109 protein-coding genes, 4 tRNA genes and 2 pseudogenes (2 of these 115 only partly in view) are annotated in these 115,343 nt (G+C 33.7%); 32 read left to right on the top strand and 83 right to left on the bottom strand.

The genetic code is table 11. From position 1 onward, the window contains the following. Both ACQY29_RS07220 and ACQY29_RS07215 read right to left on the bottom strand, forming a co-directional pair. Nucleotides 1-126, bottom strand: partial view of a TonB-dependent receptor gene (locus ACQY29_RS07220; RefSeq protein ID WP_428224554.1) — the 5' end (the start) only. It extends 2,010 nt beyond the left edge of the window; only the first 126 of its 2,136 coding nucleotides appear in the window; the start codon lies at nucleotides 124-126; its stop codon lies beyond the left edge, outside the window. A 381-nt stretch (nucleotides 127-507) separates the two neighbouring features. After that, nucleotides 508-876, bottom strand: a complete 369-nt coding sequence (locus tag ACQY29_RS07215) for a hypothetical protein (protein ID WP_428224553.1) — start codon at nucleotides 874-876, stop codon at nucleotides 508-510. A gap of 121 nt (nucleotides 877-997) precedes the next feature. On the opposite strand from ACQY29_RS07215, the gene ACQY29_RS07210 reads away from it, so the two are divergent. Further along, nucleotides 998-1,423, top strand: a complete 426-nt coding sequence (locus ACQY29_RS07210; RefSeq protein ID WP_428224552.1) for a hypothetical protein — start codon at nucleotides 998-1,000, stop codon at nucleotides 1,421-1,423. A gap of 76 nt (nucleotides 1,424-1,499) precedes the next feature. Here the strand turns inward: ACQY29_RS07210 and hemL are convergent, their stop codons facing one another. The 4 genes from hemL to ACQY29_RS07190 all read right to left on the bottom strand — a co-directional run bounded on the left by hemL (nucleotide 1,500) and on the right by ACQY29_RS07190 (nucleotide 6,865). Then, nucleotides 1,500-2,786 carry a glutamate-1-semialdehyde 2,1-aminomutase gene (hemL, locus tag ACQY29_RS07205; RefSeq protein WP_428224551.1) on the bottom strand — a complete coding sequence of 429 codons (1,287 nt, stop codon included), beginning with the start codon at nucleotides 2,784-2,786 and terminating at the stop codon, nucleotides 1,500-1,502. Between the two features lie 160 nt (nucleotides 2,787-2,946). Next, nucleotides 2,947-3,876, bottom strand: a complete 930-nt coding sequence (locus tag ACQY29_RS07200) for a glucosaminidase domain-containing protein (protein ID WP_428224550.1) — start codon at nucleotides 3,874-3,876, stop codon at nucleotides 2,947-2,949. 134 nt (nucleotides 3,877-4,010) lie between these two features. After that, nucleotides 4,011-4,931 carry a 1-aminocyclopropane-1-carboxylate deaminase/D-cysteine desulfhydrase gene (locus ACQY29_RS07195; protein WP_428224549.1) on the bottom strand — a complete coding sequence of 307 codons (921 nt, stop codon included), beginning with the start codon at nucleotides 4,929-4,931 and terminating at the stop codon, nucleotides 4,011-4,013. Nucleotides 4,932-5,002: 71 nt separating this feature from the next. Then, a complete protein-coding gene (locus tag ACQY29_RS07190) occupies nucleotides 5,003-6,865 on the bottom strand; it encodes a T9SS type A sorting domain-containing protein (RefSeq protein ID WP_428224548.1) in 1,863 nt (620 codons plus the stop codon). A 327-nt stretch (nucleotides 6,866-7,192) separates the two neighbouring features. Between ACQY29_RS07190 and ACQY29_RS07185 the strand changes: the two are divergent. Beyond that, nucleotides 7,193-8,899: pseudogene (locus ACQY29_RS07185) on the top strand (GEVED domain-containing protein); the annotation flags it as partial. 1,959 nt (nucleotides 8,900-10,858) lie between these two features. Continuing rightward, nucleotides 10,859-11,482, top strand: coding sequence for a T9SS sorting signal type C domain-containing protein (locus tag ACQY29_RS07180; RefSeq protein ID WP_428225887.1), 624 nt, complete (start codon nucleotides 10,859-10,861; stop codon nucleotides 11,480-11,482). Here ACQY29_RS07180 and ACQY29_RS07175 read toward each other — a convergent pair. After that, nucleotides 11,472-11,804 carry a hypothetical protein gene (locus ACQY29_RS07175; RefSeq protein ID WP_428224547.1) on the bottom strand — a complete coding sequence of 111 codons (333 nt, stop codon included), beginning with the start codon at nucleotides 11,802-11,804 and terminating at the stop codon, nucleotides 11,472-11,474. The genes ACQY29_RS07180 and ACQY29_RS07175 overlap by 11 nt on opposite strands. A 28-nt stretch (nucleotides 11,805-11,832) precedes the next feature. Here ACQY29_RS07175 and ACQY29_RS07170 point away from each other — a divergent pair, with 28 nt between their 5' ends. From ACQY29_RS07170 to ACQY29_RS07145, 6 genes are all read left to right on the top strand, one after another. Further along, entirely contained in the window at nucleotides 11,833-12,009 is a 177-nt protein-coding gene (locus ACQY29_RS07170; protein WP_428225886.1) for a DUF5522 domain-containing protein, read from the top strand. Nucleotides 12,010-12,137: 128 nt separating this feature from the next. Beyond that, on the top strand, nucleotides 12,138-14,174 hold the full coding sequence (locus ACQY29_RS07165) for a urocanate hydratase (protein WP_428224546.1): 2,037 nt from the start codon (nucleotides 12,138-12,140) through the stop codon (nucleotides 14,172-14,174). A 79-nt stretch (nucleotides 14,175-14,253) separates the two neighbouring features. Further along, nucleotides 14,254-14,778, top strand: a complete 525-nt coding sequence (locus ACQY29_RS07160) for a DUF4136 domain-containing protein (RefSeq protein ID WP_428224545.1) — start codon at nucleotides 14,254-14,256, stop codon at nucleotides 14,776-14,778. Nucleotides 14,779-15,674: 896 nt separating this feature from the next. Continuing rightward, nucleotides 15,675-16,058 carry a group III truncated hemoglobin gene (locus ACQY29_RS07155; protein ID WP_428224544.1) on the top strand — a complete coding sequence of 128 codons (384 nt, stop codon included), beginning with the start codon at nucleotides 15,675-15,677 and terminating at the stop codon, nucleotides 16,056-16,058. Nucleotides 16,059-16,126: 68 nt separating this feature from the next. Continuing rightward, complete coding sequence (locus tag ACQY29_RS07150; RefSeq protein ID WP_428224543.1) at nucleotides 16,127-17,884, top strand: aromatic amino acid hydroxylase; 1,758 nt, start codon at nucleotides 16,127-16,129, stop codon at nucleotides 17,882-17,884. A gap of 62 nt (nucleotides 17,885-17,946) precedes the next feature. Then, nucleotides 17,947-18,258, top strand: coding sequence for a rhodanese-like domain-containing protein (locus ACQY29_RS07145; RefSeq protein ID WP_428224542.1), 312 nt, complete (start codon nucleotides 17,947-17,949; stop codon nucleotides 18,256-18,258). 84 nt (nucleotides 18,259-18,342) lie between these two features. On the opposite strand, the gene ACQY29_RS07140 is transcribed toward ACQY29_RS07145, so the two are convergent. Beyond that, nucleotides 18,343-18,954, bottom strand: a complete 612-nt coding sequence (locus ACQY29_RS07140) for a DUF4230 domain-containing protein (protein ID WP_428224541.1) — start codon at nucleotides 18,952-18,954, stop codon at nucleotides 18,343-18,345. A gap of 51 nt (nucleotides 18,955-19,005) precedes the next feature. On the opposite strand from ACQY29_RS07140, the gene ACQY29_RS07135 reads away from it, so the two are divergent. Then, complete coding sequence (locus ACQY29_RS07135) at nucleotides 19,006-19,416, top strand: hypothetical protein (RefSeq protein WP_428224540.1); 411 nt, start codon at nucleotides 19,006-19,008, stop codon at nucleotides 19,414-19,416. Here ACQY29_RS07135 and ACQY29_RS07130 read toward each other — a convergent pair. Continuing rightward, a complete protein-coding gene (locus tag ACQY29_RS07130; protein WP_428225885.1) occupies nucleotides 19,397-20,347 on the bottom strand; it encodes a GSCFA domain-containing protein in 951 nt (316 codons plus the stop codon). The genes ACQY29_RS07135 and ACQY29_RS07130 overlap by 20 nt on opposite strands. A 50-nt stretch (nucleotides 20,348-20,397) precedes the next feature. Between ACQY29_RS07130 and ACQY29_RS07125 the strand changes: the two genes are divergently transcribed. Then, on the top strand, nucleotides 20,398-22,143 hold the full coding sequence (locus ACQY29_RS07125; RefSeq protein WP_428224539.1) for an ABC transporter ATP-binding protein: 1,746 nt from the start codon (nucleotides 20,398-20,400) through the stop codon (nucleotides 22,141-22,143). 79 nt (nucleotides 22,144-22,222) lie between these two features. Here the strand turns inward: ACQY29_RS07125 and der are convergent, their stop codons facing one another. Beyond that, nucleotides 22,223-23,533, bottom strand: coding sequence for a ribosome biogenesis GTPase Der (gene der, locus ACQY29_RS07120; protein ID WP_428224538.1), 1,311 nt, complete (start codon nucleotides 23,531-23,533; stop codon nucleotides 22,223-22,225). A gap of 314 nt (nucleotides 23,534-23,847) precedes the next feature. Between der and ACQY29_RS07115 the strand changes: the two genes are divergently transcribed. Next, entirely contained in the window at nucleotides 23,848-26,046 is a 2,199-nt protein-coding gene (locus ACQY29_RS07115) for a TonB-dependent receptor (RefSeq protein WP_428224537.1), read from the top strand. 140 nt (nucleotides 26,047-26,186) lie between these two features. Here ACQY29_RS07115 and era read toward each other — a convergent pair whose 3' ends face one another. The 7 genes from era to ACQY29_RS07080 all read right to left on the bottom strand — a co-directional run bounded on the left by era (nucleotide 26,187) and on the right by ACQY29_RS07080 (nucleotide 30,552). Next, nucleotides 26,187-27,071 (bottom strand): GTPase Era, encoded by an 885-nt coding sequence (era, locus tag ACQY29_RS07110; protein ID WP_428224536.1) that lies wholly within the window; start codon nucleotides 27,069-27,071, stop codon nucleotides 26,187-26,189. 201 nt (nucleotides 27,072-27,272) lie between these two features. Beyond that, the gene (locus tag ACQY29_RS07105; protein WP_428224535.1) at nucleotides 27,273-27,719 is read right to left on the bottom strand and encodes a KTSC domain-containing protein; all 447 of its coding nucleotides are present in this window, start codon (nucleotides 27,717-27,719) and stop codon (nucleotides 27,273-27,275) included. A 51-nt stretch (nucleotides 27,720-27,770) separates the two neighbouring features. Next, nucleotides 27,771-27,886 (bottom strand) — tRNA-OTHER (locus ACQY29_RS07100). A 20-nt stretch (nucleotides 27,887-27,906) separates the two neighbouring features. Beyond that, a complete protein-coding gene (locus ACQY29_RS07095; protein ID WP_428224534.1) occupies nucleotides 27,907-28,317 on the bottom strand; it encodes a hypothetical protein in 411 nt (136 codons plus the stop codon). A 68-nt stretch (nucleotides 28,318-28,385) separates the two neighbouring features. Continuing rightward, nucleotides 28,386-28,916, bottom strand: a complete 531-nt coding sequence (locus ACQY29_RS07090; RefSeq protein ID WP_428224533.1) for a hypothetical protein — start codon at nucleotides 28,914-28,916, stop codon at nucleotides 28,386-28,388. Continuing rightward, nucleotides 28,913-30,073, bottom strand: a complete 1,161-nt coding sequence (locus ACQY29_RS07085) for a hypothetical protein (protein ID WP_428224532.1) — start codon at nucleotides 30,071-30,073, stop codon at nucleotides 28,913-28,915. Before ACQY29_RS07085 ends, ACQY29_RS07090 begins: the two co-directional genes overlap by 4 nt. Before the next feature lie 14 nt (nucleotides 30,074-30,087). Continuing rightward, nucleotides 30,088-30,552, bottom strand: coding sequence for a surface-adhesin E family protein (locus ACQY29_RS07080; RefSeq protein WP_428224531.1), 465 nt, complete (start codon nucleotides 30,550-30,552; stop codon nucleotides 30,088-30,090). An 87-nt stretch (nucleotides 30,553-30,639) separates the two neighbouring features. Here ACQY29_RS07080 and ACQY29_RS07075 point away from each other — a divergent pair, with 87 nt between their 5' ends. Beyond that, nucleotides 30,640-30,894 carry a helix-turn-helix domain-containing protein gene (locus ACQY29_RS07075; protein WP_428225884.1) on the top strand — a complete coding sequence of 85 codons (255 nt, stop codon included), beginning with the start codon at nucleotides 30,640-30,642 and terminating at the stop codon, nucleotides 30,892-30,894. Nucleotides 30,895-31,011: 117 nt separating this feature from the next. Here ACQY29_RS07075 and ACQY29_RS07070 read toward each other — a convergent pair whose 3' ends face one another. Then, on the bottom strand, nucleotides 31,012-31,500 hold the full coding sequence (locus tag ACQY29_RS07070) for a JAB domain-containing protein (protein WP_428224530.1): 489 nt from the start codon (nucleotides 31,498-31,500) through the stop codon (nucleotides 31,012-31,014). A gap of 16 nt (nucleotides 31,501-31,516) precedes the next feature. Then, nucleotides 31,517-31,912 carry a hypothetical protein gene (locus ACQY29_RS07065; protein ID WP_428224529.1) on the bottom strand — a complete coding sequence of 132 codons (396 nt, stop codon included), beginning with the start codon at nucleotides 31,910-31,912 and terminating at the stop codon, nucleotides 31,517-31,519. A gap of 471 nt (nucleotides 31,913-32,383) precedes the next feature. Between ACQY29_RS07065 and ACQY29_RS07060 the strand changes: the two genes are divergently transcribed. Then, entirely contained in the window at nucleotides 32,384-33,403 is a 1,020-nt protein-coding gene (locus tag ACQY29_RS07060; protein WP_428224527.1) for a PD-(D/E)XK nuclease family protein, read from the top strand. Between the two features lies 1 nt (nucleotide 33,404). Continuing rightward, a complete protein-coding gene (locus ACQY29_RS07055) occupies nucleotides 33,405-33,800 on the top strand; it encodes a group I intron-associated PD-(D/E)XK endonuclease (protein WP_428224526.1) in 396 nt (131 codons plus the stop codon). A 15-nt stretch (nucleotides 33,801-33,815) separates the two neighbouring features. On the opposite strand, the gene ACQY29_RS07050 is transcribed toward ACQY29_RS07055, so the two are convergent. The 12 genes from ACQY29_RS07050 to ACQY29_RS06995 all read right to left on the bottom strand — a co-directional run bounded on the left by ACQY29_RS07050 (nucleotide 33,816) and on the right by ACQY29_RS06995 (nucleotide 51,448). Continuing rightward, on the bottom strand, nucleotides 33,816-37,472 hold the full coding sequence (locus ACQY29_RS07050; protein WP_428224525.1) for a hypothetical protein: 3,657 nt from the start codon (nucleotides 37,470-37,472) through the stop codon (nucleotides 33,816-33,818). A 101-nt stretch (nucleotides 37,473-37,573) separates the two neighbouring features. Beyond that, nucleotides 37,574-38,629 (bottom strand): DUF3871 family protein, encoded by a 1,056-nt coding sequence (locus ACQY29_RS07045; RefSeq protein ID WP_428224524.1) that lies wholly within the window; start codon nucleotides 38,627-38,629, stop codon nucleotides 37,574-37,576. After that, nucleotides 38,607-39,473 carry an AAA family ATPase gene (locus ACQY29_RS07040; RefSeq protein WP_428224523.1) on the bottom strand — a complete coding sequence of 289 codons (867 nt, stop codon included), beginning with the start codon at nucleotides 39,471-39,473 and terminating at the stop codon, nucleotides 38,607-38,609. Before ACQY29_RS07040 ends, ACQY29_RS07045 begins: the two co-directional genes overlap by 23 nt. 182 nt (nucleotides 39,474-39,655) lie before the next feature. Continuing rightward, nucleotides 39,656-42,223 (bottom strand): DEAD/DEAH box helicase, encoded by a 2,568-nt coding sequence (locus ACQY29_RS07035; RefSeq protein WP_428224522.1) that lies wholly within the window; start codon nucleotides 42,221-42,223, stop codon nucleotides 39,656-39,658. Nucleotides 42,224-42,277: 54 nt separating this feature from the next. Beyond that, nucleotides 42,278-43,453: a site-specific integrase gene (locus ACQY29_RS07030; protein WP_428225883.1), complete on the bottom strand. Its 1,176-nt coding sequence runs from the start codon at nucleotides 43,451-43,453 to the stop codon at nucleotides 42,278-42,280. A gap of 270 nt (nucleotides 43,454-43,723) precedes the next feature. Further along, nucleotides 43,724-43,796: transfer RNA gene (locus ACQY29_RS07025), tRNA-Met, on the bottom strand. A 35-nt stretch (nucleotides 43,797-43,831) separates the two neighbouring features. Further along, nucleotides 43,832-43,904 (bottom strand) — tRNA-Met (locus tag ACQY29_RS07020). A gap of 34 nt (nucleotides 43,905-43,938) precedes the next feature. Then, nucleotides 43,939-44,011: transfer RNA gene (locus ACQY29_RS07015), tRNA-Met, on the bottom strand. Between the two features lie 85 nt (nucleotides 44,012-44,096). Continuing rightward, nucleotides 44,097-45,218, bottom strand: a complete 1,122-nt coding sequence (locus tag ACQY29_RS07010; RefSeq protein WP_428224521.1) for a histidine decarboxylase — start codon at nucleotides 45,216-45,218, stop codon at nucleotides 44,097-44,099. 191 nt (nucleotides 45,219-45,409) lie between these two features. Next, on the bottom strand, nucleotides 45,410-48,328 hold the full coding sequence (locus tag ACQY29_RS07005) for an FAD-binding and (Fe-S)-binding domain-containing protein (RefSeq protein ID WP_428224520.1): 2,919 nt from the start codon (nucleotides 48,326-48,328) through the stop codon (nucleotides 45,410-45,412). Between the two features lie 265 nt (nucleotides 48,329-48,593). Then, on the bottom strand, nucleotides 48,594-50,486 hold the full coding sequence (gene serA, locus ACQY29_RS07000; RefSeq protein WP_428224519.1) for a phosphoglycerate dehydrogenase: 1,893 nt from the start codon (nucleotides 50,484-50,486) through the stop codon (nucleotides 48,594-48,596). A gap of 143 nt (nucleotides 50,487-50,629) precedes the next feature. Then, nucleotides 50,630-51,448, bottom strand: a complete 819-nt coding sequence (locus ACQY29_RS06995) for a DUF1338 domain-containing protein (RefSeq protein ID WP_428224518.1) — start codon at nucleotides 51,446-51,448, stop codon at nucleotides 50,630-50,632. Nucleotides 51,449-51,647: 199 nt separating this feature from the next. Between ACQY29_RS06995 and ACQY29_RS06990 the strand changes: the two genes are divergently transcribed. From ACQY29_RS06990 to ACQY29_RS06980, 3 genes are read left to right on the top strand one after another with little or no spacing between them, the layout of a single operon-like run. Further along, complete coding sequence (locus ACQY29_RS06990; protein WP_428224517.1) at nucleotides 51,648-52,118, top strand: Lrp/AsnC family transcriptional regulator; 471 nt, start codon at nucleotides 51,648-51,650, stop codon at nucleotides 52,116-52,118. Nucleotides 52,119-52,171: 53 nt separating this feature from the next. Next, a complete protein-coding gene (locus tag ACQY29_RS06985) occupies nucleotides 52,172-52,648 on the top strand; it encodes a DUF1761 domain-containing protein (RefSeq protein ID WP_428224516.1) in 477 nt (158 codons plus the stop codon). Nucleotides 52,649-52,687: 39 nt separating this feature from the next. Further along, nucleotides 52,688-53,857 carry an 8-amino-7-oxononanoate synthase gene (locus ACQY29_RS06980; protein WP_428224515.1) on the top strand — a complete coding sequence of 390 codons (1,170 nt, stop codon included), beginning with the start codon at nucleotides 52,688-52,690 and terminating at the stop codon, nucleotides 53,855-53,857. Between the two features lie 39 nt (nucleotides 53,858-53,896). Here ACQY29_RS06980 and ACQY29_RS06975 read toward each other — a convergent pair whose 3' ends face one another. After that, nucleotides 53,897-55,150: an ABC transporter permease gene (locus ACQY29_RS06975; RefSeq protein ID WP_428224514.1), complete on the bottom strand. Its 1,254-nt coding sequence runs from the start codon at nucleotides 55,148-55,150 to the stop codon at nucleotides 53,897-53,899. Nucleotides 55,151-55,156: 6 nt separating this feature from the next. On the opposite strand from ACQY29_RS06975, the gene ACQY29_RS06970 reads away from it, so the two are divergent. Beyond that, complete coding sequence (locus ACQY29_RS06970; protein ID WP_428224513.1) at nucleotides 55,157-56,377, top strand: exo-beta-N-acetylmuramidase NamZ family protein; 1,221 nt, start codon at nucleotides 55,157-55,159, stop codon at nucleotides 56,375-56,377. A 71-nt stretch (nucleotides 56,378-56,448) separates the two neighbouring features. Here ACQY29_RS06970 and ACQY29_RS06965 read toward each other — a convergent pair whose 3' ends face one another. From ACQY29_RS06965 to ACQY29_RS06955, 3 genes are all read right to left on the bottom strand, one after another. Next, nucleotides 56,449-57,372, bottom strand: a complete 924-nt coding sequence (locus ACQY29_RS06965) for a LamG-like jellyroll fold domain-containing protein (protein WP_428224512.1) — start codon at nucleotides 57,370-57,372, stop codon at nucleotides 56,449-56,451. Nucleotides 57,373-57,487: 115 nt separating this feature from the next. Further along, entirely contained in the window at nucleotides 57,488-59,587 is a 2,100-nt protein-coding gene (locus tag ACQY29_RS06960; RefSeq protein ID WP_428224511.1) for a hybrid sensor histidine kinase/response regulator transcription factor, read from the bottom strand. Between the two features lies 1 nt (nucleotide 59,588). After that, nucleotides 59,589-60,077, bottom strand: a complete 489-nt coding sequence (locus ACQY29_RS06955) for a YkgJ family cysteine cluster protein (RefSeq protein ID WP_428224510.1) — start codon at nucleotides 60,075-60,077, stop codon at nucleotides 59,589-59,591. Nucleotides 60,078-60,154: 77 nt separating this feature from the next. Between ACQY29_RS06955 and ACQY29_RS06950 the strand changes: the two genes are divergently transcribed. After that, the gene (locus ACQY29_RS06950; RefSeq protein ID WP_428224509.1) at nucleotides 60,155-60,859 is read left to right on the top strand and encodes a class I SAM-dependent methyltransferase; all 705 of its coding nucleotides are present in this window, start codon (nucleotides 60,155-60,157) and stop codon (nucleotides 60,857-60,859) included. Nucleotides 60,860-61,700: 841 nt separating this feature from the next. Here ACQY29_RS06950 and ACQY29_RS06945 read toward each other — a convergent pair. Then, nucleotides 61,701-62,459 (bottom strand): DUF5995 family protein, encoded by a 759-nt coding sequence (locus ACQY29_RS06945; protein ID WP_428224508.1) that lies wholly within the window; start codon nucleotides 62,457-62,459, stop codon nucleotides 61,701-61,703. 106 nt (nucleotides 62,460-62,565) lie between these two features. On the opposite strand from ACQY29_RS06945, the gene typA reads away from it, so the two are divergent. The 3 genes and pseudogenes from typA to ACQY29_RS06930 form a co-directional block, all read left to right on the top strand. Continuing rightward, nucleotides 62,566-64,365: a translational GTPase TypA gene (typA, locus tag ACQY29_RS06940; protein WP_428224507.1), complete on the top strand. Its 1,800-nt coding sequence runs from the start codon at nucleotides 62,566-62,568 to the stop codon at nucleotides 64,363-64,365. 169 nt (nucleotides 64,366-64,534) lie between these two features. Then, nucleotides 64,535-66,397 (top strand): DUF4139 domain-containing protein, encoded by a 1,863-nt coding sequence (locus ACQY29_RS06935; protein ID WP_428224506.1) that lies wholly within the window; start codon nucleotides 64,535-64,537, stop codon nucleotides 66,395-66,397. A gap of 1 nt (nucleotide 66,398) precedes the next feature. Beyond that, nucleotides 66,399-66,491, top strand: a pseudogene (locus tag ACQY29_RS06930) (hypothetical protein); the annotation flags it as partial. Between the two features lie 147 nt (nucleotides 66,492-66,638). On the opposite strand, the gene ACQY29_RS06925 reads toward ACQY29_RS06930, so the two are convergent. The 9 genes from ACQY29_RS06925 to ACQY29_RS06885 all read right to left on the bottom strand — a co-directional run bounded on the left by ACQY29_RS06925 (nucleotide 66,639) and on the right by ACQY29_RS06885 (nucleotide 73,183). Beyond that, nucleotides 66,639-67,118 carry a hypothetical protein gene (locus ACQY29_RS06925; protein ID WP_428224505.1) on the bottom strand — a complete coding sequence of 160 codons (480 nt, stop codon included), beginning with the start codon at nucleotides 67,116-67,118 and terminating at the stop codon, nucleotides 66,639-66,641. 47 nt (nucleotides 67,119-67,165) lie between these two features. Further along, nucleotides 67,166-67,723 (bottom strand): hypothetical protein, encoded by a 558-nt coding sequence (locus ACQY29_RS06920; protein WP_428224504.1) that lies wholly within the window; start codon nucleotides 67,721-67,723, stop codon nucleotides 67,166-67,168. Between the two features lie 761 nt (nucleotides 67,724-68,484). Then, entirely contained in the window at nucleotides 68,485-69,033 is a 549-nt protein-coding gene (locus tag ACQY29_RS06915; RefSeq protein WP_428224503.1) for an SMI1/KNR4 family protein, read from the bottom strand. A gap of 522 nt (nucleotides 69,034-69,555) precedes the next feature. Continuing rightward, a complete protein-coding gene (locus ACQY29_RS06910) occupies nucleotides 69,556-69,837 on the bottom strand; it encodes a DUF1272 domain-containing protein (RefSeq protein WP_428224502.1) in 282 nt (93 codons plus the stop codon). A 10-nt stretch (nucleotides 69,838-69,847) separates the two neighbouring features. Beyond that, a complete protein-coding gene (locus tag ACQY29_RS06905; protein ID WP_428224501.1) occupies nucleotides 69,848-70,297 on the bottom strand; it encodes a GNAT family N-acetyltransferase in 450 nt (149 codons plus the stop codon). A gap of 505 nt (nucleotides 70,298-70,802) precedes the next feature. After that, nucleotides 70,803-71,243: a VOC family protein gene (locus tag ACQY29_RS06900; RefSeq protein ID WP_428224500.1), complete on the bottom strand. Its 441-nt coding sequence runs from the start codon at nucleotides 71,241-71,243 to the stop codon at nucleotides 70,803-70,805. Between the two features lie 222 nt (nucleotides 71,244-71,465). Then, the gene (locus tag ACQY29_RS06895) at nucleotides 71,466-72,404 is read right to left on the bottom strand and encodes a T9SS type A sorting domain-containing protein (protein WP_428224499.1); all 939 of its coding nucleotides are present in this window, start codon (nucleotides 72,402-72,404) and stop codon (nucleotides 71,466-71,468) included. Between the two features lie 79 nt (nucleotides 72,405-72,483). Continuing rightward, nucleotides 72,484-72,780: a DUF721 domain-containing protein gene (locus ACQY29_RS06890; protein WP_428224498.1), complete on the bottom strand. Its 297-nt coding sequence runs from the start codon at nucleotides 72,778-72,780 to the stop codon at nucleotides 72,484-72,486. Then, nucleotides 72,761-73,183, bottom strand: coding sequence for a hypothetical protein (locus ACQY29_RS06885; RefSeq protein ID WP_428224497.1), 423 nt, complete (start codon nucleotides 73,181-73,183; stop codon nucleotides 72,761-72,763). The genes ACQY29_RS06890 and ACQY29_RS06885 overlap by 20 nt, the downstream gene beginning before the upstream one ends. Nucleotides 73,184-73,346: 163 nt before the next feature. On the opposite strand from ACQY29_RS06885, the gene ACQY29_RS06880 reads away from it, so the two are divergent. Further along, nucleotides 73,347-74,417 carry a serine hydrolase domain-containing protein gene (locus ACQY29_RS06880; protein ID WP_428224496.1) on the top strand — a complete coding sequence of 357 codons (1,071 nt, stop codon included), beginning with the start codon at nucleotides 73,347-73,349 and terminating at the stop codon, nucleotides 74,415-74,417. Between the two features lie 9 nt (nucleotides 74,418-74,426). Here ACQY29_RS06880 and ACQY29_RS06875 read toward each other — a convergent pair whose 3' ends face one another. After that, complete coding sequence (locus ACQY29_RS06875; RefSeq protein WP_428224495.1) at nucleotides 74,427-75,044, bottom strand: glutathione peroxidase; 618 nt, start codon at nucleotides 75,042-75,044, stop codon at nucleotides 74,427-74,429. A gap of 129 nt (nucleotides 75,045-75,173) precedes the next feature. Between ACQY29_RS06875 and ACQY29_RS06870 the strand changes: the two genes are divergently transcribed. Beyond that, entirely contained in the window at nucleotides 75,174-75,473 is a 300-nt protein-coding gene (locus ACQY29_RS06870; protein WP_428224494.1) for a DUF1905 domain-containing protein, read from the top strand. 48 nt (nucleotides 75,474-75,521) lie between these two features. On the opposite strand, the gene ACQY29_RS06865 is transcribed toward ACQY29_RS06870, so the two are convergent. Genes ACQY29_RS06865 through ACQY29_RS06855 form a run of 3 tightly spaced genes read right to left on the bottom strand, consistent with a single transcriptional unit; the run spans nucleotide 75,522 to nucleotide 78,537 of the window. After that, complete coding sequence (locus tag ACQY29_RS06865; RefSeq protein WP_428224493.1) at nucleotides 75,522-76,199, bottom strand: ABC transporter ATP-binding protein; 678 nt, start codon at nucleotides 76,197-76,199, stop codon at nucleotides 75,522-75,524. Beyond that, the gene (locus tag ACQY29_RS06860; protein WP_428224492.1) at nucleotides 76,199-77,455 is read right to left on the bottom strand and encodes an ABC transporter permease; all 1,257 of its coding nucleotides are present in this window, start codon (nucleotides 77,453-77,455) and stop codon (nucleotides 76,199-76,201) included. The genes ACQY29_RS06865 and ACQY29_RS06860 overlap by 1 nt, the downstream gene beginning before the upstream one ends. Next, nucleotides 77,455-78,537, bottom strand: a complete 1,083-nt coding sequence (locus ACQY29_RS06855; protein ID WP_428224491.1) for an efflux RND transporter periplasmic adaptor subunit — start codon at nucleotides 78,535-78,537, stop codon at nucleotides 77,455-77,457. Before ACQY29_RS06855 ends, ACQY29_RS06860 begins: the two co-directional genes overlap by 1 nt. Nucleotides 78,538-78,627: 90 nt before the next feature. On the opposite strand from ACQY29_RS06855, the gene ACQY29_RS06850 reads away from it, so the two are divergent. The 3 genes from ACQY29_RS06850 to ACQY29_RS06840 are packed head-to-tail and all read left to right on the top strand — an operon-like array spanning nucleotide 78,628 to nucleotide 80,941. After that, nucleotides 78,628-79,362 carry a sulfite exporter TauE/SafE family protein gene (locus tag ACQY29_RS06850; RefSeq protein WP_428224490.1) on the top strand — a complete coding sequence of 245 codons (735 nt, stop codon included), beginning with the start codon at nucleotides 78,628-78,630 and terminating at the stop codon, nucleotides 79,360-79,362. Further along, entirely contained in the window at nucleotides 79,362-80,189 is an 828-nt protein-coding gene (gene ygiD, locus ACQY29_RS06845; RefSeq protein WP_428224489.1) for a 4,5-DOPA dioxygenase extradiol, read from the top strand. The genes ACQY29_RS06850 and ygiD overlap by 1 nt, the downstream gene beginning before the upstream one ends. A gap of 17 nt (nucleotides 80,190-80,206) precedes the next feature. Beyond that, on the top strand, nucleotides 80,207-80,941 hold the full coding sequence (locus tag ACQY29_RS06840; RefSeq protein ID WP_428224488.1) for a ZIP family metal transporter: 735 nt from the start codon (nucleotides 80,207-80,209) through the stop codon (nucleotides 80,939-80,941). A 45-nt stretch (nucleotides 80,942-80,986) separates the two neighbouring features. Here ACQY29_RS06840 and ACQY29_RS06835 read toward each other — a convergent pair whose 3' ends face one another. The 5 genes from ACQY29_RS06835 to ACQY29_RS06815 form a co-directional block, all read right to left on the bottom strand. Then, on the bottom strand, nucleotides 80,987-81,541 hold the full coding sequence (locus tag ACQY29_RS06835) for a DUF4256 domain-containing protein (protein ID WP_428224487.1): 555 nt from the start codon (nucleotides 81,539-81,541) through the stop codon (nucleotides 80,987-80,989). A gap of 94 nt (nucleotides 81,542-81,635) precedes the next feature. Beyond that, nucleotides 81,636-82,385: a triose-phosphate isomerase gene (tpiA, locus tag ACQY29_RS06830; RefSeq protein WP_428224486.1), complete on the bottom strand. Its 750-nt coding sequence runs from the start codon at nucleotides 82,383-82,385 to the stop codon at nucleotides 81,636-81,638. Nucleotides 82,386-82,494: 109 nt separating this feature from the next. After that, complete coding sequence (locus ACQY29_RS06825) at nucleotides 82,495-82,992, bottom strand: TlpA family protein disulfide reductase (RefSeq protein WP_428224485.1); 498 nt, start codon at nucleotides 82,990-82,992, stop codon at nucleotides 82,495-82,497. Between the two features lie 146 nt (nucleotides 82,993-83,138). Next, a complete protein-coding gene (locus tag ACQY29_RS06820) occupies nucleotides 83,139-84,230 on the bottom strand; it encodes a MauE/DoxX family redox-associated membrane protein (protein ID WP_428224484.1) in 1,092 nt (363 codons plus the stop codon). Between the two features lie 39 nt (nucleotides 84,231-84,269). Then, the gene (locus ACQY29_RS06815; RefSeq protein ID WP_428224483.1) at nucleotides 84,270-84,809 is read right to left on the bottom strand and encodes a DUF1599 domain-containing protein; all 540 of its coding nucleotides are present in this window, start codon (nucleotides 84,807-84,809) and stop codon (nucleotides 84,270-84,272) included. Between the two features lie 73 nt (nucleotides 84,810-84,882). On the opposite strand from ACQY29_RS06815, the gene folP reads away from it, so the two are divergent. Beyond that, nucleotides 84,883-85,704, top strand: coding sequence for a dihydropteroate synthase (folP, locus tag ACQY29_RS06810; RefSeq protein WP_428224482.1), 822 nt, complete (start codon nucleotides 84,883-84,885; stop codon nucleotides 85,702-85,704). Between the two features lie 34 nt (nucleotides 85,705-85,738). Here the strand turns inward: folP and ACQY29_RS06805 are convergent, their stop codons facing one another. The 14 genes from ACQY29_RS06805 to ACQY29_RS06740 form a co-directional block, all read right to left on the bottom strand. Continuing rightward, nucleotides 85,739-86,158, bottom strand: a complete 420-nt coding sequence (locus ACQY29_RS06805; RefSeq protein WP_428224481.1) for a tetratricopeptide repeat protein — start codon at nucleotides 86,156-86,158, stop codon at nucleotides 85,739-85,741. A gap of 261 nt (nucleotides 86,159-86,419) precedes the next feature. Continuing rightward, the gene (locus tag ACQY29_RS06800; RefSeq protein WP_428224480.1) at nucleotides 86,420-86,833 is read right to left on the bottom strand and encodes an acyl-CoA thioesterase; all 414 of its coding nucleotides are present in this window, start codon (nucleotides 86,831-86,833) and stop codon (nucleotides 86,420-86,422) included. Nucleotides 86,834-86,863: 30 nt separating this feature from the next. Continuing rightward, on the bottom strand, nucleotides 86,864-88,609 hold the full coding sequence (locus ACQY29_RS06795; protein WP_428224479.1) for an ABC transporter ATP-binding protein: 1,746 nt from the start codon (nucleotides 88,607-88,609) through the stop codon (nucleotides 86,864-86,866). 8 nt (nucleotides 88,610-88,617) lie between these two features. After that, a complete protein-coding gene (truA, locus tag ACQY29_RS06790; protein WP_428224478.1) occupies nucleotides 88,618-89,361 on the bottom strand; it encodes a tRNA pseudouridine(38-40) synthase TruA in 744 nt (247 codons plus the stop codon). A 138-nt stretch (nucleotides 89,362-89,499) separates the two neighbouring features. Further along, nucleotides 89,500-89,886, bottom strand: coding sequence for an energy transducer TonB (locus ACQY29_RS06785; protein WP_428224477.1), 387 nt, complete (start codon nucleotides 89,884-89,886; stop codon nucleotides 89,500-89,502). A 148-nt stretch (nucleotides 89,887-90,034) separates the two neighbouring features. Continuing rightward, nucleotides 90,035-90,430 (bottom strand): energy transducer TonB, encoded by a 396-nt coding sequence (locus ACQY29_RS06780; protein WP_428224476.1) that lies wholly within the window; start codon nucleotides 90,428-90,430, stop codon nucleotides 90,035-90,037. A gap of 182 nt (nucleotides 90,431-90,612) precedes the next feature. Next, nucleotides 90,613-91,245 (bottom strand): 7-carboxy-7-deazaguanine synthase QueE, encoded by a 633-nt coding sequence (locus tag ACQY29_RS06775; protein WP_428224475.1) that lies wholly within the window; start codon nucleotides 91,243-91,245, stop codon nucleotides 90,613-90,615. Between the two features lie 102 nt (nucleotides 91,246-91,347). Further along, on the bottom strand, nucleotides 91,348-93,057 hold the full coding sequence (locus ACQY29_RS06770) for a tetratricopeptide repeat protein (protein ID WP_428224474.1): 1,710 nt from the start codon (nucleotides 93,055-93,057) through the stop codon (nucleotides 91,348-91,350). A 28-nt stretch (nucleotides 93,058-93,085) separates the two neighbouring features. Further along, a complete protein-coding gene (locus ACQY29_RS06765; RefSeq protein ID WP_428224473.1) occupies nucleotides 93,086-93,943 on the bottom strand; it encodes a PstS family phosphate ABC transporter substrate-binding protein in 858 nt (285 codons plus the stop codon). Nucleotides 93,944-94,084: 141 nt separating this feature from the next. Further along, on the bottom strand, nucleotides 94,085-94,312 hold the full coding sequence (locus tag ACQY29_RS06760) for a hypothetical protein (protein WP_428224472.1): 228 nt from the start codon (nucleotides 94,310-94,312) through the stop codon (nucleotides 94,085-94,087). Between the two features lie 32 nt (nucleotides 94,313-94,344). Continuing rightward, nucleotides 94,345-95,160, bottom strand: coding sequence for an energy transducer TonB (locus tag ACQY29_RS06755; RefSeq protein ID WP_428224471.1), 816 nt, complete (start codon nucleotides 95,158-95,160; stop codon nucleotides 94,345-94,347). A 24-nt stretch (nucleotides 95,161-95,184) separates the two neighbouring features. After that, entirely contained in the window at nucleotides 95,185-95,730 is a 546-nt protein-coding gene (locus ACQY29_RS06750; protein ID WP_428224470.1) for an ExbD/TolR family protein, read from the bottom strand. Between the two features lie 19 nt (nucleotides 95,731-95,749). Further along, nucleotides 95,750-96,373, bottom strand: coding sequence for an ExbD/TolR family protein (locus ACQY29_RS06745; RefSeq protein ID WP_428224469.1), 624 nt, complete (start codon nucleotides 96,371-96,373; stop codon nucleotides 95,750-95,752). Between the two features lie 40 nt (nucleotides 96,374-96,413). Further along, nucleotides 96,414-97,238, bottom strand: a complete 825-nt coding sequence (locus ACQY29_RS06740; RefSeq protein WP_428224468.1) for a MotA/TolQ/ExbB proton channel family protein — start codon at nucleotides 97,236-97,238, stop codon at nucleotides 96,414-96,416. A gap of 416 nt (nucleotides 97,239-97,654) precedes the next feature. Between ACQY29_RS06740 and ACQY29_RS06735 the strand changes: the two genes are divergently transcribed. The 3 genes from ACQY29_RS06735 to ACQY29_RS06725 all read left to right on the top strand — a co-directional run bounded on the left by ACQY29_RS06735 (nucleotide 97,655) and on the right by ACQY29_RS06725 (nucleotide 100,183). Next, the gene (locus tag ACQY29_RS06735) at nucleotides 97,655-99,157 is read left to right on the top strand and encodes a helicase HerA-like domain-containing protein (protein WP_428224467.1); all 1,503 of its coding nucleotides are present in this window, start codon (nucleotides 97,655-97,657) and stop codon (nucleotides 99,155-99,157) included. Between the two features lie 129 nt (nucleotides 99,158-99,286). Beyond that, nucleotides 99,287-99,655 carry a DMT family protein gene (locus ACQY29_RS06730; protein ID WP_428224466.1) on the top strand — a complete coding sequence of 123 codons (369 nt, stop codon included), beginning with the start codon at nucleotides 99,287-99,289 and terminating at the stop codon, nucleotides 99,653-99,655. Between the two features lie 159 nt (nucleotides 99,656-99,814). Then, nucleotides 99,815-100,183, top strand: a complete 369-nt coding sequence (locus tag ACQY29_RS06725; RefSeq protein ID WP_428224465.1) for a cupin domain-containing protein — start codon at nucleotides 99,815-99,817, stop codon at nucleotides 100,181-100,183. Nucleotides 100,184-100,305: 122 nt separating this feature from the next. On the opposite strand, the gene ACQY29_RS06720 is transcribed toward ACQY29_RS06725, so the two are convergent. The 15 genes from ACQY29_RS06720 to ACQY29_RS06650 all read right to left on the bottom strand — a co-directional run. Continuing rightward, nucleotides 100,306-101,142, bottom strand: coding sequence for a rhomboid family intramembrane serine protease (locus ACQY29_RS06720; protein WP_428224464.1), 837 nt, complete (start codon nucleotides 101,140-101,142; stop codon nucleotides 100,306-100,308). Nucleotides 101,143-101,154: 12 nt separating this feature from the next. Beyond that, nucleotides 101,155-102,507: an FAD-dependent oxidoreductase gene (locus ACQY29_RS06715; RefSeq protein WP_428224463.1), complete on the bottom strand. Its 1,353-nt coding sequence runs from the start codon at nucleotides 102,505-102,507 to the stop codon at nucleotides 101,155-101,157. Between the two features lie 448 nt (nucleotides 102,508-102,955). Further along, on the bottom strand, nucleotides 102,956-105,340 hold the full coding sequence (locus tag ACQY29_RS06710; RefSeq protein ID WP_428224462.1) for a penicillin acylase family protein: 2,385 nt from the start codon (nucleotides 105,338-105,340) through the stop codon (nucleotides 102,956-102,958). A gap of 72 nt (nucleotides 105,341-105,412) precedes the next feature. After that, on the bottom strand, nucleotides 105,413-106,498 hold the full coding sequence (locus tag ACQY29_RS06705) for an agmatinase family protein (protein ID WP_428224461.1): 1,086 nt from the start codon (nucleotides 106,496-106,498) through the stop codon (nucleotides 105,413-105,415). 50 nt (nucleotides 106,499-106,548) lie between these two features. Continuing rightward, entirely contained in the window at nucleotides 106,549-106,734 is a 186-nt protein-coding gene (locus ACQY29_RS06700) for a four helix bundle protein (RefSeq protein ID WP_428225882.1), read from the bottom strand. 36 nt (nucleotides 106,735-106,770) lie between these two features. Then, on the bottom strand, nucleotides 106,771-108,060 hold the full coding sequence (kynU, locus tag ACQY29_RS06695; protein WP_428224460.1) for a kynureninase: 1,290 nt from the start codon (nucleotides 108,058-108,060) through the stop codon (nucleotides 106,771-106,773). 84 nt (nucleotides 108,061-108,144) lie between these two features. Continuing rightward, nucleotides 108,145-109,020, bottom strand: coding sequence for a DNA/RNA non-specific endonuclease (locus tag ACQY29_RS06690; protein ID WP_428224459.1), 876 nt, complete (start codon nucleotides 109,018-109,020; stop codon nucleotides 108,145-108,147). Nucleotides 109,021-109,182: 162 nt separating this feature from the next. Beyond that, nucleotides 109,183-110,232, bottom strand: coding sequence for a tRNA preQ1(34) S-adenosylmethionine ribosyltransferase-isomerase QueA (gene queA, locus ACQY29_RS06685; RefSeq protein WP_428224458.1), 1,050 nt, complete (start codon nucleotides 110,230-110,232; stop codon nucleotides 109,183-109,185). Between the two features lie 151 nt (nucleotides 110,233-110,383). Then, nucleotides 110,384-111,682, bottom strand: coding sequence for a 3-phosphoshikimate 1-carboxyvinyltransferase (aroA, locus tag ACQY29_RS06680; RefSeq protein WP_428224457.1), 1,299 nt, complete (start codon nucleotides 111,680-111,682; stop codon nucleotides 110,384-110,386). Nucleotides 111,683-111,696: 14 nt separating this feature from the next. Next, nucleotides 111,697-112,044, bottom strand: coding sequence for a nucleotide pyrophosphohydrolase (locus tag ACQY29_RS06675; RefSeq protein ID WP_428224456.1), 348 nt, complete (start codon nucleotides 112,042-112,044; stop codon nucleotides 111,697-111,699). A 110-nt stretch (nucleotides 112,045-112,154) separates the two neighbouring features. Then, nucleotides 112,155-112,988, bottom strand: a complete 834-nt coding sequence (locus tag ACQY29_RS06670; protein ID WP_428224455.1) for a hypothetical protein — start codon at nucleotides 112,986-112,988, stop codon at nucleotides 112,155-112,157. 23 nt (nucleotides 112,989-113,011) lie between these two features. Further along, entirely contained in the window at nucleotides 113,012-113,464 is a 453-nt protein-coding gene (gene dtd, locus ACQY29_RS06665; protein WP_428224454.1) for a D-aminoacyl-tRNA deacylase, read from the bottom strand. A gap of 3 nt (nucleotides 113,465-113,467) precedes the next feature. Then, nucleotides 113,468-113,878 carry an endonuclease domain-containing protein gene (locus ACQY29_RS06660; RefSeq protein WP_428224453.1) on the bottom strand — a complete coding sequence of 137 codons (411 nt, stop codon included), beginning with the start codon at nucleotides 113,876-113,878 and terminating at the stop codon, nucleotides 113,468-113,470. A gap of 220 nt (nucleotides 113,879-114,098) precedes the next feature. Next, nucleotides 114,099-115,061, bottom strand: a complete 963-nt coding sequence (gene rsgA / locus ACQY29_RS06655) for a ribosome small subunit-dependent GTPase A (protein ID WP_428224452.1) — start codon at nucleotides 115,059-115,061, stop codon at nucleotides 114,099-114,101. Nucleotides 115,062-115,139: 78 nt separating this feature from the next. Next, nucleotides 115,140-115,343: the end of a chorismate mutase gene (locus tag ACQY29_RS06650; RefSeq protein ID WP_428224451.1), read on the bottom strand. Its footprint extends 882 nt past the window's final position; only the last 204 of its 1,086 coding nucleotides appear in the window; its start codon lies beyond the right edge, outside the window; the stop codon is at nucleotides 115,140-115,142.

Below are 115,343 nucleotides of genomic sequence, written 5' to 3'. Positions count from 1 at the left end.
TTGCATCCGACTTGAAGTCACCACAACTTCGTCTATATTTTTAGTACTTACCGAATCTTTTTTTATTTTTTGCGCATAAAATCCTGTGCTTATTAAAGCAAAGGTTGTAAGAATATATTTTTTCATTTTAAATTTAGAATTGCATAATCACTTACAGCTCATTCAAATGACAGGAGTTTCCTCTATCAAGATTGAATAAACCTTAAAAGTGTTCTTTTTTGATAAGTGCAAACAGATTGAAAAGCGGTGAGTTGATTGAAATAACAATCGGCTACACTTGACTAAAGTGGAGCATGAAGCAAACTACTTTTCAATTGGGAAAGAAAAAGGAACTAATCGGATACTTTAAATATCATTATACCATACATAAAATACGAAAAAGCGTATTATTCTTACCATTAAGTGATTAAGAGAAATTAAGTATAATAACTCAACGACTCCTATGCACAATGGTAAAACGCAGGTGTAAAAACATTATAAAAATCAGCAACCGAATAGTTACTTATATTATGCAGATGGTGGATGAAAAAAAGGATTTCCTTTCAGAAAAGCATAGGTATTCGTATAAACATTCTCAACTAGAGAAATAGAAGTTTTATAAAAAACGGGTAGACGAAACAATTGAACGGGCAACACAAACATTTCTTCCCATTCCATTTTGAGTTGCTTTTTATCTTGCGATAAAGGTTTTTCAGCTTCCGAGGCCTTCGCCATTTGTTTCATCAAATGACATTTACCATTACATTGCAACTGTGGTTTCGCCTTATTTTCACACAATACTTTAGAGATATAATCATAGTTAACCACATACTCCACAAGCGGAAGTACAGGACGCAACAATAGGAACAATCCAAAAAGTAAGGCGATTTTTTTCACGTTGCAAATTTAGCAGTTAAAGATTTTAACACCATGACAATAATCATTTTTTTTCACAGCTAATTAAACCTTTTTCTGTTTTGCAGGTCAAATAGACAAACAGTTTTAAAAAGAATAGCATATGAGAACGTTTGTAACCTTATTTATTTTAACGCTTAGCTTTCAATTTAGCCAAGCTCAGGAAAATCCCACCCAAGACCATTTATCTCCTGAACAGCGTACGGAATTACATTTGAAAAAAATATCCATGGAATTAGATTTATCCGACAACCAACAAAAGGAATTGGCTAAAATCTTAGCAGAAGAAAGCAAAGAGCGTGAAGCGCATCGTCAAGAAAAAAAGCAACTTGAAAAAGAAGGCAAAAAATTATCTGCTGAGGAACGTTTTAAAAAACGTAGCGCTATGTTAGACAAGCAAAAAGCTCATCGTGACAAGATGAAAAAGTTATTAAACGAAAAGCAATTTGCAAAGTGGGAAGATTTTAGAAAAGAACACCGCAAGCACCACAAACAGCGAAAAAATCAAAAATTAAAAATCAAAAATTAAAAAATTCTGTATTCAATAAAAAAGTGGAACTTCAACAATTCTGAAATTCCACTTTTTTTATTTCTAGAAAAACGAGTTACAAACTTTGACTCACTTTATCAATGGCTTGAATCGTCGCATCTAAATCTTCGTAGCTTAAAGCATCAGTAATAAACCAAGTTTCATAAGCTGATGGTGCGATATATACGCCTTCTTTTACCAATCCGTGGAAAAAGTCTTTAAAACGTTGATTATCCCCTTTTTTAGAAGTTTCAAAATCCACTACAGCTTCTTTATCGAAGTGCACTGAAATCATGGAACCTACACGGTTAATGGTGTATTCGATATTATTTTTAGTCAACACTTCGTGAATTCCTTTCTCTAAATAAGCCGTTTTAGCTTCTAGACGGTCAAAAATTCCCGCATCTGAATTTAATGCTTCTAACATGGCTAATCCAGCAGCCATTGCCAAAGGATTTCCTGATAATGTTCCTGCTTGGTACACGGGTCCTAGGGGCGCTAAATAATTCATGATTTCGTTACGAGCTGCAAAAGCCCCAACAGGCAAACCGCCCCCAATAACTTTACCAAAACAAACGATATCCGCTTTGATATTATATAGCTCTTGTGCTCCTCCTTTAGCTAAACGGAAGCCTGTCATAACCTCATCAAAAATCAACAAAGTGCCGTGCGCATCACACAACTCGCGTAACGCTTCTAAGAAACCCGCTTTAGGTGGCACACAACCCATATTACCCGCTACAGGCTCGATGATGATAGCGGCAATTTCATTGACATTAGCCTCTAATAAAGCTTTTACATTTTCAATATCGTTATAGTTAGCTAACAAAGTATCTTTAGCCGTACCTTGTGTTACACCAGGACTGTTAGGCGAACCAAACGTAATGGCTCCACTACCCGCTTGAATTAAAAAAGAATCAGAATGACCGTGGTAGCAACCTGCAAATTTCACAATTTTGTCACGCCCTGTAAATCCTCTAGCTAAACGAATAGCACTCATACAAGCTTCTGTACCTGAATTTACAAAACGAATCTTGTCGATATTAGGCACCATAGCCACTGCTAAACGAGCAATTTGTGTTTCCAGTTCTGTGGGCATTCCAAAAGAAGTCCCTTTTTGAGCTTTTGCTACTACGGCATCCACTACAGGTTGATAGGCATGTCCTAAAATCATAGGTCCCCAAGAGTTGATGTAATCAATCAACCGGTTTCCGTCTTCATCATATAAATAGGCGCCTTTGGCTTCTTTAACAAATATGGGTGTTCCTCCAACGTATTTGAAGGCTCTTACTGGTGAATTTACCCCTCCAGGAATTACTTCTGAGGCTTCTGCAAATAACTGACTGCTTCTTTGATAAATCATTTTGTTCCTAATGTTTGAATTTAGCCCCGATGGAAGCGGCATCCTTTCAAAAGTTGGGCTCGAAAAGCTTGTTTAAAACCTTGAGCCTGACGCCCAGCTTTTGAAAGATACAGCGGACAGCGGGAAACTGCGTTTGAAAATATGCCCTAATGCTGGGCTACTAAAATATAATTAATTGTTGACCGATGGAAATAGCGTTATCCATCAGGTTGTTTTTTTGCTTTAAATCCTCTACCGTAGTATTATATTTTTTTGAAATGGAATACAAGGTTTCGCCCTGAGCCACGGTATGAGTGGTGGAGGCATCGGTAGGGGTTGCAGTGACCTGCGTTACCGATTGTACGACATCTTTTACTTCGTTAGTGACTTCTTTTGCGGGAGTCACCGCTACTGTTTCAGTTTTTTTAACTTCGGCAGGTTTTGATGCAGGCACAAATACAAACCCTAAGACCTTTGAATCATATTGATGCAATTGATAACGCTCGATGATACTGATAAGTTTTTCAGGATATTTAGGGTCGGTAGCATAACCCGCTTTTTTAAGTCCATACGCCCAGCCCTTGTAATCGTATTTATCTAATTTGAACAGTGGCGCATACCATGGTCGCGAGGTTAGAAACAAGGAATGGTCCGTATATGACTGGGCAGGTTCGTTGTATTTACGGAAACATTCCTGAGCGGCATCGTCATCATGACGCACATACTCACCGTTCCATTCTTTGTGGCACTTAATCCCGAAATGGTTATTAGCCGTGCGACATAAGGTTCCTGTACCAGCACCAGACTCTAAAATACCTTGCGCTAGGGTGATACTAGCTGGCACCCCGTGCTCTTTCATATTGTGCATGGCTATTTCTTTGAACTGTCCAATATACCCATTGATGATTTCAGGAGTCACCTTTACTCTTGAGGTTGCCACGAGTTCTTCGGGCTTTTTTAAATTTTGGTCAATAATGATTTCCTTATCAGGCTCATGTACTTTCCTTGTTGGTGTAGTAACCACAGGTTTTCTAGTGGTCTGAATTTTAGGCTTTGCGGCACTACAAGCAACTAAAGTGATGGCGATTAGGAGGTAACAAAAATTTTTCATTTTGAGCTTTATATTTTTTTAAAACCAATCAGGTTTAAGGTAACCTAATGATTTTTGATGATATGACACGAACTATTACGAGACCTAATTGAGACCTAACAGGTCTTAAAGACCTGTTAGGTCTGGAAACAAAATTATTGATTTTTCAACGCATCTGCATAAGCAATTAACGTTTTATTTTTCTTTTGCAAAAATTGATTCATTCCAGCAATACCTTGTAACCCTCCTGTATGAACAGCTAAAATTTTTGAATTTTCTGTAAAATAGCCTTTCGTAATCAAATCATAAACGCCAAAAAGTAGCTTCCCAGTATATACAGGGTCCAAAGGAATTTGAGTTTGCTCATAAAAAGCATTAAGAAAAGCTATCAACGCTTCAGTAACTTTAGCATAGCCTCCAAAGTGGTACTCGTGTATCAATTGCCAACGGTTATTGTGCGTCCATTGCTGAATTTCTTTTGTAAGAAAATCGCCTTTCAAGGCAGGAAAACCCAACACTTTTTGGTGTGGTAAACTGCTATTGATAAGTCCAGAAATAGTTCCACCTGTACCCACAGCCGTACAGATATAATCAAATTCGGCGGTATCGTTTCCTAAAATTTCTTCGCAACCCTGCACGGCTAACGCGTTAGTTCCACCTTCGGGCAATAGGTAACACGTTCCGTATTTAGCTTGTAGATACGCTAAAAATTCAGGATGCTCTTTATCACGGTATTGCTCGCGGGTTACAAATTCGAATTTCATACCACAAGATTGAGCAAACTTCAGGGTAGGATTGGTTACCACTTCTTTCCATAGTTCTTCGCCACGAATCACGCCCACGCATGAAATTCCTTTTTCGTGACAGGCATAAGCCGTTGCGGCTATATGGTTCGAAAAAGCCCCACCAAAAGTAACCAAGGTATCTACCCAATGGTCTTGCAAATAAAGCAAGTTGTATTTGAGTTTTCGGTATTTGTTTCCTGAAATATAAGGATGAATAGTATCTTCTCTTTTGAGGTAAAGAGAGATTCCGTTGGGCAATGAAATATTTATTTGTTGAAGAGGCGTTTTCACTTGGCAAAAATACGCTTTAAATAACAAAAGACGACACGAGGTCGTCCTTTGATGTAAAAGATTGAAAAAAATTATTCAACAATTACCTTCTTTACCATTTCTACACCAGTTGCGGCAGTGACCTGAACGATATACACTCCGGAGCTAAACTGCGAGGTACTAAATTCAAAACTCGAATGATTTCCTAAATCTTTTTTATCCAACATTAATTCACCTGAAACATCGTAAATTTTACATTGAGACAAATCGATAGATTCTGCATTTTTAACTACTATTGCTTTTAATCCTTTATCAGCAAACACATCTAACTTAGTCGCTATATCATGCTCAGGTTTAGATAATTTAGCATCTTTGAATGTAATTTCAAAACGATCACGAACATTACCCGCTGGCAACTCAATTTCGAAAATACCCTCTTTTATATCGTGATAAGTATCTTTTAATTTATCGTGCATATAAATTTTTTGATTAGGATTGAAACCATACAGAAGATCGTTGACTTTAAGCTTAAATTTTGCGGAATTTTTATTTCTAAATCCAACTGGGTATCCTTTATTCTCATCAAATTTAGTCAACGACATACAATATTCTTCTTGTGTACCCTCCAAGATGTGATAAAAAGAAAAAATGGCATCATCCGCATCACTTTTTGCATCTGCCGAATAATCAGGACCATCGGTCAAATTATCAGCAAAACCAAGAGCTGTCCTAATTACCCCTTGATTGTCGTTCACTAAAACTTTAATACGAATTTGTTCTGCATACGATTTTCTCTTTTGACTTGTATAATCAATGCCAGCTACATTAGGTATTGGATCAAAAAAATCATTACCCTTATCTGATGCAACTGACATCTTTGCAAAAGGAGACATATTTACATCGGATTCTTTCAAAAAGACCCTAAAACCATTTTTCATCGAAACATTACCACTTGCAATTCCTTTTACCATAAACCCTTGTCCTATAGGTACGAAACGTTTTTTTATAGTAAGTCCATCTTGCGAATAATCTAAATCATTATCTGAATCTAAATCCACATCATATGTGCCGTCACCCTTACTCGTCCAGATATCGGCTCTTTTATACCCTCCTAAAATTGTATAAACACCATAGCCCCCTTCATACCCCGCTAACAAATGGGTATTCTTAACCACTTGTTCCCAGTAATAGACAGCTCCATCTAACAATGCGACATTCCCCACATCTGACAAAAAGGAATGAATATCTATTGCACTAGGATACGGATTACCAATAAGGGTATAATTGCCACTGGAAACAGCATTTGAAATTGTACCATCGTTAGGACGTCCTCTAAAATCATAACGTTGCGCACTACCAGTATTATTTGCAATTGCACCTGTATAAGGTACGACCGCATCAGTCCCACTAGTTCCTTTCATCGTAAAGCCCAAACCTGGATTAGTATTTCCTTGTCCTACATACGCCCAATTTGCATAAACGTTTCCTGAAACATAATTATATATCCATCGATCAGCAATTCCTACTGAGCCAAAAGAGCTTAAACCATCGTGCCCACTGATAGGTGTTCCTAAATTGAATGAAATAGGGTTATTCGTAACATTAGGCACACCTATCTGTTTGATTGAAAAACCACCATTAGTCCCATAACCAGCAACAGGCGCAAAACCACCCACAGGTGAACACCAATAATTGTATTGGTAATTATTAACCGTTCCTTCTTGATATACAGACAAATTTCCGTTACCTGAATTACTACTGAATCCAGTTGTTTTTTGTAATAACTGCCCATCTTGACGCAGATACAGAAAACTTGAATTGTCTTTCAAATTAACGTCAGAAGTAACAGTAACATACTGATCTTTGACATATATGTAAGCATTAGAACCAACATATAACTGCGCTTTACCTCCTAAAGAAGACAAACTTATAACCAAGAAAAACAATAACCGCATAAAACTATTTAGCTTAACTTTTTAGACTGCAAATTTACATATAAAAGATCCAACTTTTATATATAGCCCCATACTAAAACTTCAATTTCCAGAGACCTAAAGATTTATATAACTAAAAAAAGTAACCTAAGTCACCTAACATATAAAAGCAAAAAACATATTATACAAAAAAAGTGAGAAAAAAATTATGAAACATCGATAAAAAACACAAAAACTCGACGAAAACAAAAATTTACTTCATTTTATTTGCATATTTTTGACACGTTTTATAATTTTAATAATTATCAAACTGATAATCAATCCCAAAAACCATTAATTCTTTAAGCTATGAAAGAATTTTACGCAATAAAAAGCCAAGGTAAAAGAACACTTTTTACTTTTTTAATATTTCTGAGTTTAGTTTCTTTAAATACAAAATCACAAGTAACCTATATAAGTGCCACAGGCGATGGTGGTTTTGAAACAGGAACTTCTTTTGCATCAAATGGATGGAGCGTAGCTAATCACAACAGCGGCAATCGATCTTGGTATGTTGGAACAGGACAAACAGGCTATACAGGAAACAGATGCGCATTTATAGGTAATTCATCAACAAGCGTTGGAACCACGAACTCTGCACGCACAGTTCATCTATACCGATCTATCACAATTCCATTAGGAGCGACAAACATTCAATTAACTTTCAAATACAAGCAAGCAACATCTGATTTTATATCACCAACTTATTATGATTATATAGCTGTATATACAGATACTAACACGCCTACAGAAGGGAATCTCCCTGGAGGCACACTCCAATTTGGCCCTTATCCTAACACGAGTGTATCAACTTTTACAACACAAAACGTTACTCTTCCGAATTCACTAGCAGGTACAACTACAAATTTGATATTCACATTCAAAGCAGATATAGATTCACCTCATGCTTACGGTGCGGTAGACGATGTATCACTAACCTATACTGCTCCTCCCGCCTGCACAACCCCAACTGCGCAACCCACCCTATTATCATTAACTCCAGGCTCAACGACAGTTACAGGAAGTTTTACCGCAGCCAGTCCAGCACCCTCTAACTACCTTGTAGTTAGAAACACGAGTGGTGTTGCGCCTAGCCCAGTAAATACTAATAGTTACACCATAGGTTCAACCACCTTAGGAGGCACGAATGTAGTGGTGGACAATGACACTAACACCAGCTTTAGCGACACTGGTTTAACGGTAAACACAACTTACTATTATTTTGTATATGCTTTTAACAATAATGCATGTAGTGGAGGACCAACCTATTTAAGCACGACTCCTTTAAATGGTAACACTCAAACTGTACCAAGTTATTGTACGCCTACAACAACATCCAACTCAAGATATATTAATGCTCTGCAATCGATGGGAACCTTGAACGATGTCCTTAGCGCAAGTGCTCCAGGTTATTCCACCTCTGGCTACGGTAATTATACAGCTACTACTATAGCGGAGCAAGTCCCTGATGGACCTGTAAATATATATGTTGCCCTGATTGGATCTCAATATTTAAAAGCTTATGTAGATTGGAACAAGGACGGCGATTTTGATGACGCTAATGAAACCGTTTATAGCTCCGGCAATACAACATTTGCTCTTGACACCACTATTGGTTTTATTGTACCAACTGGTCAAACAGCTGGCAACTACAGAATACGCTTTCATTCAAGAGGTAGCGGTGTTAGCGGTGAAGATTCGACTTTCAATGCTTGCTCTAACTCTACTAGAGGCGAAGTAGAGGATTACATCTTAAAAGTAACCGCTGACTGTAGCGCAAAAATTGCTACTATTACTAACGGTACTGCTTGTGGCCCAACCAGTAGCGTAACCCTTACTGCTACAGGTACTGCCGGAACCACAGGATTCTATTGGTACACCTCAGCAACTGGAGGCACTGGTACTTTTACAGCTACTGGCTCTTGGAACACGCCTGTTTTAAGTGTTGGTACTACTAAATATTATGTAACCGCTTACAATGGCAGTTGCGAATCGAAATTTAGAACCGAGATAAAAGCGACTGTAAAAACAGTACCTTCATTAACTTTTAGTAACCCCACACCTACAGTTTGTGGTCAAGACGACATTATTAGTATTTCTGCTTCTGGCACATCAGAAGAAATTGAATTATTAAACGAATCTTTTGAAAGTGGCCTTGGTCTTTTTACTTCAACTATACCAACAGCTACTGGCGCAGGTACTGACAGCCAATGGGCTGTACACACCAGCTCTTATCAACCTGCAAATACAGTTGTATGGAAACCCGCTATCAGTTCGGGACTTATAGGGGATAAATTCGCTCTAGCGGCTTCAGACTATAGCGGATCCAACATAGTTACTAACCTAACTCAAACCGGAAGCATTAACACAGTAGGATTTACTAGTTTAAATATTGATTTCAAACACTATTACTCATTTTATTCAGGCGATAGTGGTGATTTACAAGTTTCAACAGATGGAGGAACAACTTGGATAACACCCGCAGGAGGTTCTACCACTTCTGACATAGGTACACCAGCCGCTTTTGTAGATAAAACTGTAGATTTAAGTAGCTATATCAATCAAGCAAATTTGAAAATTCGCTTTAGATATACTGCACAATTTGCAGACGGCTGGGCTTTAGACGATGTACGCGTTTACGGAAATAAGCCCTTATCACCTAATTTCACTTGGTCTGGCGGAGTAGATGCTTACACAGATGCTGCATGTACAAATGCATACACAGCTGGGACAACGGCTAGTACTGTTTATATCAAACCAACACTAACCCAATTAACAGCTAACACTTATAACATAGTAGCAAATGCTAATTTAAGTAATTCTTGCACCACTTCAGGAACTATAACCGTTACCAACAATTCAAGAGTATGGACTGGTGGCTATGGAAACGATTGGAACACAGAAGACAACTGGTCACCTAACAATGGTGTTCCTGATGCTAATTCTTGTGTTATTATTCCTAATGGAGCTATCTCTCAAATCACCAATGCCCCTACAGCCTATGCTAAAAATGTGGATGTACAAACTGGAGGGAATTTAGAAATACAAGCGAATCAAAATTTAATCATTACCGACTGGCTAAAAACAAATGGCACACTAAACGTTAGAAATGGTGCGAATTTGGTACAACTAAACGACTCTCCTACACCGGCTAACAGCGGTACAGGAACTTTCAACATGGATAGAACCGCAACTAACTTAAAAGCTTTTGATTACATCTACTGGTCTTCACCTGTAGCCAATTTTCCAGTTACTAGCGTATCTCCACTGAGCCAAACAACAAGAATTTACCAATGGATTCCTGACGTAAATAATGGCGTAGGAACCCCACCTTCTTATGGGTATGGCAACTGGTCAAACACCACCGAAAACATGGTTGCAGGAAAAGGCTACATCATAAGAGTACCTAATTCAAACACCTCTTTTTCAACCACTTTCACAGGAATCCCAAAAAATGGTATAATCACAAGAACTATAACCAGAGGTTCATTCACAGGCACTAGTTATACTGGAGCCAATGGTTTGCTAATAACAAACACTACAGACAACATGAATTTAGTGGGTAATCCATATCCTTCTGCAATCGACGCTGTAGAATTCTTAACAACCAACTCAGGCGTAATAGATGGAAAAGTTTACTTATGGACTCATAATACCCCAATATCAACATCCAATCAAAGTCCATATTACCAATCCTATGCTTACAATTATTCAAGCAGTAATTATGTAACCTACAACAAATTAGGTAGTAACGAAGGTCCTTTTTATGGTTTCAATGGAAAAATTGGAGCGGGACAAGGATTTTTTGTAGAAATGCTAGATGGAGCTGCCGGAACCAACACGATCACCTTCAATAACAGCATGAGAACCGACAACGCTAACAAAACTTATGACAATAGTCAATTTTACAAAACTTCAAAAATAGAGCCTGAGAAACATAGAATTTGGCTTGACTTTTTTGATAACAATTCAAACATGACCCGATTCATGATTGGCTATGCTACTGACGCCACTAACGGCAGAGATCGTCTATTTGATGCTAGCACTAATTATCAAGACCCTTTTACAGCTTTCTCGATATTAGATGACGAAATTTTCAGTATTCAGGGCAAAGCTGTACCTTTTGACAACAACGACAAAGTAAACATCGGATTTCAAGTACCAGCTCAAGGCAATTATAAATTTGCTATTGCTTATACAGATGGTCTATTTGCAGACAAAACTCAAAAAGTATATTTAGAAGATTTATTAACAGGCACAATACATGACTTAACACTTTCGCCATACAGTTTCACCTCAGAAAAAGGTTTATACAAAAATCGCTTTGTTTTAAAATACAACAAAGAAAACTTAGCAACTAACAACCCTAAATACGACAATAGTATAACGGTATTCGGAACAGAATACATCACAATAAAGTCAGAATTATTCTTTATAAAAGACATTCAAATTTATGATGTTTTAGGCAAATCTTTATTTACATCAAAAGATCTAAATAAAAAAGAGAGTACATTTAATTTAAGAAACACCAACAGTGCTTTACTAGTAAAAATAACTCTTGAAAACGGAGCTATCGTAACTAAAAAAATTATATATTAAGATACTTTAAAAACTTCCAAAAAGACCTCTGCTGCAAATAGTCGAGGTCTTTTTCATTTTGATACGCCTCACGTTCAAAAGAAATATTATAATAAGCATGCTTCCAGTTTTTAAACTGCATCCATCGGATTAAAAACTCTACAGCATACCAAATATAAAAAGGCACGATTAACAACTCCAACTGTTGTCGAATATGGATACGCTCGTGATTTACAAAAACAGGGTTTAATTTATCCTGTTTATCGGCTAGAATTACAAATGGAAAAAAAGTAATCCCCCGAAAACCTTTTGGCGTCAAATATTTAAAAACAATGAGAATCATATCCTACAAAATTGATAAATTTGCGAATATGAACAATGCTTTAGACCCAAATAATTTAAAAGAAGGAGAAGATTTCTATTACACTCCCGAAGGTTATAAATGTTTTACCGAGCAATACCACCTAAAAAGAGGGTATTGTTGCAAAAGTGGTTGCCGTCATTGCCCGTATGGGTTTGATAAAAAAACTGGAACAAATAGAAAGTAAACAGTCGTCAATATTCAGTGGTCAATATTCAGTGGTCAGTGATCAGTTCGAGTAATCAGTCTCAGTGCTCATTAATCAAAAACTTTGAACATTATAAACTTTGAACCTTAAACTTTAAACAAAAAACAATGCAAGATAATTCACAACATATAGCTACTGTTCCCTCTTTGGAGGCTATGGAGCTTTTTCACCAACAAATTACAGTAGGAATTCCATCGATTTTACCACAAGCAAAACCCTACGAACCACAAATCAATCACGCGCCTAAGCGTAAAGAAATATTAACAGACGAGGAAAAAAAATTAGCCTTACAAAATGCTTTACGCTATTTCGAACCTCATCAGCATGCGGAACTACTTCCTGAATTCAAACAAGAATTAGAACTATACGGACGTATTTACATGTACCGTTTGCGTCCTGATTATGAAATGAGAGCACGCAATATTGAGGACTACCCTGGCAAAAGTTTACAAGCTAAAGCCATCATGTTGATGATTCAAAACAATTTGGATTATGCCGTAGCGCAACATCCCCATGAATTAATCACTTACGGCGGTAATGGTGCGGTGTTTAGCAACTGGGCGCAGTATCGTTTGACCATGCAGTATTTAGCTGAAATGACAGACGAACAAACCTTGGTGATGTATTCTGGACACCCTATGGGGTTGTTCCCATCGCATAAAGACGCACCTAGAGTTGTAGTTACTAACGGGATGATGATTCCTAATTATTCTAAACCAAACGATTGGGAAAAATTCAATGCTTTAGGGGTTACGCAATACGGTCAGATGACCGCAGGTAGTTATATGTACATAGGCCCACAAGGCATTGTACACGGAACAACCATTACTGTTTTAAACGGATTTAGAAAAATAAAGAAAAATCCTTCAGGAGGTTTATTTGTAACCTCTGGATTAGGAGGCATGAGTGGCGCACAACCTAAGGCCGGTACGATTGCTGGCTGTGTAACGGTTTGTGCCGAAGTAAATCCTAAAATCACAAAAATACGTCACGAACAAGGTTGGATTCACGAAATTCACACCGATATGAACGGGTTAATTACTCGCGTACGTGAAGCCTTAGCCAATAAAGAAATTGTTTCACTCGCTTATTTAGGCAACGTAGTAGATGTTTGGGAACGTTTTGACGAAGAAAATTTACATATCGATTTAGGTTCTGACCAAACCTCTTTACATAATCCTTGGGCTGGTGGTTATTATCCTGTGGGGATTTCTTTTGAAGAGGCTAACGAAATGATGGCAACTCATCCTGAACAATTTAAAACAGAAGTTCAAAAAACCTTACGCCGTCATGCCGAGGCTATTAACAAACACACCGCTAAAGGTACCTATTTCTTTGATTACGGAAATGCATTCCTTTTAGAAGCATCACGTGCAGGAGCTGCTGTTATGGCTGAAAATCCAACGTTGGGCAGAGAATTCAAATACCCGTCGTATGTTCAGGATATTATGGGACCTATGTGTTTTGACTACGGATTTGGACCTTTCCGTTGGGTGTGTGCTTCTAACAAGCCCGAAGATTTACAAAAAACCGACAACATTGCTTGTGCAGTTTTGGAGGAAATGATGCAAAACGCACCTGAAGAAATTCAACAACAAATGGCGGATAACATCCAATGGATAAAAGGTGCACAACAAAACAAATTGGTCGTAGGTTCACAAGCCAGAATTTTATATGCTGATGCCGAAGGGCGTATCAAAATTGCTCAAGCCTTTAACGAAGCGATTAAAAACGGTCAAATAGGACCAGTAGTACTAGGTCGTGACCATCACGATGTATCAGGAACTGACTCTCCTTATCGTGAAACTTCTAATATTTATGACGGCTCCCGTTTCACAGCTGATATGGCTATCCACAATGTAATTGGCGACAGTTTCCGTGGAGCAACATGGGTTTCTATCCACAACGGTGGTGGTGTAGGCTGGGGCGAAGTTATCAATGGTGGTTTTGGTATGTTATTAGATGGCTCAGAAGATTCAGCTCGTCGTCTAAAATCGATGCTATTCTGGGATGTGAATAATGGTATTTCTCGTAGAAGCTGGGCAAGAAACGAAGGGGCTATTTTTGCCATCAAGCGTGCTATGGAAGTAGAACCGCTTTTAAAAGTGACGTTACCTAATTTAGTGGATGAAAATTTGTTGTAAACATTTGATTTTCAAAGATTATAAATTGATTTGGTATGTTTTTTGTGGTAACTTTAAGACACCTTAAACGTATAAAACTATGAGAACGATACAATTACTAGCTTTTTTTAGTGTATTCATCCTTGCGGGATGCAGTTCAGTATATGTCAATACAGATTATGACAAAAGAGCTAATTTTAGCCAATACAAAACTTTTGCCTATTTAAAAAGTGGCATTGACAAAGCGGAAATTTCCGACTTAGACAAAAGAAGAATTTTGTATGCCTTAGATGAAGCGCTGGCAAGCAAAGGGTTTACCAAATCAGAAAATGCGGATATCCTTATCAGTTTTTTCACCAAAGAAAGAGAACGTGTAGATTACTACAACAATTGGGGATGGAATATGGGATGGAATCCTTGGTGGGGCGGTTTTAACTACTCCATGCCGATTACCTCTACCGAAGGCACTTTGATTATAGACGTCATTGATGCCAAAACCAAAGAATTAATTTGGCAAGGAAAAGGTTCAGGATACCTGACCCAAGATGTAGAACGAAAAGACGCTCGCATCAAAGAATTTGTTTCCAAAATCTTAGAAAAATATCCTCCACAAATTAAAAATTAATTAAGTGCTCCTTTTTAGGAGCATTTTTTTTCAAACACAGATGAGCACAGATAAACAGATTTTTCAGACACAAATTCCACGAATTATCACGAATTTTATTAAGGTATCCATAAAGAAATCTTTTCGTTCGTTTATAATTAAGAAATAGTGAGCTTCGTGATTTCTTTGTGTACTTTGTGGTTAAATGTTTCACAGAGCACACAGATAAAAAGACATTTCAAACACGAATTATCACGAATTTCATTAAGGTATCCATAAAGAAATCTTTTCGTTCGTTTATAATTAAGAAATAGTGAGCTTCGTGATTTCTTTGTGTACTTTGTGGTTAAATGTTTCACAGAGCACACAGATAAAAAGACATTTCAAACACGAATTATCACGAATTTTATTAAGGTATCCATAAAGAAATCTTTTCGTTCGTTTATAATTAAGAAATAGTGAACTTCGTGATTTCTTTGTGTACTTTGTGGTTAAATGTTTCACAGAGGCACACAGATAAAAAGACATCTCAAACACGAATCCCTCTAATTTTCAAGAATTTTATTAAGGTGCTAGACAAAGACAGGTAAAGAATTCTTTGCGTTCGTTTATAATTGAGAAATTGTGAACTTCGTGATTTCTTTGTGTACTTTGTGGTTAAATGTTTCACAGAGGCACACAGAGAAACAGATTTTTCAAACACGAATCCCTCTAATTTTCAAGAATTTTATTAAGGTACTAGACAAAGCCAGGTGAAGAATTCTTTGCGTTCGTTTATAATTGAAAAATTGTGAACTTCGTGATTTCTTTGTGTACTTTGTGGTTAAATCTTTCAAAGAATTGACACTGCAACCTAACATTTATCATTTTTTTAAGGCTTTATAGCTGTAACTTTGTGTTGACACTATTCGACAAAAATGAAAGACATAGAAAATATAAATGATATACAATTGATGGTGAATACTTTTTACGATAATGTAAAAGTTGACCCCTTGATTGGCCCTATTTTTAATGGCGCGATACAAGATTGGGGACCACATTTGAACAAAATGTATGGTTTTTGGGAAACAATTCTTCTGGATAAACATTCTTATTCAGGGTCACCATTCCCGCCACATGCCAAAATGCCTTTGGAAAAAATCCATTTTGACCGCTGGATGCAATTGTTTGAAAACACGGTCGATAGTTTATTTACAGGCGAAAAAGCCGACGAGGCCAAATGGCGTGCAGGCAAGATGGCAGAACTTTTTAATTATAAAATTGAATATTTCAGAAAGGCAGGGCATCGTCCCTTACTTTAAAAATCGAATCCTTTTTTAATTTTAATTTCATTTTAAAAAACTTATTTTTGCTCAAACAACTCAGAAATATGGAAACTCATTTTGAAAGCAACCCATTAATCGACCGATTACCGCAACATTTAAAACAGTTCATCATCCCGCAAAACTATGAGGATTATACGCCCATCAACCAAGCGGTATGGCGCTATGTGATGCGTAAAAATGTGGATTATCTTTCAAAAGTAGCCCATGAATCTTATTTGGAAGGTTTACAAAAAACAGGTTTAGAAATAAACTCGATTCCTAACATGTACGGAATGAACCGTATTTTGAAAGAAATTGGCTGGGCCGCTGTAGCTGTAGATGGTTTTATTCCGCCAAGTGCTTTTATGGAATTTCAAGCCTACAATGTGTTGGTTATTGCTTGCGATATTCGTCAATTAGAGCACATAGAGTACACCCCTGCTCCTGATATTATCCACGAAGGTGCCGGTCATGCTCCTATTATTGCCAATCCCGAATACGCAGAATATTTACGTCGTTTTGGAGAAATTGGTTGCAAAGCTATTTCATCAGCTAGAGATTACGAATTGTATGAAGCGATTCGTCTTTTATCTATTTTAAAAGAAGCTGAAAACACCCCAGAAGAGGAAATCAAAAAAGCAGAAGCACAAGTAGATTTCCTTCAAAACAACATGGGCGAACCTTCAGAAATGGCTCAAATTAGAAACTTGCATTGGTGGACGGTAGAATATGGTTTGATAGGCAGTGTGGAAAATCCAAAAATTTATGGTGCGGGACTACTTTCTTCTATTGGGGAAAGCGAATGGTGTATGACAGATAATGTCGTAAAATTACCTTACGATATTAGTGCAGTAAACCAAAGTTTTGACATCACAAAACCACAACCTCAACTGTATGTAACCCCTGACTTTGCGCATTTGAGCTTGGTTTTAGAAGAATTTGCTAACAAAATGGCGTTACGCACAGGAGGGTTATCAGGTGCAAAAAAACTTATCGATTCAAAAGCCCTAGGTACCATCGAATTGAGCACTGGCTTACAAATTTCAGGCGTATTTACAAACGTTATTGAAAATGAAGGCAAACCCGTGTACATTCAAGCTACTGGAAAAACTGCTTTAGCCTACCGTGAAAAAGAATTGGTAGGTCATGGTACCGAATACCATGCCGAAGGTTTTGGTTCACCTATTGGCAAACTTAAAGGCATCAACTTAGCCATTGAAGATATGAGTCCGCGTGATTTGCGTGCCTACGACATTTACGAAGGAGAACAAATCACACTTGAATTTGAAGGCAATATTAAAGTTACTGGGGAAATCATCACTGGTACACGTAATATCCAAGGAAAAATATTACTTATCAAATTCAAGAACTGTACCGTTACGCACGGCGACCAAGTATTGTTCCAGCCTGAATGGGGTATTTACGATATGGCAGTTGGTAAAGATATTATTTCTGCCTACTCAGGTCCTGCCGATGTAAACAGTTTTGATATGATTAGTCATGTCCCTTCAAGCAAGACCATTAAGCAACAAAAATCGGCTGAGCGTGAAGAGTTAGAAAAACTGTACCAAAACGTGCGCAACATTCGTGAAGGTAAAGCAACAACCATCACATTGAAAGAAGCATTTGGCGCCTTAACAGGTCAACATCCTACCGATTGGTTGTTAGCTGTAGAAATTGCTGAGATTGCTCACAAAGAGAACAACAACGAATTAGTAGATAAAGTTTTACAGCATTTAGAAAGTGTAAAAAGCAAAAAACCAGAAGTTGCTAAGCTTATTCAAAATGGGTTAGACTTAATTTTTGAAAAAATTTCGGCCTAATGTAACTTTTGTCACTAACAAATAAAACGAATGCCCATACTTTTGAAAAAATTCAAAAACGTATGGGCATTTTTAGTTTCTTAGGTTTCGGAGCAAAAACCAATGACACAGTTAATGATTTTGTAGCACGAGGTGCGGTAATCATTGACGTACGCACCACTGGCGAATATGCTTCTGGACATATAACGAATTCAAAAAACATCCCTTTAGACTCGCTTCTTAAACAAATTGACAGTATCAAAAAATTAAAAAAGCCTGTAATTGCCTGCTGTCGCAGTGGTATGCGTAGTAGTCAAGCAGTTTCTATACTTAAACAACATCAAGTTGAGTGTATGAACGGCGGGAGTTGGGATAGCTTACAAGCTAAACTGTAATTTTCTTCATATTTTTAAATACCACAAATTATTAGTTTTTTTTTGGAAAGGTAAGGCTTCTTTTTAAGAAGCCTTACTTTTTGTTTATAAGTTAAAATCACGTTCTGTCGACACAGCTTCACCTTTATACTCAACTTTCCAACCAATACTATGCGTAATCAATAGAATTTTTGATAATTCGCTCACCAAACGATTCTTCGCATTGGTTTTCAAAGTAGATTTTTCGATTTTTTTAGCTAAATCGGCTTTTACTTTTTTGGAAATAGCATTAAAATCAGCGCCAGTAAATTCGTTAAACTTACTTTGTTCGATATCGTAATACTGTATATCAGGACTAATTTTTATTTCTTCTTTGGGTATTGAAACTATACGGATGGTTTTATTCTTTTCATCCACTTCATATTTCATTTGACGCAAATCATAGGCTACCGTAACATCAGAATTAGCCACCACAATCGCCTTTTTATCAAACGAAACTAAACCGCCTAAGTATTCATTCTGGTCTTTAAAAGTCATTACTTGCGAAAAATGTCCTTCGGTCACCACCAGTTTCCCTACACTCTTTATCTGTTCTTGAATTAAATTGGAATTATACTCGGTGGTACTACCCGTTTCAGCAGTAAAATATTTATACGTAAAAAAAGCTAAAACACAGATTAAAAGTCCGTAGAAAAGTTTTTTATAAAGATTTATCATGGATTACAAGATTTTGATTTACTTTTATAATCGTACCCAATACCAAAGTTAATGAATAACCCCGAAATTCCTAACGATTTTGCCATCTCAAAAAAAATGCGTTTTATTGAAAACTTGCATATCGTGTTCTGGTTGGTCAAAGACATGGGTTGGTGTTTAAATTTCAAATCATTGGGTATAAGTATGGCAATTCCTACGATTTGTATTGCCCTTTACTTCTTAATTAAAAACAGAAAAGACACTTCTGAACGCTACCACAACTTTGCTGTTTTACTCTGGATAGTAGCTAATTCTTGGTGGATGTGTTCTGAGTTTTTTGGTTTTGACGAAACCGTTTTATTGTTCGGACTCACCGGTCGCAGTCTAACTGCTTTTCCTTTCGGGATAGGTATACTGATTTTATCAATATATTATATTTTTCTTTTCCCAAAAGAATCAAAAACTATGAAAAATCAATCGTAGGTACTTTCTTTTGCAAAACTTGCATTTTATCTTCTAGTTTATCTAAAAATTTCCGATGACTCTCGGTATCAGGATTAAATGGGCGATGTGCTAATCCTTTTTGAATCACCTCAACGTCTTGCATAATAGACAGTGTTTCTTGGTCAAAATAAGTCTCAGAAAAACGTTCCCAAATGTAATCTACCGCCAATGCATTAGGATGTAACATATCTTTTTCATAAAAACGATAATCGCGAAGTTCGTCGAGTACGATTTCGTAGGAAGGGAAGTAAGTCAAAGATGGATGATGGATGATGGATGAATGTAAAGCTGAAAATAAATTCGCTTTGCTTACATTGTTCTCAAAAAAACCATCTTTACTATGACGCACAGGAGAAATGGTAAATATGAATTGACACGTTAGATTGACTGAATGAATCAATGCCACAATACTTCTTAAACTTTGTTCATTTTGTGCTGGACTCAGTAAGACTTTAGTAAATTCCTTTTGAGGTACTTTATGACAATTAGCCACTATTTCACCCGTAGTATTATTTTGATACACCCAAGAAGTTCCTAGCGTAATAATACAATGGGTTAGTTTACTTATTTGACAATTCGTAGATTCAATTAAAGTATTTAACGTTTCTAAAAATGTATCTTTATTAGGATTTGAAAGTTCCGAATGCACTTCAAAACAATGCCATAAATCATTGTGAAAAAAAATATCCTTTTCAGTAAAAAAATCTTTATTGACTGCCCTTTGAATCAATTTTTCAATAGAAACCACATTAAAAATTATTCCAAAAGGATTTACAGAAGCATTCAACTTAAAATAACTAAATTTGCTTCCAATGTTTTCTGAAAAACAAGAACCTAACAACATCATATCGGATTGATACGAAATAAGTTGCTTGGACTTAGCTATGGGTATTTTTAACGAAAAAATCATAGTCAAAACTACAACTATTTTAGCAATCCTCATAAAAACAGTAATACGCCATGGAAATTTTATATAGCTACTTAAAAAAACATTACAAACTCTTAGCCTTAGCTCTTTTTATGGCAGGCTTGAATATTTGTTTTAGTTTGAGTGACTCCATCATTACAGGGAAATTGATGCAAGATTGCGGAGTAGGCATTTCAAAATACAAAGGCAATGAAATGGGGTTCATCAAAGCGGTCACTTTTTGGTTAGGTCTTTCTATTCTAATGGCAATGATATCCAGAATAACCAAAAACTTTCAAGATTATTTCACAAACATCGTTATTCAACGTGCGGGTGCTGAAATGTATACCGATGGCATTAAAAAATCGCTTGATTTGCCTTATGCGCAGTTTGAAGACCAGCGCAGTGGCGAAACTTTAAACAAATTACAAAAGGTACGTATCGATTCGGAAAAACTCATTAACCTTTCGATTTCTTTGATATTTCAAACCATTGTAGGATTCATATTTGTGTTTTTATACATCGCTCGAATTGATATAAAAATATCACTTATTTTCATAGTTACAGCACCTATCATTGGCTGGTTGAGTTCTATTTTAGGTAAAAAAATCAAAGCGGTTTCTAAAAATATTGTTTCACAAACCAATGCTTTGGCTGGGGCAACTACCGAAAGTTTGCGCAACATAGAATTAGTGAAGAGTTTAGGGCTCACCCAACAGGAAGAATCGCGCTTGAACCAAAACACTTTAAAAATATTAGGCCTCGAACTTCAAAAAATTAGATACATCCGAAGTTTAAGTTTTATCCAAGGTACAACGGTGCATTTCATGCGCACATTGGTTGTTTTCACCTTATATTACTTTGTTTTTCAAGGAAAAATAGTGTTAGGCGATTTATTAACCATGACCTTCTTTACCTTCTTTATTTTTAACCCATTACAAGAAATGAGTCAATTTATTATTGTAAAAAATGAGACTAAAGTTTCATTGGACAATTTCAAAAAACTATTGGCTCAAGATTCGGAATACAAACCCGAACACCCTAAAACCATTGGCACGATTGAAAAATTAAACTTCAATAGCGTTAGCTTTCAACATCAAACCGCTAATTTCAAAGCGGTGGAAAACATTTCGTTTGAAATAAAAAAAGGAGAAACCGTTGCCTTTGTTGGTCCTTCCGGGTCTGGAAAAACCACCTTAGTGAAATTATTAGTGGGCTTGTACAAACCTTTAGACGGTACGATTACGTATAACAATATAGATGAAACCGAAGTAGAGCTACTTGAAATCCGAAAACAACTAGGCTTTGTAACACAAGATGCCCAATTATTTTCAGGCACTATAAAAGAAAATCTATTATTTGTTAAACCTGAGGCTACCGATGAAGAGCTGTTGAAAGCTTTGCATCAAGCGAGCTGTCAAAACTTATTAAACCGCGCCGAAAATGGTTTGGACACTACCATAGGCGAAGGCGGAATTAAAGTTTCGGGTGGTGAGAAACAACGATTATCTATTGCGAGAGCCATACTACGTAATCCGAATTTGTTAATTTTTGATGAAGCTACTTCCGCTTTAGATTCTATCACCGAAGAAGCGATTAATGACACCATCAAATCAATTTCGAATCAAGAACGCATTACGGTTTTAATCGCCCATCGTTTATCGACCATTATGCATGCCGACAAGATTTTTGTTTTAGAAAAAGGCAAAATCATCGAACAAGGCAAGCATGATGACTTGGTGGATAGCAAAGGGTTATATTATGCGATGTGGAGACAACAAATTGGGGAAAGGAAATAAATTACTCACATTACCCTATCATAAAAAAACCTTTAAGAAATTATTTCCTTAAAGGTTTTTTTCAACATTTAGAGCAACCTTATTTTTCTCTAATATAAATATCCATGGGCACTCCTTCAAAATTCCAGTTGTCGCGGATTTTATTTTCTAAGAAACGCTTATAAGGCTCTTTTACATACTGTGGCAAGTTAGCAAAGAACACAAACTGCGGAGACTGTGTAGGCAACTGCATACAGTATTTGATTTTGATATATTTTCCTTTCAATGCTGGTGGCGGCATATGTTCAATGATATTCAACATATACTCGTTAAACTTAGAGGTCGATATACGTTGTTTTTTATTTTCATACACCTGAACAGCCGTTTCTAGAGCTTTTAACAAACGTTGTTTCGTTAATGCAGAAACGAAAAGAATAGGCACATCAGTAAAAGGTGCAATTTCTTCGCGAATTTTAGCTTCATACAATTTGGTCGTCATGGTATCTTTTTCAACCAAGTCCCATTTGTTAACTAAAATCACTATCCCTTTACGGTTTTTTTCTGCCAACCAAAAAATATTTTGGTCTTGCCCTTCAAATCCACGAGTCGCATCAATCATCAAGATACACACATCACTATGTTCAATGGCACGTACCGAACGCATTACTGAATAGAACTCTAAATCTTCTTTAACCTTAGCTTTACGTCGGATACCTGCCGTATCCACTAAATTGAATTCAAAACCAAAACGGTTGTATTTGGTATCGATAGCATCACGTGTAGTTCCAGCAATATCAGTAACCACAAAACGGTCTTCACCAATTAAAGCATTGATAAACGATGATTTACCTGCATTAGGACGCCCCACCACACAAAAACGAGGTAATGGATTTTCTTCCTCTACTGCTTCTGGCATTTCAGGCAATACCTCAACTAATTTATCTAACAACTCCCCTGTTCCACTACCATTCATCCCTGCAATGGTGTAATACTCACCAAGTCCTAACGAATAGAACTCCACCGCATCACCCATACGCATAGCATTATCAACTTTGTTAACCGCTACTAAAACAGGTTTATCAATTTTGCGAAGCAAGTTAGCTACTTCCATATCCATTCCAGTCACCCCTTCTTCCACATCAACTACAAAGATGATCGCATCGGCTTCATCTATAGCCAATTCAACTTGTTTACGGATTTCACCTTCAAAAATATCGTCAGAACCTTTGATATAACCTCCTGTATCTATTACGGAAAACTCCTTTCCATTCCATTCACTCTTTCCATAAATACGGTCACGGGTTACCCCTGCTACAGAATCTACAATAGCTTCACGACGCTGAATTAAACGGTTAAAAAAAGTTGATTTCCCAACATTTGGTCTACCTACGATAGCAACAATATTATTCATTATTCAATTTTTGAGGGTGCAAATTTAAAAAAATAAGACGGGAAACACGTCATTTTATTCATTTATTATTTCTATATAATTGATTTTTATACTATTGTTATAAAAAAACAGTAAAAAACAAACTTTCATTGTGCTAATTAAATTTAAAAATAGAAATTTGATACTACTAATTTAAAAATCAATATTAAAAAAAAATAGAAAAACATAAAAAACGGCTCGGTTTTTGATTTGGTTACAGATTACAACAATAACATTTTTTCTTTTATTTTTAAAAAAACAACCCGATTTAGATCACTTTAAAAATTACAATATTGATGAAAACTACCCAACTAATACCCCAACTACTTCTAATACTTTTAACTTTTTCAATACGATCACAAAACACAAAATCAGACACACTAAAAAACCAATTAGAGGAAGTCAAAGTAGCATCGCATCGATACAATAAAAAAAGCACTCAAGTAAAAACGATTTCTCAAAGAGACATCGAGTTTGGAAGTTTTCAAAACACCGCCGACATGCTTTCTAACACAGGGAGCTTATTTGTACAAAAATCCCAACAAGGAGGCGGAAGTCCTGTGATAAGAGGTTTAGAATCTAACCGAATATTACTGATGGTTGATGGAGTTCGTATGAACAATTTAATTTTCAGAGGAGGGCATTTACAAAATGTGATTACGGTAGATGAAAATCTATTAGAAAAAGCAGATGTTTTATTCGGATCATTTTCTACCCCTTTTGGAAGCGATGCCTTAGGTGGAGCCATCAATTTGATTACTAAAAAACCTTTAACTAAATCCGAAAACAACAATCGCTTTTTTAAGGCCAACCTTAACTCACGTTACGGCACAGTGAACAATGAAAAATCGATTTATGGTGATCTTTATTTTTCAGGAAAAACATGGGGAAGCTTGACTGCACTTTCTTTCAATGACTTCGATGATGTACGCATGGGTAAAAATCCAAACGGTAGCAACCCTCTTTTTGGTGAACGCAACCAATATATCATAACTCAAAACGGTGTAGATCAAATCATAGAGAACGAGAACCCATTAATTCAAAAATTTAGTGGATACAAACAATATAATGCTTTACAAAAGTTTGTTTATAGACCAAACACAACCACCGAGCATTTAATAAACCTACAGTATGCTACTACAACTAACATTCCTCGATATGACAGATTAACAGATCTAAAATCTGGCAAACTTCGCTATGCTACATGGGATTATGGACCACAGGAAAGACTACTGGCTGGCTATAAATTCTCAAAAGACAAATTATTACTAAATAGCGATTTTACTTTGAATGCTAATTATCAAAAAATAGAAGAAAGCCGAATTACCCGTGATTATAAAAATCCTAATCAAACGTCAAGAGTCGAAGATGTAACTATTTACTCAATTAGTGCAGATTTAAAAACTAAAATAGGTACTGGCGAATTACTTTATGGTGCCGAGGCATTTTATGATGATTTAAAATCGACCGCGGAACTAAAAAATATAATACCCCACGAAACCAAACCAGCCTCAACCCGTTATCCTGACGGAAAAAACAACACCCTACGTACTGATGTTTTTGCCACGTATTTTGCCAATATCAACCCCGCAACTAAATACAACTTAGGCATAAGAGCAGGTTATGTAACTTTAAACAGCACGATAGAAAACAATGCTCTAAAATTACCTTACAACTCAATTACACAAAAGAATTTTACTTATAGCGCATCCGCTGGAATTACAAACAATTCAACTGAAAGTGTAAAACTAGGCTTTAACCTATCTACAGGATTCAGAGTTCCAAACATAGATGATTTAGCTAAGATTTTTGAATCAGGCAAAGGCACCTTAATCGTTCCTAATGCAAATTTGAAACCTGAAAAAACGATTACTGGAGATTTCAACATCACTTTAACTGACAATAAATCTATCACTTTTGAAAACGGGATTTATTACACCCAACTTTATGATGTAATTGTCACAGATAGCTTCAACTTCAATGGTTCTGAAACTATTCTTTTTGATGATGTTAACAGTAAAGTAATGGCCAATCAAAATTTAGGCAAAGCATCCATTTTTGGATATTCAACAACATTAAAAATCGATTTTTCAAAACATTTCAAATTCAACGGTAGCTACAATTACACTTACGGCAGAATTCACAGTACTGCAACTAAACCCACACAACCGCTGGATCACATACCACCCTACTTTGGTAAGGTTGCGTTTACCTTCCAAAACAATTGGATACACGCAGAGGCAAACATGTTGTATAATGGCAAAAAAGACATTAAAGATTACTTACTGAATGCCGAAGACAACGAACAGTATGCACCAAAAGAAGGGATGCCCGCTTGGCAAACTTTTAATTTCAAATCTTCTTTTAATGTGATTAAAAAAATAACTTTATTCACGGGAGTAGAAAACATTTTAGATACACAATACCGCACATTTGCTTCTGGAATCAATGCTCCGGGTAGAAACTTTTATGGAGGTGTTAAATACACCCTATAATTCCAAAAAAACAAAGAGGCTGTCCAAAAAGTTTAGGACAGCCTTTTTCTTTACTAAAATATTCGGACACCTATCGGAGATAGTTTTCATATAAGCGATTCTCAAGAACTAGCTTCGACTTTTAGGACACCCTCCTTTAATTATTTCTGGTTATATCCAAAGCGTCTGAGCTGACGCTCACTGGAACGCCAATCTTTATTCACTTTTACATACAACTCTATATAAATTTGTTTCCCAAAGAATTTTTCTAATTCCTCACGAGCTTGAATACCTACTTTTTTAATCGCACTCCCTTTATGACCAATAATGATCCCTTTTTGGGTTTCACGTTCAACCATAATCACCGCTCGAATACGAATGATAGCATCATCTTCTTTAAACTCTTCCGTTTCAATTTCTACAGCATACGGAATTTCCTTATCATAATTCACCAAAATTTTCTCACGAATAGCCTCATTTACAAAGAAACGTTCTGGCTTATCCGTCAAAGCATCTTTAGGATAATAAGGCTCCGATTCTGGCAACAATTCCACGATACGGTCAAAAACGGTTTGTACATTGAAGTTTTCAAGCGCTGAAATAGGAAAAATTTCCGCATTAGGTACTTTTTCTTTCCACATCGCCACTTGCTCTTCCAATTGCTGTTGGTCAGACTTATCAATTTTATTCAACAATAATAAAACAGGAGCTTTAGAAAAAATAATACGTTTAAAGAAAGCTTCATCTTTTAACTCTTTTTCACCAATCTCCACCATATACACTAACACATCAGCATCTTCAAATGCTGATTTCACAAAATCCATCATTGAATTTTGCAGTTCATAAGCGGGCTTGATAATCCCTGGGGTATCCGAAAACAGAATTTGAAAATCATCTCCATTGACAATTCCCAAAATACGGTGACGAGTGGTTTGTGCCTTACTAGTTATAATTGACAAACGCTCTCCCACGAAGGCATTCATTAAAGTAGATTTCCCTACATTGGGATTCCCAATGATATTTACATACCCAGCCTTATGCATCATATTTAAATTTATTTAGGTACACATTCAACCGAACGTCCACTGGACATTCTCCTCTTAATATCAAATCAATGATATTTACATATCCTGCTTTATGCAACATAGTATTATATTAAATTATCCTGCAAAGGTACGTTTTTATTTAGCAATATCTTCAAGCTGTAACACTCAAGCCCTTAAAAGTCTTTCAAATCACAAAATACACTATACTAATTCCGCTTCACCCGCTTTACGATAAATATAATTCCCATAAATATGACGCTTTGCGAAACGATTAGGAGATTCTGCATTTATCATTTTGATATACACATTTTTTGGCACTCCTATATATTCATACGAAACACCATTCACGTGAGTAATCATAAGTGTTTGTTTTTCTAAATAGAAATCCAATATAGCTGAATTTTGCACAGTATCCTGATATTCAGGCAAGTTTTTCTCTACCGTTTCGTTCGCTATACTTACCAAAAAGTGATAGGCATTGATAACATCCTTACTTTTTTCTTCCGCCAAGATTCTTCCTTCCTCGTCATTTGCAAACTTATCAGGATGTGTCTCTTTCATCGAATTTCGATAAATTGTTTTCAACTCTTTTAAAGTTACATTTTTATCAACTTCTAATAATTTACGGTATTCAACTACTCTCTTCATTTTTTTTTGAATAATAAAAAAGCCACTCATTGCTGAATGGCTTAAATTTAGTAGCGGGAACAGGACTCGAACCTGTGACACTTCTTGCTTATTTACCAATGCTTTACAGACTTCATATTTTTATGTATGCCTAAAAGTGTACCTTTAACCAAATTTCAAATCCCGCTTAAATCTGAAAACTCCAAATTCATTGCAAAAGTAGTAAATGTTTTTGGATAAATCTTGGCTTTCCATAAATTACTAAAATCTGTTTCTTTTTAGGGTTATAATTTGAGTAATACATAATTCTCCAAACTTTAAATCTTGTACTATATTCATCAACTTCAATCTGTTTGGAAGCATCAAGTACCAGGAATTGATTAATAATATGCAAATCATTTTCATTTACTTTTTTGATTGTTAATATTACTGCTGTCAAATAATCTCCATTAAATATAAGTTCAGTTTTATATGTAATATAATTCAGAAAATAGTTAAGCAGTTTACCTATATATTTATAACTATGGTAACCACTTAATCTATCCTCCAAAGCATCTAATTCAAATTCCCAGTTTTCATATTGTTTGTCTATTTTGAAAGGCAAATTAAGTTGTTTCATTGGCTCTTGGTATAAAAAAACCACCTTAAAGGTGGTATAAAATTTAATAATTGAATACAATTTAGTTTTTATAAGTCTTGAGGAAATTGACCATATAAATAGTTTTCTTGATTTAAGTTAATGAGATTTGCAAGTTCAATCAAGTTTTCAAAACCATCTATAGGCAATACATAAGGATTCTCTTTATAGATTTTAGACTCAAACGGTTTTATTCCTATTGGATTGCCTTTATCATATTCTATAAAACACCTACTATTATAATTGCTGTCATTTTTATGAATATTATAGTCAATATTAGAATGCCAATTCTCAAGCAGATTTTTATCATTTTTACAAAAGTGGTATTCATCAATATATTGCCTTAAATCTTTATCCTTATTTCTTAACATCAATAAACTTTTTAATGATTCATAGTAAAAACAAAATAACCTTTCAGTACTATATTTTACACTTGCAACTGATTTTTCTTTGACTTCTATTAGATGATATAAGTTCTTTTCAAGAAATTCTTTAGTTTCAAGGTAATCATCAAAATTTTTAGCTAACCAATCATTAATTTCTTCAATATTTTTGAATGCTATTGGTGTTTTTTTCTTCATTCTTTTTTTGTAATAAGGGAACTTCCAATAATTGAACCTATCAATAAAAAAATGAAATATAGAATTTCTGAATAATCAAAAGACTCTTTAGAAATAAATTTAACAACCAATGTTGAAACTAAAATAAATAAATAAAATGCTGTAAATAAGTACACTAATTTTTTATTAGGTACAATATAGCCACCAACATATGTAGTAGTCATACCTGCAATAAAACTACTTAAAGGTATATAAATTAAGTAGTAGCCAATTCCTTTTTCTTGTATAAGATTTGGGGAAATTTTACTAAATCCAATACTGAATATTGCAGAAAAAATAAAATCTGCAACAAAACCAGCTATAATTCCTAAAGGGATAAAAAGCAACCATCTTTTTAATTTAGAACTCATAATCCAAGAATAAATCATATTCTTCATAATATCATTGTTATTTGATGTTTTATTTTCAGAAAAAACACTACTGTTTTTTTTACTTTTAAAAATTTCTTTTCTTCCAACTTGATTTGAATTATCAATAAGAACTAATTCATTTTCATTAATGTTTTCAATTGTTGCATGCCATTGAAGGCTTTTTTCAGATGAAAATCTTTTGTACTCAAGGTAAATAGTGTTATTGACAATAGTAAAGTTTCCTTTATAATGATTGCCATTTTTGAATTGAAAACTAACATTAGATTGATTAAATGTATATTCCAATTCATCATTATACCAAGTCCCTTGAATTAAATAGATATTTGATGAAGTTAAATTTGAATTAATTTCTTCAATATTTTTATTAAAGGATTTATCTTTAAAACATTCATCCAATGCTTTTTTAATAGACAATTTATATTCCTTAAGTTTAAGATAGCTGCTATCATAAAACTCAATAAACTCTATTAAATCTGACCTGTTAAAAGCATTATCCTTGCATTCAAACCAAGTGTCAATTGCTGTAATCTCTTCACAACCATCACATAATGTTTCACATTCAATCTTGCAATTACAAAAAGATTCATAACTACTTATTTCATAGCAAATTGGACAAGTCTTAAAAAAATAATTCTTTGCTTTTTCATATAACTCTTTTTGATTTACAAATAATTGTTCAGTTTTATCAGTATTATAAAAATCATTTTCTTTAAACTGTTTTATAGCTGATTGTATTGATGTTTTCATATTGAATCATTATTTTAATCACAGGCTATTTTTGAAATCAAATCAGTTGTAGTTCCTGGTATTATAGAATTATCTTCTCCACTCAACTTAATAGATTTTATTAATTTACCATCAATTGAATATCTATGCTGTTCTAATAATCTAAAACTGCTTTCAGAGCAATCCATTTCTAAAAGTGTTAATAGTACTTCTTCACTTTTATCAATCCATTTTCCATTTTTACTTTTATATTTTTTGGCTGGAGTTATATCTTTTAGCCAAACTTTTTTTCCAAATGTAGAATTTGACACAACCTCTATAGCTCTAAATCCTTTATTTCCATCTTCTTCATACATTTCAACAAATACAAATCTATCTTGAACTATTTCTTTTTTTTCTTCAATAGTCAAATCAACTGTTTCTAAACCAATATCTGTAATGTCTTGGCTAAACATACTATTTGCTGATAATACCAGAAATAGGAATAAATATTTTTTCATTTTAATACGCTTTTAAATTAATTTTCAAATATATACATACTGTATCAAAAATGATAACAATATTTTTATCAAATATGACAACTTTTGATGCAAATAGCCCAAAAGTTGAACAAAAAGGAATTTCAAATTGCATTAGGCAAAAGAATCAAGGAATTGAGAGAAATTAAAAAAATCACTCAAACTGAACTTGGCTATAGATGTGAAATTGAAAGGTCTAATATGAACAGGATTGAAGCAGGAAACACTAATCCATCTGGTTATCTACTTTATAAAATTGCTCAAAAATTAGAAATTGAACTATCTGAACTATTACAATTTAAACCAAGAGTTAATAAGAAATAGCTATTAATACTAATCTACTTCTAAACTCCTGGTCTTAATTTTACTTGAAATTAGCTGTTTTTGTATTAGTTCACATTCACATAAAATCACAAATTTTCCCAATCTTATATATACAGTTTAGGAAAAAGTGTGATTTATAATATTTTCATTTTTAGCAAAACTATAATATTCATACTTGCTAATTATTAAATGGTCAAGTAAATGAATATCTAATAACTCACAAGCATTTTTTAATTTTTCAGTAATCTTTTTATCTGCTTCACTTGGCTTCATATTTCCACTTGGATGGTTATGTACCAGGATAATAGATGAAGCATTACATTTTAGAGCAACACTTAATATCACTCTAATATCTACAACAGTTCCAGCAATTCCTCCTTTAGATAATTCATAAATTCCTAATACACAATTGGCTCTGTTTAATAGAATTAATTTACATTCTTCTTGAAATTCTATAATATCTAAATCCCATTTGGAGATAATAAATTCATAAACTTCTTGACAAGTAGTAAGTTTAATTTTATCAGGTTTGTTGGTAGAATAGGTCACTTTAATTTCTGCTATTTCCATAAGAAAAAAACAATAGCCTACTATGCTGTTACACATAATAGGCTTATTACTATTAGTTTACTGGCTCATAATTATGTTTACCATTTTTTGAAAACACATCTACTGAAGGTGTAAAGTTTTCAAATATTGGTTTTTGACTTACAGCTACAGCTTGTTCTTGTGCATACTCATATCTATGAGTTAATACAACCATTTCTCCAGTTGCTTGGTCAACATATTCATAAGCATCACAAATTTCTTTTACAATTGTACCAGGCATTTGTGTACCAATAAGAGCTTTACAAGTCATTTCATCAAATGTACTTGATAGAAATGCTTTTCTTGCTGTTGCATAAAATTTACCTGTGGTTTGAGATTGAACCATTTCAATACCACTTTGAACTTCTAATACAAAAAATGATTTGCCATCTTCTGTATTTCTTTCTTTGTAATTAATAATTGTTACCATTTGGTTTGAGTTTGAGTTGAATTTTCTAATCTTCCTATTTGTTAATTATTTTTTCAGCTATCAACTTGAATTAATAATTAAGCATCTAATCAGATTAGCACAATGATTTTCATTGCTCACAATAAGTGAGGGTTTTTAAGTTGGCTGGCTTATGTAGAATAATTAAAAAGTTTGCTTTAAAATTCTTTGGATTTGAACTACTACCAGGATTTGAAAGAAATACATTTTGTTAGATTCCTGGTGCATTTCAACTTTGAACAGAATGAAGTTTGATTCCATTTTTGCAATAAAATTTACCTCTCAAAAAATTTGTCATTTATTATCCTGGTCAAAAAAATATCTTCTTAAACTTTTAGGCAGGGGGAGTTTGCTCTCAAAACAAGTGGGGGCTGTTTTGTTCTGGTAGTTTGTGTGTTCAAAATTTTTAAAAAAAATTTAAAAAAACTATCTTTAACCCATAACAGAAAATAAATGTTTTTAGACTTAATTAATCTTTACAACAAAAACAGCAACAGTAATAGAACTCCATTAGAAGATTTTAATACTGAATGCTTTGCTAATATTTTAAGATTATTTGAAATTGTCAAAAATGATTTCATTTATAATTTTCTTAAATTACCAGAAGATAAATATGTCATTAAAACCCAATTAAAAAAAGATTTACCAAATAACCCAAACTGTATTATTGATTTAGTTTTTATAGGAAATAAAAATATTTGTTTCATTGAAAATAAAGTTGAGTCTAATGAGGGTTATGAGCAGTTAAGTAGATACTCCAAAGTGTTGGATATTCATTTTAACAATTTAAACAAATATCTTTTTTATTGTACCAAATATACTGACCCAAAAAACAGAAACAAAGAATTTAGTAGTTATAATTTTAAACAATTCAAATGGTTTGAAATTGCAAAATTTTTAAAAAAATACAATAATGAAAATCCTATAATAAAAGATTATATATTATTTCTTAATCATTACAAAATGGCACAAGACAATACATTCAAAGTTGAAAATTTACTTACTTTGGAAAATATGATGAAAACTATTGAGATAGTTGAATTTCATGTAGATAATTGCAAATTTGAATTTAATAGTTTTTTTGGTTGTGAAAAATACAATTCAAATTTCAACTGGAATCAATTGAAAAATCACAATAGAATTAGTCATTATAACTCAGGTATTTTAATTTCACAATCAAAAAAATATTCAGAAGTATTATATGCAATAGAACTTGAAGATTTAACTTTATCTACACACATATATGTAAGCTCAGACCATGAACAATATGAACAATTTAAAGCTATTAATTTAGAGGACTCTCAATTAAAATGCAGAATTGAAAATTGGGGTTCTTCCATTTATATGAAAGAAGATTTAGGAAAATTTTTAAACAATGAAAATTCTGACAAATTAATTAAGGACTGGTTTTTAAAGAGTTTTGAAATTCTGAAAACTTTAATTTCAAATAATTCCCAATTAGATTGGAGATAAGATGGAAGATTTAAAATTAGAAAGAACTCAAACTGGTATCGCTGCTGAATATTATGTTGCAGGAGAATTATCAAGGTTAGGATATAATGTAACTTTTACATTTGGAAACACCAAGAGTATAGATTTACTTATTGAAAAAGATGATACTATTATTGCTATTCAAGTTAAAGGTATTCAAAGAACCAAATCAATATGTTGGAATTTAGATAAAACCAAAGTAAAAACTAACATTTATTATGTCCTGGTTAATTTACACATAGATAAACCATCTGAAAAACCTGAGTTTTTTGTATTAACCTCAAATGAAGCTTTAAATTTATTTACAAGTTCTCCAAAATTAGGTGATAAAAGAGCTGCTTTAGATTATAAAAAACTAAAAAGATTAGAAGTTTACTAGGATAAATGGAGTAAGTTATTTTAGTTTAGTATTTATTTTTATATACTTTTCAGTTTCCTTAATTGAAGAAATATAGCCAACATTCTTCAAGTTTTGTGCAAATTCCTTTTCAGTATTAGACTTTCCAATTTCAGGTCTTTTACCTTTCTTGGTTATTGTTGAAAAAGGTATTGGTAATAAACTTAGTAATTCTTCAATATTTACTATTGAAAAATCTTTAAAATAAATATTGAATATTTTCAATCTATTACTAATGTGTTTTGATTTTGAAAATAGAGATTTAATAAATTCATATTCTATTTCCACTTTAGAAGTACCAGATAATATTTCACATAATTTATCAGAAGTCTCAGTTTTTTCAAACATTAAACTTCTATCAACCTTTAAAATAACATCTATTTTTTGTTTTAAAGAAAATGAACTTGAATTTAAGATTAGTAATAAATCTTCATTATCTATCTCATATTTATCAAAATCAGTGATATAAGTTTGAGGTTTCTTGCAAAGCAAGTCAATATGTTGATTTGCAAAATGCTCTCTCAAAAGATTATAATTTTCAAGAGTAAGTGTTAAAATATTTTTCACAAGGTCTTTAGCTTTTGAAACTGACAAATCTTCAAATGCAAGTTTATCCCTTGTAAAACTTATGCTTTTTATAATGTTAGAATAAGACTCATCACTTATCTCATTGCACAATAAAATTTGCTCTCTAAATAAAGGATAATCTTCTTCTTTGCTATTGCTTATAATAGTTTTGGAAAGTTCTTCATAATTACTTTTATGATTCAAGAACTGAATCAAAGCCTCATCTAATTTTTTATTATTATCTTGAAAGTATCTATATAAGTTACTCCATATTGGTTTTACTTTAAATGCTCTTAAGAGAGTTTCTGGAACTCCAGCAACTTCAATAGAAGCAATATCAACTATTAATGTTTCTATTTTATTCACTAATCCAATAATATTTTTTGTTGTAATATTTTGATTGTTAAGTAGATTAATGAAATATGCTTCACTTTCTAATTTATTTTCTGGTAATTTCAGAATTATTTCAGAAACATAAAAATCAATTTTTTCTTCTATATAATTTTTTAATTCATCACATCCTGAAAGTTGAATTGTAGTATAATTTGCAGTTTCAATTTCAGAAACATCTTGTTCAAAATACTTTAAAATTGTAGAAATGTTTTTGTTATTTATTAAATATAAATTGTTGTTGTAAATGATTTCAAATAACTCTTTATTAACATTTGGATTTTCAATAATAATTAATTTCACATTTAGCTCTGTAATAATTTTTTCAATTTCATCTAATGGTTGGTCATTACCAATGAAACTTAAAAAATCATCTTTTGAGTTTATATATTCAACTAATTTAGAATGTTCACTTTGTATCTTAATATGTTCAATATGAGAATATTTGAATATTAATTTTAAATATTCATCTTTTTTCTCATCTGTAAATAAACTTTCCTCTTCAATATATTTCCAAAATCCTTTCCAATTTCCACATATTTTTTTAATAAACTCTTGGTGATTTTCTCCATTTTCTACATAACCTTTTATGAAATTAAATGTAGTTTCATTCCAGCTGGATAATAGTTTAAATATTGAATCAGTTCTATTAGAATGCTTTGATTTGTTTTTTAATAAGTAATCTAAAAGACTAAAGTTTAAAATTGTTTCTCTTTCAAATTCTTTGTCTGATATTTTTTTTATCAGATTATCTGGCTTATCTAATTTAAAATCAAATTCAGTACTCATCTGACTTTTTACATTTTGCAAAAATTCCCAATCTTTTTTTGTTATACTGCCTTCATGGAAATATGAAATATAATCATAGTAATTTTCATCTATATAACCATTTACTAATAGATAAGAAATAAGTTTTTTGTTTTTTATATCAATTGTTGAAAAGACACTTGACACACCTATGGTATTAAGAACTTTTTTTAATGACCAAGTTCTAATTTCATTTTTGTCATTGTTCAATTTTTCAATTTCTTGTTTCAAATTATTGATTTTATTCTCTTCCTTATCTAATATAAACTGCTCTCTTTCATCATAAGTGAAATCATCATTAACTGAATTTTCAATTTCTTCAAAAGAAAAATCAATTGTATTTTCATGTTTATAATTTAATGAGCCACTATGAAGTTGCAAATAAGTGTAATTTAACCTTGATTGATTTTTTAATAATTCAAAAGTTTCATCCTTAATTAAATTTCCAAAAGTATATTCAGAATTGTTTAATTTTATTGATAATGCTTCAGGTCTCTGCTTGATTAATTCTTGAATATATATTGCTCTTAATTCATTAACATCTTCAATCTTTTCATTTTCAATATCTTTTATTTGCTTTCTATAATCAAGTATAGATTTGTCAATATTAGCTATTTTCTCTTTTATATAATTTGGTTTATCTGTAATCAATTTGTAAATATTACCTTTCCCATTATGTAAATCTGCAAAATCATCAGGACATAAATTTTTATAAATAATCATAGCAAATAGATTATTTTGATTTAATTTTTTTCCTAAATTTTCTTTATAGAGGGAATATTCATTACAGATATTAATAAGCAATCTCATGTCTTCTATAAAAATTGAGACATCATCTATAAAATCTTCAGTTGGAATATTTTTTGAATTTAATTTTAAAAGTTTATTTTTTATAATCTCATTTGAATTGGAAGGGTTTATTATTGGTATTACTGGAATAATGAAATCAAAAAACTTGGTTCTTTCTTTGTCTTGAAACATATTGTCTCTAATTGCATATAAGAAAACTATTTTTCTTCCAATCTGTTTTGAACCATTTATTAAATTGTTCAACTCTCTTAACTTGGTAAATATCTCTGTATCATTAAATCTATCCAAATCTTCTATAACCACTGTGTCATACTTGGTTACCTCAAAAAAGTAAAGTATTTCATCTAAATGGTGATTTAGTATTGATTTGTCATTATTGTCTCCAATTTCTATATCAGCACTTTGAATGTTTAATTTATTAAGTTTTGAATTATTAAATATTCTAACAAGTTTGATACTAATATAATAAAAGCCTAATAGACTAATTACAAGTGATGAGTATTTAATAAATGAGTTTTTAAAAATTCCACTTATCTCAGAAAAATAACCTTCAACCACTTGGTGTTTAAAAAGATAGGCTATTGACAAGCCCCAAATTAAAAATAGAAAAGAATTAAACAAAACTTTCTTCTTGCTTATGTTTTTTATTCTTTTAAATCTTGAATCTGGTATATCATTATGTTTTTCTTTGTAAAAAATTTGTTGTAGAATACTTAATTCAATTAATCTGTTTAAATTTTCTTCACTTTCATCATTTTTAGTTTCAATATTATCTTTAAATGATGCCAAAGAAATATTTAGATAATTATACTCTTCATATTTTTTCTGAAATGTTTTTATTATACTGCTTTTGCCAGAACCATAAGTTCCTGTAAGTGCAATGTTTTTTATATTATCATTCAATAATGCTTCTTTTAAAGCACTAAAATAAATTTCTTTGTCAGTTGCATTATCAATAGGTGTTAAAGCATCAAAATTATTTGTTAGGCTTTTACTATTATTTTTTTCTATTTCAATGATTGATTTATTGATGTATAAATTAATCTTTTTCAGAATGTTATGTTTAAAACTCATTTTCATCAATTGTGATTTTTACAAAAATAGTAAATATAATTGTATAGAATTTTCAATAATTTTAACATTGATTAAAAAGCCCCAGCCCCTTTGGGGGCTGGAAACTTTCAACTCAAAAACCAATTGTAATCTCCATTACCAATCAGTGCTTTCTGAATACCATTTGTAAAATCATAGGCATTCACATTTCTATTTAGAAATGAATCTATATAAGAAGATTTATTAGCTTGTGTAAAGAGGTTATAAACATTCCAAAGGTTTATATCTCCTTGCTCATTTCTACAAAAGCTATCATCTTCAAAATAATCTTTCACAATGGTATTTATATGACCATCTGTAAAGTTTAAATTTGGGATTAATGTTTTTTCTTTTTTAGGCAAATGTTGGTATAATCTTGTTCTACCAATTAATTGAGCAAATTGAGTTTCTGTTAATGAATGTTTAGCAAACTCTTTCATTCCTAATAAATGTTTTTCTGCATTGTAATTTTGAATTACTTCAATTATTTTACTTTGCAATTCTTGATAAGAACTTACTTTCAAATCATCAACAAAACCATCACTCCAAACACATAAATTACAACAAACTTTATTTTGGAATCCAATAAAAAACTTGAATTTTTCAAATGTCTTTTTGTTATACAAATTTTCCAAATTGTAGCTTCTAACCCCACCAATTGTAAGGGCAATTTCATTGCCATTAATAGTATCAACAATACTTGGAATCCTAATAATAAAAGCCATTCTCTCAAAATATTGAGTTCTCTCATGGTCTAACAAATCTTTTACATTTTTATGTATTGCTTCTGGAGTTCTGCCTTTAATTTGATGACTTACTCTAATTTCAGGTTTCTCTAAAGTGTGATGTGGAAATACCTTTAAAACTGCTTCTTGTGCAATTTCTATAAATTCCTGGTGTGAAATTGTCCTTTCATTATCTTTACTGAATACTGGAATTACACAATCATTTTTTAAATTATATAAATTAATTTCTTGTGTATTGGCTTCAATAAAAGGTTTGTTTGGAAATTTTGAAATACCAGGAGTTATAACATTACTTGTTTGTAAAGAACCAGGATTTATAATGTTATTTGTTTCTTTTACAGGAATTAACCTGTATGAATCTTGATTAATTTTTGATTCAATGGTGAGTAGTGCTTCCATTTTTACTGAATGTTTTAGGGTTCAACAATAATTCTTTTGCATTGATAGTATCTTTTTGAATTTTAAAATCATATTCTAACAATTCCCTCCAATTACTATATTGGTTGTACAATGCTTTTAATTCTTCAAGATTTTTAGTGTTTTTAATCTTTTCTCTGGCATCTTGTAAATTTGTGCCACTATTACACCATTCTAATATTTTTTTGCCTGTAGAAGAGTTTATCATAAATTCTGGTTTACCCATAAATAAACCTGTTCTGTCTTTTGAGCTGACAGCAAAATGTTTAATATCTACATCAAATACAACAGTAAATTCATAATCCAATCCATCTCTTTGAACTGCCTTTAATCCTACTTTTTCAGGTATAAATTTGCCATCTTTCTGATTTAATACATAATCTTGTTTGGTTCTCATTGTAGCAATAACATGAGCATCACATTGCAGAATTTTATCCATAAATGCTTTTTCCAAAGGTTTAATTTTTGCCCAATTGGTAAATGAGTTTCCTGCTAATGAAGAATGATAATCTAATAGATAATCCCAACAATGACTTATGCTATCAATAATAATAACTTCTATACCTGCTTTTTCACATACATCAATTGCCTTAATGTAATTGTCTGGTGTGAATGGTGGAGTTAAGGTAAGTACATTATAATTTCCCAAATGAGCATAAAGGTCAGCACTACCATTTTCAGAATCAATAATGGCAACTTTACTTAAATCTCCATTTGTTAATCCTTGAGCAAGTAGTAAACTGCTAAAAGTTTTGCCACTTCCTGCACTGCCTTGAAGAGCCATTTTTATCTTGGCTTTTCTTCTTTCTGATTGTCTTAATTGCATAGTTTAATATTTTTAAATTGATTAATATTTTAGATTCCTGGTTTATACAAAACAAAAAACCAACCTCATTTGATTGAGATTGGTTTTTAGAAATTATTTAATAAGAAGTTTTGATTTCAAAAGTGACACTTTTTGTATTTGTATATATTATAAAAACAAAAAGTGTTACTTTTAAACAACTATTAGTTCAAAAGAGAATTTAAGGATTCTTGATAACTTTCAAAACTTTCATATCCTTCTGGCAAATTTTCATAAAGTTCATTCATAAATTCAGAATTAAAATCAGAGGGAATTAATAAATTTATTACTCTGTTAGGTTCGGGTAATTGTTTTATATTATTAATTGGTTTTACACGCTCTAATTTATTATTTATAGATTTTTTTGGATAACTTTTTAATTCTGGAATTTCAAACAAGTCTTCTAATAAAATTTTATAAAATGATTCTACATTTTTTTCTAAAGTTGAATCAACAAAATTTCTTTTAAAATTAAAAACTTCATTTTTGATTAACTCATCATTTTCAACAAGCAGGTTAATTGTTTCACTAATCAAAACTATATCAGAAACATTAAAGAAGTCTTTAATTGGTTTTACAGGTAAATAATAATAATGAGAATGTTCTTTTCCTCTTGTTGATTGTGCAATACTATTGATAAGTTTATCTCTAAAATAGGATAAGTTTTGAAATGCTTTAATGTTATTAATTTCATTAAAATTAGCTTCACTTAAATCTATAGTATTTGCAATTGAGATGCAATCTAAAAAGTAACTACTTCTTGTATATTCTAAATCTGTTTCTCTTTTTGTTACATCTGTATCATAATAATAGTTATTCCAAAAATAACTAATTCCACAAAATCTTAATAATTGATTTTCAAAGATTTTGTTTGTATATGGCTTTACAGAAGTCCAATCATTGCTATTTCTCCTTTTATACTTTATATGAAATTGAGTATATATTTCTTTTCTTATTTCAGAATAAAACATATTGAAATTAGCAATTGAAGTCATATTATTATAGTAATTTTCATCAAAATACTTATTCATATAACTCATTAGTTTAGTTTGAATACTATCTTCTACAAAAAACAGAGTTGTTTTTAGAGTTACTTCAGTAAGATTACAATTTATAAATTGATTTGTAAAAGCACAATATGTAACATAAGCTGCAATATCTTTTCCAAAGAATTTATAAGTATTTGCCAAATAGATTTCTCCTTTGTTTAACTTAAATTGGTCATAAGTTGGGAATTTTAATAAAGACAAATTTGTTCTATCTAAATTTTCAACATAATTAATCTCAGATATTAAATTTTCTTTTAATTTGTTAGTGTAAAAATCTTCAATAAGTTCATTTTGATTATTAACTGGAAGATAACTTACTCGTACTATATCTTTTCCAAATATATCTTTGTCTTTAAAATCATTGATTTTTAAATACCATTTTTTATATTCATTTATTTGAACATCAGTCATTCCAGCATTTATCAATGAATCAAAATCAAACTTGTCAGGTTTTGGCAAAATAATATGTATTTCTCCTTTATTTCTTTGCCTTGCTAATGCTTGAATAACACTATTTATTCCATTTGAAAAAATTCCATACTTATTTTTAAAAATTGATATTGTTGCTCTTGGTGGCAGAATTATAATAAAAGTGTGATTTGGTTTTTTTATACTTACACCAGTTTTAAAGTTTGTACCCACATTACATTTTGCATTATCATATCTGTTTTTTGCAGGTTCATTCAACATTCTTTGATTACTAACTAAAGGTGAAGTACAATCATTAATTTCATCAAATCTATCTTTTAATTTTTTACCTATACCTACTTTATCTTCAATTATACTTTTTGCTAATTTTTTGGAGTAGGATAAAATATCAATATTCCTGTTTCTTTTTAAAGCATTATTTACTACAGAAACTAATTCTTTTGTGTTCTCTGTAAAATCATGTTCAGAACTAAAATGTAAATGTAAGCTACTCTGCTTTGCTGGGAATCTTCTTCTTACAGATTCAATTATAAAAATATTTCTATCAGTAAGTTCAGCTAAATATTCAATAACTAATGTAGAAGCTTCATTAAAAGTTGCACTAATAATAAAGTTCTTTTGTATTACATCTTTCCATTTCCAAAGATTGAAAATATACTCCTCTTTGAAGTTTTGAATAGCATCATGGATTTCATCATAAATAAAAAACACTTTACTATTTTCCATTTGACACTTTCCAACTAAATCATTTAAATACTCTCTTTTTATTTCAGAATTTTTAAAAGCATCTTCACCAGGATTTCCAATTAAAGAATTAACAGTTACTATTTGTATTCTTTTATCAAGATATGGAGTATTGTTTCTGCCTAAATTTGAATAATCAAATATTTCATCAGAAGGTATTTCAGTATCTGTTTCAATATCATTTGCATATTGCTCAATTAAACTTACAAAAGGTGCAGCTATAATTATTAAGCTATTTGGAAATTCATTATAAATTTTTTCAACAGTCTTTATTATAGCATATGATTTACCATAACCTACAGGGGCATTTATTACAGTTGTATCTCTTGTATCTAAATGAATATGATTTATTAGATTTTCATAAATAAATCCTGCTTCATTAGGTTGAATTATAACTTTAGGAGAAACATTAAATCCATTAGAATTTTCATTATTAATCTTAAAATCACTTGGATTTATTTCTTTAAACTCAATTGGAAAATCTTGAAAATGTATATTTGGCAAATCCATAATTTAAAAATAACTATGTTGCAAAAATACTACAACACAGTTATTTATAAAGTATCATTTATCCAACTTTCTACTTAAAGTTGATATTTGCTCACTCACTTTTTTCTGTACAACTTTAGCATAATGTTCTTGAGTAGTTGATATTTTAGAATGTCCCAACAACTCTGAAACAATTTCCATAGGAACATCATTATAAAGCAATACAGTTGTTGCAAATGTTTTTCTTGCAATATGATGAGTCAGCTTCTTTTCAATGCCTATTATTTCAGCTATTTCTTTGATATAAGAATTGAATTTTTGATTGCTTATAATTGGTAATATATTTTTAGATTCCTGGTATTTTTCAATTATTGAAATGGCTTTTGGAAGCAATGGAACTGAAAATTGTTTTTTGGTTTTCTGCCTGTACATATCAATCCAAAATTTATCATCAAACTTTTTTACAATATGCTTTTTGGTTAAAGTAGCCATTTCTTGATAAGGTAAACCTGTATAACAACAGAATACAAACAAATCCCTCACTTGGTCTAATCTTGGCTGTGAGAAGATGTGATTTTCCAACTTAAACAATTCTTCTGTGGTTAAATAAGTTACATTATTAATCACTTTTTTGGGTTTGTAAAGTAAGAATGGGTCTGTAAATAGAAATCCTTCTGCAATAGCCAATTTGATAATTTTTCTAATCCTTTGAATGCTCTTGTTTATTGTAATCTGCTTAAATGATTTCTTGGTTTTTAGATAGTAATCAAAATCCTGTAAAAATTTAAAAGTAATATCATCAAGCAAAATATTTTTCTTTTTGTACTGGTGCATTAGAAAATCTTCAATGTGCTGTTTTGCTTCAGTAAACTTGGAATAGGTAGATTTAGTATATTCAATCCCTACAAGTGCATTCATTTTAGTATTGTGCATTGTAAATACTTCCATTAAGGTTTTGGCTTGTTTTACATCTTCCCCTTTGTATTTGAAGTAGATGTCTTCTGCATCAAACTGTTCTTTCTGAACTTGTAAAAATAAAAAAGCCTGATTAATTTCTTGTTTAATCAGGCTCAATTGAGTGTTTATTTGTTGATGTTCTGTATCTGATGGAATAGCTTTTTGTAATGTATTATTCCAAAATTCTGGTTTTATAAATATCCCAGTAGCAAAAGGTTTTCTCATTCCCAAATATGTAATTCTACAAACTATTGGAACTAACCCTTTTTTATTTATCCTGGTAGCAGAAATCACAAACAATATTTTTATTGGCTGTGTTATCATTAGTATTTATGTTAATTAGAAAAAAATAGTTGCAACCCAAGAAATATTGTCATGCAACCCAAATGTTAGCCTTTTTGCAACCCAAGGTTAAAAAAATTGCAACCTAAAAGTTAGCCTATTGCAACCCAAAAAATTTAAACTATGAAAATGTAATAGAGAAGTATATTTTAAGCAAACCCTTGAATTAATAGGCAATTACAAGGCATAAAAAAAGCCCCACATTTCTGTGAAGCTTCTTAGTAGCGGGAACAGGACTCGAACCTGTGACCTTCGGGTTATGAGCCCGACGAGCTGCCTACTGCTCTATCCCGCGCTGTGCGATTTGTATTTTCAGTTTAATAAACTTAGTAGCGGGAACAGGACTCGAACCTGTGACCTTCGGGTTATGAGCCCGACGAGCTGCCTACTGCTCTATCCCGCGCTGTGCGATTTGTATTTTCAGTTTTTCAACTTAGTAGCGGGAACAGGACTCGAACCTGTGACCTTCGGGTTATGAGCCCGACGAGCTGCCTACTGCTCTATCCCGCGCTGTTTCGAGTGCAAATATACGGCGGTTTTTTACATCTGCAACACTTTTTTCATCTTTTTATTTTTTTTATCGCTAACGTTCTCATTACTGAGGAGTTGTAGCCATAACATCTGAGACAAATTCATCAATTTGTTCCTTAGTTACATTAGGCATACAGATAATATGCGAAAATCCTTTCTCGGTAGCTAATTGCCATTTTGCACAAACTTCTACAGCTGGCGATGGAAAAACCACTGTTATTGCATTTGTATTTCGCCAAGCTTTCACCCCTATCTCATTTAAACGACTTTCGGTATATGAAGCAACTTCCAAACTATGCTGTGCGCGATTTGCAAATCCATCAACCCCTAATTTTTTTATAGCATACCATAAAAACAAAGGGCTATGACCGTTTCTTGAGCCTGTAATAGTCGCATCCGAAGAACCAATATAGGCAATCTTTCGGGCAATACGGTCACGATTTTCCTTTTTTACTACTACAACACCAGAAGGCATTGGCGAACCAATAAATTTATGCCCACTAACAGAAATACTATCACAACCATCCACAAAATCAAAAGCAGGACGAGGCTTTACAAATGGCGCAAAACCACCAGCCAAAGCCGCATCAGCATGCACATAACATTTCTCTATAGCCATATCCGCAACCAATTGCTTAATTCTAGGAATATCATCTTTCGCTTCAGTCATAGTCGTTCCTATGTTAGCAACCACCACTACTGGACGATGACGATTGTAACGAATGGCTTCTTTCAAATCATTATAGTCAATCTCGCCATTTTCTTGCGAACGTACTATAACATATTCCATATTTAACAAAGTCACATTCTTTTGAATACTGTAATGTGTATCCTCTGAAAAATACACCATCGCATTTGGATATAATTCGCGAGCAACATACAAACCATACAAATTACCTTCTGAACCTCCATTTGTCACATATCCCCAAACATTTTCAGGATTTGCACGAAATAATTCAGCAAAAAAATGCACTACTTCTCTTTCCATTTCACGTGAATCAACTTGATAAGTAGATTTCACAAAAGGATCCCCCAAATTATTCATTGGGAATTGCAAGAAAGGTAACAACTCAGAATAATCAAAATCTTTAGAAACAGGATATCCCAAAAAATACTTTGTTCTATCCGCTACTTGTAATAATAATTGTTGTAATTGTTGTGAAACTTCTAGATTAGCGTTACTCATTATTTTATTTTTTTTGACAAATGTATAATTTGTAGCTTTAATTTCATACAAATCAACATTATTTAGAATAAAAAACTATTCAAAAATACAAAAACAAACAAATTCTCAAAAAAAACAATATTACTTTAACAGAAAAACAAAAAGGAATCCCAAAAAATGAGATTCCTTAAAATATTATTCAACACAGTATATTATTTCAATGCCTGATACAATATTTCCACAGGATGTTGTGCTTCTCTACCCGTTCCATCTGCAATTTGATGACGACAACTGGTTCCTGATGCTGAAATCAAAGTAGACTGTTCTTCTTGACGGATGGCTGGAAACAATACCAATTCCCCTATTTTCATAGAAATATCGTAATGCTCTTTTTCATACCCAAAAGAACCCGCCATACCACAACAACCACTTGGAATATTTAGTACTGTATAATTTTTAGGCAAGGACAAAATTTGTTTCAATGGCACTAAAGATGACAAGGCTTTTTGAAAACAATGCCCATGCATACGCACACGTTCTTCCTTATCTGTGAATGAATCCGAAGAAATTTTTCCTTTTTCTACTTCTTGCGCTAAAAATTCCTCTATTAAAAACACTCTATTTACCAAAGATTTTGCTTGATTTTGCAATTCGCCACGACACAACTGAGGATATTCGTCGCGGAACGTCAAAATAGCAGAAGGTTCAATCCCTATCAATACGGCTGTTTCAGGCAACAAACTGGTTAATTTAGCAATGTTTTTCTCTGCAATTTCTCGAGCTTCCTTCACCATACCTTTAGATAGATAGGTTCGACCACTAATACCTATGGCTGGCATATTAACTTTATAGCCTAATCGATTTAACAACTTTACCGCCGTTTGTCCAATGGTTACATCAAAGAAATTTAAAAATTCATCATTATACAAATACACTTCTCCATTTTGGAAATTTCCTTCTTGCTGATAGCCTTTAAACCATTTTTCAAAAGTTACTTTATGCATCGTTGGCAAGCTTCGTTCCACGGCAAAACCAGTAGCTTTTTTCACTAAATTCCCCAACAAACCTTTAGTAGAAAGATTGTATAAAAAAGGAACACTTTCAAACAATTTATTTACTTTTGGTGTATGCCCAATCAATTTAGAACGGAATTTTACACCATTTTTATCGTGATATTGCTGTAAGGCTTCAGCTTTTAATTTAGCCATATCAACATTAGAAGGGCACTCTGACTTACACCCTTTACAACTCAAACACAAATCCAACACGTCCAAGATTTCCTCATGATCAAACGGATTGGCTTTAGCAGAATTTGTTATGGTTTCACGTAAAATATTAGCGCGTGCGCGAGTGGTATGCTTCTCATCACGGGTAGCCATATAACTAGGACACATGGTCCCACCACTTTTCTCGGTTTTACGACAATCCCCTGAACCGTTACACATTTCTGCCGAACGTACAAAACCATTCAAATCCGAGAAATCAAAATAGGTTTCAGGCATAGGCGTAACTTGCCCAGCCGTATAGCGTAACGAAGTATCCATCGGAGGCGTATTGACAATTTTACCTGGATTGAAAACCCCCCAAGGGTCCCAAGTATTTTTAACCTCAATAAACATTTGATAAATTTCTTCACCTAACATCATCGGGATAAATTCACCACGCAAACGACCATCACCATGTTCACCACTCAATGAGCCTTTGTATTTTTTTACTAAATGCGCAATATCTGTAGCAATCGTACGGAACATAGCCGTACCTTCTTCTGTTTTTAAATCAATTATAGGACGCAAGTGTAATTCTCCCGTAGCGGCATGAGCATAATGCACACAAAACAATCCGCGACTTTCTAACACTTGGTTAAAATCTTCAATAAAATCAGGTAAATCTTCAACCGCCACCGCCGTGTCTTCAATCACGGCTACGGCTTTTGCATCACCAGGAATATTGGACAACAAGCCCAACCCTGCCTTTCTAAGATTCCACACTTTATTCGTATCCTCGCCATACACAATTGGGAAATGATACCCCAAGCCCGCCGCTCGCATTTGTGCTTCCATCTTTTGAGCTGCTTCTTCGATTTCTTCTAGTGTATCTCTTAAAAATTCAACCACCAAAATAGCTTTAGGGTCGCCCTGCACGAAGAAACGGTTTTTGCTTTGCTCAATATTTTCTTTAGTACAATCCAAAATATAATGGTCGATTAACTCCACACTATCTGGATTATATTCTAATGCAATTAAATTAGCCTTCAAAGAAGCATTGATGCTATCGCAGTGCACACACACCAAACCCGCTTTAGGTTTTAAGGCCTCCACTAAGTTTAACTTGATTTCGGTAGCAAAGAACAAAGTTCCTTCCGAACCCGCAATCAGCTTACAGAAATTAAATTTTTCTTCGAAAGCTCCAAAAGGCTCTGTATCACCCAATAAATCCAAAGCGTACCCCGTATTTCTACGTGGAATGGATTTTTTCGGATAATTATCTTCTATCAATTGACGATTTTTCGCATCGGTCAAAATCGTTTTAGCTTGCAGGTAAATTTGTTGTTCCAACGGACTCACCACATTTACGCCTTGGCATTTATCTTCAAATTCTTGAGGAGTCAAAGCACCAAAAGTAACTTCATTTCCATCGGCTAAAAAACCTTTGATTTCCAACAAATGGTCACGAGTAGAACCATACACCACCGAGCGAGCACCACAAGCATTGTTTCCAACCATACCCCCTATCATACAACGATTGCTCGTTGAGGTTTCTGGGCCAAAGAATAAACCAAAACTCTTAAGATGCAAATTCAACTCATCGCGAATCACCCCTGGTTGTACCCAAGCACTTTTTTCTTCTTTATTAACCGTAAGTATAGCGGTAAATTCTTGCGAAATATCGACTACAATCCCTTGCCCAACCACTTGTCCTGCCAAAGAAGTACCTGCGGCACGCGGTATCACACTTAATTTATGTTCACGAGCAAAATCAATAATTTTCTTGATATCAGCTTTGGTTTTAGGCACCGCCACAGCCATTGGCATTTCTTTATATGCACTGGCATCTGTAGCATACAAGGTACGCATAGTGTGGTCATGATGCAATTTTCCTTCAATGGATTGCGCTAAAACTTCTAAATTCATTTTAAATATTTTTTACTTTGAATCTGGTTCAAAAAAACAGATTCATATATTAGTAACAACCGTTTTAATATTTTTTAAAACAATTGTATGTTGTTATTTTTTTCAACATTAAGAAATTAAATCAGTTAAGACATATTAATAACAAAAACTTAAAAAACTTAATCTCTTAATGGTTTATCAACACATTCAACAAAAAGCTCCGTATTTATTTAAAAAATGTTAGTACCATAACTACCTACATCTTTAAATCATTCACTATTTTTTCTTAATACAAAATACGATAACGTATAGTATTCGGAATCGATTTTAATTGTTTTTCCAACTCAGGGTCATAAAAACTATCCACATCGGTAATCACATACCCTATCTGCTCGTTGGTTTTCAAATATTGCCCTAAAATATTACAATTGGCATTAGACAAAATAGTATTTATCTGTGCCAAAATTCCTTTTACATTTTCATGGATGTGCATAATACGGTGCGCATTTTCAAATTCCGGCAATTGAATTTCTGGTAAATTCACACTACCAAAAGTGGTTCCCGTATTGATGTATTGAATAATTTTGCGAGACACATAATTACCAATATCATGCTGCGCTTCCTCGGTGCTTCCTCCAATATGTGGAGTCAAAATCACATTATCTCTACCACATAACGCCGAAACAAAAGCCTCATCGTTATTTTTTGGTTCATGCGGAAACACATCCACAGCTGCGCCACGAATTTTACCATTATCCAAATGAGCTATAAAAGCATCCATATCTACAATATGACCGCGCGACAAATTTAAGAAGACTACGCCATTTTTCATCACACGAAATGCATTTGCATCTATCAATTTTTCATTACTTTCTCTCCCATCCACATGAAGCGAAACCACATCAGCCACCGCTAACAATTCGTGCAACGAAGCGCATTTTTTAGCATTTCCTAAGGCCAACTTATCTACTACATCGTAAAAATACACCTGCATCCCCAAGGCTTCTGCTAAAATAGACAATTGCGAGCCAATGCTTCCATACCCCACAATCCCAAGTTTTTTACCACGAATTTCCACACTTCCATTAGCCGACTTATCCCAAACGCCTTGATGCATTTTTTGACTTTTTTCAAAAGTAGCACGCATGAGCATAATCATTTCGCCAATGGCTAATTCCACTACCGAGCGTGTATTGCTATAAGGCGCATTGAAAACCGCTATCCCTTTTTCGCTACACACTTGCAAATCTACCTGATTCGTACCTATACAAAATGTTCCTATGGCATGCAATTTATGCGCATGTTCTAAAACTTTAGCAGTTACCATCGTTTTTGAACGAATTCCTAAAATAGAAACCTCTTTTATCTGCTCAGACAATTCCTCTTCGGATAACGAGCCTTTCAAACTAGTTACCTGATAGCCTTCACGTTCAAACTGCGCAACCGCATCTGGATGAACATTTTCTAACAGCAATACTTGAATTCTATTTTTAGGATACGACACCGAAGCTTTAACAGACAAATCATATAAAATTTCATCTAAAGAAGGGGCTACTTTTTCTGCTAAATCAAGTACCACTTGACGTCTTACATTTTCGGTAAAAGCATAAAATTTAGAAACCACGCCGTATTGAAGCGTTTCATAATCGGTATATCCATCGCCTATCATGATGACTTCTCCTTTCAAGTTAAGCGATTGTATTTTTAACGCTTTCCCTTTATTTTCGCACAATTCATCCTTTTCGTCAAAACCCACAATATTTCCTTGATGGTCAAAAACAAAAGTATTTGCTAATACATTTTCTGGCTTTATCCCAAATTCCTGAACAATAGGAACAATAATTTCTTTAAATCCATTTGAAATGATATACACATCATCGGCATGCTTTTTAAAGAAATTTTTATTTCGTATAACCGAACTTGAAATTTTATTTTTCAAACAACGTATCAATTGCTCTAAATGGTCGCGATGAGCTTGTAGTAGTTGGATGCGCTGCTGCAGTGATTCTTTCAAGGAGAGTTTTCCTTCCATCCCTTGATTGGTTATTTCCTGTATGGCATTCAAAATTGTTTTAGCCGTTGGAGATTCCCCGTGAACCAGCGTGCATAATTCGTCTAGTGCTTCTACCTGTATAAAAGTACTATCAAAATCAAAGATAAATTTTTTAGTTGCGGTCATAGTGTTGTAGTTAGTGTTGTTTGGCGTTGTAATTACTTCAAATTAGTTTTTTTTGGATGAGGTTTTAAATATAGTGGATTTAAAACAAAAGAGTCCTCTTATTTACACAAGAGAACTCTATTTTATGCTGATTTCTTCAAACCTTATTTTGCGTCGTTTTGAAGTTTTACGTCAGTACTCTCGAAAATCTTATCGGCAGAAGCAGCGATGAAACCCGAATATAATTCGCCATTAGCCATTGGGTAACGCAATGCAAATTCGTAGTAACAAGAAGGAATTTCTTTAGCGCCTTCATCAAAATTAACCGAAAACAAATCAGCTAAGGTACTTGATTGCTCTAATAATTCTGCTGGAGTACCTTTGATTTCTCCACCTGAAGCATTTAATTTCCAACCATTTTCTTTCAAATATTCATTTAAAGACTCTAACGTTGGGAATTTAGTTAAAGCATTTACATTAATCGTAAAGTGATTAGCACGGAAACCATAAATATACATCCAAGCTGCATATTCAGATTCTTCTAATAACGATGCATATTTTGCATACGATGTATTATTCCAAACAGCCCCTGAAATAATTAAATCTTCTTTTTCAAAAACTGAAGCATCGCAAGAATCTAATGTTTCTTTAACGGCTTGTTGCAAACCTTCAGAACATTTAGCCAATTCTAATTGAGAGATAAATACACGTGGCGCTGACTTATCTGTAGCGTGCTCGTAGTGTTTTGCATATAATTTTTTAGCTTCAAAGAAATATTCTCCTTTAGCTTCGTAACCTGCCTTAACAAAAGGTTTTTCTAAAACTGAAATATCTACACGTTTATCATCATAAGTACGGATAGCAATATGGTCATTTCCTATTTCTTCTCCTTCAGCAGCTAATAAAGCGTGAATTTTCTCAGCAGATGGAGTAATCGCAATGTATTGCTCCCATAATTTAAATAATAATTGATTCTTATCCATGGTGTTGTTTCTTTATTTTTAAATATGACACAAAATTACTACTTTTATAAGTATATTTACAACTTATGATTCAATTTATTAAAATTTGACTTTTATTACAGAATTAAAGTATCAAAATAACATTTTTATAAAGTTTAAATTATTTTAAAATATCAAAATTTCAGTTTTTAAAGAAAAACTCACAACATCTTTATCAATTATGTCACAAGGATTACACAAAATAATAGACTATGTCAACAAAAAAATCATTCAAAAATTAAGTTCCGATGGGCGTTTTGCCTTTTCAGAACTAGCCAAAGAATTAAACATTTCCAATTCTTTGGTTCACCAACGCATCAAAAAAATGCAGGATGCAGGGATTATCGATGGGTTTGCGGTCAAGTTAAACGCTAAAGCCATGGGCTACGAAACCATTACTTACACGGGTATTGCCACTAAAGAAGCGCGTTATTCTTACGCCATCGCTGAAAAATTAAAAGAGATTCCTGAGGTGGTTGAATGTCATTTTGTATCAGGAAAATATGCCTTATTTCTTAAGATTGTAGCCACCAACAACGAAGAATTTCGTAAAATTTTATATGAAAAAATCCACGTAATTGAAGGCGTAGGCAGTACCGATTCGTTTATATCATTTGGTTCTGCCTTTGAAAAAAACATTCCTGTACTTTAAAATGATTGTAAGAAATTTTATATATTTGATTACCAACCTTTAAAACAAAAATCATGGAAATCAACTTTTTACCTATCGTAGTTGCTTCTTTAGCCACGCTAGTTGTTGGATTTATTTGGTACAATCCTAAAGTTTTTGGCACCATTTGGATGAAAGAAACAGGCATGACCGAAGAAAAAGCACAACAAGGCAATATGATGAAAATTTTCGGTCTCACTATCATTTATTCATTTCTGCTAGCTTTTATGCTTGGCCCTGCAGTCAACCATGAAATTGGCGCAGCTCAAGCGGCAGGAGGCAATGCGAATGACCCTGCTTTAATTGAATTTCTAAAAGCACATCATGGCAAATTCTTATCTTTTAAACATGGTGCATTACACGGCACTATGCTAGGAATTTTCTTTGCTTTACCCGTAATAGCAATTAACAGTTTGTTTGAGCAAAAATCATGGAAATATATCGCTATCAACGCTGGTTATTGGATTGTTTCTTTAGGCATTATGGGAGCAATTATTTGCGGATGGCAGTAAAACATTAACATTTATTTATAAAACTATCGCCCTATATTTATGGGCGATTATTTTTTCATTTTGGAACACATCTCTTTTACCATTTATACAAGCATAAAGGAACTCCCCGAAAGCTGGAACACTATAGCACATGACAATGCTTTTTTGCAAACCCCTTACCTATCCGTTTTAGAAGAATCGGCACCTGTAAACATGCAGTGTTTTTACATTGCTATTTACGAAAACCAACAACACATAGGCGTTGCTTTAGCACAATACATCCAGTCGCAACATTTGGAATCTTTTGGAGACCGAGATAAATGTTTCAGAACGGCTATCCGAAATATTATCTTACGCAATTTCGCCTCCAATGTATTATTTATTGGCAACAACATGATTACTGGGCAAAACGCTTATGCTTTTAACAAACCGCTGGAATTTTCGTGTATCAGTGAGTTGTTACAACAATGTGCCGATACTTTAATTACGTATTTCAAAAAACAAAAAATAAACATTCATATTGTAACTTTCAAAGATTTTTACGAAGCCTGTAGTTCCGAATTAAAAAAACATCAATTTAAAAACATCTTCGAATTCAATGTACAACCCAATATGATTTTTGATTTGTCTCCAGAATGGAAAAACAAAGAAGATTATATTGCCGCTTTTTCAAAAAAATACCGCGACCAGTACAAACGTTCGCATAAAAAATTCGATGGCATTATTACCAAAGAATTAACATTGGAAGAAATTTTGCAGCATGAAAACAGGATTCACGACCTTTATCATTATGTTGCTAAAAATGCTCCGTTTAACACTTTCTTTTTAGCCAAACATCATTTTTCTACTTTTAAAAAACAATGTGGTGATAAATTCAAATTAGTCGGTTACTTTTTAGATGAAAAGCTAGTAGGTTTTCACACTTTATTACTCAATGGAGACTTATTGGAAACTTATTTTTTAGGCTATGACGACCATATTCAAAAAGAAAACATGTTGTATTTAAACATGCTGTACAACATGACCGAGTATGGCATAGAACACCAATTCAAAAAAATTATTTTTGGGCGCACTGCTTTAGAAATTAAAAGTTCTATTGGCGCAAAACCCGTGCTAATGTCAGGTTTTATTTACCATCGAAACAAAATTATCAATCGTTTTATTGACAAGATTTTTGCACGATTAGAACCTAAAGTAGCATGGCAACAAAGACATCCGTTTAAAGAATAGCTTAAAACGTTTTTTTACTAAACAAAATATCCATTGAAGTTACGCAAATTTAATGGCTTTGACTGGCGAAATCTTTGTGATCACATACGATGGCACTAACAAGACCAATAAACATATTAACACAGTACCAATATTAAGTAATGCAATATAAATCCAATTAATAGCTACTGGCGCAGTGGTCACATAGTAATTTTCAGGGTTAAGCTTAATTACTCCAAAATAATACTGTACAAAAAGCAACCCTATCCCTATTACATTCCCCCACAACAACCCTTTTACAATCAAATGCATAGCATTATACAAAAATATTTTTCGGATAGTCCAGTTATCAGCACCTATAGCCTTTAATATCCCTATCATTTGTGTACGCTCTAGAATTAGCACTAATAGTGCCACAACCATATTAATAGTGGCAACTAACACCATGATAAAAAGTATCACTACTATATTAAAATCGAAAAGCTTTAACCATTCAAAAATATAGTAATATTTCTGAGCTATAGTTTGTGTATCTAAAGCCTTTGTTGGATCTTCTTTATTAATGGTATTATTATATACTTCAGCTCCCTTCTCTTCAATTTGTGAAAAATCATCTATAAAAACTTCAAAAGCCCCCACTTGATCGGTTTGCCATTTATTCATTCGTTGTATATGTCGTATATCACCTAACAAATACACCGCATCAAACTCCTGAAAGCCTGAGTTATAAATACCAACAATTTTAAAAGAACGTAAGTTGGGCAGCTTATTCTCTCCTTCTTTCATAAAAAAAGTATTACACTTATCCCCCACTTTCAATTCTAACCTATTAGCTAAATATTCAGAAATAATAACTTCATTATTTAACTCTGATTTCACACTAGGCAAAGTACCAACCACCAAATATTCTTTGATATTCTCCCAATCGTATTCTTTGCCAACACCTTTAAAAACGACCCCTTCAAAAGATTTGACGGTTCTAATAATTCCTGCTTTTGAAGCTACAGCCTGTATGTGTTTTATCCCTTCAACCGCATTGAATTTGGGGTAAAAATCCTGATTTGTAGAAACCGGATTCAAACTTACCTGCGACTGATTATCATCATAATTTGAAATTAGTATGTGCCCATTGAAAGCAGATACTTTCTGGCGTATTTTTTGCTGTAGTCCTACTCCTGTACCCACGGAAACAATCATCATAATCAACCCAATAGCAATAGCGGCTATAGCAATATTGATTATTGGAGCAGAAATATTACTTTTACGTTCTTTAGTACGTATTAACCTATCAGCTATAAAAAACTCTAAATTCAACAAACAATGATTTATAAATTAGCAATCAAAAATACATTTTTATTCTTGCTTTCCACCATGATTTCGTTTGGAAATTGCAAGAAAAGTATTCACCCTTCAAAAAACAATAATCAGACTAATTCTGAACACAACAAAGTTCCAATAAAAACAGGAGCTGACAATTATGAAGCTTATTTACCGCTTTTAAAGGACAAAAAAATAGGCGTTGTCACTAATCAAACAGGCATATTGAGCAACAAAACACATTTGGTCGATTTTTTAATAGGGCAAAAATTAGCAGTTCAAAAAATATTTGCACCTGAACATGGTTTTCGAGGGACAGCTGATGCGGGAGAACATGTGATAGATGGCAAGGATACAAAAACCCAACTGCCTATTATTTCACTGTATGGCGATAACAAAAAACCTAAAAATGAACAATTAAAAGACATTAACATCATGGTTTTTGACATACAAGACGTAGGCGCAAGGTTCTATACCTACATATCAACCTTACACTATGTTATGGAAGCCTGTGCTGAAAATAACATTCCGTTAGTGGTATTAGATCGACCTAATCCGAATGGTACTATTGTTGATGGTCCCGTGTTAGAACCCGAGCATAAAAGTTTCGTAGGTATGCACCCAATACCCGTACTACACGGAATGACTATAGGTGAATATGCAAAAATGATAAATGGTGAAAAATGGTTAACGCAAGGCATACAATGTAATTTAGAGATCATCCCTTGTAAAAACTATTCCAGAAACATGGCTTATGACCTACCCGTAAAACCATCGCCCAACCTACCTAACGCACAAGCTATAAACCTTTATGCTTCATTATGTTTGTTTGAAGGTACCATAGTAAGCGTAGGAAGAGGAACAAACAAACAGTTTCAAATATACGGTTCGCCTTATCTTGAAAATCATGGTTACTCCTTTGTACCGCAACCTAATTTAGGCGCTAAAGATCCATTATGGAAAGGCAGAAAATGTTTTGGAGAAGATTTATCAAAAACAAAAAAAAACAAACAACTTGAACTTAAATGGCTTATTAAAGCACACAGAGAAGCTTCCACGGTTATGATTCCATTTTTCAATGATTTCTTTACTAAATTAGCAGGTACAAAAAAATTACAGGAACAAATCAACTCAGGGGTTTCTGAAACGGAGATTAGAAAATCTTGGGAAAGTGGCTTAACTGATTTTAAAACCATGCGAAAGAAATATTTAATTTACAACTAAGCCCCGAAAATAAAAATACCACAGAATTCAAAAAATTATTATTGCATTCTGTGGCATTTTATTTAAAACAATTACTCCTTTATCAATCTATATGTTTTTTTATTTGTCCCCTTGCAATCAAGAACTAACAGATAAACACCCGATTCTAAACTAGATACATCCATTTGATTCTTGCCTGCTAAAAACATTCCCGACAATAATTGATTCCCCATTACAGTATACAGAACATATTCTGAAGCGGTATTAACTGTGACATTTACAATACCCTTAGAAGGATTTGGAAACACATAATCTGAATTCAAAATCGAATATGCCTCATTAGTTAAGGTAGTACAAAATGGACTCCCCACCCAATCACTCAATGGATCCATACTTAAAATTTCACCATCATAATGATTAACAGATAAATCATGAATTATGGTTCGTGAACCTTCATTAAAATTGTAAGACAGATACAAACCTAACTCACCTCCTGTTAAACAAGTGTTCATATCTGCTAAAACTTCTGCATCTGAGCGAACAGTATTCCAAATTCGCACCTCATCAATAGCACCATTAAAGGTTACTTCACCTGCATTATAACCTATACCAGCACCTACACCTGAAGTATTTAAACTGATACCTGTAGCTGTTTTATCTAAATGACCATTGATGTAAATTTTTGCTATTTGAGTCGAAGCAGAATACGAAATTGCTAAATGAGTCCATTGATTAATAGCCAAATTTGTAGTTGCACTCACTGCTCCATAAAGTGCAGGTTTTTGCCCTTCTAAACCAAAATAAGGTGCATCATTACCAAATTCTAAAAGTGTTGCAAAGTTATCCATCTGATCAGCATAATTCACCCACATTTCAAATGTAAATTCACTAGGACAAACAATAGACGGGATAGCTACTTTCTGCCCACTTTTGGCAGATTCAAAATGTAATGCTGTCTGAGCCTTTGTTGTGAAAAATGAAATTAAGATCAAAATTAAAAATGTAATTTTCTTCATGTGTTTTCTATTTAATGTTCTATAAACCACAAAATTAAAAGACACAAAAGAGAACAAATAGCACTGAGCTTGCATTTGCTATTACTATTCTTGCATTTATAAATTCACAGACTAATTATTCCTTTTTAGCTAACAAAACAAACTCTGTGGGTGAGGTTGAGGTATATTCTTTAAAACATTTTGCAAAATAGGAAGGCGATGAAAACCCTGTTTCGTAAGCGATTTCAGAAACAGTAGCACTCTGATTAGCCAGTAAAATTTTAGCTTCTTCTAATCGTATATTGCGCATAAAAATACTCGTAGAGCTATTAGTCAGGGCTTTTAATTTTCTAAAAATTTGACTAGTACTTAACCCTATTTCAACAGCCAGTTCTTCAGGTCCAAAACTCGAATTTGACAAATTTTGTTTTACCACCGTGACTATCATTTTCAAAAACTTATCTTCTTTAGAATCGACAGTATCTGACTGGTAATTCGCTTGAACCACCCCTTGATATTTCTCCTGCCATTTTTTTAACAATGCTAATTTGTTCTGAATCCTGTACAGCAACTCTTTTTTATGAAAAGGCTTCGTGATGTAATCATCTGCTTGCAGCTTTAATCCTTCCACTATATCCTCCTCTTCAGCTTTAGCAGTTAACAGTAAAAAAGGGATATGCGAAGTGGTCATATCTTCTTTTAGGGTTTTTAACAACTCCAAACCGTTCATATTAGGCATCATGACATCTGATAAAATAATATCAGGCACGAGTTGAAGCGCTTTTTCCTTGCCATCTATTCCATCTACTGCTTCAATCACCTGAAATTGCTCTTCTAAAATCCCTTTCACAAAACCTCTAAGCTCCTGATTATCCTCTACTAATAATAGTACTTCTTTTGCTGTTTGAGACAGCACTGGAGTATCGGATTCAAAAGACACCATTGCCTGTTCAGAAACACTAATAGACATTGTTTCTTCCTGCAAAAAAATAGCATTTGCACTGTAATGCTGTTGCAAACAAGGCAGTTTAACCGTAAAAACACTTCCTTGTCCCACTTGACTCGTTACCGTAATTTGCCCTCCTAATGCCTGTACTAAATCTTTCACTAAAGCTAACCCAATACCGGAACTCGCTTCTAAGCCCACTTTAGAATAATAAAACTGTTCAAAAATATGTGGTAGATTAGCAGGATCAATCCCACTACCTGTATCGCTGACAACTACTTCAAGCCAATCATTAGCTTCTTGCCTCACCTTAAGCGACACCTGATCGCCCGCTACAGAAAACTTAAAAGCATTCATCAGTAGATTAGATACAATTTTATAAAAAGCATCTTCATCTATACAATATAAAGGAAGCGGTAAAGTTACAGCACTCACAAATTGAATATCCTTATGCAATGCCAAAGAATCAAAATTCAGAACTAAAGCATGCATGTATTCCTGCAAATTAACAACACTTATGGCTAGTTTTCGTTGCTTAGCATCAATCTTACTCAATTCAATAATTTGATTAACCAGTTCTAACAGTTTATTAGCATTGGATTTTATAATTTGTGAAAATCTAGATACCTCTAATTGTTCATTAGCCCCCATAATCAGGGTAAGTGGGGTTCTAATTTCGTGAGAAATATTAGCAAAAAGGCGCGATTTTAGACTATCCAGCTCTTTTAACTCAACGACTTGTTTTTCAATAACGATTTCATTTTGCTCAGCATCTTTTATAAACATCCGCATCATGAGAGTCAGAAAAACAAATGACAAAACCCCCAAGGGATTATATACCGTATGATACGCTAAATTGAAAAAAGCAAAATAGTAGCAGCCTACAGAAAAAACAAAAAAGATTCGAAAACGGTTACCCGCTAAAAAAACACCTGTGGAAACTATGGTAGCAATAAGCACTTGTATAATATCCTTAGTACTATCGACAAAGTGCATAAAAAAAAGGGTCACTATAAGCCCTAACAAAATAAATATACTGTATTTATTTTCTCTTTTTATTTTTTGGGTAAAAAACAAAAACAACAAAAAAAACAAAGAAGCACCAACAACCATAACGCTTTGGTAACTTTCTCTAAAAAAATGCCGTACACTATTAACTAAAAGAATGACACATTCTAACAAAATGGTGTAATTGAAAACTTGCGCTCTTCGCAATTCAATTTTACTGACTATACCTTGAGTATCATAGTCTCTAGCTTTTGTAAATACTCTTTTAAAAAACACAAACATTTTACAAAGGCATTTTCTTTTTCATCTCCTCGACTATATTATACACAGCAGGACAAATGGCTACATTGTTTAGGGTCAAATTTGAAATTTGATGAAACTTATTTCGATCGGTATGAGGATATTCGCGACAAGCCTTGGGACGCACCTCGTAAATCATACAATAATTTTCGGCGTCTAAAAAAGTACAAGGCACACTTTGCAATACATAATCCTTATCTTCATCTATACGCAAATACTGCTCTATAAACTGTTGCGGTTTTAATCGCAAATGCTTAGCAATACGCTCTATATCAGCATTAGTAAACAACGGACCTGTAGTTTTACAGCAATTAGCACATTGCAAGCAATCTGTACGCTTAAATTCAGCCGTATGCAAATCCTGCATGACATAATCTAAATTTTTGGGCGGTTTCTTTTTTAGCTTATCGAAATACTTTTTATTTTCGTTATGCTTATCTTTGGCTAACTTTTTTAATTGATCAAGGTTCAACTTTTTTGCTTTAAGATTCTTAAACACAAAACTAAACAACTTTGAACTTTTAAACTTGAAACTTTAAACAAAATTTAATGAAAGACCTATTCGGACAAGCCATACTGGATTATCAAACTCAAAATAACCCAGAAGATTTAATTACCGAAACTAATATTTCAGAACCTGATGAAATGGCTGTTGCTTATTTGTTTCGTTCTTATAAAGACATGCCTAAATTAGAACAAAAAGCATTACAATTGGCTCAAGGAAAAATTCTTGATGTAGGTTGTGGTGCCGGAAGTCATGCGCTATATTTACAAGAAAAGGGATTAGACATTACCGCTATAGACATATCAGCAAAAGCCATTGAAGCCTGTCAATTGAGAGGAATTCAAAATGCTAGCACCCAACACCTACTAGACTTAGAGCCAACTGCAAAATTTGACACCATCCTTTTACTCATGAATGGAACTGGTATATTCGGTTCATTGCAAGAAACTTCTAAATACTTACATAAATTAAAATCCTTACTAACCGATAAAGGACAAATCCTGATCGATTCCTCTGATATTATTTATATGTTTGACCAAGACGAAGACGGTGCGTATGAAGTTCCTGCTTCTGGTTATTATGGCGAACTTATTTTTACCCTACAGTATAAAGGACAAACAGAAAAACCTTTCCCTTGGCTTTACCTCGATTATAATACGCTCCAAAACGCTTGCCATGCCAATGGTTTACAAATTGAGCTCATTCAAGAAGGGGAACATTTTGATTATTTAGCAAAAATAACCCGCTAGATTATTTTCTTAAAAAAGATTGTTTTTGATACGAAACAAAGCGGATTGAGTTATGAGTTAGGAGTTATGAGTTAGGAGTTATGAGTTAGGAGTTATGAGTTAGGAGTTAGGAGTTAGGAGTTAGGAGTTATGAATTATGAGTTATGAGTTATGAGTTATCATACCTTTTTAACTTTAAAATTACCCACATTCAACTGTCATATGAAAAGCATTATTTGTAATCCTATAACATCATTTTGAGGATTGTCCCCTTGAGGGGACCATAGGGGTGTCTAAGAAGTGTGCTTTTTTAAAAGGAAAATTTAAAGTTAAAACGGAATCAATTATGAGTTAAGGAGTATTCGTTAGAGTTCCTACAAATCAATCCTTTTAAAGCTGATTCTCATTTTTATTTCCCCAAAATATTGATACAAGGGTGCAGGAACTTTTTGGGTGTTCCCGAAAAGCTGTTACGAGGGTGTTTGATTGTTTCGGATGTTCCCGAAAAGTTGTTGCGAGGGTGCGTGAAACTTTCGGGAAACATTGCAACTCAGATAGACAGCGTCTATCTACTAAACAGTTCTAAAATCATGAATCGGTAATTATAATACCTTTCTGAATTTTGAATTAAAAATTAAAAATTAAAACTCTTCACGCAACTTGTCCTTCTAAAATCAATAATCGTTAATCAAAAATCTGAAATTGAAATTCAGACGCTTCGTGCCTCAGCGTGACAAACTCAGCGCTGAATTAGAATTCAGAATTCAGAATTTAGAATTCAGAATTTAGAATTCAGAATTTAGAATTTAGAATTTAGAATTTAGAATTTAGAATTCAGAATTTAAAATTTAGAATTCAAAATTTAAACTCTTCCCTTCACTTGTCCTTCTAAAATCTCCATGTTTTTTCGCACTGAGCCACTTTCAAAAAACAAAACGGTGTTTACAATCCAGCGAAATAGTAGTGATGGTTTTACTAGCGCGAAACCTAACTGCTCGATTTTTTTATCTCGGCTAACGAGTAATTGGTCTTTGTTGGTACTGGCTTGATACTGCAATGCAAAATCCCAAGCGCCATCGCGGGCTAATTCTATGGTGAATTGCGCGAGTTTATCGTCCCATTTTCGAGTTAAAGGCATCAAAATTTTGAACAAAGGCGAAATCGCACCAATTTGCTGTTGTACCCCATCCACCATACTGGCTAACAAGGTATTGATGCCGTAAAAATCCTTTTTAATACCTTCTATCGAATGGCCTTCGCAAGTAAGTACGGTGGCGATGCCTAAATCTAAATTGATGTGCGCATTAATCCCTTGTAGTAAATACTGCATCACCAAGTATTTTTTTTGACTGGAAAGAAAGGCTATTTCCCAACTTTTAGTAATGGGGTGTTGGGCTTTAAAATCAAAATACGCCTTAAAATAACGGTTGGCAAAATGCACATCCAATTGTTCCATACGCGCATTGTCATCAAACTGTTTATTTTGAATTCCATCTCGCACATTGCACGTTACCTGACGGTAAAGGACTGCAAAATAGCCTAGCGGATTGTTGTTTTTCTTACAATCTTCTACAATTTGATTTAAAATTTCAATGACTTCATCAATGGTTTTTGCTTGCATAAGTTTAGTTTTTGTTAAAGAAAAGAAATCTTTTTAAACTAATCAACACTTAACGATTGAATTAGAAAAAAATAATTGTACTTTTGCACCTTCAAAAATCACACACATGGAATCAATTAGAAACATTGCAATTATCGCACACGTTGACCACGGTAAAACTACCTTGGTAGATAAGATTATGTATCATTGCCAACTTTTTAGAGAAAATGAAAACACTGGTGACTTAATCCTTGACAATAACGACTTGGAGCGTGAGCGCGGTATTACAATTACTTCTAAAAACGTATCGGTTACTTATAAAGGAACCAAAATCAACATTATCGATACTCCGGGTCACGCGGATTTCGGAGGTGAAGTAGAACGTGTATTAAACATGGCCGATGGAGTTTGCTTATTAGTAGACGCTTTTGAAGGACCAATGCCACAAACTCGTTTCGTATTACAAAAAGCAATCGATTTAGGTTTAAAACCATGTGTGGTTATCAACAAAGTAGATAAAGAAAACTGTACTCCTGAAGAAGTACACGAAAAAGTTTTCGACTTAATGTTCGAATTAGGAGCAACAGAAGCACAGTTAGACTTCCCAGCGGTTTACGGTTCAGCTAAAAACAACTGGATGAGTGAAGATTGGAAAGTGCAAACTGAAAACATTGAACCTTTATTAGATATGGTACTAAACAATGTACCTGCTCCTAAAGTATCTGAAGGAACTCCACAAATGTTGATTACTTCATTAGACTTCTCTTCATTTACTGGTCGTATAGCAATTGGTCGTTTACAACGTGGTGAATTACGTGAAGGAATGAACGTTTCGCTAGTAAAACGCGATGGTTCAATTTCTAAATGTAAAATTAAAGAATTGCATACTTTTGAAGGATTAGGTCGTAAAAAAGTAGAAGTTGTAAAAGCTGGTGACATATGTGCATTAGTAGGATTAGAAGGATTTGAAATTGGCGATACTGTTGCAGATTTTGAAAACCCTGAAGCTTTAGCATCTATTGCTATCGATGAACCTACGATGAGTATGTTATTTACTATTAACGACTCACCTTTCTTTGGTAAAGAAGGAAAATTTGTAACCTCTCGTCACATTAAAGATAGATTAGCAAAAGAATTAGAAAAAAACTTAGCACTTCGTGTGAGTGAAACTGATTCTGCTGATAAATTCATGGTGTTTGGTCGTGGTGTATTACACTTATCAGTATTAATTGAAACCATGCGTCGTGAAGGATATGAATTACAAATTGGTCAGCCACAGGTAATCATCAAAGAAATTGATGGTGTAAAATGTGAACCAATTGAAGAATTGACAATTGACTTACCAGAACACGTATCAGGAAGAGCGGTTGAGTTTGTATCTGTACGTAAAGGCGAAATGCTTTCTATGGAAGGAAAAGGAGAGCGTATGATTATTAAATTCAATATTCCATCACGTGGTATCATTGGCTTAAGAAATCAATTATTAACTGCTACAGCGGGTGAAGCAATTATGGCACACCGTTTTATAGGGTACGAACCTTTCAAAGGGGAAATTGCTGGTCGTATAAATGGTTCGTTAATTTCTATGGAAAACGGAAAAGCAATTCCTTATTCTATCAATAAATTACAAGATCGTGGTAAATTCTTTGTTGATCCGAATGAAGACATTTATGAAGGACAGGTTGTTGGAGAAAACTCTCGTGGAGATGATATGACTATTAATATCACCAAAACAAAACAATTAACGAATTTCCGTTCAGCTGGTGCTGATGATAAAAATAAAATTGTACCTGCAATTAAATTCTCATTAGAAGAAGCATTAGAATACATCCAAAAAGATGAGTATGTTGAGGTAACACCTAAATCGTTACGTTTACGTAAAATCTACTTGAGTGAAAATGACAGAAAGCGTAACAAAATCGCTTAAAAATAGAAACCTCCCGAATGGGAGGTTTTTTTATGTTTTTCTGTGAAAACTTTAAAAAGTAAGCATAGCGATATTTACAGTTGTCAAAATCTATTTCAGTTTTTTATTACTTCTTAAAAGTTGTATAAAACCTGTAAACATTGTATTTTTCATCCATAAAATAGAATCAATGAAAAAAATATTTTCCTTTTTTTTAGCGTTAATTTCATTTTTTGCATTTAGTAATGAAATAAAAATTAAATCTTCCATTAAAGAAGTAATTGTCTATACGTCAGGCGCACAAGTTTATGCCGAGTCTACAACGACGATTCCAAAAGGGAATAGTGTTGTACGTATTACCGATTTATCCAAATATATTAATCAAAATACGATTCAAATAAGTGGCTTGAAAGATATTTCTGTACTTTCAGTAGGTTACGAGGTTGTGTTTTATCCTAAAAAAAATACGTCCGACAAGATTGCTAGTCTTCAGAATGAAATCGATTTAAAAACTAGAGAAGCGGTATTACTCGAAAGTAAAATTAAAGGATTAGAAGAAGAAGAATCTATTTTGACTCAAAACAAAGTTTTGAGCAGTGCCCAACAAACAGTTACTATGGAGAAAATTTTAATTCATAGCAAGCATTATAGAGAACGTATTCCTTTACTAAAAATGGAAATATTTGATATTTCTAAAAAAATTGCTGAATTAAAAAAAGAACTATCCGCAATGCATTTAGAAATGGCAAAATTTGATAAAGAGGAAAAAGAACAAAAAGGGGAAATCATTTTAAAGCTTTTCAATCCTAATGAAGCCGCTCAGTTAAACTTAAATATTAAATACAATACTGAAAATGCTGGTTGGGTGCCTTCTTATGAAATTAAAGCTAAAAACACTAAAGACGCCTTACAGTTTGCTTATAAAGCACAAGTATATCAAACAACAGGCGAAGATTGGAATAATGTTAAACTAACCTTGTCTACTGCTAACCCTAACACAAACAATGAGAAGCCTATAGTAAATAGTCATTATTTAAATTTTACGAATTACAATAACAATCAAAATTATAGCTATACCCCAAAGAACTATAGTTACAATCCACTTGTAAAAACGGTTACAGGAGTAGTCTCTGACAGTTCAGGACCATTGCCTGGAGCTAATGTTTATATAAGAGGTACTAACAAAGGCGTAAGCACTGGTTTTAACGGAAGCTACTCCATATCTATTGAAAATGGGCAGGAATTGGTTTACTCCTTTTTAGGAATGAAAGAAGAAATTCTTCCTGTTTATAATAGCGTAATGAATGTTACTCTAAAAGATGACGCTAAAAACCTTCAAGAGGTAGTTGTAACAGCTTATAACGTCAAAAAGAATAAAAACAAAGTAGAGGAGGAAGATGATGAACCAGAGGTGAAAAACAAAATCACTGAGGAAAAAGAGGTGATTATTAACGCAGTGCTTTTTAAAATCAATAAAAATTACACGATTCCTACTAATGAAACTCCTTCCTTAATTGAAATTGACAATTTTAGTATTCCTGCCGAATTTGAGTATTTCACAGCTCCTATACTGAGCGAAAATGTATTTTTGACTGCTAAAATTAAGAACTGGGCAAAATATGATTTGCTTCCGGGTGAAGCCAGTATATATACAGAAGGGAGTTATGCAGGAAGAGCTTTCCTGAATCCTTATCAAACCGAAGAGGAAATGATTATTTCGATGGGGATCGATAATAATTTGTTAGTAGAACGTAAGCAGATTAAAGATTTGAAGAGTAAATCGTTTTTTGGTAGTACTCGTGTTTTGAATAAGAATTATGAAATTTCTGTTCGAAATAACAAGTCTATAGAGGTAGCGGTTAAAATTTACGACCGAGTGCCAGTTGCTCAAAACAAAGAAATAAAGGTAGAATCGATTGCTTTAGACAATGCCGAATACAATGAAGAAACGGGTATATTGAATTGGAAATCAAGCATTCCATCCAAGGGGCTTGTAAAAAAGCACTTATCGTTTGAAATAAAATACCCAAGAGATAAAAAGATTAATTTTTAAAGAAGATGAGTATGTTGAGGTAACCCCTAAATCGTTACGTTTACGCAAAATCTACTTGGATGAAAATGACAGAAAGCGTAACAAAATCGCTTAAAAATAAGAACCTCCCGAATGGGAGGTTTTTTATGGGGTAAAGAGTTTGGCTTTATTTAAGAAAAGGGAACTAAATTTAAAGTTTTCAATGGTTCCGTTCAACAGAGGTTTCATTGTTGGTGCTCCGCACGCAACGAAACCTTAGCTGTTAGCTGTAGTTTTTGAAATATTCGGTAATTTCCTTTTTTAATTCTGCAAACTTTTTAAACTCTTCTTTTGCGCTTTTGGTTTTAATTTCACCAGCTGAATTCATAACTTCAAGTCTGTCAGGCATTCTTTTAAGTGATGTTTTTCCGTCTATTTTTTCTGCCTTGAAAAGTGGAATGATTGGAATATGAGCAAATGAATTTCTAATTGAAGACATTTCTTGAATTTTAGAAATTATTTTACTGTCAAACTTTTTAATATTCCTCAATATTTTTAGTTTAGCACCAGTTGAAATTACAGATGAATTAAGCATGATTTTTTTAAAATTTTTAGAGTCCTTCGGATTAAAATAGTTAACAATTGCGTTATCCATTTTTTCTTCAATAAAATTCATGCTGTTAATTACCCATCCTCTTGCTTCTTCTAAATTATATTCCGATAAATCTTCTTTGTAAGTTCTCTTAAAATATTCGGATTCCATAAAAGTGTTTTTAAGTTATTTTGCTTTGAAAAGAATAAAAATGATTGCTATATAAATTTGATTTTATCAGGAATTATTTTATGTATGTTTCCTTCTTCATCTTCTATAATTGCGATAATCATTTCTTTATAACCTCCATTTCCACCTGTGAGAAAAACATGATTACCAAATGAATGAAAATATCCTTCAAAAGTTTTTTCTATATTATAAGTAATCCCCGTTATATGAGAATGGGGTAGAACTTTAACCTTTCTTAAAAAGATATTTTTTTCTGATTCCATGTAGATATAATTTTCTATTATTTGATCTGGAGGGAATTTGAAACCTTTTAACTGTTGTTTTAAAATATAGTAAACATCATTTGGAATTCTAGTACCACTATATCCATCATGGCCACTTCCATCTGCATTCATTGAAAATATTTGGTTGTCTTTTTTATATACATGTATATGGTATTGTCCTTTATTGTTACGAGGTTGATGTTTTTTATAAGAATAAGCTCCAGTTATTTTTGTTCCTTTATCTTTTTGTTCTAATATCAACTGTTGTTCAATTTCATGGAGAAATATTAATACTTTATCATCTTTGTAAAAAGGGTCTTTCATGTTTTTGAGGATTAAAATTACAGCTAACTCACATATATGCGCACCTTCATACTCTTTTTACATATCTTTAATCAAAGCCCTCGAGCTTCTTAAGAAGTTCCGTAGCTTTTAGTTTGTTACCGCTAAGCTATAAAAATAAAAAATAGGATGGTTACGGAAATCCGTAAAAAAATGTTTTTTTGATGTTTGTTAGAGAGCTTTTTAAACGTGTCGTAAAACACATTTGTGAGCACTTTTTCAAAAAAATACAGTTTCTCACAAGCTTGTGAGATTTTTTCCGTGAGATTTTATTTTCTCACTATATTTTTCTAACAAGTTTGGAGCATAATGCATTAATGTTTACAAACTGCCACTACATTATACTATTTTAATACCATTTGAACTTAAAAAATACTGGATTATACTGTTTTAACTTTAAATTTACTGCAAGCAAAAACATCTTTAAAAACATTAAGGAATTAAGAAAATTTAGAAATAATTTAACGATTTAAATGACTAATTTAAAACGGTAATTTCAAAACTTAAATGGTATAACTTTAAATTTTCCTTTTAAAAAACAATCCTTTGACACCCCTATGGTCCCCTCAAGGGGACAATCCTCAAAATTATGTTATTGGACTATAAATAATGCTTTTCATAAGATATTTGAAAGTTGGTAATTTCAACGTTAAAATGGCAGTACAAACATATAACTAACTCCTCTGCACAGTTTTTCGGAGGACATGGGGATTCGTGCTCCGCATGCAACGAAACCTTAGCTATTAACTGTTGTTTTTATTGGCTTCTATATTAGTCATTAGATCGTAAAAGTCCTTATATACGTCATTTACATCTTCTGCCATTTCGTGATCCCATAATACGATTGGATAATTGTTGTTATCTTTGTTTCTGTTTGTATCAAAACATAGTAAACCCCAATCACTCCAATTTGCAAATGGAATATATCCTATTTCAATTAAATATTCAGTTGGATAACCATCAAAAATCATTTCTGATTGTTTTGCTCTCCAAATATTTATAGGATGACTACAAAATGAAACTTCAGAAATTTGAAGTTCATAAAAATGTTTGTGCTTTAAAAATACTTTATAGTCAAATGGTAATTTGTGACCAAGTTGAGTTTCAAATTCTTCAATTTCAGCATCTGACACTTTACTTTCAATTGGCAGCCAAGTTTGATATTCTTTTTCTTTTTTGTTGTTTGGATGAGACATTTCCTCCTCAATTTTGATTGGTAATTCATTTAGACCTATCTCTAACCAGTGTTTTAAATTAGTATCAATTATTGATTTTATAATATCGGTTTTCATAAATATCGGTTTTCTAAAATAACAGTTAACGCCCAAATACACGCAAGTTGCTATTTATTTTACGCAATTTGAAAGTTCTTAATTATTCAAAGCCCACCCGAGCTTCTTCTGAAGTTCTGTAGCTTTTAGTTTGTTTCTGCTAAGCTATAAAAATAAAAAATAGGATGGTTACGGAAATCCGTAAAAGTTGTTTTTTTTTATGTTTGTTTGAGAGGTTTTTAAACGTGTCGTAAAACCTATTTGTGAGAACTTTTTCAAAAAAATACAGTTTCTCACAAGCTTGTGAGATTTTTTCCGTGAGATTTTATTTTCTCACTATATTTTTCTAACAAGTTTGGAGCATAATGCATTAATGTTTAGAAACTGCCACTACATTATACTATTTTGAGCTATTGAGGTTTAGCCTCTACTCTATTTATACTCTTGAAGCTTCAAAGATGCAGTAATAAAGCATGATGTTCACGAAACGTTTTCCCACCAAAAGCTACCGCATTAACGGAAATTTCTGCGGTATTAGGTTGTTTATCTTTTTCGAGGGTCAATGTTTTTATTTGCTTCTAAAAATTCATTATGCGCTATGGGTTTAAATACTCGGTCAGCCCTCATAGGAAATTTATCCAATTGCTTATGTGGTCGTGTGGGTCTTTTTTCAAAACCTCCCCCGCAATTTGGACATACGTTTTCTAATACATTTGTTACACAATCCTTACAAAAAGTACATTCGTAGGTGCAAATCATTGCTTCGTTTGAGTCGTTTGGCAAATCCTTGTTACAGTTTTCGCAATTCTGTCTAATTTCTAACATTTCAATTCAGTTAAGCGTTATCCCAAGTGTAGTAATTATGTTCTTTGTCTAATGAAAACCCAACCTTTGGATACAATTCATTCCCCACAGTATTTGTTTTTGCGGTTTCTAAAATTAGTCCACAAGCATTGGTTTGCTTACAGAGCTCCTTAGCATTTTCAATTAATAGTTTTGAAATGCCTTTACCTCTATGCGCAACAGGTACAAATAAGTCGTTTAAAAGCCAAAGGCGTTGCATTCTAGTCGAAGAAAACAAGGGATATAATTGTACAAATCCCACTAAGTGGTTGTCTTGTGTTTCAGCAACAAAGATTTCTGAATCACCTAATTTTAATCTTTCAGCCAAAAAATCCGCTGCTTTTTGTTTGTCGGATTCCTTTTCATAAAACACTCGGTATTGGTCAAACAATTCAGCTACCAATTTTAAATCTACTAGCGTTGCTTTTCTAATTTTTGTCATTTTATGCAGGGTTCAGTTTTAGTTGTTTTGGGGTAAATATTCTCTTTTTGAAAAGTATATTAAAAATTACACAATTTACCTCAAAACTATGCAAAAAAATACGTAACTATTCAGCCATTTATTTTTTAAGCCACGAATTACACAAATTTGCACAAATTCTTCACCATAATGTAACCGAATGAAAAACATTATATTTAAATAAGCACAAATAACCGAGTTTTTGCACGGGTCAGAATTAGTGTAATACCATTTAAGTTTTGAAATTATCTTTTTAATTTAGTCATTAAATTCATTAGATTGTTTCTAAATTTTCTTAATTGCTTAATGGTTTTAAAGATATTTTTACTAGCAGTAAATTTAAAGTTAAAACAGTATAATTTAAACGTAAGCTTATTTTAAATCTAATAATTCGCGCATATTTGTGTAATTCGTGACAAAAAAGAATGAGTGTTTGTAGCTGAATAGTTACAAAAATACTAATGAAAAAAAGCGGTTCTATTCCTACTTATAACTGCCCCTTATATTCAGGATCAAAATCAATCATCCATTCAATGCCATATACATCGCGAAACATACCAAAATAGGTTCCCCAAGGACTTAATGCTATAGGCATTTCTATTTGACCTCCTACTGAGAGCCCTTTGAATAATTTATCCGCTTCGGTCTTGCTTTGTGCTGCAATCGCTATTTTGCTTCGCGTTTCATTTTCTTGATGCGTTCCTAATGCACTGGGGGTATCGCTTCCCATCAGCACATCATGAGCACCAATAGGCAAGGCTATATGCATGATTTTTTCAGCTTCCTCAACTCCAAATGGGCTTTCGGGTACATTTAAATCTTTAAAACGCATAAGTTTTGTAAATTCACCTCCAAAAACCGATCGATAAAAAGTAAATGCTTCTTCTGCATTCCCGTTAAAATGTATATACGGATTTATTCGTGCCATATCTCTTTATTTAATGATTAATTACTATTAGTTCCTAAAAATCCACTTTCCTTCGAGTGGTGTTCACTTAAAACACCTCCCTAGGAGAGGCTACTCATTCCTATTTAGAATAAAGATAGGAATTTTTAAATTTAAGAAACTGTATTTCAACCTTTCATAACGTAAAAAAAAAGAGGCTGTTTACACAACAACCTCTCTTCTTATTTATTTTAGGAAATACGATTAGTTTTTCACTATTTTTTTAGTCGCAATACCCGATGGACTTTGAATCGTCATCATATACATCCCTTCAGTCAAATCTTCTAACGAAATCACCTCAACATTGCCTGAAATCGTTTTTACCACTCTACCGTTAAGGTCGGAAATTTTAACATTAGAAATTTCAAAATCACTTCCTTTTGAAATACGAATCTGGTCTTTTGCTGGATTTGGTAAAACAGAAAACTGAGAAGCTAAGACTTCGTTATTACTCAAAGTAGCTGCCGTAATTTGGAAATCATCAACCATCAACATCATTCGATCAGGAGAAACATATTGTATACCCACACGAATTTTTTGACCATCGTATGCGGATAAATTTTGTACTCTTTCTTCCCAAACTCCAAAGGGTGCCGATAAAGCATTAGCACCAGAAATTATCGTAAAATCTGTGGCTGCTGTAGGCGTACCAGTCCCTACATAAACCCCTATTTTGTAATCTTCAATACCATAAGCATCTGTCAGGGATTTCACCCACAAACTTAAAGCGCTTCCTGTCGCACCAGTCAAATTAATCACAGGGCTAATTAACCAGTCGTTGTTTACATTTGCCGTTTGACCATTAGACAAGGGTACTCCCCCCCAAGCTCCCATATATTTAACTCCAGATTTTGGATCAAAATTTCGAACCTCATCACCTGTGGTAGCATTTGAAACACCTGCCACAGCGGGATTAAAAACTTGAAAAGCCATAGGTGCGTATGCATTGTTCCAAGTATACAAAGACCCATCAGGCAATCCAGTTGTATAAGTATCTAATAAATCTAAATCTAAGGTTTGCCAGTTACCGATTCCTGAAATTGCAAAATCAGTATAACTTTCAAAATCATCCTGAAAAACCACTTGCTGGGAATATCCCAAACTCACAGCAAATAAACATATTGATAGTAATTTTCGTTTCATAATGTATTTTTATAATTTGGACGACCAATATACAGCAATATTACCAAACAAGTGGTAGTTTTTATTAAAATAAAAAAAACTACTTCAACACCACCTCTTTTACCACATCGCTACCTAATTCTTCATTAATCATGGTAATTATCTTTTGCTTTCCATAAGTCAATTCCTCACGAAGCACCGAAGAAGTCAACTCTACATATAGTGTTGACCCTTTTAATATCACATCACGGGTATAATGATTTACCCCATTACCCATCAAATTTTTCCAAGCATCCGCTACCGAAATTTGATTCAATCCCTTTTCGAGCTTATTCGTTTCAATAATTTGCTTGATTATATCCCCGATAGGACTATCATTACTCAGTCGTTTTGCCATCAATCGTTACTTTTGTATAATAATTTTCATTCCCATTTTCTGTTTCTAATACCAATTCGTCTTTAGAAATCTTAACCACTTTATCTTTGTGTTTTCCAAAAGCAGAAACAAAATTCAAATACAAATCCCCTGACTTCACTTCTGCTTTTACGGTTTCTTGCAAATCATCAACTAAAAATTTACCCGTGGGTTGCCAACGGACTTTTTTATGCATCCCTTGCTCATTTTTCCAAGAGAAATAATCGTAATTCTCATTTACTTTATATTCTTTTTCATCCCCTGCTGTGGTCTCAACTTTCGAAATTTGCCAATAGCCATTTAACTGCTCTAGTTCTTTAACTTCAACTTTTTTACCGCATGAAAACAGAATAACACTTATAACACCTAAAACTATCTTTTTCATTTTAATTTAATTTAAATCATAAAACCTATGATAAAAAACCAACTTACTTGATCTCATCTCCTTTTGTAGTATTATGAAACATCACATGCAAAATTAATCTAATCTATTAAACCTTTGGTTAGAAAATTAGTCTAAATTTGAAAGAACCCTTAACAATAATCCCATGCGTTATCTCATTACTTTGCTTTTCGCTCTAGCAACATTGACTGGATGCAGTCAAGATAGTAGCAATGAACCACCTCCAACTATTTCCGACAATTCTAAAATGTATTTCCCAACAAATTCTACTGCCTGGGAAACTCAAAATATAAGTAGCTTAAACTGGAACACTAATGCATTGAGTGATTTGAAAATTTTTTTACAAAATAAAAATTCAAAATCTTTTATGATATTGGTAAATGGTCGCATAGTCGTGGAAGAATACTTTAACGGACATAGTGCAACTACACCTTGGTATTGGGCAAGCGCTGGCAAAACCTTAACTGCGACATTAACAGGAATCGCACAACAAGAAGGCTTACTAAACATTAACAACAAAGTTTCTCAATATTTAGGCACGGGGTGGACCAGTGAACCCCTAGACAAAGAAAACCTAATTACTTGCAAACATTTATTGACAATGACCTCAGGCTTAGATGATGCTACCGATGCTGTTGACCCTGCCAGTTTACTTTACAAAGCAGATGCTGGTACGCGCTGGGCATACCACAATGTGTATGTGAAACTTCAAGAGGTAATTGCTAATGCCAGCAAGAAAACATGGGTGGAGTATTTTAACAGTAAACTAAGAGATAAAATTGGCATGGATGGTACGTGGCTAACTATTGGAAACAACGAAGTCTATTCGAGCACAACCCGAAGTATGGCACGTTTTGGTCTTTTAGCACTTAACAAAGGCAATTGGAATGGATTACAAATTGTTAATGAAGCCTATTTCAACGAAGCTACTTCAACTTCTCAAAATATTAATTTATCATATGGCTATTTATGGTGGTTAAACGGAAAAACTAGCTATCACTTGCCGCAAAGTCAATTGCAATTTAATGGAAGCCTTATTCCTTCTGCTCCTAGTGATATGTATATGGCATTAGGCAAAAATGACCAAAAAATATATGTAATCCCAAATAGAAAAATGGTAGTCATCCGTATGGGCGAATCCGCTGACAATGTCAACATGGCTTTATCCACTTTTGACAATGAATTATGGCAAAAAATAAATGCGCTAAACAATTAGCGCATTTGTTTAAGATTTTATCCATTCGATAACCGCAGGGTCATCAGGGCTTACATGAGGACCTAAAACTTGGTCTAAGTGCCCATTTTCATTAATTAAATATTTTTGGAAGTTCCAATGTAACACATTGTCTTTAAAACCATTTTTGGTCTTTTGTGTTAGAAATCTATATACAGGAGGCATGCTTCCAATCTTTAAACTCACTTTCCCCATCACCGGGAAAGTCACTTTGTATTTCTTCTTGCTAAAAGCTAAAATCTCTTCATTAGTCAAAGGTTCTGAGTTACCAAAATCATTGGATGGAAATGCCACTACTACAAATTTACTCCCTTTATACTTAGCATACATCGCTTGGAGCGTTTCTAACTGATCCACAAAACCACATTCTGAAGCCGTATTGACTACCATGATTTTCTTACCTCTTAAGCTAGCAAAATCATAACTTTTTCCTGAAATATCTGTCGCTTGATACTGATAAATCGTTTGCCCCTCTAAATTTCTATTGATAACAATTTCTTGTTTGTCCTTGTTAACGCTTTTATTAGCTTCATCGTTTTTCAAGGTCTCTTCTTGATTTTTACAAGAAAAAGCCAAAAAAGCTAATAAAAAAACAATACTTTTTTTCATCTGATAGTTTTTTGTTTTTTGGTGGAACGAAAATATAAAAAACTGAGTACTAAGCCTAACTATTTTTTAAAAAAGTTTAAAAGAATTAACCATCTTCTTGCTAACTTGTCACATTAAAAACCTTTTTTTATGGAGTTTCTAATCAAATACACTTTCTCCGCAACCATCTGGCAATACGAAGGACCTAACGGCTGGTATTTTGTGTCGTTGCCACAGGATATTTCTAAAGAAATACGAGACAACCTAAAATGGCAAGAAGAAGGCTGGGGACGGTTGAAAGCATCAGCGCAAATAGGCACTTACGAATGGAAAACCGCAGTTTGGTTTGATACCAAACAAAACACCTATCTCCTACCCATAAAAGCTGATGTGCGGACTAAATGTAAACTAGAAAAAGGGCAAGTGACTGAAGTGAGTGTGTTTGTGTAAAATTTGGTACACAAAGTCTCTCAAAGTTTTAAACAAAGTATCAAAAAATTATTTTACAATATTTCCATCCTCCATAGTCACAATGCGATGGGTACGATTCGCAAAATCGGGGTCGTGTGTCACAATTAACAAGGTTTGATTGTGTTCTTGGGTTAGTTTATTAAAAATATCAAAAACAATATCACTATTTTTCTTATCCAAATTCCCTGTAGGCTCATCTCCCATTATAATTAAAGGTTTATTTATCAAGGCACGGGCAATAGCGACACGCTGTTTTTGACCACCACTAAGTTGGTTAGGTAGTTTCAAAGCCTGTTCGTGCATTTCTAATGTACGAAGATGCTCCATGGCGTTATGCTCAATTTCTTCTTCGGAGAGTTTGCCTAATTTTAATCCAGGAAGCATCACATTTCGTAACACGTTAAACTCATTGAGCAAATAATGAAATTGAAACACAAAACCTATTTGTTCGTTACGAAGTTGTGCCAATTCTTTATCGGTTTTGCCTGTGATGAGCTGCTCATCCATAAAAATTTGTCCTTCATAATCGGTATCCATCGTAGAGAGTAAATACAACAAAGTCGATTTGCCACAACCTGATTTTCCCACAATAGAAACAAACTCGCCGTGTTCTACCTGCAAATCAATTTCTTTGAGTACCTGCATACGCACAGGGTCATTGAAATACTTAGTCAGTTTCTTGGTCTCTAATACTAAATTGCTCATTATTTACCTCTAATAATTTCTACAGGGTCTACTTTACTGGCTTTCAATGCTGGAAACAAACCAGCAATAAAAGTAGTGATTAATGCAAAAGTTACCCCTATGATATAAAACATTGGATTATAATTAATTGGGAATGTCTTTATGGTTGGCAAAGCTGCCGTATTAAAAGGCACTATATCAATAATATTAGACAAAGTAAATCCTAACACCAATCCGAGAATTCCGCCACTAATTCCAATAACCATTGATAAAATCATAAAAATCCATTTTACATCGTTACCCGAAAATCCAGTAGCTTTGAGAATGGCAATACTATCCATTTTCTCAAAAATCATCATATTCAAGATATTGTAAATCCCAAAACCAGCTACAATTAATAACACAATACCTACGGCATACGAAATTATACTTCTAATTGAACTTCCTGTTTCAAATTGCGAATTAGTTGTTTGATAATCAATTGTATCAGTCCTGTATTTAGTCGCAAATTCTTTTGCTAAAGCAGGAGCGGTTGTTACATCGAAAAGTTTTACTTGGATATCAGTGATAAAACTCTTGGGTACTCCCAAAATTTTTTGTGCTACAGAAAGCGAAGTATAACTGGTAATATCATCAATATCGGCTATTCCTATTTGGATAATACCAACAATTTTCATCGATGCCAATCCACCTTTTGGAGTCGAAATTTTGATAATATCACCTTTGTTCAACAACATTTTATCCGACAAACCTTTACCTATAACAATACTGTTGTTTTGCTGTAAATCTTCAATTTTTCCATCGACCATATAGTCGTTTAGTGAGAACAATTTCTGTTCCATCAAAACATCTATTCCGTTTACAATACCTGAAATTTCAATAGTTCCCGAATTAAAAAATACTGGAGTCGTAATTTTAGGCGCCACATCAAAAACACGATGGTCTTGCTTTAGACTTTGAATAATTGACTTGGCATTGTAAATTGATTTCCCCCTGTCTTTTGGCTTTACCGAATTGATGAAATTCACATCATTTTTATAAACTTCAGAAATATTCACCGGTTGATTTTCAGAAGGTTTAATTTCATTATACAGTCGAACGTGAGGGGTACGGTTGATAATTAATCCGTCGAGTAAGTCATTCATTCCGTACATAAAACTTACCAGCGTAATAAACATAGCAATCCCGAACGTTACTCCTGCCCCAGCCACAATGGTCTGTTTGAGTCGGGAACGCATCAAATGTACCGCTATCGAAAATATGAGTTTAAAATTCATTACTTCGGTAAATAAATGGTTTCGTTTGCTTGTAAACCTTCTAAGACTTCCACATTTTGGTAATCACTTAAACCCACTTTAATTTTTCGTTTTTCGTCTTCATTAACCAAAACATATTCTTCATCAATCAAATAATTACGTGGAATGGTCAACACATTTTTACGGGTTTGAATAATAATATTGGCTTCTGCTGTTAAGTTAGGATATAATTTTTGCGGAGGTTTTACAAAATGTGCTTCAATTTTAAAAGTTCTAGAACGCGCATCCATAATAGGATAAATTTTATCGACTGTGGCATCAAAAACTTGTCCTTTATAGCTATCCATCGAAATTAAAATCTTTTGCCCAGCTTGCACTCGAACCATATCGTTTTCATCGACATCTAATTCTAACAAATAGGAATTCTTTTTACCAATAATTGCCAAAGGTGTTTGTGGCGAAATCAAGGTACCTTCTTTTACTAAAACATCAAACAATTCACCCGAAAAAGCACTTTTTACGGTAAAATCGCCTTGAGATTTCTGACTGATTCGCAAATTGATGTTGTTGCGTTTTTGTTCGCTTTGCAACTGAATTTTTAATTGCGATAATTGTTTTAAAGCGGATGCATAAGCCGATTTGGAGTTTTTATATGCTAATTCTGCTTTTTCAAAATCTACTTCCGAAATCGCATTGTAAGCTTTCACATTTTTACTTCTATTATAAACCGATTCATCTAATACCAATTTATCTTTAGCCGATTGGACTTTTAGCTCCATTTCGGAAATTTTATCCTGAATTAATTGGTTATTGTTATTGCTCAGTTCATAGGTTAACCGAGCATTATCGGTATTCAGTTGCGCTTTTTCACTTTCAATTTGAAATAAGGATTGTCCTTTTGCAATCTCTTGTCCGACATTTACATTTACTTTTTGTAAAAATCCGCTAACGGTGGAAAAAACAGTGTATTGATTTTCAGCTTTAATGACTCCCGAAGCATAAACACTTTCGGTCACATTTCCTGATTTGGGTTGGGTTTCTTCAATATTTTTTTTAGCACAAGCTATAACAAAAAACAACGAAATTAATAGTTTTTTTTTCATCAGAAATACAAATCATATTGGCTATAAATTTACAAATTAAGAACTACTAACCTACTAACAATAATCAGTATTATTTAGTATATTTATGATATGGCTACAGAACTTCTTATCTATTTTATTTTACTGGCACTATTATCTGAAATTGTGGGTACCGTTGGTGGTTTTGGTTCCTCAATGCTATTTGTTCCTATTGCAGGGTACTTTTTGGATTTTCACTCCGTGTTAGGCGTTACAGCGTTATACCATTTATCGAGTAATGTGTCGAAAATTTATTTTTTTAGGGAGGGCTTTGATAAAAAACTGATCCTTCGAATGGGCATAACTTCTGTACTATTTGTGAGTTTAGGAGCTTATTTAAGCAAATTTTTAGCATCACAGTTACTAGAATTCATTTTAGCCCTTTTCTTAATAGCTTTGAGTCTTTTGCTTTTTATTTTTAGAGATAAAAAGTTACCTCCAACCAAAACGAATGCCTTACTAGGTGGAACCATTTCTGGATTTATAGCAGGCCTTTTAGGAACTGGTGGAGCAATTAGAGGTATTGTTTTAGCCTCTTATGGATTGACAACCAGTGTCTTTATTGCTACTTCTGCCATTATCGATTTGGGTATAGATACCAGCCGAAGCATCGTGTATTTTTTCAATGGATATATGCACAAAGACGATTTGTATTTGATTCCTATATTATTATTAGTTAGTATTTTAGGGACATTCATTGGTAAGAAAATTGTAAATTTATTAACCGAAAAACAATTTCAGAATTCGGTTTTAACCCTTATTTTGATAACAGGAATTGTAACACTTATCAAAAATTTTCCGTACTAATGACACTACAAAATTTAGACATAATAATCTCGCAATTTCCATTAACACTAAAAATGCCTTTGTTGTTTCTTGGTCACGGAAGCCCTATGAATGCTATTGAAGAGAATCAATTTGTTGCTGGTTTTAGACATATTGCCAAAACAATTCAAAAACCGAAAGCAATTTTATGTATTTCGGCACACTGGTTTACGAAAGGAACAAAAGTTACTGCTATGAAATTCCCTCCTACGATTCACGATTTTGGAGGATTTCCTGAAGCTTTATTCCAAGTACAATACAACACACCTGGAAGTCCTGAACTTGCCGAAGCTACTCAAAATTTACTAAAACCCACTCCTGTTGATTTAGACCACAATTGGGGCTTAGATCACGGTGCGTGGAGTGTTATCAAACATTTATACCCAAACGCAGATATACCCGTAATTCAATTGAGTATCGATTACACAAAACCAGCCGAATATCACTTTGAATTAGGAAAAAAACTTCAAGCCTTACGAGAAAGAGGTATTTTAATAATTGGCAGTGGAAACATTATTCATAACCTACGTTTAGTTGATTTTGCTAACATAAACAAAGTAGATTACGGATATGATTGGGCACATGAAGCATTCGACACCATCAATAAACAATTAATGGAAGGTAATTACAAGCCGCTAATCGAATACGAAAAACAAAGCAAAGCCTTCCAATTAGCTATTCCAACACCCGATCATTATTTACCTTTATTATACATCTTAGGACTTCAAAATAAAAATGAAGAATTAAGTCTGTTTAATAATCATTTATTAGCTGGATCCTTAAGCATGACAAGCGTTAAAATTGTATAATATTAATTTTTTAAAAAATGAGTCAAACACTAATTACGATACTACTTTATACTTGTATTCCTTTAATCACTTTTGTGTCAGGAGGTGCAATTGCTACCTATTTTAAACCAAATGCTACATTTAGGAGTGTTATATTACATTTTGCAGCGGGTGTGGTATTTTCTGTTGTTGCTGTTGAATTATTACCTGATATTGTTCACAGACATCAACCTCTGTATGTAGCAATAGGTTTCTTAATAGGAACAGGTCTAATGTTGATGATTAAAGATTTTACTGAAAAAGATGAAAACAAACACAAAACCATAGACGCTATACCTAAAATTCCTATTTCTTTTCTAGTAGCCATAGGTGTTGACATTTTAATTGATGGTTTTTTATTAGGCATAGGGTTTGCCTCTGGTGCAAAAGCGGGACTACTATTAACTTTAGCTTTAGCCTTAGAGATGTTTTCTATGGGGATGGCCGTAGCACTAGAGCTTGAAAAAGAAAGAATTCCTAAACAAAAGTCATTTTTTCATATTGTGGCGCTATCAAGTTTATTTTTAGTTAGTGCCACTTTAGGAGGAACACTATTACAAAATCTTTCCAATGACTGGATGGAAGTTGTATTATCTTTTGGGCTTTCAGCTTTACTGTTTTTGGTTACTGAGGAATTATTGGTTGAAGCTCATAATGAGGAGGACAAACCAATGTACACTGCCACTTTTTTCATTGGCTTTTTAATTTTCTTGATTTTAGGAATGACCGTTTAAGACCTACACAAACTATTATACATAAAAATCAGCAACCCTAACAAATTACACAAATAACATCCCTCTAAAACCACGTGCAGCATAATAGGAAGAAGCCCCATTGTGATATACAAACACTGTATCATACCTACAATCTCCAAAAATAGCGCCTCCTAATTTACGTACAGCTTCAGGGGTTTTTAGCCAAGTTGAGGTTTTTAAATCAAAAGCCCCTAAGGATTGTAATTTTCGATATTGAGTTTCTTCTAGCAATTCAATCCCCATGGTTTGCGCCATAGCACAAGCAGAGTTCTCTGGCTTGTTTTCTTTTCTTGAATTTAATGCTTCTGTATCGTAACACAAACTACGTCTTCCCTTAGGGCTTTCAGGGGAACAATCACAAAACAAAATAGCACCCGTCAACTCATCTTTACCAATAACATCAGGTTCTCCGCCAGTTTCTTCCATTAAGAAAAGACTATACAACTTGTTTGGTTGCGATTCTAATTTTGCAATAACTTCTTCCCAAGTGACATTCAAATGACGTTCTGGATGCGCTAGAAAACGCTTTTGAAGTGTTTGTAGTAATTGTTGCTTTTCTAGTTGTGTTAGTATTTTCATAAGCTTGATATTTTATGGAACGTTCCAACTGTAAGATAAAAAAAAACGCATCGAAAAATATCCATGCGTTTTTAAAAGTTTTTATCGTTTTGAATTAAATCCCATTTATAATCCCAATAAAATCCGCAGCATTCAAAGAAGCCCCACCTATTAATCCTCCATCTACATCAGGTTGTGAGAAAATTTCTTTAGCATTATCCGGTTTTACACTGCCACCGTATAAGATAGAAACTTGCTCAGCTACTTCATTTCCATAACGCTCTTGAATAGTTTCACGGATAAACTTGTGCATTTCTTGCGCTTGTGCTGGCGAAGCCGTTTCTCCAGTACCAATAGCCCAAACGGGTTCATACGCTAAAACGATGTTTTGCCAAGCCGCTTTATCCAAGTGAAACAAAGCATCTTTCAATTGGTATTCCACCACATTAAAATGTTGTTTATCTTGACGGTCTTTCAATTCTTCTCCAAAACAAAAAATGATTTTCATTTCGTGTTTCAAGGCAGTATCCACCTTATTTGCTAACAAAGCATCGGTTTCATGAAAATAAGCACGACGCTCAGAATGTCCCAAAATCACGGTTTTAATACCGATATCGGTTAACATATCCGCTGAAATTTCTCCAGTAAAAGCACCGCCTTCGGCTTGATGCATATTTTGAGCGACTACTTCAATAGCCGAATTATTTGCAGATTCTACCGCTTTTGCCAAATTAACAAAAGTGGGTGCAATCATTACTTTTGCATCGGTAGCAGGAAGTTGTTGCAACAACTCAGTAATCAACGCTTGTGTTTGCGTATTGTTTTTATTCATTTTCCAGTTACCGGCTACAATTTTTTGTCTCATTTTATTTTGAGTTAATATTAGTATTATTTAAAGTTTAAAAGTTTATGGGTTTAGAAGTTTAAAAGACGTTGTCTATCATAATTTTATAGCACGTCTAAAAAACTTTAAACTATTTCACCAATTCTTTTAAAAGTGTGGCCACTTTATCGTGGTCGGTTTCAATAGCTTTATACAAAGCAACATTCCCCTTTTTATCTAAAACAATATATCTAGGAATCCAATTGACATCTAAACTTTTTGCAAAATCACCTTTCATGGTTTCACCTATCAAAAAGTTGTCTCCTGGTAATTCGTGACGCTCTAGACCTGTTTTCCAAGCTTCAGGAGTTTTATCAAATGACAAAAACACAAAATCTACCGCAGGATTTTCAGCTTGCAATTTTTTTAGATTGGGCATATTTTTTACACAATCACCACACCATGACGCCCATAATTCTATAACCACGGGTTTTCCTTGGTGATTTTTTAAAACCTCTTTTAAGGTAATTAATTTACCATCGGTAGTAGTCAATTTGTATTGCAAAGCTGTTTCCGAAAGATTCTCTTGTGCCTTCGTACAAGAAATTTGAAATACAAAGGCTAATGCTAAAGCGATTATTTTTTTCATGATTTTATAAATTCAATTAAAAGGATTACAGATTTCAGAATGCTATTTAAAATATTATCGAATGTTTTGTTCATAATTCACAAATTACCTTTCATTACAATAAAATTATTCTAATATAAAAATTCTTAATTCTTAATTCTTAATTCTTAATTCTTAATTCTTAATTCTTTAAAAGGTTTATTGATTAACGTTTGATAGTCTTTTGGATTGAACTGATTTTCAGTAATGCCAAAATAATATTTATACTCGTTACCGTTCCATAAATATTTCACGCCAGGCGTATCTTTACCCGTCCCTAATAATTTCCAAAACGGAATAATTTCCACAATTTTATACGGAAATTCGGTGCCCGCAAACTTAAAGAAATCAGGAATTTTTTCCGGTTCTTCATTCATGAAAATGACATGAACACTTGGGAAATTTTTATTGGTTTTTCGTAATTCATTCAGCTCTTTAGCCGCTTGTTGACAATGGTCACAACCTGGCACGAAAAAGCATAAGGTTTTACGTCCGTTATCTATCGATGCGAAAAACTGTGCATAACCTGATTTTTTCTTCGCGGGTTCAGTCTCTTCTTTCTTTTCTTCATTTATAGGCTGTTTTTTCAGTGTATCTGTGACACTTTTCTGAGTAACTATAGAATCTTTGGGCAATTCAACTGAATCCTTTTTCACTGATGTACTGTCAACCGCTGTTGTTTCAGGTACAGTAATCGCTGCCGCTGATTTGATGGGAGCCAATACAAAAATGCATGCGATACTCAAAAAAGTAACCAAGCCTAAAGGCCAAAATTTATGCACTTCTTGAGGATTCTTAGGAAGCATGAAAAGTAATAAGCCCAAAATTATCATAGCGATTAAATTCTTAAAAATCGCTTCTATAGGTGTCATAGGCAATAACTCTCCAAAACAACCACAGTTTCCAGAGTTTCCTCCTGTGGCAAAAGTCACATAGGAAAGGTGAATCACAAATACGGCTAACAACCCAATTGTGGCAGGAATAATGATTTTCTTTAAAAAATTATTTTGCAAAATTAAAAAACCTAAAGCCAACTCGATTCCGATTAAAATTCGGGAAAACCAAGGAGCAATAGTTTCAGAAAATCCTAAAGGATACAATTGCTTTACTTCAAAAGTGGAAATAGCAAAATACGGTGACGGATACATTTTTGCAATGGCAGAAACCACAAAAAGTAACGCGATGATGATTCTAAATAATACGGTTATGTTTTTTTTCATGGATAAATTCAATTTTGGTTGGTAATAAATTGAATACTATTAAAATTTATTTAAATGTATCAAAGCAAACACCGAGTAATTAATCATGTCTTGATAATTCGCATCGATACCTTCGGAAACCAAAGTTTTCCCTTTGTTATCTTCAATTTGTTTGACACGCAAAAGCTTTTGTAAAATCAAATCGGTTAACGAACTTACACGCATATCGCGCCATGCTTCGCCATAATCATGATTTTTAGCTTCCATCAACTCTTTGGTCAATTTGATTTTTTCGTTATACAATGCCACAGCTTCGTCCACTTTCAAATCGGGTTGGGTCGCTATGCCTTTTTCCAATTGGATAAGTGCCATAATGGAATAATTGATAATTCCGATGAATTCCGATGCTTCGTCTTCATCTATTTTTCGCACTTCATTTTCTTGTAACGAACGGATGCGTTGCGCTTTAATGAAGATTTGGTCAGTTAGGGATGGTAAACGCAAAATACGCCATGCACTCCCATAATCTTTCATTTTTTTGGTATATAAATCGCGACATTGGGCAATGATTGCATCGTATTGTTGTGAGGTATTACTCATTTCTATGTTATCTTTGTATCAAATTTTTTCAAAAATAGCGATTTTAAAATTAAATGCTGTTAATAATTTGCAAATGGCAACGATAAACTGTAAAGGAAAACTGATTGATTTAACAACACCTCACGTCATGGGGATTTTGAATTGCACCCCTGATTCTTTTTATGATGGAGGAAAATTAAAAACTGACAGCTTGATTTTGAATCAAGTAGCTAAAATGGTTTCCGAGGGTGCTACTTTTATTGATATTGGCGGACAATCCTCACGACCTAATGCCGAATTCCTTTCAGCAGACCAAGAATTACAAAGGGTAGCCTTGATAGTAGAAATACTATTGAAAGAAAACCCTGAACTTTTGATTTCGATGGATACTTTTCATAGTGAAGTTGCAGATGCGTGTTTGCAAATGGGAGCGAGTATGATAAATGATATTTCCGCGGGTGGATTAGACGAAAAAATGTTTGAAATAGTTGCCAAACATCGAGTTCCGTATGTAATGATGCATATGAATGGTTCTCCACAAACCATGCAACAACAATCAGAATACAAGGATTTGGTAAAAGAAATTTTGTTTTATTTTTCTGAAAAAATAGCCAAAGCTAGAAGTTTAGGTATAACTGATTTAATCATTGATCCAGGATTTGGATTTGCTAAAACTGTGGTGCAAAATTTTGAATTACTCAATCAATTAGAATTACTCCATATAACCGATTTACCCATTTTAGTGGGAGTATCCAGAAAATCGATGATTTACAAAACACTAGAGACTACAGCTCAAGAAGCGTTAAACGGTACTACGGTTTTGAACACAATTGCCTTAACTAAAGGAGCTTCCATTTTGAGAGTACATGATGTGAAAGAAGCTGTGGAGGCAGTAAAGTTAGTCTCTTGTCTATAAAAAAAGACCGATTAAAAAATCGGTCTTTTTAAATTTAGTTACAATATTTTTTCAGCAATTCTTGGTCTTGTGTAGCTGATTTTTTCAAATCTTCACAAACCGTAGCCGTATTTCCTAAGGCGATGTTTGCTTGAGCACGATACAAATGCAGTAAATTTTCTTTAGCATCTATGGACAAACCTTTAGAGCAAGCCTCTGCACATTCATTATATTGCTTATTTTCATAATATGCTTGTGCCAAGTAGTAATAGGTCCCTCCCATATTTTTCTCAGAATTCACTAACTCTTTCAGCAATGATATCGCATCATTGTATTTTTGCTTATGCAATTTTTCTATAGCTTTTTCAAACAATTGATTTTGCTCAACTGTACGTGAACTTTTCTCAAGTGATTCTTTTTGAGCAAAAACGCTAAAACTTCCAAAGAATACTAAAATTAGAAATATCTTTTTCATAGGTTTAAATTTTATTTTAAAGTGGTAACATATGATATCCCCTTGTATTTATTTATGTTTGTTTACAACAAACTACTTATTAATGGGGATTTCATATATTATAATTAATTTTTATCCGTAACTTTTTTCACATTCCGTTTGTTCCACATTCGCTTATCACTACTTTCATAGTGATTAAAATGTTTACTCAACTTCTAACTCTCAAATCTAATCAAATTCAATTAGTTGAACAAGTATTTATTTGTAGAAATAAATCTGAGATTATCCTACAACAACTTCCGAGAACAAACCTGCCATTTGAGGAATACTATCTGGAGCCACAGGACGACCGTTTTTGACAGCTACTCCAGTTACTTTTGCAGAAACGATTAATTTATTATCCGACAAACGAATAATATCTTGATTAAAAACAACTTTTAAATTCCCTTCTTTTTCAACACTAATTTCAACTTTAAATTGGTCGCGACTCACTAAAGAATTTTTGAAATTAATTTCAATGCTTTTTACCACTAAAAGAATGTTGTTTTGAGCAAATTCTACAAAATCAATGCCTTTATGATGTAAAAATTCGTGTCGAGCATGCTCTAAATAATTTTGATATACTGAATTGTTTACGATGCCCTGAACGTCTAATTCATAGTCACGAACAGACATTTCTAAACTGTATTTTTCCATTCTATTTTTTTTTAAATTTAATCTTCCCTATTAATGCATTATAAATTGAGCCTCGTACAACTTACGATAATACCCATTGTGTAGTTGCAACAATTCCTGATGTGTACCTGACTCTACTATTCCTCCCTTTTCTAAAACAATAATTTTATCTGCATTCACCACCGTTGCTAATCGATGCGCAATGACAATAGATGTTCTATTTTGAGTTAAAGTCGTCGTTGCTTTTTGAATCATTTCTTCCAAAAAAACATCCACAGAGGAAGTCGCTTCATCTAAAATAAGAATACTAGGTTGACTCACATAGGCGCGCAAAAAGGCCAATAATTGTCTTTGTCCAGACGACAACACAGCTCCACGTTCTTTTACATCATAGTCATAACCATTAGGCAAATTCATGATAAACTCATGAGCACCAATAGCCTTAGCAGCAGCCACAACATTCTCTCGTGAAATATCAGAATTATTCAAAGTTATATTATTATGAATCGTATCAGCAAAAAGAAAAACATCTTGTAAAACAACCGCTATTTGACTACGAAGGCTTTCTAGTGTAAAAGCTTTAATGTTTTTATCATCAATAGTGATACTTCCTGATTGAATATCATAAAACCGATTGAGTAAATTGATAATTGTCGATTTTCCAGCACCCGTAGCCCCAACAATTGCAAGAGTTTCGCCTGCTTGAATATGCAAATCAATATTTTTTAAAACAGGTTCTGCTTTTTTATATCCAAAAGTAACTTGTTTAAAATTAATATTCCCATCAAATTTTGGCGCAACTACCTTTCCATTATCTTCTACATCTTTTTCCGAGTCCAATACTTCAAAAACGCGATTGGCAGCAATCATCCCCATTTGCATTTCATTGAATTTATCAGCGATTTGACGTAAAGGGGTAAAAAATATAGAAATATACATAGTATAAGCAAACAGATGCCCCACTTGCGTAAAAGGGTCGTGATGAAGCAACAGAATAGAACCATACCAAACAATACCACTCAGAGTAAGATAGGTCACAATATCAGCTATGGGAAAAAAAATAGAGTTATACCATACATTTTTCACCCAAGCTTTTCGATGTTGATGATTTATTTCTTTAAATTTTTCTAATTCAATGTCTTCACGGGTAAATAATTGTACAATTTTCATTCCCGTAACCCGCTCTTGTACAAAGGTATTCATGTTAGCCACCTGATTACGAACCTCTTCAAATGCAACTTTCATTTTTATTTGAAAAATTCTTGTAGCATATAGCAATATTGGCATAGCCACAATAACTATTAAAGTTAGTTTCCAGTTCATGTATACCATAAAACATAGAATTGCGAACATTTTCATCAAATCACTGATAATCATGAATAAGCCTTGACTAAAAATACGTGCTATGGCTTCAATATCCGAAACCGAACGTGTTATTAATTTCCCAACAGGTTCATGGTCGAAATACGTAATTTTAAAACTGGTTAGATGTCGGAATAATTTTAACCGTATATCTTTAACAATATCTTGTCCCAAAACATTAGCCCAAAAAACAAAATAGTATTGCGCAATAACTTCCAAGAACAGAGTGCCTCCCATAATGAGAATCATAAAAAGAAATCCATCTATTTTTTTTGGGACAACATAATTATCCACAATATCTTTGAGTAAATACGGGCGCAATGCAGCGAAAACTGAGAGCAAAACAGCCCAAACAATAACGCTATAATAGCGCCAACGATAGGGTTGCGTATAACTTAAAATTCGTTTAAAAAGTTTGGTATCAAATGCTTTCATCCACTACTTTATTCTTCCACAATATAAGGATATTTCACGCTACAAAGAAAAAGTCCTTGCGCAGGTACGGAGAACCCTGCTTTTTTACGGTCTTTACTTTCAATAATTCTCACTAAATCTTCCTTGGTAATTTTATGCGTGCCTATATCCACCAAGGTTCCCACAATGGCACGTACCATATTACGCAAAAAACGGTCAGCAGTAATAGTAAACTTTAACAAATGACCTTCTTGTTGCCAAAAAGCCTCAGTGATTTTACAATTGAAAGTATGCACATCCGTATGTGTTTTTGAGAAACATTCAAAGTCAATATATTCCAATAAAATTTTAGCCGCATCATTCATCACTGCTACATCCAAGCTATGATGATTAAACCAAGCGGTTTCAGTAGCAAATACATCTTTACGTGTGGTTATAAAATAATGGTAGGTTCTTGCCGTGGCATCAAAACGGGCATGTGCTTCTTCATGCACTGGAAGTATACGAAACACACTGATATCTTTAGGTAAAAAAGCATTGGCGCGCTGTTTTAATTTTACCAAATCTAAGGTTTTATTGGTATCAAAATGACCATACATTTGCGAGGCATGCACCCCTGCATCGGTTCTTCCTGCCCCAACAATTTCAATAGTTTCTTGCAATAAGGTTGAAAAAACTTTATTTAAGGTTTCTTGAACAGAAATAGCATTGGGCTGGTATTGCCAGCCGTGATAATGGGTTCCTTTATAGGCAAATTCTATAAAATATCTCAAAACGTGTCTTTATTTGCAAAGATAAAGATTTGAATCAATTTCATTCAGAAACTTCAACCTAGTAACATAAAACAAACAATAAAAAAAGGAGAATACCCTTACTGGATACCCTCCCGAAATATTTTTAAACAAAAGTACTTACTTTAAAGTAATAGGAAAAACATATTCTACATCCACATTTTCACCTTTCATTTTTCCTGGCTGCCATTTAGGACATTTAGACAATACGCGTTTCACTTCTGTACCAGCCGTACCCACATCTTTTAAAATACGTACATTGGTCACGTTGCCCATTTTATCAATAACCATACTCACTTGCACAACCCCTACTGGAAAATCTTCTTCTTCAGGGGCTTTGAAATTCTTCATTACAAACGCCATGAATTCATTAATCCCTCCTGGAAAAAGAGGTTTAATTTCCACTTGCTCATAAGGCACAAGCGCAACTGGATTTACAAACAATTCTTTTGCAAAACTTAAACTCACCATCCATAAGCTTAAGAATAATACTAAAACCTTTTTCATACCCCACAGATTTATTTATTAGTTAAGTCAATATTACAGTTTAATCGACGAATTAACAAAAAAAATCGATGAAATGCATAATTTAAGTTTTTGTATTAAATTTTTCCTACACAAAAAGCAAAAAAAAAGCTGCCGTTGGCAGCTTTTTTTAAATTCGTATTGTGACAGGTAAGGTATACAATACCCTAACCGTTTTACCATCCTGATCTCCTGGTGTCCACTTAGGACTTGATTGCAATACCCTTGTGATTTCTTGAGCAGTACCATGACCTAAATCATTTATCACCTTTATATCAGACACACTTCCATTTGCCTCAATCACAAAAGTAACTTTCAATACCCCTCCAGAAAAATTCTCATCACTGGGAGCTTGAAAATTTTTACCTACAAACTTCATGAACATATCATTTCCTCCTGGAAATATAGGTTGATTTTCAACTTGTTCAAACGGAATAGGTGCTGATTTCAAAGCCACATTCAAAGGCGCCTGAGCCAAAACCACTTGACTCACCCACAAAAGTACAAACAATAACATTTTCTTCATGGTAACAGTTTCTTTAGGTTAACAGTCCGTTACATCCTCGGCAAGCTTTCAATTTGGGGACTAAAAGCATTTGTTTTTTGTAAATATATAATTTTTACAAAAACAAAAAACATTATTTACAAAAAAAACTAAAAAAAATTAAACTTTTTATTTTTTTTATAACGATTTTACTTACAAACCAACTATGGAATATTCAAGTACTTATGAGTTTGCAATGAAATTTTCCACTTAGGATTTTGCATCACATAATCAACAATTAACGGTATCATTTCATCTCTTTTACTCCATTCTGGCTGTAAAAACAATACAGTATTTTGCCCTACCCGTGCTGCTTGCTCTTCAGCAAAAGAAAAATCATGTTTATTATACACTATTATCTTCAGCTCATCTGCAAAAGCATAGGCTTCTTCAACAGGCATTTTAGTCTTTTTAGGCGACAAACAAAACCAATCCCACGTACCACTTACCGGATATGCCCCAGAAGTCTCAATATGCACCCTAATTTCATTTTCTTTAAAAAGTTGTGTCATAGGATTCATATCCCACATAAGTGGCTCACCACCTGTAACCACAACTGTTTGAGCATACTTTTTCACATTAGCTACAATATCTTTAATTTTTGTAGGAGGATGCAAATCAGCATTCCAACTCTCTTTTACATCACACCAGTGACAGCCCACATCACAACCTCCAATTCTAACAAAATAAGCAGCAGTACCCGTATAGGCGCCTTCTCCCTGAATGGTATAAAACTCTTCCATCAAAGGCAACATTGTACCTCTATCTACTTCCAACTGTATTTCTTTAGCTAACATAAATCATATAAAAGGGTTGCAAATATACGCAAAATAAGCACATTACACATAAAAAAGAAAACCGACAGTTGCCTATCGGTTTTTCTATTCTATACTATTTTCTTACTTCAAAACATTTTTCAAATTCAAGGCATCTTTATCCGTTGGATCTAAGGCTAACGATTTTGAAACGTAATCATTAGCTTTTAACTTATCTGTTTTACCATAGTATCTAGCTAACTCATTATAAGACTCTACTAACTTACCTTTGTTTTTCTCAATTAAGTCACCACCTTTACCCAGAATTACTTTCACATAATCCTCATAACTTGTCGCCATTTGAGTTTTAGCAGTAGCTTCAGTCAACAAACTATTTACACGCGCTCTATAAATGTGAGCATCTTGAGTAGTGGGCGATTTCGTAGTAACAACCGCAAAAGCTTTGTCTGCTTTTTGTAATTGTGCCATATCTGGAGATTTAACCTCTGCTCCAATATTATTAAAGTACAACGAATACCCTAAAAAGAAATTATCGTATAAATAATTTTTAGATGTTAAATCAGACACCGCTACTTCATAAATACCCGCTGCATATTTGTATAATTTTCTTTCAAAATAAACCTTACCAATCTCGTTTAACTCATTTGCTAACACTGGATCTAAACTAACAGCTTTAGCTAAATTACTAACTCCTGCATTATAACCTTCTTCACTAATTACAGGCTTAACCCCTTCTGCACTAGCAGGAATTGCCTGCTTAATTTGACCAACTCCTAAATACAAATAATCTCTACCGATAGTGCGATTAGACGTATTAGAAACATATTTATGCAAAGCATCAACTGCCGCTGCATAATTTCCATTCTCAAAAGAAGCATACCCTAAATAACGCATAATACGAGGATTAACCTTATCCAATTTAGCCATTTCATTAGCTTCTTTTTCCAAAGCTGCATAATCTTTAGTATATACTAAGAAATCAGCAAAACGCATACGAGTAGCTAGAGAATAATCCGTTAAACTCATGTATTTTTGATAATTAGGCATAGCCTTAGCCACTAAATCTTTAAATTTTGATTTATCACTATTTAAAGCTAACTGCACATAAGTTTCCGCTAACTCTCTATAAGCAGGACCATAGTTAGGATTTTCAGCAATTAACTGCTCTAAGTTAGATTTTGCCCCGTCAAAAGCTTTTGCTCCTTTCAACAACACTGCTTGTTGCAATTTAGCACGCAACAAAGTCGCATCAGCAGCTAACGCATTTCTATACGCAGCATAAGCATCGTTTTGAGCTGTAGAAGACTTTCCTTGCCCTAAAGCAAGACAATACGCATCACCAATAGCTAATTGCAATTGTGCATCAGTAGGATTGATTGCTTTAGCTTTATCTAACACTTCAATAGCTTTAGTAGCATTAGGATTCACTGAATTCACATAAGCTTTACCAATATACACAAACTGCTCAATATCTTTTTTCTTCATATTAGCAGTAGCTTGATCAAAATTAAACTGCGCTGCTTGTGCATTTCCATTATCTAAGTCCAATTGACCTAAACCAATATAATTTAACACACCACCATCTTTTTTAGTCAAAGCCGATTGAAAAACAGCCTTAGCAGAATCCTGATACGTTTGACGCAAGTAAACATTTCCTAGCAAGAAAGATGCTTTCCCATTATCCGGATTCGATTTAATAACCGATTTTAAAATAGATTTTGCTTTTTCATATTGTTCAGCATCAATAGCTTTTTTGGCAGACTCAACATCTTGAGCAAAAGCACTAGCTCCTAAAGCTAAAAAAGCGATACTGAAAATTTTATTCTTATTCATCTTCTTAACTATTATAATTTATTTTTATTTAAATCTTTTTTCGTAATATAATATTTCTTCCTGGCATCCTTACAGGCATCAATCCTGATTTTAAAACAATTCTTTGCCCTATTTCACCAGCGATAAATGATGCAAAACCCATCCCTAACCCTGTTGTTCCTTGATAATTCAACAACTTTACAGTACGCACAAAAGGATAAGCACCTGTTGCAATAAAATCTTGATTAGGCAAAGCAACTTCACCCTTTGCAGTCTTGACCCCCAAAACCTTTACTTGATCCACAACTTTTTGATATTCGGGCATTGGTTGTGTCAACCAATTCACCCCAACAACACCAATAGTCCCTGGATTATCGACCACAAACTTAATAACTTCATTGTTTGTAGAAAAAGAAAAAACATTTTTTTTAGGCAAATCCGAAACTTTTGCCATTTTTTTCAAATAATTAACCGTACTTGAATTAGCGTTATCAAAAACTAAGCTTTTAACAGAGGAAGATTTACCTTGTAAAAAAGCAAGAACATCCTGCACTGCAACTTGCTCAATAGAACCATTTTTTGAAGCAATCAACGCTAATCCATCAAGCGCAAAATCAGTAACTTTTCCTTTTATTTTTGCATTACTAAAATGTGCACTTTCATTAGAAGCTAGTTCGCGAGCTAAAACTGCCACATCATATTTCCCTTCTGATAACAATTTAGCAATTTCCATTTCTGATTTAGCCACAAGCTTAATTTTAGCATTATACTGACTCTCAAAAACCATTGCATGATCCTCCACTAAAGGATAAACCGTTTGATCAACCAATATTGTCATATTGCCTGACAAAATATTTGCCTCTTCAGATTTCTTGAAAAAATTACAAGAAACAATAGAAATTGCCATTATTGCAAAAGCAATCACAAAAAATTTTATTTTAACACCCACTACAAAATCTTTATTTAGACTAAAAAACAAACATCTACACCTACAAAACACTTACAACAATTGTACCAACTATCACAACACATGCGATTAAATCACAAATTATCTACTTTTATTAAAATACCTGATAAAACGAAAAAAACCATAAACGATTATGGCTACCCCTAAGGTCACCCTATAACCAACAGCCATAGGCATACGTTCTATTAATTTATCCCAAAACAATATTGCCAGCCCCATAATTAAATAGACCGTAAAAAGCAATATACTTAAAACAAGAAGAAATCGCTCTGCGAGCGATTTCTTCTCTTTATTATATGATTGATTCATATATAAAAAAACATTTTAAAGTTTGAAGCAACTTATTCCGCTTTGATTTCAATGGTAATTGGCAAACTATACTTTACACGTATTTTTTTACCATTTTGTTCACCTGGAGTCCATCTAGGTGCACTTTTCAACATACGAATAGCTTCTTCTTTAGTACCGTATCCTAAGTCTTTCAAAACATGGATATCTGTTAAACTACCATCTTTTTCAACAACGAATTCAACAAAGATTCTACCTTTTACATCTTCTTCAACCTCAGGAGTTCTGAAATTTCTTTGTACGAATTTAGCAAAGCCTGCATATCCACCAGGGAATTCAGGTTGCACTTCAATACCTGCTGAGTTGTAAACTGTATTATCTTCTTCCACCACTTTAACTACCTCTTCATTATTACCTGTTGGAGCATCGATAGTTACCTGCGCATCCTTATCCCCTTTTTGGTCTTTTTCAGCGATGTTTTTATCTTTTAACTCATCAACCGTCTTAATTTCTTCGGTAACTTTTTTAGCTTCCACTACTTTAGGCTCAACGAATTTAACTTCGTCAACCTTAGGCTTAGGTGGCTCTGGTTTTTTTTCTGGTGGTGGCGGTGGTGGTGTATTTTCTTTCGGTTTATTCATATCCACCAATACTACTTTCTCATCAAGAGTAGCATCATCATCACCACTAGGTATCATATCGATTAACATGGGAGAAGCAATAGCTATCCCAAAACTTGCTGCACCGATAATCAATGCTCTCAATGATGTTTTAGAATTTTCTTTACGCAACAAATAAGCACCATACTTTTTGTTACGACCTTCAAAAACTAAATCTAACCATTGTGATTTATATAAATCTAATTTCATATTGCAATTATTAGAATTTAGTTATTACTTTTTTAACATTGCCACTTCCTCAGGAGAAATATCCACTAAGGCATAAGTAGGTACTTTACAGATAGCCATTTCATCAAGAATATCCACCATATTTCTATAGTTCGTTTTCTTATCCATCTTAATAATCACGATTAACCCTTTTGTTTTATCGTTATATTTAGCAGGAACTGACTGTACTTTTTTCATGATTTCCTGACGAATACCTGCTTTACCATAAGTAGCTTCAGAAGGTCCTTCAATAGGCGAGCCAATTAAACCATAGTACCATTTGATTTTGTTATTTTCACCTAACAAAATAGTCATTGTACGGTCGTCAGCAACGTCAATTTGATCAGTTTTTTTCTTAGGATCATTTTCCTTCTCAGGCATCCCCAAGTTCATAGACTGAGGTTTTGATAACGACGTAGTTAACATGAAGAAGGTAATCAAAAGGAAAGCTAAGTCCACCATTGCGGTCAAGTCAACCTTTGCATTGGATTTTTTACTTCTTACTTTACCACCGTCTTTGCCACCTCCGCCGGAGTCGTTTAATTCTGCCATTTCTTAAATATTTTTTGTATTAGAAATTGTCACTACGTAAACCAGTTACAAGATTAAAACTATTTACATCTTGTTTCTGTAATACATCCATTACTCGTTTGATAGCAGGGTATTCTAATTTAGCATCCCCTTTGATTGCGAATTTCAAATCTTCATTATGTAATTCGGCACTTGCTGAACGAGCATTATAAATCCATCTAGCCAACTCGTTTTTCTTTTCATCAATCGAGTCCATTGGTATTCCAGGTTGCAAATCTTGCTTATTTCTATCTGAACTAGACATAGCAATAATTTGTTTTAAAGCTCCCACTGGCACACCAAAACCATCAATTAAAGAGAAACGCTTCTTTTCATCTTCTGAGAAATTCACGCTATATTCTTGACCCATTAACTCTAAAGTTCTAAGTCTAATATCACGGTCTTTCATACCGAAAAACACTTTACCTTTCCCTACAGTTAAAGTTACTAATCCTGATTCAGGCAATTTAGTTTGCACTGTTGAATTAGGAGTATCTACCTGTAAAGGTTCTGGTTGTTTAGCAGTAGCAGTAAGAATAAAGAACGTAAGTAATAGGAAGGCTACGTCACACATTGCCGTCATGTCGATAGCTCCTGCTGATTTACGCGATTTTGCTTTTGCCATAATATTTTATTAATTCAAAAATTACTTTTAAAATTCTTTATTATTTTAAAGAACCTTTAAATCTTCTGTAAGTATTAACGATAGTGTTAGCCGCTTCGTCAATTGAATACGTTAATGTATCGATTTTTGAAGTAAAGTAGTTATAAGTAACAATAGCTAAAGCAGAAGTTGAGATACCTGTAGCTGTATTGATAAGTGCTTCAGAGATACCTACCGCTAAAGCAGCTTGGTCAGGAGTACCAGCAGTTGCTAAAGCCGAGAACGCTTTAATCATACCAGATACTGTACCTAATAATCCACCTAATGTACCTAAAGCAACCATAGTAGAAATGATTGTCATGTTTTTCTCTAACATTGGCATTTCTAAAGCTGTAACTTCTTCAATTTCTTTATGGATAGTCTCAGTAGCTTCTTCAGAAGAAAAACCTTCCGCTTTTACTTGGTTATATTTTACTAAACCTGCTTTGATTGCATTAGCCACAGAACCTTGTTGTTTGTCACAAGACTCGATAGCACCGTTAATATCACCTTGGTTAACGCTTGCTTGAACTTTTTTCATGAAAACATCTAAGTTTCCTTTTCCAGAAGCTTTAGAAATAACCATAAAACGCTCAAAAGAGAATACTACCACCATTAATAACATACCTAATAATACAGGTACGATAAAACCTCCTTTATAAACTGTTCCTAAAAAGTTTAATGGATGACCTACATCTGGATTACCACCTTCAAAGTTTCCTGAAGCTCCCATGATGAATTTCCAAATAAAAACACCAACAGCTATACATGCTGCGATAATAACTCCTGAGAACGAAGATCCTCCTTTAGCCTTCTCTTCTTTTTTTACATTAACGTTGTTTGCCATTTTTTTAAAAATTTAAATTTCCTAATTGATTAATTAAATCGTCTATTCTTCTTGGAATAATGGTCGCAAATTTAATTTTTTAGCTGATATAAAAAAACTTTTTTTCATTTTCAAAGCAGTGCCCAACCCTCACCAAACTTGAACTTTTAGTTTTTCTTTAACATATTCTCAGTAAAAAGCGATTTTAAAAAATAATTTTAAATATTTCTCAGACTTTTATTCTATTTATTGTGTTTATAATAAAAATTGACATTTTTAAAAACAAAATAAAAAAATGTAGCCCAACTCTTATCGGAACGCAAAAATTAGACCAAAATCCTCTATAAATCGGCATTATAAAATCTATTTTTTTAATAAATTGCGAGAGAAAATACACAAACCACATAAATATCCGCTTCACAAAAGCCCTACAAACAATGAGCATTATAGAAAATTTTAAAAAAGACATAAACACTGGCTACCAATGCATAGGAACCAGCATTAATTTAGGAGGCGCTATCCTAGAAAAAGAAGCACTCGACTTAGCGGTTACTATCCCTTTAAAAACTTTTAATCGACATGGTCTAATCGCTGGAGCTACTGGAACGGGAAAAACAAAAACCATACAAGTACTTTCAGAACAATTATCGCAAAACGGGATTCCTGTTTTGATGATGGACATTAAAGGCGATTTTTCAGGAATTGCTCAAGCGGGTGAAGTCAAGGACTTTATTACGGAACGCCATGCTAAAATCAATATTCCTTTTGAACCTAAAGGTTTCCCTGTGGAATTAATGACGCTTTCTAACCAAGAAGGGGTACGACTGCGTGCAACGGTTTCAGAATTTGGTCCGGTGTTATTTTCAAGAATATTAGATTTAAACGAAACCCAAGCAGGTGTGGTTGCCGTGATTTTCAAATATTGCGACGACAAAAAAATGCCTTTATTGGATTTAAAAGACATCAAAAAAGTTTTAAATTATATTACAGAGGAAGGAAAAGAAGAAATCGCTGAAGATTACGGCAAGATTTCTACTGCTACGACAGGTACTATTCTTCGGAAAATCATCGAGTTAGAACAGCAAGGAGGCGATATTTTCTTTGGCGAAAAATCATTTGAAATTGACGATTTGATGCGTATAGACGAAAATGGTTATGGCTATATCAATATTGTGCGTTTGAATGATATTCAGGACAAACCGAAATTATTTTCAACTTTCATGTTGAATTTGTTGGCGGAAATTTACAACACCATGCCAGAAAAAGGGGATGTTGCACAACCCGAGTTGGTGGTATTTATAGACGAGGCACATTTGATTTTTAGCGAAGCTAGTGATGCATTACTCGACCAGATTGAAACTATTATCAAGCTGATACGTTCAAAAGGCATAGGTGTGTATTTCATTACCCAAAACCCTACCGATATCCCAAAAGGTGTACTAGCACAATTGGGTTTAAAAATCCAACATGCGCTGCGTGCTTTTACCGCAAATGACCGCCAAGCCATCAAACAAACCGCTGAAAACTACCCCATTTCTGACTATTATGATACGGATGAAATTATTACTTCTTTAGGTATAGGCGAAGCTTTAGTAACCGCCTTAAACGAAAAAGGCATCCCTACCCCCTTGGTTGCCTGTATGCTTCGTGCACCTGAGAGCCGTATGGATATTTTAACGGATAAAGAAATCGAAGCCATCAATAGTCAATCGAAATTAGTTGCTAAATATGCCGAGGAAATTGACCGAGAAAGTGCTTATGAAATACTGACCCAAAAACTGGAAGCCATCAGCGAGGAAGTTTCACAAAAAGAAGAAGAAGCTCCGAGTAAAGGTCCTGGCATGGGGGAAACTATTGCAAAGTCAGTACTGAAAGTCGTAACCAGCGCTACGTTTATTCGAGGTGCGTTTAATGTGTTAATGAAAGTACTCAAAAAGTAAAGTCTCCTCACCACATAAAGGAGAGGCTAATCTAAAAAAACAAACAAGATGAAAAATGATTAAGCATTTGAAAATATAATGACTTTATATGGATTAGATTGCTTCGTCGTTCCTCCTCGCAATAACATTATGAAAGGATATATTACTATTGGCTTACTGATACTTTCCAACGTCTTTATGACGTTAGCTTGGTATGGTCATTTGAAATTTAAAGAACTGAAATGGTTTGAAAATGCGGGTTTAATCAGCATCATTTTTATTAGTTGGGGTTTAGCACTCTTTGAATATTGCTTTCAAGTTCCAGCCAATAAAATTGGATTCAAGGGCAATGATGGCCCATTTTCGTTATTACAATTAAAAGTTATACAAGAAGTTATCACACTTATCGTCTTTGTAGTTTTCTCACTTATATTTTTTAAAAATGAAAGTTTAAAATGGAACCATGGTGTTGGAATGTGCTTCTTGGTTTTAGCAGTTTATTTTATTTTTAAGAAGTAGTTTTTTTTCAGTAAAAAGTGAAAAGTAAAAAGTGAAAAGTAAAGAGTGAAAAGTGATGAGTCCCTAAAAAAGTTATTAGCCCCTACACCTTTTAACCTTTTAACCTTTTAAACTTTTAAACTTTTAAACTTTTAAACAATCAACATCAACCCAAACAAAATGAGTACTAAAAAATATTTCATTCAAAAAAGTCCTTTTGTTGTCCCTACAACAGATGGTAAGTTAATAGAAGAGCATCATGGATTAGCAACAACGGAAAATACACACATTTCTATTGCGCACATGATAGCGCCTCCAGGATGGAGCGAACCTTTTCAAACTCCTGAATTTGATGAATATACTTATATCATTTCAGGGAAAAAGCAATTTATTATTGAGGGGGAAGCTGTAGTTTTAGAAACGGGTCAATCCATCAAAATTGAGAAAAATGTCCGTGTTCAATACTCAAATCCATTTGAGGAACCTTGTGAGTATATTGCCATTTGTACCCCAGCTTTTTCGATGGATAAAGTACACAGAGAAGAGTAATGGTTTTAGAATTTAGAATTTTGAATTTAGAATTTTGAATTTTGAATTTAGAATTTTGAATTTTGAAATCGGTAAAATTTTAAAGCTCCAAATTTCCGTGAAGAAATTTGGAGCTTTTGAAATTAATTTATTTTTTGAGAATATTCATCGAGTATCATTTTCTCCGTTGATGAAAGACTATTAATCCCTTTTTCACTTATCTTTTCTAAAATGGAATCAATTTGCTTTTCTTTTTCCTTTTTATCTGAATTATACTTATCATCAATCGAAAGGTACTTTTTTTGCTTTTTAAAATAAAAATTATCTATCAATAACACGTTTGGCTTGGTTACAATTAAATAAATAAAAGTTAAAATCGGTAATATTAAAATAATAATCACTAAAAGATTTTCCTCAATAGCACTTGGCAATAAACCCAAGGCTACAAGCATTCCTAGCAAAGCTCCTCCTAAATGAGCATCATGACCAATATTATCTTTCTGCGATTTAATCCCATAAATAGAATACATCACATACAAAATCCCATATAACCAACTTGGAATTGCCAATGAAGAACCAAACAAATTCAAATCCAACCCAGGAAACAATGCTATTGAAGCAAATACAATACCACTTACAGCTCCAGATGCACCAACGGAACTATAATCTCCATGGTTTTTATGAATAAACAACGAAAGCAAATCACCTCCTATCAAGCTTGAAAAATAAATCAAAAGAAAACCAAATCCCCCAAGCTTGGTCTCGATTAAACCACTAAAAGAATAGAGAGTCAGCATATTGAATACTAGGTGTACCCAATTTATATGCAAGAAACCTGAAGAAACTAATCGAATATAATCCTTATTTATAAGTATCTTATCAACTTCAAACTTATAATTTTCAAAAAAACTTCTATTTGAAAGTCCCTTATAAGAAACATACACGTTTATTACAATAAGTAAAAAACTAAAAACTTCCATATTACATCTATTTTAATGCACTTTAGCATTCAGTAATTGTATAATTTTATTTTCTACCGTTTCGCTATCCCAAGTATTTTCAATATCAGGCATTGCCATAATTTCGTCCATTATTTTATTCTGGAAATCCCCTAATGCCAAGGCTTCCGAATACGAATGCGTACTAAAAGTTACTCGACTATACAAAGGTAACCATTTGTCAGGATGCTTGTCTGAAAACCATTTTTCAATTTTCTTTTGGAGTAAGAATTTTTCATCAGCCGTTTTGGTACTCATTTCCACAAAATTACGGCGCGATAACTCAGCAATTGCGTCCGCATTGGGTTTTCGCTCGTTTTGATATGCTTCAAAAATAGTTTTCCAATCGTCACCATATTTAGCAATCATTTCCGCTAAAATGGTAATATCTTCAAATCCAGCATTCATTCCTTGTCCATAAAACGGAACAATAGCGTGCGCCGAATCGCCAATTAAAGCTACTTTATCTTCATACGTCCACGGGAAACACTTCATAATTACCAAATAACTGGTAGGATTTTTAAAAAAATCTTCCACTAAGTCTGGAATCACTTCTTTAGTATCAGGGAAATATTTAGCAAAAAAATCAACCAATTGATGTTCTTCTTGCAAGGCTTCAAATGAATTTTCGCCCTCAAAAGGCATGAATAAAGTACAAGTAAAACTACCATCTAAGTTGGCTAATGCCATCAACATAAACTGGCCACGAGGCCAAATATGAAGTGAGTTTTTATCTATTTTATGCGTCCTATCAGGATTGGCTGGAATATGCAATTCTTTGTAGCCTATCTTCATAAACTCTTGCGAGTAATCAAACATACTCTGACGTTGCATACGGTGGCGAATACGTGAGAAAGCGCCATCAGCCCCGAATACTTTATCGTATTTCAACTCTTGCCATGCGCCTTGTTCGGTTTCCCCCATATACAAAGTGGCATCTGCTAGAGATACGTCCCAAATTTTATGTTCAAACTTGAATTCAACGCCAGCTTCCTCCGCTAAATCAATCATTTTACGATTTAACACCGAGCGTGATAACGAAAAAATTGCTTCTCCATCTTTACCATAATACTGGTAATTCAATTTCCTATCTTGCAAATGGATTGCTCGTTTATCAACTGGGATACCAATTTTTCGAATTTCATCTTGCAAGCCTACTCCTTCCAATGCTCTCCAACCTCTTTCAGACATTACTAAGTTGATAGAACGTCCAGAAAACTCAACAGTTCGCATATCAGGACTTCGGTCAAACACATGTACCGTATGTCCCATTTTTTTTAAATAGATTGCCAATAAAGTTCCTACTAAACCAGAACCGATAACAGCAATTTTTTGTGGATTTTGCATTGATTTCTTATAAAAAGGTTTGCAAATTTAATTCTTTACGATGAATACACGAAGGCATCATGAGCAATTTAGTTACTTATTTTGATAAAAGTTATGAGTTATGAGTTATGAGTTATGAGTTATGAGTTATGAGTTATGAGTTATGAGTTATGAGTTATGAGTTATGAGTTATGAGTTATGAGTTATGAGTTATGAGTTATGAGTTATGAGTTATGAGTTATGAGTTATGTGTTTATGTGTTATGTGTTATGTGTTATGTGTTATGAGTTATGAGTTTTCTGTTGTCTATTATCTATTGCCTGTTGTGAATGAAATCTTTGTGATTAAGTATTCAACTAAACTCTTAAACTTACATTCTATTAAACTACTAAACTTATAAACATATAAACTCTTAAACTTATACTCATTTAAACTACTAAACTTATAAACATATAAACTCCTAAACTCCCTACGGCTTAAAAATCAATTTTGTAGACGCAGCTTCAATTTCTTTACGATTCATTTTCATTTTTCGGAATTTTCCATCAATATACATTTGCGCTTGGTCGTTGTAATGTTTGCTCATCGGATTTCCAGATTGCCCGGTAGGCAAAATACTCATGGAATTTTCAATATCACTAAAATCGATGATTCGTCTAGTCGAAGGTCCTGCTGAAATATCGTAGTGGTCGGCATCCGTAAAATAGTACATAACGTTATTTATCACCTCATTACTTCCTGGAGCTTCAAACATTCCAACATTAAAAAATGGACGGAATAACGCCAACGAACCGATTGGGTGCTTGTACTCTACTTGATGTACTTTCCCCCACTTCCATTCTGTAACCGTATTTCCTAACTGACCAGTTAGATTAACTATGGTTTCTTTGAACGATTGTGTTAAAATGGCTGAACGATTTTCTTTGACATTTTTTGTATTTACATTATCCCACCACAACGAGTTAGCGATACGACTTTGGTTATCGATACATTGTTTCATTACGTGGGTTTTTAGAAACTGTTTAAAGCCTAGTTCTCCCATTTCATCTTGAAAAGTTGCTTTTAAATAAAAATACATCCATTTGTTGTAAATCGTGGGTGCTACGTCTTGCGTACTATTGCTCCCTTTCCAATTTTTAAGCACCGCTAAAGCTTCTTTTTCAGTAGCATTTAATTGAGTAGCATCAAGCCATTTACTAAAGTTCTGCGCTACTTGCACACTCACAATAGAAGTATCATCGTAAATCATTTTTTGAAAATCGGCTTTAGACCATTTCTGTTTAGATTCTAATAAAGTAACTATACGCTTGGCTCTATCCTCAGGCAAATAATAGCCTGGATACCCGTAGCCATCAATTTCGTGCGCCATATTATTAGCCGAGTACACATAATTCCAAGACGGATTAATCGCTCTAGGATTTTTATCAAAATCAACATATTGAAGTTGGTCATCAACCCCATTAGTGCCATTTAAAATATAATTTGGATTCACCCCATTTGCCATTTTATACAACTTCCCAGAGGTTTGCCAAGCAAAATTATTTTGGGCATCGCCATACATTATGTTTAATCCCGGTGCGACAATATAAGAAACTCCTTTACGGAATTCATCCAAGCTTTTGGCGTGACTTAAGGTATAAACCGCATCTAAGATTTTATTTTCACCATGGGTGTAAATCCACCAAAAAGAAACTGGTTGTTTAGGATTAAAATCTTTCAAAATCCCATTCATTACAGCACCGTGTTGCGTTTCTTTAATCGTTAAAGCTACTGAAGTGCTGTCTTTTACTTTGATTTCTTTCTGACGAACAGTATAATCTTTGAATCCTTCTTTTGTTTTGTATTGATTAGCATTGGTAGGATTGGATTCTTCTTGATAAAAATCGGCATCATCATTTTCAAACATGGTTATTCCATACGCATATTGGCGGTTATGCCCTAATAACGGAAAAGGAACACCAGCCAAGTAATATCCATAAATTTCCTGTTCAGGGGAGTGAATATGCGCTTCGTACCAAGTTCCAGGTTGCGAATAGGTAATATGTGGGTCGTTTGCAAAAAGTACTTTCCCCGAAGCTGATTTATTAGGACCTACTACCCACGAATTACTCCCAATAAAAGGTGGAAAAGGTGAACTATCCAGCAAATCAGCCACCGCTTTAGAAGCTTCTACATAGGTTTGGGTAATTTCATTATTATTCGAATTGATTTTGGTCAAGTTATACGACAAATCAACTCCTAGTTCCTTCATATAATCGGCTCCCAATTTATTTCTCAAATCCGTCATTAATGGGTCCGTACGTTGTGCACAAGCAAAACTGAACGCCATATATCCCATGGTATTATAAACATCTTTCAGCGTAAATGGCTTTTTTTCAATTCCTAACAAGGTAAATTCAATAGGCGTTGCTCCATTTTCCATATACTGATTGACACCGTCCAAATAAGCTGTTGCCAATTGATAGGATTTGCTGTTTTTATCCAACTTTGCAATTGCTTGTTCTGAATTTTCATCAATACCCAAAGCGACAAACAATTTGTCATTATCCAAAGCTTTTACACCAAAAATCTCAGATAATTTTCCTGGCGCAATACGACGTAACAACTCCATTTGCCACAAACGCTCTTGCGCATGTACATAACCCAAGACGGTTAGCGCGTCCTTTTCATTAGATGCATAAATATGTGGCACTCCATAATCATCAAAATAAACTTCGGTTTCCTTACTAATATTTTTGATGGACAATACTCCTTCGTACGTTGGCTTTGTCGAATATAAGTAAGCATATAGCGCAATGGCTAAAACCACTACAAGAGCTACAACTATTAAAGTACCTTTTTTAATTAATTTCATTTGGGGTCGATTTTTATCAAAGATAAAAAAAGACGAACAAAAATGCTCGTCTTCTATATAAATCTATACAACTTATTTTCTTGGAAACTCAATTTTTTTCCCTGTATTCAATCCGTTATTTTTAGCTAACACCCCACACATGTGGAATAACATGCGTGCCCCTACATTACCATCCCAATCATCTTCGCCTGGAGCCACTTCAACTAAATCGAAACCGATAATTTCTTTACCACTTTCAGCTAATTTATTGAATAAGTAAGTAGCTTGTTCAAAAGAAAAACCGCCAGGTACTGGAGTTCCAGTGTTCGGGCAATACCAAGGATACATACCGTCAATATCAAAAGAAATACACACTTTTTGCGGCAACGAAGCAATAATAGCCTCACATTGTTGTGCCCAAGTCATGCCTTCAAAGCTTTCATTTTTCAAATCGGCATCGGTATGAACTAAAACTCTACCGTTAGAAGATTTCACTACATCTACTTCTTGCTCGCAGAAATCGCGAATACCAACTTGTACAATTTTAGAAATTTGAGGTAATTTCAATGCATTATACATAATAGAAGCGTGCGAATACGTAAATCCTTCATAAGCAATACGCAAATCCATGTGAGCATCTAAGTGTAAAATTCCGTAGTCTTCGTATTTAGAAGCTAAGGCTTCATAATATCCCAGCGGAGTGGAATGGTCACCGCCTAAAAGCACGACCTTTTTCCCTTTATTCATCCAAGACAACACAAGGTCTTTCACTTCTGTGTGTAACTCGCGACAAACCTTATTAATTTTATCTAAATCCGATTGTAAAGCTGGAAAAGTAGCCACATCTTCTCCACTTTCTAAGGCTTCGATAATCGGTTGTGCTAAAGATTTGTATTTATCCGAATTGGCTTTCCAATGTTTAGGAGCTTCATCCATATAAATCCCCAATTTCCATAATTCAGGGAAATCTTGGTGATTTAAATCCACCTGAAAAGAAGCATCCATAATCGCTTCTGGACCTTCAGAAGCACCCGCTCCATAACTTACCGTTACTTCCCAAGGCACAGGCACCACAATAATTTCAGAATCTTCTGCAGAAAAGGGTAATCCAAAAACAGTTGCATCTGCTAAACCCGGTTGTGACGGGTCGAAATTTTCTATGATTTGTTGTTTTGTCATTTTAATTAGATTTAAAAACTATTTAATTTAAAGACTATAAGATATAGAGATTAAAGACGTAAAGACTTTTCATAATAGTCTCTCATAAAGTTTACCATCATTAGCCTTATCCTATTTATTTCGTTTGACAAAGGTAAAAGTTCATCATCAGAAAAAAAACCTAAGTCAAAAGAAACTAAAAGTTTTGTATCCACTTCTCCACAAGAACCTAATGAGATTTCAAGAAATCTTTTAATCTATAAATCCTTCAATCATTAAAGCCTATTATTTCCTTAATCCATCTGTCCCACTAACATAACCCCTCTTTTTAAAATTTGTCCAAAGTGATACATATCTTCATACGAACAATAGAAAGGTGCTGGAGCTAGACGAATGACATTAGGCTCACGCCAGTCGGTAATTACACCATTGGTCATCAAATATTCAAACAAAGTTCTGCCTTGACCATGCAAAAAAACAGACAATTGGCAAGCACGTTCTGCTGGTTCTTGCGGGGTGATAATTTCAAATTCAGTCCCTGGAATTTCAGCATCTATTTCGTGCAAAATAAATTCTAAATAAGCCGTAAGCTGGTTGCGTTTTTCTATTAATTTGTCCATTCCCACTTCGGCAAACATTTCTGCAGATGCCAAATAAGGCGCTAAAGACAACACTGGCAAATTACTTACTTGCCAACCATCAGCTCCATGCACTGGATCAAACTGAGGTTCCATTTTAAAACGACGCTCTTTATTGTGTCCCCACCAACCTGCAAAACGAGGTAAATCGGCATAATGATGTTTTTCATGCACAAAACAACCCGAAGCATTTCCTGGTCCCGAATTCATGTATTTATACGAACACCAAGCCGCAAAATCCACTTGCCATTCATTTAATTTTAATGCAACATTACCTGCCGCATGCGCTAAATCGAATCCTACTACCGCTCCAACCTGATGACCTGCTTGAGTTATCGCCTGCATATCAAAAACTTGCCCTGTATAGTAATTAACACCACCAAAAAGAACTAACGCCAACTCATCTCCTACTTCATTAATTTTTGCAATGATATCCTCCATACGAATATTATGTTCACCCTCACGGCGTTTGATTTCAACAATAGCATCCTCAGGAGCATAACCATGAAATTTCACTTGGCTTTGAAACATGTATTGGTCCGAAGGAAAAGCTTTTTCTTCGCAAATAATTTTATAACGTTTGCCATTAGGACGGTAAAAAGACACCATTAACAAATGCAAATTCACTGTTAAAGTGTTCATCACGGTGACTTCGCTCGGTTTAGCACCCACAATTTCACTCAAAGGTTCCGCAAAGCGTTCTTGATAATCCCACCAAGGTTTTTCGGCATAAAAATGTCCTTCAACCGCCAAGTTTGCCCAATCACTCATTACATCTTCAACATACTTTTGGGTTCGCTTTGGCTGTAAGCCCAATGAATTACCCGTAAAATAAATTACATTATGTCCGTTATGTTGCGGAAAAATAAATTCATCGCGATAGTGATTTAATGCATCCTGTGCATCTAACTGTTGTGCAAACTCTAGGGTATTTTGAAATTTCATGTTTAGTTGGTTTTGGTTGTAAATATAGAAAATAAAAAAAAAGGTTACCAAAAACTGATAACCTTTCCTTTAAACACCAATAAATTAATTGGCATATTTTTTCTCTTTTAAAGCAGTTGAAATTGCAATTGGAATATTTTTGAAAAACTTATATCCCAAATCCACTTCAAGCTGTTTAACTGTTGTAATATAATCTTTCCATGAGGAAGTAATATTTTGATTGTTTGGAATATTTACAGCAATTATTTCAGCATTGGTATCAATTCGTTTCAAATCTCCATTTCCTTTAGGAATAAGCAAAGCAATTTTCCAAGTACTATTAGGCACAGAAATTCTTCCATTAGCTAAAAAATTAGTAATTCCACCATTTGTACCAGTACCACCAACACCCATTCCTCCAGCAGTGATAAAAACTTCCATACCTTTAGTAGTTACTTGAGTACGTAAAAAAGCTTCTAATCCCTCCCATGTTGTTCTATTATTTTTTGGTGCTTGTGGCACCATATTAGACATAAGAAAAGTTTCTGAATTTAAAGCAAATGATTTAGTTCTATCGGCAGAAGGACACATATGCCCACGATCAAACCCTGTGCTTGCATACATATTTTGGTCGACTTTAAAAAAAGAAGAGGGTAAACTTGCATCAGCTCTGAAATCATTTGACCTATCAGTAGCACCTAACCAACTACTGTCTAAATGCCAACTTACCCAATTCGGGATTCCTTTACGTTCACAATAAGACATAGTGTATCCCACTTTGTTCACGTAATAATTATTAAAATCTTTCAAATTTGAAGTAGTTGGATCTCCAAGTAGCGCATGCGAATTATCGGCTATAGTAGACCTATAAATACTAGCTTGGAATTGTTCTGGAGAAAGTGCAGCTTTAGGTTCCTCAACTTCTCGCGAACAAAAAGTAAGGGTTTGCGATAAAATCGCTAGTAGTAAAATTCTTTTCATCTATTAATCAAGTTGTTTTCGGGATGGCGAAGATAAGAATAAAACACTTAAAACCACCTCTTTAAACACAATAACAAAAAATTTAACATTTTAATAAATAAAAAATCCCGACACAGCAGTATCAGGATTTTTAACTTTATGATTGTAATCTAAAACTTTCGATTATAAAATCAACATAGCGTCTCCGTAAGAATAGAAACGGTATTTTTGTTCTACAGCTTCTTTGTACGCTTTCATCATTAAATCATGACCACAGAAAGCAGAAATCATCATTAATAAAGTTGATTTTGGCGTATGGAAATTCGTCACCATACAATCTGCTACTGAAAAATCATACGGAGGGAAAATAAATTTATTTGTCCATCCATCATACGGATTTAAGGTCTTACTTGAAGAAACCGAGCTTTCCATAGCACGCATCGAAGTGGTACCTATGGCACATATTTTTTTCTTGGCAATTTTTGCTTTGTTTACTACTTCGCAAGCTTCTTCTGAAATACGGATTTCTTCTGAATCCATTTTATGTTTAGATAAATCTTCAACCTCAACAGGGTTAAAAGTACCTAAACCTACGTGTAGGGTTACTTCAGCAAAGTTGATTCCTTTGATTTCCAAACGCTTCATCAAATGCTTAGAGAAATGCAAACCAGCTGTTGGCGCCGCTACTGCTCCTTCTTCTTTAGCATAGATAGTTTGGTAACGCTCTGCATCTTCCTCTGTTACCTCACGGTTAATGTATTTTGGAATTGGAGTTTCTCCCAAATCAACTAATTTTTGACGGAATTCTTCATACGAACCATCGTATAAGAAACGTAAGGTACGACCACGAGAAGTAGTATTATCAATTACCTCTGCTACTAAAGAATCGTCATCTCCAAAATACAATTTGTTACCAATACGAATTTTACGAGCTGGGTCTACTAATACATCCCACAAACGTTGTTCTGCATTTAATTCACGTAATAAAAACACTTCGATTCTCGCACCTGTTTTTTCTTTATTACCATATAAACGAGCAGGAAATACTTTAGTATTATTCACTACCATCACATCACCTTCATCAAAATACTCGATAATATCTTTGAATAATTTGTGTTCGATTTCACCTGTTTTGCGGTGTACCACCATCAAACGAGATTCATCACGGTTTTCTGCTGGGAACTCAGCTAACAATTCAGCTGGCAAATTAAAATTGAAATTGGATAACTTCATTCTTAAAAGTTTAAAAGTTTAAGGTTTAAAAGTTTAAAGTCCGATGACTAACTTTCAAACAAGGGTACAAATATACTATCCCGAAATAGGGGTTGTCAAGTAAATTAGCATTTATTTTAAACTAGTTTAAAAGTTTGAACGTTTTTTTTGTTTATATCTCCTGTATTTTAAACCCAATTTGTTTCAAATCATTCCAAAAATCAGGATAGGATTTTGAAACCACTTCGGCTTCTTCAATGATTAAATCTGCTTTTAAAGCCAAAGGTGCAAATGCCATTGCCATGCGATGGTCTTGGTAAGTTGAAATAGAAACAGCCTCCCCCAGCCCCTCCAAAGGAGGGGAGCTACATACTAACCGTAAACTTTCGTTATCAATAGTTACGGATGCTCCAAATTTTTCTAATTCGTTTTTTAAAGCTTGTAGTCTATCCGTTTCTTTAATTTTGAGCGTATGTAAACCCGTCAACTCACAATCGATTCCTAACCCTAAACACGTTACTGCTATGGTTTGAGCTATATCGGGTGAAGTGTTAAGTTCCAAGTTTAAGGTTTCAGGTTTCAAGTTCTTTACTTTACGTAAAAGTATACGTCTATTTATAAAATCCGTTTCTACCCCAAAGTTTTTATAAATTTCTGCCAAAACTGCATCTCCTTGTAAGCTGTTTTGCTTGTAACTGGACAAAGTGATTTGTGTTCCGATTTCAGACAAAGCAATGATGGAATACCAGTAAGAAGCAGATGACCAATCGGACTCCACGATGACATTTGAATTTTGAATTTTGAATTTTGAATTAACTCGAATCACATTCCCATTAAAACTGGTCGCTACACCAACCTCCTCAAGCAATGACAAAGTCATCTTGATATAAGGTATAGAAGTGATTTCACCTTCTAAAGTTAACTCTAATCCATTGTCCAATTTAGGCGCAATGAGTAACAAAGCTGATATATACTGACTACTGACATTAGCCGATATAGCAACTTTATTTTGAGTGATTTTTTTTCCTTTTATTCGTAAAGGTGGGTATCCTTCCTTTTCGACATATTCTATATCTGCTCCTAATTGACGAAGGGCATCCACTAAAATCTTTATAGGGCGTTCCTTCATACGCGACGAACCAGTCAGTACGACCTCCTCCCCTTCTTGAATAGCAAAATAAGCCGTGAGAAAACGCATGGCGGTTCCTGCGTGGTGGATATCAAAAGCCTCCCCAACCCCTCCAAAGGAGGGGCTTTCCTCTCTTAACGTCTCCGCTTTGTCTTTAAAAACTCTCAAAACTTCAGACATCACTTCTGAATCATCGGAATTTGAAGCATTTTCAATTGAAAGCTCAGGATATAGGGCTTGTAGCAACAACAATCTATTGGTTTCCGATTTGGAACCAGAGATAGATAGCCCCCGTGCCTCCAAAGGGGAAACTACAGACGAACGTAATAATTTTAAATTCATTTTTTTGAGCATAACTACTCCCCCTTTGGGGGTTGGGGGGCTAACTTTTCATTATTATGATGGCGGTCATGGTCGCGTTTGGTTTTCAATTCCATTTTTTTATCAAAAGAGGCTTGCAAATCCACTCCCGTTTGGTTGGCTAAGCACAATACGACAAAAACCACATCGGCTAATTCTTCGCCTAGGTCTTTGTTTTTATCGCTTTCTTTTTCGGATTGTTCTCCATAACGACGGGCAATAATACGTGCCACTTCACCAACTTCCTCAGTGAGTTGCGCCATATTGGTCAATTCATTAAAATAACGAACTCCGTGTTCTTTTATCCAAGTATCAACTTCTTGTTGGGCGTTTTTTAGATTCATATTAGATATTTAAATAAAAAAATATAAACATTATAGGACATAAACTAAAAAATTAATAATTTCCTACTCTATAGCCTTTATTTTTTTTATCATTTTAGATAAAAGTAAGATTATTCTGAAAATAATCTAGCCTCATTTTCAAAAAAATTCAAATCATATCCATTGCTATTTTGCAAACTATACAAACCAAAAGTCATAGCATAGCTACCTATATCAGTGTAAAAAAATTTATTATAAAACTTTGAAAAATTAGAATTTTTATTTCCTAAAGGTATTTTAAATAAAGTATTTACTGAATTAAAATCATTCAACTGATATACGTGAACAATCTCATGATTATACACAATGTTATCATTTAAGCTGTCCGTTCGAATTATAGTATTGACTCCTATATTATACCCTAAACTTGCAGATGAATTCACAAGTGTATTCGAACTAAAAATAAATTCGCCTACCTGTAGGGTTTTGATTGGTTCAAACTTATTATTAAGAGCAATATAACCTGTCAAGATTAAAGAAACAGGCATTATTTTATACTTAACCTTTACTTTATTTTCATTTACAAATTCAAACCTATTAAATCCAAAATGGATATTAATTTGTTGTAATAACTTTTTATTTGTAGCTCCGTTTTCAACCATTGAAACCCCAACACTGTTAGTAAATTTTGCTAACCAACTGTAGCCTAACTCATTTTTATCTGTAATTAATTTAGTCAGATTTTTACTTCCATATATTACAGCACCTCCAATTGCTCCCTTACAAAACCCTTTTACAAACGTTTTCCCAAATGGCATATCGGGTGATTTATTAATTACTGCACCAATGCCGCTTAACAAACCTCCTGCTCCAACATTATAAATCGAGGACTGAACATGGTTTACCTGAGCATAGGAATTACTCATGAAAAAGATAAAAATAACAACAAAAAATTTCTTTACCATTTGTCGTTTAGTAATTAATCTATTTATTCCTTATTTTTAGTATCTATAATTATCGTCACTGGACCATCATTGACCAAAGCTACTTTCATATCAGCGCCAAATTGTCCTGTTTGAATAGGTTTACCCAAATCCATTTCCATTTGCTTTACGAAACGCTCATAAAGCGGAATGGCAACTTCTGGTTTTGATGCTTTGATATAACTCGGGCGATTGCCTTTTTTGGTTTGGGCGTGAAGCGTAAACTGGCTAACGACGATTACATCGCCATTAACCTCTTTTAGAGAAAGATTCATAACGCCATTTTCATCTGCAAAAATGCGCAGATTGATAATTTTATTCGTCAACCACTGGATGTCTTCCTGTGCGTCTGCATCCTCAATTCCTATTAGAATTAAAAGTCCGTTCCCAATTTCGGAAACTTTTTCTTTTTCGATGGTTACCGATGCTTCGGAAACTCGTTGTATTACTGCACGCATTTTTTAATTTTCTTTTGAAGGAGTGTCCCCTTGAGGGGACCATAGGGGTGTATTAACTATTTTTTCAATAATTTTCTCCAAACTTATTAATACAGAAAACATATTTTGTTTCACATCTCTATCACTAAACCGAATAAAAATGACTCCCAATTTCTCTAATTCTCCTTGCCTACTTTTATCGTATTCATATTTGTATTCGTGGCTATTACCATCAATCTCTATAGCCAACATAATTTCATGACAATAGAAGTCGACTATATATTCAAGCATTGGAACTTGTCGATGAAACTGAACTCCAAATGCATTATTCTTAATATGCATCCAAAGAAGCACTTCACTTAAAGTACTATTTTTTCTTAACTCTCTAGCATATTGCTTAAGATGTGGGCTATATGGGATAATTTTATTCCTCATAGCAATATGTTTAGCTGTTTGTTTATCTTACATTTTTTACACCCCTATAGTCCCCTCAAGGGGACAATCCTTAGCGGGAATATTTTAAAATAAAAACAAAATTACAGTAATTACTATATTTTCATTTCTTCAATAAAAATGAGTTTCAAAATTTTAAACCCCTATAATCCTCTAGGCAATCCTTAACCAAGATATTTAATATCAGACGAAAAGCTATATTTTACTCTTCTACATTATTATTTTTATACACATCATTGCGGTACGTTTCTTCGTCGCCTTCCAAGATTTGAATGTAACTATTGTAACGCGACCACGCTATTTCGTCGGCATCTAAAGCGTCTTTTACCGCGCAATGAGGTTCTTCTTTATGCAAACAATTATTGAATTTACATTGGTCTTTTAAGGCGAAAAACTCAGGAAAATAATCACCTATTTCTTGTTTTTCCATGTCAACTACACCAAAACCACGAATTCCTGGGGTGTCAATAATCTTGGCACCAAAACTCAAATCAAACATTTCTGCAAAAGTAGTCGTATGTTGCCCTTGCGCGTGAGATTCTGAAATTTCTTTGGTTTTCAAATTTAATGTAGGTTCTAAGGCATTCACTAAAGTCGATTTTCCCACACCTGAGTGTCCTGAAAACATCGAAACACGGTCTTTCATCAAACGCTTCAAATCGTCTAATCCTTTTTCTTCTTTAGCGGAAACACGCAAACATTGGTAGCCTATATTAGAATACACATATTGCAAAAACAATTGTTCGTCCAAAGTAGCCTCATCGTAGGTATCAATTTTATTAAAAACCAAAACCGCTTCAATACCATAGGCTTCGGCAGTAACCAAAAAACGGTCGATAAAACTGGTAGTGGTTACTGGATTATTGATGGTTACCAACAAAAACACGACATCAATATTTGACGCAATGATATGAGTTTGTTTAGAAAGATTAACCGATTTTCGAACAATATAATTCTTACGGTTGTGAATGTTCGTAATTACGCCAATCGTCACGTCTGCAGTAGTATCTAAATCATAATCCACCACATCACCCACAGCAATAGGATTAGTACTTTTAATCCCCTTGATGCGGAATTTCCCTTTGATACGACATTCTAGAAACTGGTTTTCTTCCGTTTTTACGGTGTACCAACTCCCTGTAGATTTATATATAGTTCCTTTCATTTTAAAGTCAGAAGTTAGAAATTAGAAGTTAGAAGTAACTTCCTCTCTAATTTTTGAACAAAAATACAACTAAAAATTCTAATCGGCTTTATAAACTTTTTCTTGGTGTGCGATACTTTCTTGATGTATAGCTTTAAAGATTTTTAGCACAAATTCTTCACTTAACCCTTTGGTTTCCCCATCTAAAATCATTTTCCCAAGAATTTCATTCCAACGATTGTTTTGTAAAATGGCTACATTTTTTTCCTTCTTCAACAAACCAATTTGGTCAGCAATTTTCAT

The sequence above is a fragment of the Flavobacterium sp. genome (genome assembly GCF_965262375.1).
GTDB lineage: Bacteria > Bacteroidota > Bacteroidia > Flavobacteriales > Flavobacteriaceae > Flavobacterium.
This window is presented reverse-complemented; position numbering and strand designations above follow the sequence as displayed.

What these genes read in the sequence shown, in the direction of transcription:
- ACQY29_RS07210 (WP_428224552.1), top strand. Translation starts at nt 998, where the DNA reads ATGAGAACGTTTGTAACCTTATTTATTTTAACGCTTAGCTTTCAATTT.
- hemL (WP_428224551.1), bottom strand. Translation starts at nt 2,786, where the DNA reads ATGATTTATCAAAGAAGCAGTCAGTTATTTGCAGAAGCCTCAGAAGTA.
- ACQY29_RS07200 (WP_428224550.1), bottom strand. Translation starts at nt 3,876, where the DNA reads ATGAAAAATTTTTGTTACCTCCTAATCGCCATCACTTTAGTTGCTTGT.
- ACQY29_RS07190 (WP_428224548.1), bottom strand. Translation starts at nt 6,865, where the DNA reads ATGCGGTTATTGTTTTTCTTGGTTATAAGTTTGTCTTCTTTAGGAGGT.
- ACQY29_RS07180 (WP_428225887.1), top strand. Translation starts at nt 10,859, where the DNA reads ATGACCCGATTCATGATTGGCTATGCTACTGACGCCACTAACGGCAGA.
- ACQY29_RS07175 (WP_428224547.1), bottom strand. Translation starts at nt 11,804, where the DNA reads ATGATTCTCATTGTTTTTAAATATTTGACGCCAAAAGGTTTTCGGGGG.
- ACQY29_RS07170 (WP_428225886.1), top strand. Translation starts at nt 11,833, where the DNA reads ATGAACAATGCTTTAGACCCAAATAATTTAAAAGAAGGAGAAGATTTC.
- ACQY29_RS07165 (WP_428224546.1), top strand. Translation starts at nt 12,138, where the DNA reads ATGCAAGATAATTCACAACATATAGCTACTGTTCCCTCTTTGGAGGCT.
- ACQY29_RS07160 (WP_428224545.1), top strand. Translation starts at nt 14,254, where the DNA reads ATGAGAACGATACAATTACTAGCTTTTTTTAGTGTATTCATCCTTGCG.
- ACQY29_RS07155 (WP_428224544.1), top strand. Translation starts at nt 15,675, where the DNA reads ATGAAAGACATAGAAAATATAAATGATATACAATTGATGGTGAATACT.
- ACQY29_RS07150 (WP_428224543.1), top strand. Translation starts at nt 16,127, where the DNA reads ATGGAAACTCATTTTGAAAGCAACCCATTAATCGACCGATTACCGCAA.
- ACQY29_RS07145 (WP_428224542.1), top strand. Translation starts at nt 17,947, where the DNA reads ATGGGCATTTTTAGTTTCTTAGGTTTCGGAGCAAAAACCAATGACACA.
- ACQY29_RS07140 (WP_428224541.1), bottom strand. Translation starts at nt 18,954, where the DNA reads ATGATAAATCTTTATAAAAAACTTTTCTACGGACTTTTAATCTGTGTT.
- ACQY29_RS07135 (WP_428224540.1), top strand. Translation starts at nt 19,006, where the DNA reads ATGAATAACCCCGAAATTCCTAACGATTTTGCCATCTCAAAAAAAATG.
- ACQY29_RS07130 (WP_428225885.1), bottom strand. Translation starts at nt 20,347, where the DNA reads ATGATTTTTTCGTTAAAAATACCCATAGCTAAGTCCAAGCAACTTATT.
- ACQY29_RS07125 (WP_428224539.1), top strand. Translation starts at nt 20,398, where the DNA reads ATGGAAATTTTATATAGCTACTTAAAAAAACATTACAAACTCTTAGCC.
- der (WP_428224538.1), bottom strand. Translation starts at nt 23,533, where the DNA reads ATGAATAATATTGTTGCTATCGTAGGTAGACCAAATGTTGGGAAATCA.
- ACQY29_RS07115 (WP_428224537.1), top strand. Translation starts at nt 23,848, where the DNA reads ATGAAAACTACCCAACTAATACCCCAACTACTTCTAATACTTTTAACT.
- era (WP_428224536.1), bottom strand. Translation starts at nt 27,071, where the DNA reads ATGATGCATAAGGCTGGGTATGTAAATATCATTGGGAATCCCAATGTA.
- ACQY29_RS07105 (WP_428224535.1), bottom strand. Translation starts at nt 27,719, where the DNA reads ATGAAGAGAGTAGTTGAATACCGTAAATTATTAGAAGTTGATAAAAAT.
- ACQY29_RS07095 (WP_428224534.1), bottom strand. Translation starts at nt 28,317, where the DNA reads ATGAAACAACTTAATTTGCCTTTCAAAATAGACAAACAATATGAAAAC.
- ACQY29_RS07090 (WP_428224533.1), bottom strand. Translation starts at nt 28,916, where the DNA reads ATGAAGAAAAAAACACCAATAGCATTCAAAAATATTGAAGAAATTAAT.
- ACQY29_RS07085 (WP_428224532.1), bottom strand. Translation starts at nt 30,073, where the DNA reads ATGAAAACATCAATACAATCAGCTATAAAACAGTTTAAAGAAAATGAT.
- ACQY29_RS07080 (WP_428224531.1), bottom strand. Translation starts at nt 30,552, where the DNA reads ATGAAAAAATATTTATTCCTATTTCTGGTATTATCAGCAAATAGTATG.
- ACQY29_RS07075 (WP_428225884.1), top strand. Translation starts at nt 30,640, where the DNA reads ATGCAAATAGCCCAAAAGTTGAACAAAAAGGAATTTCAAATTGCATTA.
- ACQY29_RS07070 (WP_428224530.1), bottom strand. Translation starts at nt 31,500, where the DNA reads ATGTGTAACAGCATAGTAGGCTATTGTTTTTTTCTTATGGAAATAGCA.
- ACQY29_RS07065 (WP_428224529.1), bottom strand. Translation starts at nt 31,912, where the DNA reads ATGGTAACAATTATTAATTACAAAGAAAGAAATACAGAAGATGGCAAA.
- ACQY29_RS07060 (WP_428224527.1), top strand. Translation starts at nt 32,384, where the DNA reads ATGTTTTTAGACTTAATTAATCTTTACAACAAAAACAGCAACAGTAAT.
- ACQY29_RS07055 (WP_428224526.1), top strand. Translation starts at nt 33,405, where the DNA reads ATGGAAGATTTAAAATTAGAAAGAACTCAAACTGGTATCGCTGCTGAA.
- ACQY29_RS07050 (WP_428224525.1), bottom strand. Translation starts at nt 37,472, where the DNA reads ATGAAAATGAGTTTTAAACATAACATTCTGAAAAAGATTAATTTATAC.
- ACQY29_RS07045 (WP_428224524.1), bottom strand. Translation starts at nt 38,629, where the DNA reads ATGGAAGCACTACTCACCATTGAATCAAAAATTAATCAAGATTCATAC.
- ACQY29_RS07040 (WP_428224523.1), bottom strand. Translation starts at nt 39,473, where the DNA reads ATGCAATTAAGACAATCAGAAAGAAGAAAAGCCAAGATAAAAATGGCT.
- ACQY29_RS07035 (WP_428224522.1), bottom strand. Translation starts at nt 42,223, where the DNA reads ATGGATTTGCCAAATATACATTTTCAAGATTTTCCAATTGAGTTTAAA.
- ACQY29_RS07010 (WP_428224521.1), bottom strand. Translation starts at nt 45,218, where the DNA reads ATGAGTAACGCTAATCTAGAAGTTTCACAACAATTACAACAATTATTA.
- ACQY29_RS07005 (WP_428224520.1), bottom strand. Translation starts at nt 48,328, where the DNA reads ATGAATTTAGAAGTTTTAGCGCAATCCATTGAAGGAAAATTGCATCAT.
- serA (WP_428224519.1), bottom strand. Translation starts at nt 50,486, where the DNA reads ATGACCGCAACTAAAAAATTTATCTTTGATTTTGATAGTACTTTTATA.
- ACQY29_RS06995 (WP_428224518.1), bottom strand. Translation starts at nt 51,448, where the DNA reads ATGGATAAGAATCAATTATTATTTAAATTATGGGAGCAATACATTGCG.
- ACQY29_RS06990 (WP_428224517.1), top strand. Translation starts at nt 51,648, where the DNA reads ATGTCACAAGGATTACACAAAATAATAGACTATGTCAACAAAAAAATC.
- ACQY29_RS06985 (WP_428224516.1), top strand. Translation starts at nt 52,172, where the DNA reads ATGGAAATCAACTTTTTACCTATCGTAGTTGCTTCTTTAGCCACGCTA.
- ACQY29_RS06980 (WP_428224515.1), top strand. Translation starts at nt 52,688, where the DNA reads ATGGGCGATTATTTTTTCATTTTGGAACACATCTCTTTTACCATTTAT.
- ACQY29_RS06970 (WP_428224513.1), top strand. Translation starts at nt 55,157, where the DNA reads ATGATTTATAAATTAGCAATCAAAAATACATTTTTATTCTTGCTTTCC.
- ACQY29_RS06965 (WP_428224512.1), bottom strand. Translation starts at nt 57,372, where the DNA reads ATGAAGAAAATTACATTTTTAATTTTGATCTTAATTTCATTTTTCACA.
- ACQY29_RS06960 (WP_428224511.1), bottom strand. Translation starts at nt 59,587, where the DNA reads ATGTTTGTGTTTTTTAAAAGAGTATTTACAAAAGCTAGAGACTATGAT.
- ACQY29_RS06950 (WP_428224509.1), top strand. Translation starts at nt 60,155, where the DNA reads ATGAAAGACCTATTCGGACAAGCCATACTGGATTATCAAACTCAAAAT.
- ACQY29_RS06945 (WP_428224508.1), bottom strand. Translation starts at nt 62,459, where the DNA reads ATGCAAGCAAAAACCATTGATGAAGTCATTGAAATTTTAAATCAAATT.
- typA (WP_428224507.1), top strand. Translation starts at nt 62,566, where the DNA reads ATGGAATCAATTAGAAACATTGCAATTATCGCACACGTTGACCACGGT.
- ACQY29_RS06935 (WP_428224506.1), top strand. Translation starts at nt 64,535, where the DNA reads ATGAAAAAAATATTTTCCTTTTTTTTAGCGTTAATTTCATTTTTTGCA.
- ACQY29_RS06925 (WP_428224505.1), bottom strand. Translation starts at nt 67,118, where the DNA reads ATGGAATCCGAATATTTTAAGAGAACTTACAAAGAAGATTTATCGGAA.
- ACQY29_RS06920 (WP_428224504.1), bottom strand. Translation starts at nt 67,723, where the DNA reads ATGAAAGACCCTTTTTACAAAGATGATAAAGTATTAATATTTCTCCAT.
- ACQY29_RS06915 (WP_428224503.1), bottom strand. Translation starts at nt 69,033, where the DNA reads ATGAAAACCGATATTATAAAATCAATAATTGATACTAATTTAAAACAC.
- ACQY29_RS06910 (WP_428224502.1), bottom strand. Translation starts at nt 69,837, where the DNA reads ATGTTAGAAATTAGACAGAATTGCGAAAACTGTAACAAGGATTTGCCA.
- ACQY29_RS06905 (WP_428224501.1), bottom strand. Translation starts at nt 70,297, where the DNA reads ATGACAAAAATTAGAAAAGCAACGCTAGTAGATTTAAAATTGGTAGCT.
- ACQY29_RS06900 (WP_428224500.1), bottom strand. Translation starts at nt 71,243, where the DNA reads ATGGCACGAATAAATCCGTATATACATTTTAACGGGAATGCAGAAGAA.
- ACQY29_RS06895 (WP_428224499.1), bottom strand. Translation starts at nt 72,404, where the DNA reads ATGAAACGAAAATTACTATCAATATGTTTATTTGCTGTGAGTTTGGGA.
- ACQY29_RS06890 (WP_428224498.1), bottom strand. Translation starts at nt 72,780, where the DNA reads ATGGCAAAACGACTGAGTAATGATAGTCCTATCGGGGATATAATCAAG.
- ACQY29_RS06885 (WP_428224497.1), bottom strand. Translation starts at nt 73,183, where the DNA reads ATGAAAAAGATAGTTTTAGGTGTTATAAGTGTTATTCTGTTTTCATGC.
- ACQY29_RS06880 (WP_428224496.1), top strand. Translation starts at nt 73,347, where the DNA reads ATGCGTTATCTCATTACTTTGCTTTTCGCTCTAGCAACATTGACTGGA.
- ACQY29_RS06875 (WP_428224495.1), bottom strand. Translation starts at nt 75,044, where the DNA reads ATGAAAAAAAGTATTGTTTTTTTATTAGCTTTTTTGGCTTTTTCTTGT.
- ACQY29_RS06870 (WP_428224494.1), top strand. Translation starts at nt 75,174, where the DNA reads ATGGAGTTTCTAATCAAATACACTTTCTCCGCAACCATCTGGCAATAC.
- ACQY29_RS06865 (WP_428224493.1), bottom strand. Translation starts at nt 76,199, where the DNA reads ATGAGCAATTTAGTATTAGAGACCAAGAAACTGACTAAGTATTTCAAT.
- ACQY29_RS06860 (WP_428224492.1), bottom strand. Translation starts at nt 77,455, where the DNA reads ATGAATTTTAAACTCATATTTTCGATAGCGGTACATTTGATGCGTTCC.
- ACQY29_RS06855 (WP_428224491.1), bottom strand. Translation starts at nt 78,537, where the DNA reads ATGAAAAAAAAACTATTAATTTCGTTGTTTTTTGTTATAGCTTGTGCT.
- ACQY29_RS06850 (WP_428224490.1), top strand. Translation starts at nt 78,628, where the DNA reads ATGGCTACAGAACTTCTTATCTATTTTATTTTACTGGCACTATTATCT.
- ygiD (WP_428224489.1), top strand. Translation starts at nt 79,362, where the DNA reads ATGACACTACAAAATTTAGACATAATAATCTCGCAATTTCCATTAACA.
- ACQY29_RS06840 (WP_428224488.1), top strand. Translation starts at nt 80,207, where the DNA reads ATGAGTCAAACACTAATTACGATACTACTTTATACTTGTATTCCTTTA.
- ACQY29_RS06835 (WP_428224487.1), bottom strand. Translation starts at nt 81,541, where the DNA reads ATGAAAATACTAACACAACTAGAAAAGCAACAATTACTACAAACACTT.
- tpiA (WP_428224486.1), bottom strand. Translation starts at nt 82,385, where the DNA reads ATGAGACAAAAAATTGTAGCCGGTAACTGGAAAATGAATAAAAACAAT.
- ACQY29_RS06825 (WP_428224485.1), bottom strand. Translation starts at nt 82,992, where the DNA reads ATGAAAAAAATAATCGCTTTAGCATTAGCCTTTGTATTTCAAATTTCT.
- ACQY29_RS06820 (WP_428224484.1), bottom strand. Translation starts at nt 84,230, where the DNA reads ATGAAAAAAAACATAACCGTATTATTTAGAATCATCATCGCGTTACTT.
- ACQY29_RS06815 (WP_428224483.1), bottom strand. Translation starts at nt 84,809, where the DNA reads ATGAGTAATACCTCACAACAATACGATGCAATCATTGCCCAATGTCGC.
- folP (WP_428224482.1), top strand. Translation starts at nt 84,883, where the DNA reads ATGGCAACGATAAACTGTAAAGGAAAACTGATTGATTTAACAACACCT.
- ACQY29_RS06805 (WP_428224481.1), bottom strand. Translation starts at nt 86,158, where the DNA reads ATGAAAAAGATATTTCTAATTTTAGTATTCTTTGGAAGTTTTAGCGTT.
- ACQY29_RS06800 (WP_428224480.1), bottom strand. Translation starts at nt 86,833, where the DNA reads ATGGAAAAATACAGTTTAGAAATGTCTGTTCGTGACTATGAATTAGAC.
- ACQY29_RS06795 (WP_428224479.1), bottom strand. Translation starts at nt 88,609, where the DNA reads ATGAAAGCATTTGATACCAAACTTTTTAAACGAATTTTAAGTTATACG.
- ACQY29_RS06785 (WP_428224477.1), bottom strand. Translation starts at nt 89,886, where the DNA reads ATGAAAAAGGTTTTAGTATTATTCTTAAGCTTATGGATGGTGAGTTTA.
- ACQY29_RS06780 (WP_428224476.1), bottom strand. Translation starts at nt 90,430, where the DNA reads ATGAAGAAAATGTTATTGTTTGTACTTTTGTGGGTGAGTCAAGTGGTT.
- ACQY29_RS06775 (WP_428224475.1), bottom strand. Translation starts at nt 91,245, where the DNA reads ATGTTAGCTAAAGAAATACAGTTGGAAGTAGATAGAGGTACAATGTTG.
- ACQY29_RS06770 (WP_428224474.1), bottom strand. Translation starts at nt 93,057, where the DNA reads ATGAATAAGAATAAAATTTTCAGTATCGCTTTTTTAGCTTTAGGAGCT.
- ACQY29_RS06765 (WP_428224473.1), bottom strand. Translation starts at nt 93,943, where the DNA reads ATGGCAATTTCTATTGTTTCTTGTAATTTTTTCAAGAAATCTGAAGAG.
- ACQY29_RS06760 (WP_428224472.1), bottom strand. Translation starts at nt 94,312, where the DNA reads ATGAATCAATCATATAATAAAGAGAAGAAATCGCTCGCAGAGCGATTT.
- ACQY29_RS06755 (WP_428224471.1), bottom strand. Translation starts at nt 95,160, where the DNA reads ATGAAATTAGATTTATATAAATCACAATGGTTAGATTTAGTTTTTGAA.
- ACQY29_RS06750 (WP_428224470.1), bottom strand. Translation starts at nt 95,730, where the DNA reads ATGGCAGAATTAAACGACTCCGGCGGAGGTGGCAAAGACGGTGGTAAA.
- ACQY29_RS06745 (WP_428224469.1), bottom strand. Translation starts at nt 96,373, where the DNA reads ATGGCAAAAGCAAAATCGCGTAAATCAGCAGGAGCTATCGACATGACG.
- ACQY29_RS06740 (WP_428224468.1), bottom strand. Translation starts at nt 97,238, where the DNA reads ATGGCAAACAACGTTAATGTAAAAAAAGAAGAGAAGGCTAAAGGAGGA.
- ACQY29_RS06735 (WP_428224467.1), top strand. Translation starts at nt 97,655, where the DNA reads ATGAGCATTATAGAAAATTTTAAAAAAGACATAAACACTGGCTACCAA.
- ACQY29_RS06730 (WP_428224466.1), top strand. Translation starts at nt 99,287, where the DNA reads ATGAAAGGATATATTACTATTGGCTTACTGATACTTTCCAACGTCTTT.
- ACQY29_RS06725 (WP_428224465.1), top strand. Translation starts at nt 99,815, where the DNA reads ATGAGTACTAAAAAATATTTCATTCAAAAAAGTCCTTTTGTTGTCCCT.
- ACQY29_RS06720 (WP_428224464.1), bottom strand. Translation starts at nt 101,142, where the DNA reads ATGGAAGTTTTTAGTTTTTTACTTATTGTAATAAACGTGTATGTTTCT.
- ACQY29_RS06715 (WP_428224463.1), bottom strand. Translation starts at nt 102,507, where the DNA reads ATGCAAAATCCACAAAAAATTGCTGTTATCGGTTCTGGTTTAGTAGGA.
- ACQY29_RS06710 (WP_428224462.1), bottom strand. Translation starts at nt 105,340, where the DNA reads ATGAAATTAATTAAAAAAGGTACTTTAATAGTTGTAGCTCTTGTAGTG.
- ACQY29_RS06705 (WP_428224461.1), bottom strand. Translation starts at nt 106,498, where the DNA reads ATGACAAAACAACAAATCATAGAAAATTTCGACCCGTCACAACCGGGT.
- kynU (WP_428224460.1), bottom strand. Translation starts at nt 108,060, where the DNA reads ATGAAATTTCAAAATACCCTAGAGTTTGCACAACAGTTAGATGCACAG.
- ACQY29_RS06690 (WP_428224459.1), bottom strand. Translation starts at nt 109,020, where the DNA reads ATGAAAAGAATTTTACTACTAGCGATTTTATCGCAAACCCTTACTTTT.
- queA (WP_428224458.1), bottom strand. Translation starts at nt 110,232, where the DNA reads ATGAAGTTATCCAATTTCAATTTTAATTTGCCAGCTGAATTGTTAGCT.
- aroA (WP_428224457.1), bottom strand. Translation starts at nt 111,682, where the DNA reads ATGAATTTAAAATTATTACGTTCGTCTGTAGTTTCCCCTTTGGAGGCA.
- ACQY29_RS06675 (WP_428224456.1), bottom strand. Translation starts at nt 112,044, where the DNA reads ATGAATCTAAAAAACGCCCAACAAGAAGTTGATACTTGGATAAAAGAA.
- ACQY29_RS06670 (WP_428224455.1), bottom strand. Translation starts at nt 112,988, where the DNA reads ATGGTAAAGAAATTTTTTGTTGTTATTTTTATCTTTTTCATGAGTAAT.
- dtd (WP_428224454.1), bottom strand. Translation starts at nt 113,464, where the DNA reads ATGCGTGCAGTAATACAACGAGTTTCCGAAGCATCGGTAACCATCGAA.
- ACQY29_RS06660 (WP_428224453.1), bottom strand. Translation starts at nt 113,878, where the DNA reads ATGAGGAATAAAATTATCCCATATAGCCCACATCTTAAGCAATATGCT.
- rsgA (WP_428224452.1), bottom strand. Translation starts at nt 115,061, where the DNA reads ATGAAAGGAACTATATATAAATCTACAGGGAGTTGGTACACCGTAAAA.